This window comes from Streptomyces phaeolivaceus, from assembly GCF_009184865.1.
GTDB lineage: Bacteria > Actinomycetota > Actinomycetes > Streptomycetales > Streptomycetaceae > Streptomyces > Streptomyces phaeolivaceus.
This window is the reverse complement of sequence record NZ_CP045096.1, coordinates 4,128,327-4,242,283: the sequence shown is the minus strand read 5'-3', so window position 1 is coordinate 4,242,283 and position 113,957 is coordinate 4,128,327. Positions and strand designations below refer to the sequence as shown.

At 70.9% G+C, this 113,957-nt stretch carries 103 protein-coding genes, 1 tRNA gene and 4 pseudogenes (2 of these 108 cut by a window edge); 65 read left to right on the top strand and 43 right to left on the bottom strand.

Translation table 11 applies throughout. The features are described 5' to 3' along the window. Together F9278_RS19840 and F9278_RS19835 are read right to left on the bottom strand one after the other, a co-directional pair. Positions 1 to 1,158, bottom strand: partial view of an arginine deiminase gene (locus F9278_RS19840; protein WP_152169562.1) — the 5' portion only. It extends 72 nt beyond the left edge of the window; only the first 1,158 of its 1,230 coding nucleotides appear in the window; its start codon is at positions 1,156 to 1,158; the stop codon falls past the left edge of the window. Positions 1,159 to 1,203: 45 nt separating this feature from the next. After that, positions 1,204 to 2,689: pseudogene (locus F9278_RS19835) on the bottom strand (APC family permease). A gap of 266 nt (positions 2,690 to 2,955) precedes the next feature. Between F9278_RS19835 and F9278_RS19825 the strand changes: the two are divergent. Further along, a complete protein-coding gene (locus F9278_RS19825) occupies positions 2,956 to 3,261 on the top strand; it encodes a helix-turn-helix domain-containing protein (RefSeq protein WP_152169561.1) in 306 nt (101 codons plus the stop codon). Between the two features lie 127 nt (positions 3,262 to 3,388). On the opposite strand, the gene F9278_RS19820 is transcribed toward F9278_RS19825, so the two are convergent. After that, on the bottom strand, positions 3,389 to 3,598 hold the full coding sequence (locus F9278_RS19820) for a hypothetical protein (protein WP_152169560.1): 210 nt from the start codon (positions 3,596 to 3,598) through the stop codon (positions 3,389 to 3,391). Between the two features lie 199 nt (positions 3,599 to 3,797). Here F9278_RS19820 and F9278_RS19815 point away from each other — a divergent pair, with 199 nt between their 5' ends. The 3 genes from F9278_RS19815 (at position 3,798) to F9278_RS19805 (ending at position 6,015) form a co-directional block, all read left to right on the top strand. Continuing rightward, positions 3,798 to 4,262: a Crp/Fnr family transcriptional regulator gene (locus F9278_RS19815; RefSeq protein ID WP_152169559.1), complete on the top strand. Its 465-nt coding sequence runs from the start codon at positions 3,798 to 3,800 to the stop codon at positions 4,260 to 4,262. 81 nt (positions 4,263 to 4,343) lie between these two features. Continuing rightward, positions 4,344 to 5,063 carry a CBS domain-containing protein gene (locus tag F9278_RS19810; RefSeq protein WP_152169558.1) on the top strand — a complete coding sequence of 240 codons (720 nt, stop codon included), beginning with the start codon at positions 4,344 to 4,346 and terminating at the stop codon, positions 5,061 to 5,063. 250 nt (positions 5,064 to 5,313) lie between these two features. Beyond that, positions 5,314 to 6,015 carry a response regulator gene (locus tag F9278_RS19805; protein ID WP_152169557.1) on the top strand — a complete coding sequence of 234 codons (702 nt, stop codon included), beginning with the start codon at positions 5,314 to 5,316 and terminating at the stop codon, positions 6,013 to 6,015. A 179-nt stretch (positions 6,016 to 6,194) separates the two neighbouring features. Here F9278_RS19805 and F9278_RS19800 read toward each other — a convergent pair whose 3' ends face one another. The 4 genes from F9278_RS19800 to F9278_RS19785 form a co-directional block, all read right to left on the bottom strand. Further along, the gene (locus F9278_RS19800) at positions 6,195 to 6,950 is read right to left on the bottom strand and encodes a hypothetical protein (RefSeq protein WP_152169556.1); all 756 of its coding nucleotides are present in this window, start codon (positions 6,948 to 6,950) and stop codon (positions 6,195 to 6,197) included. 13 nt (positions 6,951 to 6,963) lie between these two features. Beyond that, on the bottom strand, positions 6,964 to 7,848 hold the full coding sequence (locus F9278_RS19795; protein ID WP_152169555.1) for a DNA-processing protein DprA: 885 nt from the start codon (positions 7,846 to 7,848) through the stop codon (positions 6,964 to 6,966). Positions 7,849 to 7,994: 146 nt separating this feature from the next. Then, positions 7,995 to 8,567: an ImmA/IrrE family metallo-endopeptidase gene (locus tag F9278_RS19790; RefSeq protein WP_152169554.1), complete on the bottom strand. Its 573-nt coding sequence runs from the start codon at positions 8,565 to 8,567 to the stop codon at positions 7,995 to 7,997. Between the two features lie 6 nt (positions 8,568 to 8,573). Continuing rightward, complete coding sequence (locus tag F9278_RS19785; RefSeq protein WP_152169553.1) at positions 8,574 to 8,933, bottom strand: helix-turn-helix domain-containing protein; 360 nt, start codon at positions 8,931 to 8,933, stop codon at positions 8,574 to 8,576. A gap of 106 nt (positions 8,934 to 9,039) precedes the next feature. On the opposite strand from F9278_RS19785, the gene F9278_RS19780 reads away from it, so the two are divergent. From F9278_RS19780 to F9278_RS19770, 3 genes are read left to right on the top strand one after another with little or no spacing between them, the layout of a single operon-like run. Beyond that, entirely contained in the window at positions 9,040 to 9,318 is a 279-nt protein-coding gene (locus F9278_RS19780; RefSeq protein ID WP_152169552.1) for a multiubiquitin domain-containing protein, read from the top strand. 12 nt (positions 9,319 to 9,330) lie between these two features. Then, positions 9,331 to 9,711: a hypothetical protein gene (locus F9278_RS19775; RefSeq protein WP_152169551.1), complete on the top strand. Its 381-nt coding sequence runs from the start codon at positions 9,331 to 9,333 to the stop codon at positions 9,709 to 9,711. Then, positions 9,693 to 11,144 carry a ThiF family adenylyltransferase gene (locus tag F9278_RS19770; protein ID WP_152169550.1) on the top strand — a complete coding sequence of 484 codons (1,452 nt, stop codon included), beginning with the start codon at positions 9,693 to 9,695 and terminating at the stop codon, positions 11,142 to 11,144. The genes F9278_RS19775 and F9278_RS19770 overlap by 19 nt, the downstream gene beginning before the upstream one ends. A 10-nt stretch (positions 11,145 to 11,154) precedes the next feature. Here F9278_RS19770 and F9278_RS19765 read toward each other — a convergent pair whose 3' ends face one another. The 3 genes from F9278_RS19765 to F9278_RS19755 all read right to left on the bottom strand — a co-directional run bounded on the left by F9278_RS19765 (position 11,155) and on the right by F9278_RS19755 (position 12,525). Beyond that, on the bottom strand, positions 11,155 to 11,541 hold the full coding sequence (locus tag F9278_RS19765; RefSeq protein WP_152169549.1) for a hypothetical protein: 387 nt from the start codon (positions 11,539 to 11,541) through the stop codon (positions 11,155 to 11,157). A gap of 17 nt (positions 11,542 to 11,558) precedes the next feature. Further along, entirely contained in the window at positions 11,559 to 11,978 is a 420-nt protein-coding gene (locus F9278_RS19760; protein ID WP_152169548.1) for a hypothetical protein, read from the bottom strand. Between the two features lie 82 nt (positions 11,979 to 12,060). Beyond that, positions 12,061 to 12,525: a hypothetical protein gene (locus tag F9278_RS19755; RefSeq protein WP_152169547.1), complete on the bottom strand. Its 465-nt coding sequence runs from the start codon at positions 12,523 to 12,525 to the stop codon at positions 12,061 to 12,063. A gap of 549 nt (positions 12,526 to 13,074) precedes the next feature. Between F9278_RS19755 and F9278_RS19745 the strand changes: the two are divergent. From F9278_RS19745 to F9278_RS19715, 6 genes and pseudogenes are all read left to right on the top strand, one after another. Then, positions 13,075 to 13,215: pseudogene (locus F9278_RS19745) on the top strand (ISAs1 family transposase); the annotation flags it as partial. A 68-nt stretch (positions 13,216 to 13,283) separates the two neighbouring features. Continuing rightward, a complete protein-coding gene (locus F9278_RS19740; protein WP_152166950.1) occupies positions 13,284 to 14,462 on the top strand; it encodes an IS701 family transposase in 1,179 nt (392 codons plus the stop codon). 42 nt (positions 14,463 to 14,504) lie between these two features. Continuing rightward, positions 14,505 to 15,761, top strand: a complete 1,257-nt coding sequence (locus tag F9278_RS19735; protein ID WP_404819016.1) for an ISAs1 family transposase — start codon at positions 14,505 to 14,507, stop codon at positions 15,759 to 15,761. 130 nt (positions 15,762 to 15,891) lie between these two features. Continuing rightward, a complete protein-coding gene (locus F9278_RS19730; protein WP_152169545.1) occupies positions 15,892 to 16,995 on the top strand; it encodes an ABC transporter ATP-binding protein in 1,104 nt (367 codons plus the stop codon). A 195-nt stretch (positions 16,996 to 17,190) separates the two neighbouring features. Then, on the top strand, positions 17,191 to 17,925 hold the full coding sequence (locus F9278_RS19720) for an ABC transporter permease (protein WP_226967307.1): 735 nt from the start codon (positions 17,191 to 17,193) through the stop codon (positions 17,923 to 17,925). Positions 17,926 to 17,927: 2 nt separating this feature from the next. Further along, positions 17,928 to 18,794 (top strand): ABC transporter permease, encoded by an 867-nt coding sequence (locus F9278_RS19715; protein ID WP_226966817.1) that lies wholly within the window; start codon positions 17,928 to 17,930, stop codon positions 18,792 to 18,794. 106 nt (positions 18,795 to 18,900) lie between these two features. Here the strand turns inward: F9278_RS19715 and F9278_RS19710 are convergent, their stop codons facing one another. From F9278_RS19710 to F9278_RS19700, 3 genes are all read right to left on the bottom strand, one after another. Continuing rightward, entirely contained in the window at positions 18,901 to 19,641 is a 741-nt protein-coding gene (locus F9278_RS19710) for a TetR/AcrR family transcriptional regulator (protein WP_152169543.1), read from the bottom strand. Positions 19,642 to 19,794: 153 nt separating this feature from the next. Further along, positions 19,795 to 21,546, bottom strand: a complete 1,752-nt coding sequence (locus tag F9278_RS19705) for an IclR family transcriptional regulator domain-containing protein (RefSeq protein ID WP_152169542.1) — start codon at positions 21,544 to 21,546, stop codon at positions 19,795 to 19,797. Between the two features lie 312 nt (positions 21,547 to 21,858). Continuing rightward, positions 21,859 to 23,157, bottom strand: a complete 1,299-nt coding sequence (locus F9278_RS19700) for a M6 family metalloprotease domain-containing protein (RefSeq protein ID WP_193241552.1) — start codon at positions 23,155 to 23,157, stop codon at positions 21,859 to 21,861. Positions 23,158 to 23,505: 348 nt separating this feature from the next. Here F9278_RS19700 and F9278_RS19695 point away from each other — a divergent pair, with 348 nt between their 5' ends. Both F9278_RS19695 and F9278_RS19690 read left to right on the top strand, forming a co-directional pair. After that, positions 23,506 to 24,168: a TetR/AcrR family transcriptional regulator gene (locus F9278_RS19695; RefSeq protein WP_152169540.1), complete on the top strand. Its 663-nt coding sequence runs from the start codon at positions 23,506 to 23,508 to the stop codon at positions 24,166 to 24,168. Positions 24,169 to 24,348: 180 nt separating this feature from the next. Beyond that, positions 24,349 to 25,890 (top strand): MFS transporter, encoded by a 1,542-nt coding sequence (locus F9278_RS19690; RefSeq protein ID WP_193241551.1) that lies wholly within the window; start codon positions 24,349 to 24,351, stop codon positions 25,888 to 25,890. Positions 25,891 to 26,074: 184 nt separating this feature from the next. Here F9278_RS19690 and F9278_RS19685 read toward each other — a convergent pair whose 3' ends face one another. After that, positions 26,075 to 26,581: a MarR family winged helix-turn-helix transcriptional regulator gene (locus F9278_RS19685; protein WP_152169538.1), complete on the bottom strand. Its 507-nt coding sequence runs from the start codon at positions 26,579 to 26,581 to the stop codon at positions 26,075 to 26,077. Positions 26,582 to 26,780: 199 nt separating this feature from the next. On the opposite strand from F9278_RS19685, the gene F9278_RS19680 reads away from it, so the two are divergent. Beyond that, positions 26,781 to 27,566: a dioxygenase family protein gene (locus tag F9278_RS19680; protein ID WP_152169537.1), complete on the top strand. Its 786-nt coding sequence runs from the start codon at positions 26,781 to 26,783 to the stop codon at positions 27,564 to 27,566. Positions 27,567 to 27,696: 130 nt separating this feature from the next. Beyond that, on the top strand, positions 27,697 to 28,044 hold the full coding sequence (locus tag F9278_RS19675) for a DUF1330 domain-containing protein (RefSeq protein ID WP_152169536.1): 348 nt from the start codon (positions 27,697 to 27,699) through the stop codon (positions 28,042 to 28,044). A 39-nt stretch (positions 28,045 to 28,083) separates the two neighbouring features. On the opposite strand, the gene F9278_RS19670 is transcribed toward F9278_RS19675, so the two are convergent. Beyond that, positions 28,084 to 28,602, bottom strand: coding sequence for a GNAT family N-acetyltransferase (locus F9278_RS19670; RefSeq protein WP_152169535.1), 519 nt, complete (start codon positions 28,600 to 28,602; stop codon positions 28,084 to 28,086). Between the two features lie 230 nt (positions 28,603 to 28,832). Between F9278_RS19670 and F9278_RS19665 the strand changes: the two genes are divergently transcribed. Next, positions 28,833 to 29,828, top strand: coding sequence for a sigma-70 family RNA polymerase sigma factor (locus tag F9278_RS19665; protein WP_152169534.1), 996 nt, complete (start codon positions 28,833 to 28,835; stop codon positions 29,826 to 29,828). 610 nt (positions 29,829 to 30,438) lie between these two features. Here F9278_RS19665 and F9278_RS19655 read toward each other — a convergent pair. Further along, positions 30,439 to 31,416: a helix-turn-helix transcriptional regulator gene (locus F9278_RS19655; RefSeq protein ID WP_152169533.1), complete on the bottom strand. Its 978-nt coding sequence runs from the start codon at positions 31,414 to 31,416 to the stop codon at positions 30,439 to 30,441. A 61-nt stretch (positions 31,417 to 31,477) separates the two neighbouring features. Between F9278_RS19655 and F9278_RS19645 the strand changes: the two genes are divergently transcribed. From F9278_RS19645 to F9278_RS19625, 5 genes are all read left to right on the top strand, one after another. Further along, positions 31,478 to 33,133 (top strand): MFS transporter, encoded by a 1,656-nt coding sequence (locus tag F9278_RS19645; protein WP_404818924.1) that lies wholly within the window; start codon positions 31,478 to 31,480, stop codon positions 33,131 to 33,133. 131 nt (positions 33,134 to 33,264) lie between these two features. Beyond that, positions 33,265 to 34,113 carry a DeoR/GlpR family DNA-binding transcription regulator gene (locus F9278_RS19640; RefSeq protein ID WP_226966816.1) on the top strand — a complete coding sequence of 283 codons (849 nt, stop codon included), beginning with the start codon at positions 33,265 to 33,267 and terminating at the stop codon, positions 34,111 to 34,113. Beyond that, on the top strand, positions 34,110 to 35,057 hold the full coding sequence (gene pfkB / locus F9278_RS19635; RefSeq protein WP_152169530.1) for a 1-phosphofructokinase: 948 nt from the start codon (positions 34,110 to 34,112) through the stop codon (positions 35,055 to 35,057). Before F9278_RS19640 ends, pfkB begins: the two co-directional genes overlap by 4 nt. Positions 35,058 to 35,325: 268 nt before the next feature. After that, positions 35,326 to 37,494, top strand: coding sequence for a PTS fructose transporter subunit IIABC (locus F9278_RS19630; RefSeq protein ID WP_152169529.1), 2,169 nt, complete (start codon positions 35,326 to 35,328; stop codon positions 37,492 to 37,494). A gap of 178 nt (positions 37,495 to 37,672) precedes the next feature. Continuing rightward, positions 37,673 to 37,951: a hypothetical protein gene (locus tag F9278_RS19625; RefSeq protein ID WP_152169528.1), complete on the top strand. Its 279-nt coding sequence runs from the start codon at positions 37,673 to 37,675 to the stop codon at positions 37,949 to 37,951. 41 nt (positions 37,952 to 37,992) lie between these two features. Here the strand turns inward: F9278_RS19625 and F9278_RS19620 are convergent, their stop codons facing one another. From F9278_RS19620 to F9278_RS19600, 4 genes are all read right to left on the bottom strand, one after another. After that, positions 37,993 to 38,751, bottom strand: coding sequence for a DUF6227 family protein (locus F9278_RS19620; RefSeq protein ID WP_152169527.1), 759 nt, complete (start codon positions 38,749 to 38,751; stop codon positions 37,993 to 37,995). A 157-nt stretch (positions 38,752 to 38,908) separates the two neighbouring features. Next, the gene (locus F9278_RS19615) at positions 38,909 to 40,129 is read right to left on the bottom strand and encodes a L,D-transpeptidase (protein WP_152169526.1); all 1,221 of its coding nucleotides are present in this window, start codon (positions 40,127 to 40,129) and stop codon (positions 38,909 to 38,911) included. 261 nt (positions 40,130 to 40,390) lie between these two features. After that, positions 40,391 to 41,422 (bottom strand): P1 family peptidase, encoded by a 1,032-nt coding sequence (locus F9278_RS19605; protein WP_152169525.1) that lies wholly within the window; start codon positions 41,420 to 41,422, stop codon positions 40,391 to 40,393. After that, positions 41,412 to 42,701, bottom strand: a complete 1,290-nt coding sequence (locus F9278_RS19600; RefSeq protein ID WP_226966815.1) for a low temperature requirement protein A — start codon at positions 42,699 to 42,701, stop codon at positions 41,412 to 41,414. Before F9278_RS19600 ends, F9278_RS19605 begins: the two co-directional genes overlap by 11 nt. 178 nt (positions 42,702 to 42,879) lie before the next feature. Here F9278_RS19600 and F9278_RS19595 point away from each other — a divergent pair, with 178 nt between their 5' ends. Further along, a complete protein-coding gene (locus F9278_RS19595) occupies positions 42,880 to 43,071 on the top strand; it encodes a hypothetical protein (protein WP_152169524.1) in 192 nt (63 codons plus the stop codon). 28 nt (positions 43,072 to 43,099) lie between these two features. Here F9278_RS19595 and mscL read toward each other — a convergent pair whose 3' ends face one another. The 6 genes from mscL to F9278_RS19565 form a co-directional block, all read right to left on the bottom strand. Next, entirely contained in the window at positions 43,100 to 43,576 is a 477-nt protein-coding gene (gene mscL, locus F9278_RS19590; protein WP_152169523.1) for a large conductance mechanosensitive channel protein MscL, read from the bottom strand. Between the two features lie 129 nt (positions 43,577 to 43,705). Next, positions 43,706 to 44,302, bottom strand: coding sequence for a hypothetical protein (locus F9278_RS19585; protein WP_226966814.1), 597 nt, complete (start codon positions 44,300 to 44,302; stop codon positions 43,706 to 43,708). 175 nt (positions 44,303 to 44,477) lie between these two features. Next, positions 44,478 to 45,320 (bottom strand): S-methyl-5'-thioadenosine phosphorylase, encoded by an 843-nt coding sequence (locus F9278_RS19580; RefSeq protein WP_152169522.1) that lies wholly within the window; start codon positions 45,318 to 45,320, stop codon positions 44,478 to 44,480. A 130-nt stretch (positions 45,321 to 45,450) separates the two neighbouring features. After that, positions 45,451 to 45,786 carry an FmdB family zinc ribbon protein gene (locus tag F9278_RS19575; protein ID WP_152169521.1) on the bottom strand — a complete coding sequence of 112 codons (336 nt, stop codon included), beginning with the start codon at positions 45,784 to 45,786 and terminating at the stop codon, positions 45,451 to 45,453. 69 nt (positions 45,787 to 45,855) lie between these two features. After that, positions 45,856 to 47,139 (bottom strand): MFS transporter, encoded by a 1,284-nt coding sequence (locus F9278_RS19570; protein WP_152169520.1) that lies wholly within the window; start codon positions 47,137 to 47,139, stop codon positions 45,856 to 45,858. Positions 47,140 to 47,405: 266 nt separating this feature from the next. Beyond that, entirely contained in the window at positions 47,406 to 49,007 is a 1,602-nt protein-coding gene (locus F9278_RS19565) for a potassium/proton antiporter (protein ID WP_404818923.1), read from the bottom strand. Positions 49,008 to 49,254: 247 nt separating this feature from the next. Here F9278_RS19565 and F9278_RS19560 point away from each other — a divergent pair, with 247 nt between their 5' ends. Next, a complete protein-coding gene (locus tag F9278_RS19560) occupies positions 49,255 to 52,053 on the top strand; it encodes a penicillin acylase family protein (protein ID WP_152169519.1) in 2,799 nt (932 codons plus the stop codon). 647 nt (positions 52,054 to 52,700) lie between these two features. After that, positions 52,701 to 53,954, top strand: coding sequence for a group II intron reverse transcriptase/maturase (ltrA, locus tag F9278_RS19555; RefSeq protein WP_152169518.1), 1,254 nt, complete (start codon positions 52,701 to 52,703; stop codon positions 53,952 to 53,954). A gap of 77 nt (positions 53,955 to 54,031) precedes the next feature. On the opposite strand, the gene F9278_RS19550 is transcribed toward ltrA, so the two are convergent. Then, positions 54,032 to 54,607 (bottom strand): 5-formyltetrahydrofolate cyclo-ligase, encoded by a 576-nt coding sequence (locus tag F9278_RS19550; protein WP_193241549.1) that lies wholly within the window; start codon positions 54,605 to 54,607, stop codon positions 54,032 to 54,034. 133 nt (positions 54,608 to 54,740) lie between these two features. Between F9278_RS19550 and galU the strand changes: the two genes are divergently transcribed. From galU to F9278_RS19515, 7 genes are all read left to right on the top strand, one after another. Continuing rightward, the gene (gene galU, locus F9278_RS19545; RefSeq protein WP_152169517.1) at positions 54,741 to 55,643 is read left to right on the top strand and encodes a UTP--glucose-1-phosphate uridylyltransferase GalU; all 903 of its coding nucleotides are present in this window, start codon (positions 54,741 to 54,743) and stop codon (positions 55,641 to 55,643) included. A 5-nt stretch (positions 55,644 to 55,648) separates the two neighbouring features. Then, positions 55,649 to 56,971, top strand: a complete 1,323-nt coding sequence (gene glp / locus F9278_RS19540) for a molybdotransferase-like divisome protein Glp (protein WP_152169516.1) — start codon at positions 55,649 to 55,651, stop codon at positions 56,969 to 56,971. A gap of 84 nt (positions 56,972 to 57,055) precedes the next feature. Further along, positions 57,056 to 57,538 carry a cyclic pyranopterin monophosphate synthase MoaC gene (gene moaC / locus F9278_RS19535; protein ID WP_152169515.1) on the top strand — a complete coding sequence of 161 codons (483 nt, stop codon included), beginning with the start codon at positions 57,056 to 57,058 and terminating at the stop codon, positions 57,536 to 57,538. Further along, positions 57,535 to 58,131 (top strand): MogA/MoaB family molybdenum cofactor biosynthesis protein, encoded by a 597-nt coding sequence (locus F9278_RS19530; RefSeq protein ID WP_152169514.1) that lies wholly within the window; start codon positions 57,535 to 57,537, stop codon positions 58,129 to 58,131. The genes moaC and F9278_RS19530 overlap by 4 nt, the downstream gene beginning before the upstream one ends. Positions 58,132 to 58,157: 26 nt before the next feature. Then, positions 58,158 to 58,790 (top strand): GNAT family N-acetyltransferase, encoded by a 633-nt coding sequence (locus tag F9278_RS19525; protein ID WP_152173963.1) that lies wholly within the window; start codon positions 58,158 to 58,160, stop codon positions 58,788 to 58,790. Positions 58,791 to 59,023: 233 nt separating this feature from the next. Beyond that, positions 59,024 to 60,439: a divisome protein SepX/GlpR gene (gene sepX, locus F9278_RS19520; RefSeq protein WP_152169513.1), complete on the top strand. Its 1,416-nt coding sequence runs from the start codon at positions 59,024 to 59,026 to the stop codon at positions 60,437 to 60,439. Between the two features lie 125 nt (positions 60,440 to 60,564). After that, positions 60,565 to 60,638 (top strand) — tRNA-Ala (locus tag F9278_RS19515). A 53-nt stretch (positions 60,639 to 60,691) separates the two neighbouring features. On the opposite strand, the gene F9278_RS19510 is transcribed toward F9278_RS19515, so the two are convergent. Then, on the bottom strand, positions 60,692 to 61,066 hold the full coding sequence (locus F9278_RS19510; RefSeq protein ID WP_152169512.1) for a hypothetical protein: 375 nt from the start codon (positions 61,064 to 61,066) through the stop codon (positions 60,692 to 60,694). A gap of 90 nt (positions 61,067 to 61,156) precedes the next feature. After that, positions 61,157 to 61,639: a GNAT family N-acetyltransferase gene (locus F9278_RS19505; protein ID WP_152173962.1), complete on the bottom strand. Its 483-nt coding sequence runs from the start codon at positions 61,637 to 61,639 to the stop codon at positions 61,157 to 61,159. Between the two features lie 18 nt (positions 61,640 to 61,657). Between F9278_RS19505 and F9278_RS19500 the strand changes: the two genes are divergently transcribed. Then, complete coding sequence (locus F9278_RS19500) at positions 61,658 to 62,500, top strand: exodeoxyribonuclease III (RefSeq protein ID WP_152169511.1); 843 nt, start codon at positions 61,658 to 61,660, stop codon at positions 62,498 to 62,500. Positions 62,501 to 62,539: 39 nt separating this feature from the next. Here F9278_RS19500 and F9278_RS19495 read toward each other — a convergent pair whose 3' ends face one another. Further along, the gene (locus F9278_RS19495) at positions 62,540 to 63,172 is read right to left on the bottom strand and encodes a MerR family transcriptional regulator (protein ID WP_152173961.1); all 633 of its coding nucleotides are present in this window, start codon (positions 63,170 to 63,172) and stop codon (positions 62,540 to 62,542) included. Positions 63,173 to 63,433: 261 nt separating this feature from the next. Here F9278_RS19495 and F9278_RS19490 point away from each other — a divergent pair, with 261 nt between their 5' ends. The 4 genes from F9278_RS19490 (at position 63,434) to F9278_RS19475 (ending at position 67,163) form a co-directional block, all read left to right on the top strand. Further along, positions 63,434 to 65,005 (top strand): flavin-containing monooxygenase, encoded by a 1,572-nt coding sequence (locus tag F9278_RS19490; RefSeq protein ID WP_152169510.1) that lies wholly within the window; start codon positions 63,434 to 63,436, stop codon positions 65,003 to 65,005. Continuing rightward, positions 65,002 to 65,937, top strand: a complete 936-nt coding sequence (locus F9278_RS19485; RefSeq protein ID WP_152169509.1) for an alpha/beta fold hydrolase — start codon at positions 65,002 to 65,004, stop codon at positions 65,935 to 65,937. The genes F9278_RS19490 and F9278_RS19485 overlap by 4 nt, the downstream gene beginning before the upstream one ends. Then, the gene (locus tag F9278_RS19480) at positions 65,934 to 66,821 is read left to right on the top strand and encodes an SDR family oxidoreductase (protein ID WP_152169508.1); all 888 of its coding nucleotides are present in this window, start codon (positions 65,934 to 65,936) and stop codon (positions 66,819 to 66,821) included. Before F9278_RS19485 ends, F9278_RS19480 begins: the two co-directional genes overlap by 4 nt. Positions 66,822 to 66,926: 105 nt before the next feature. After that, the gene (locus F9278_RS19475; protein WP_152169507.1) at positions 66,927 to 67,163 is read left to right on the top strand and encodes a hypothetical protein; all 237 of its coding nucleotides are present in this window, start codon (positions 66,927 to 66,929) and stop codon (positions 67,161 to 67,163) included. A 290-nt stretch (positions 67,164 to 67,453) separates the two neighbouring features. On the opposite strand, the gene F9278_RS19470 is transcribed toward F9278_RS19475, so the two are convergent. After that, positions 67,454 to 70,864 carry a S41 family peptidase gene (locus F9278_RS19470; RefSeq protein WP_404818921.1) on the bottom strand — a complete coding sequence of 1,137 codons (3,411 nt, stop codon included), beginning with the start codon at positions 70,862 to 70,864 and terminating at the stop codon, positions 67,454 to 67,456. A 107-nt stretch (positions 70,865 to 70,971) separates the two neighbouring features. Here F9278_RS19470 and F9278_RS19465 point away from each other — a divergent pair, with 107 nt between their 5' ends. From F9278_RS19465 to F9278_RS19440, 6 genes and pseudogenes are all read left to right on the top strand, one after another. Further along, positions 70,972 to 71,577, top strand: coding sequence for a TetR/AcrR family transcriptional regulator (locus tag F9278_RS19465; RefSeq protein ID WP_152169505.1), 606 nt, complete (start codon positions 70,972 to 70,974; stop codon positions 71,575 to 71,577). Positions 71,578 to 71,843: 266 nt separating this feature from the next. Continuing rightward, positions 71,844 to 74,192, top strand: coding sequence for an MMPL family transporter (locus F9278_RS19460; RefSeq protein ID WP_152169504.1), 2,349 nt, complete (start codon positions 71,844 to 71,846; stop codon positions 74,190 to 74,192). Positions 74,193 to 74,316: 124 nt separating this feature from the next. Further along, positions 74,317 to 74,622: pseudogene (locus F9278_RS19455) on the top strand (LLM class flavin-dependent oxidoreductase); the annotation flags it as partial. Between the two features lie 95 nt (positions 74,623 to 74,717). Beyond that, entirely contained in the window at positions 74,718 to 75,251 is a 534-nt protein-coding gene (locus tag F9278_RS19450; RefSeq protein ID WP_152169503.1) for a hypothetical protein, read from the top strand. Between the two features lie 101 nt (positions 75,252 to 75,352). After that, complete coding sequence (locus F9278_RS19445; RefSeq protein ID WP_152169502.1) at positions 75,353 to 75,643, top strand: hypothetical protein; 291 nt, start codon at positions 75,353 to 75,355, stop codon at positions 75,641 to 75,643. Positions 75,644 to 75,761: 118 nt separating this feature from the next. Next, positions 75,762 to 76,652: an intradiol ring-cleavage dioxygenase gene (locus tag F9278_RS19440; RefSeq protein WP_152169501.1), complete on the top strand. Its 891-nt coding sequence runs from the start codon at positions 75,762 to 75,764 to the stop codon at positions 76,650 to 76,652. On the opposite strand, the gene F9278_RS19435 is transcribed toward F9278_RS19440, so the two are convergent. Both F9278_RS19435 and F9278_RS19430 read right to left on the bottom strand, forming a co-directional pair. Beyond that, positions 76,636 to 77,403 carry a histidine phosphatase family protein gene (locus F9278_RS19435; protein WP_152169500.1) on the bottom strand — a complete coding sequence of 256 codons (768 nt, stop codon included), beginning with the start codon at positions 77,401 to 77,403 and terminating at the stop codon, positions 76,636 to 76,638. The two genes, F9278_RS19440 and F9278_RS19435, sit on opposite strands and share 17 nt — an antisense overlap. A 62-nt stretch (positions 77,404 to 77,465) precedes the next feature. Beyond that, on the bottom strand, positions 77,466 to 77,810 hold the full coding sequence (locus F9278_RS19430) for an SsgA family sporulation/cell division regulator (protein ID WP_152169499.1): 345 nt from the start codon (positions 77,808 to 77,810) through the stop codon (positions 77,466 to 77,468). 311 nt (positions 77,811 to 78,121) lie between these two features. Between F9278_RS19430 and F9278_RS19425 the strand changes: the two genes are divergently transcribed. The 6 genes from F9278_RS19425 to F9278_RS19400 all read left to right on the top strand — a co-directional run bounded on the left by F9278_RS19425 (position 78,122) and on the right by F9278_RS19400 (position 83,346). After that, on the top strand, positions 78,122 to 79,183 hold the full coding sequence (locus tag F9278_RS19425) for an energy-coupling factor ABC transporter permease (RefSeq protein WP_152169498.1): 1,062 nt from the start codon (positions 78,122 to 78,124) through the stop codon (positions 79,181 to 79,183). A gap of 1 nt (position 79,184) precedes the next feature. Continuing rightward, positions 79,185 to 79,946: a cobalt ECF transporter T component CbiQ gene (cbiQ, locus tag F9278_RS19420; protein WP_152169497.1), complete on the top strand. Its 762-nt coding sequence runs from the start codon at positions 79,185 to 79,187 to the stop codon at positions 79,944 to 79,946. Then, entirely contained in the window at positions 79,934 to 80,743 is an 810-nt protein-coding gene (locus F9278_RS19415) for an energy-coupling factor ABC transporter ATP-binding protein (RefSeq protein WP_226966813.1), read from the top strand. The genes cbiQ and F9278_RS19415 overlap by 13 nt, the downstream gene beginning before the upstream one ends. Before the next feature lie 188 nt (positions 80,744 to 80,931). Next, on the top strand, positions 80,932 to 81,405 hold the full coding sequence (locus F9278_RS19410; protein ID WP_152169495.1) for a MarR family winged helix-turn-helix transcriptional regulator: 474 nt from the start codon (positions 80,932 to 80,934) through the stop codon (positions 81,403 to 81,405). A gap of 258 nt (positions 81,406 to 81,663) precedes the next feature. Next, complete coding sequence (locus F9278_RS19405; protein WP_193242009.1) at positions 81,664 to 82,068, top strand: organic hydroperoxide resistance protein; 405 nt, start codon at positions 81,664 to 81,666, stop codon at positions 82,066 to 82,068. A gap of 111 nt (positions 82,069 to 82,179) precedes the next feature. Continuing rightward, positions 82,180 to 83,346, top strand: a complete 1,167-nt coding sequence (locus tag F9278_RS19400) for a serine hydrolase domain-containing protein (RefSeq protein ID WP_152169493.1) — start codon at positions 82,180 to 82,182, stop codon at positions 83,344 to 83,346. A gap of 316 nt (positions 83,347 to 83,662) precedes the next feature. On the opposite strand, the gene F9278_RS19395 is transcribed toward F9278_RS19400, so the two are convergent. From F9278_RS19395 to F9278_RS19380, 4 genes are all read right to left on the bottom strand, one after another. After that, a complete protein-coding gene (locus F9278_RS19395; protein ID WP_152169492.1) occupies positions 83,663 to 84,682 on the bottom strand; it encodes a helix-turn-helix domain-containing protein in 1,020 nt (339 codons plus the stop codon). A 73-nt stretch (positions 84,683 to 84,755) separates the two neighbouring features. Then, positions 84,756 to 85,031 (bottom strand): DUF1876 domain-containing protein, encoded by a 276-nt coding sequence (locus tag F9278_RS19390; RefSeq protein ID WP_193241548.1) that lies wholly within the window; start codon positions 85,029 to 85,031, stop codon positions 84,756 to 84,758. A gap of 88 nt (positions 85,032 to 85,119) precedes the next feature. Further along, positions 85,120 to 85,965 (bottom strand): DMT family transporter, encoded by an 846-nt coding sequence (locus tag F9278_RS19385; RefSeq protein ID WP_152169490.1) that lies wholly within the window; start codon positions 85,963 to 85,965, stop codon positions 85,120 to 85,122. Next, positions 85,962 to 86,477: a YbaK/EbsC family protein gene (locus F9278_RS19380; RefSeq protein ID WP_152169489.1), complete on the bottom strand. Its 516-nt coding sequence runs from the start codon at positions 86,475 to 86,477 to the stop codon at positions 85,962 to 85,964. The genes F9278_RS19385 and F9278_RS19380 overlap by 4 nt, the downstream gene beginning before the upstream one ends. A 319-nt stretch (positions 86,478 to 86,796) precedes the next feature. On the opposite strand from F9278_RS19380, the gene F9278_RS19375 reads away from it, so the two are divergent. Next, a complete protein-coding gene (locus tag F9278_RS19375; protein WP_152169488.1) occupies positions 86,797 to 87,429 on the top strand; it encodes an RBBP9/YdeN family alpha/beta hydrolase in 633 nt (210 codons plus the stop codon). A gap of 31 nt (positions 87,430 to 87,460) precedes the next feature. On the opposite strand, the gene F9278_RS19370 is transcribed toward F9278_RS19375, so the two are convergent. The 3 genes from F9278_RS19370 to F9278_RS19360 all read right to left on the bottom strand — a co-directional run bounded on the left by F9278_RS19370 (position 87,461) and on the right by F9278_RS19360 (position 93,054). Continuing rightward, positions 87,461 to 89,239 (bottom strand): penicillin-binding transpeptidase domain-containing protein, encoded by a 1,779-nt coding sequence (locus tag F9278_RS19370; protein ID WP_152169487.1) that lies wholly within the window; start codon positions 89,237 to 89,239, stop codon positions 87,461 to 87,463. 299 nt (positions 89,240 to 89,538) lie between these two features. Then, entirely contained in the window at positions 89,539 to 91,173 is a 1,635-nt protein-coding gene (locus tag F9278_RS19365) for a penicillin-binding transpeptidase domain-containing protein (protein ID WP_152169486.1), read from the bottom strand. Positions 91,174 to 91,314: 141 nt separating this feature from the next. Then, positions 91,315 to 93,054 carry a dolichyl-phosphate-mannose--protein mannosyltransferase gene (locus F9278_RS19360; RefSeq protein ID WP_152169485.1) on the bottom strand — a complete coding sequence of 580 codons (1,740 nt, stop codon included), beginning with the start codon at positions 93,052 to 93,054 and terminating at the stop codon, positions 91,315 to 91,317. A gap of 142 nt (positions 93,055 to 93,196) precedes the next feature. On the opposite strand from F9278_RS19360, the gene rsmI reads away from it, so the two are divergent. Next, complete coding sequence (gene rsmI, locus F9278_RS19355; RefSeq protein ID WP_152169484.1) at positions 93,197 to 94,054, top strand: 16S rRNA (cytidine(1402)-2'-O)-methyltransferase; 858 nt, start codon at positions 93,197 to 93,199, stop codon at positions 94,052 to 94,054. A 91-nt stretch (positions 94,055 to 94,145) separates the two neighbouring features. Here the strand turns inward: rsmI and F9278_RS19350 are convergent, their stop codons facing one another. Next, positions 94,146 to 95,462 carry an IS4 family transposase gene (locus tag F9278_RS19350; RefSeq protein WP_193241414.1) on the bottom strand — a complete coding sequence of 439 codons (1,317 nt, stop codon included), beginning with the start codon at positions 95,460 to 95,462 and terminating at the stop codon, positions 94,146 to 94,148. A gap of 504 nt (positions 95,463 to 95,966) precedes the next feature. Between F9278_RS19350 and F9278_RS19345 the strand changes: the two genes are divergently transcribed. The 8 genes from F9278_RS19345 to F9278_RS19305 all read left to right on the top strand — a co-directional run bounded on the left by F9278_RS19345 (position 95,967) and on the right by F9278_RS19305 (position 105,628). Further along, positions 95,967 to 96,392 carry a hypothetical protein gene (locus F9278_RS19345; RefSeq protein WP_152169483.1) on the top strand — a complete coding sequence of 142 codons (426 nt, stop codon included), beginning with the start codon at positions 95,967 to 95,969 and terminating at the stop codon, positions 96,390 to 96,392. A 76-nt stretch (positions 96,393 to 96,468) separates the two neighbouring features. Further along, positions 96,469 to 97,404, top strand: coding sequence for a TatD family hydrolase (locus F9278_RS19340; protein ID WP_152169482.1), 936 nt, complete (start codon positions 96,469 to 96,471; stop codon positions 97,402 to 97,404). Positions 97,405 to 97,607: 203 nt separating this feature from the next. Then, the gene (locus F9278_RS19335; RefSeq protein WP_404819015.1) at positions 97,608 to 98,867 is read left to right on the top strand and encodes a ubiquitin-like domain-containing protein; all 1,260 of its coding nucleotides are present in this window, start codon (positions 97,608 to 97,610) and stop codon (positions 98,865 to 98,867) included. A 294-nt stretch (positions 98,868 to 99,161) separates the two neighbouring features. Beyond that, on the top strand, positions 99,162 to 100,097 hold the full coding sequence (gene rsmA / locus F9278_RS19325; protein WP_152169481.1) for a 16S rRNA (adenine(1518)-N(6)/adenine(1519)-N(6))-dimethyltransferase RsmA: 936 nt from the start codon (positions 99,162 to 99,164) through the stop codon (positions 100,095 to 100,097). Next, positions 100,094 to 101,008, top strand: coding sequence for a 4-(cytidine 5'-diphospho)-2-C-methyl-D-erythritol kinase (locus tag F9278_RS19320; protein ID WP_152169480.1), 915 nt, complete (start codon positions 100,094 to 100,096; stop codon positions 101,006 to 101,008). The genes rsmA and F9278_RS19320 overlap by 4 nt, the downstream gene beginning before the upstream one ends. Before the next feature lie 67 nt (positions 101,009 to 101,075). Continuing rightward, on the top strand, positions 101,076 to 102,497 hold the full coding sequence (locus F9278_RS19315; protein ID WP_152169479.1) for an acyltransferase family protein: 1,422 nt from the start codon (positions 101,076 to 101,078) through the stop codon (positions 102,495 to 102,497). 231 nt (positions 102,498 to 102,728) lie between these two features. Beyond that, positions 102,729 to 103,508, top strand: coding sequence for an MHYT domain-containing protein (locus F9278_RS19310; RefSeq protein WP_152169478.1), 780 nt, complete (start codon positions 102,729 to 102,731; stop codon positions 103,506 to 103,508). A gap of 155 nt (positions 103,509 to 103,663) precedes the next feature. Further along, positions 103,664 to 105,628, top strand: coding sequence for a sensor histidine kinase (locus tag F9278_RS19305; protein WP_226966812.1), 1,965 nt, complete (start codon positions 103,664 to 103,666; stop codon positions 105,626 to 105,628). 84 nt (positions 105,629 to 105,712) lie between these two features. Here F9278_RS19305 and F9278_RS19300 read toward each other — a convergent pair. Then, positions 105,713 to 106,063 (bottom strand): annotated as a pseudogene (locus F9278_RS19300) (proprotein convertase P-domain-containing protein); the annotation flags it as partial. A gap of 258 nt (positions 106,064 to 106,321) precedes the next feature. On the opposite strand from F9278_RS19300, the gene F9278_RS19295 reads away from it, so the two are divergent. From F9278_RS19295 to F9278_RS19275, 5 genes are all read left to right on the top strand, one after another. Continuing rightward, entirely contained in the window at positions 106,322 to 106,831 is a 510-nt protein-coding gene (locus F9278_RS19295) for a DUF2269 domain-containing protein (RefSeq protein ID WP_152169476.1), read from the top strand. A 67-nt stretch (positions 106,832 to 106,898) separates the two neighbouring features. Next, positions 106,899 to 108,716 carry an ABC-F family ATP-binding cassette domain-containing protein gene (locus F9278_RS19290; RefSeq protein ID WP_152169475.1) on the top strand — a complete coding sequence of 606 codons (1,818 nt, stop codon included), beginning with the start codon at positions 106,899 to 106,901 and terminating at the stop codon, positions 108,714 to 108,716. Positions 108,717 to 108,975: 259 nt separating this feature from the next. After that, a complete protein-coding gene (locus F9278_RS19285) occupies positions 108,976 to 110,823 on the top strand; it encodes an outer membrane protein assembly factor BamB family protein (RefSeq protein ID WP_152169474.1) in 1,848 nt (615 codons plus the stop codon). Positions 110,824 to 110,911: 88 nt separating this feature from the next. Beyond that, positions 110,912 to 112,849, top strand: a complete 1,938-nt coding sequence (locus tag F9278_RS19280; RefSeq protein ID WP_152169473.1) for an outer membrane protein assembly factor BamB family protein — start codon at positions 110,912 to 110,914, stop codon at positions 112,847 to 112,849. 314 nt (positions 112,850 to 113,163) lie between these two features. Then, entirely contained in the window at positions 113,164 to 113,859 is a 696-nt protein-coding gene (locus F9278_RS19275) for a helix-turn-helix transcriptional regulator (protein WP_152169472.1), read from the top strand. Here F9278_RS19275 and F9278_RS19270 read toward each other — a convergent pair. Then, positions 113,838 to 113,957, bottom strand: the end of a protein-coding gene (locus F9278_RS19270) for a serine hydrolase domain-containing protein (RefSeq protein WP_152169471.1). The gene runs 1,080 nt beyond the window's last position; the window shows 120 of its 1,200 coding nt (coding positions 1,081-1,200); its start codon lies off the right edge, out of view; the stop codon is at positions 113,838 to 113,840. The genes F9278_RS19275 and F9278_RS19270 overlap by 22 nt on opposite strands.

Here is a 113,957-nt window from a genome sequence, read left to right as displayed (position 1 = left end):
GCCGGCGACGGTGACGATCTCGATGCCCTGCTTGCGCAGGTAGGTGTTGGTGGTGACGTTGCGTTCGTAGCCGACGACCACGCCCGGGGCGACGGCGAGGAAGTTGCTGCCGTCGTCCCACTGCTCGCGCTCGGCGCCCCGGATGTCCTGCGGCGCGGACAGCATCCGTACCTTGTCGAGGTCGAGGGCCTCGGCGAGCGCGGTCTGGAGGTCGGAGTCGGGGGTGACGTCGAAGCCGGTGTCGCGGGTGTCGCTGGGCCGCAGAGTCCATGAGCGCAGGGAGTCGGCGAGGCCCGGGTAGATGGTGAAGGCGTCGCGGTCGACCATGGTCAGCACGGTGTCGAGGTGCATGTAGGCGCGGGCGGCCGGGAGTTGGACGGCGATCAGACGGTTCGCCGTGCCGTCGGCGAAGAGCCGGGCGGCCAGGTTCTCCACGGCCTGTGCGGTGGTTCGCTCACCCATGCCGACCATGACGGCCCCGTTGCCGAGGACGTGCACGTCGCCGCCCTCCAGGGTGCCCGGAACCGGGTCCATGAGAGGGGTGTCGGTGTACGTGCCCTCACCGGTGCCGGCGAACATCGGGTGGAACCGGTAGATGGCCTCGGCGTGCAGGCTCTCGCGGCGGCGGGCGGGTTTGGCCATCGGGTTGACCGACAGACTGCCGTAGATCCAGCAGGAGTTGTCGCGCGGGAAGAGGTGGTTGGGCAACGGGGTGAGCGCGAAGTCGTCCGCGCCGAGCGCGTTCCAGACCAGGCTGTGCGGGGTGGCGAGCGGCAGGTCGCTCTTCAGGATCCCGCCGATCAGATACCCGGCGAGGGTCTCCCCGTCGAGTTCGGCGCACAGTTCGCGGACCGGCTCGATCAGCGCCGGACCGACGGTGGCGGGGGTGACGACCCGCTCCAGCAGCCAGGCACGGGCTCCGGGGGCGTCGAGGGTCTGGGCGAGCAGGTCGGCGAAGTAGTGGACGCGGGCGCCGTGGTCGCGCAGGACCTGGGCGAACGCGTCGTGCTCCTCGCGGGCGCGCTTGGCCCACAGGATGTCGTCGAACAGGAGCGCGTCGACGTTGCGCGGAGTGAGACGGGCGAGTTCGAGGCCGGGGCGGTGCAGGATCACCTGGCGCAGGGGGCCGACCTCGGAGTCGACGTGGAAGGTGTGCATGGCGATGCCTTCTGACGGAGGGGCGGGCGGGGCGGGTGGAGGACGTCAGTCGTGCTGCGGGAGGCCGTCACGCTTGCGGCGGCCACCGGCGCGGCGGGCGCGCAGTCCGCGCGAGAGCCGGGGCGCGGGCGGAGGCGTCTCCGGGGCCCGAGGCTCCCCAGGCGGACTTGTGACCGGCGTGCCCGACTCGCCGTAGGTGCCCTGGCCCCGTTTCAGCCAGACATAGACCGGCACGCCCAGCAACAGCACGAACAGCCCGTAGTAGACGGTCTGGTAACCGCTGCCCTGGATCGACCAGTAGGAGAAGACGAGCGCGAGCGCGGCGACGGTGACATCCCGGGCCAGGCGGCGCGGGCCGATGCTCTCCCGCCCGCGCACCAACAGCCAGTACAGCTGAGCGGCGGCCGAGAACAGGTACGGGATCACGGCGGTCAGCACACTCAACAGCACGATCTTCGTGAACACGTCCTCGAAGCGGGTGTAGCTGAACACGGTGATCAGCGAGGCCAGCACGGTCGAGGCGACGATGCCGAAGGCCGGCACACCGTTCTCGCCGCGCAGCCGGGCGAAGGCCGCGGGGGAAGAGGCGGTCGCGGGCGGCGGCGTACGGCATCTCGGCGCACAGCATGGTCCAGCCGTTGAGCGCGCCGATTCCGGAGACGATCGCGGCGACAGCGACGGCGTTACCGGCCCAGGTGCCGCCGAAGATGTTGTTGGCGGCGTCGGTGAAGGGCGCGGTGGACTCGCCGAGGGTGCCGTGCGAGACGGTGCCGAAGACGGCGAGGGTGCCCAGGATGTAGATGACGGCGCAGACCAGGGTGCCGTAGACGGTGGCGCGGGGGACGTTGCGTCCGGGCTCACGCACCCGTCCGGCGACCACGGAGGCGGCTTCGAGGCCGAGGTAGCTGAAGAGGGCGATGGCCGCCGCGGCCGAGATCGCGCCGAGCGCCGACTGCCCGCTGGCGTTGAACTCGCCGAAGTTGTCCGGGTCGATGAACAGCAGCCCGACGGTGGCCATGAACACCAGCGGCACGAACTTCAGCACCGTGGTGACCACTTGGAAGGCGCCGGTGTTGCGTGCCCCGGTGAGGTTGATCGCCGCCGGTATCCACAGCCCGATCAGCGCGATGAGCACCGAGATCGCCGTCTTGTGGCCGGTGTTGACGAAGACCTCGACATAGCCCACCCAGGCGACGACGATCGCCGCGTTCCCGGCCCATGCGGTGATCCAGTACGACCAGGCGTTGAGGAACCCGGCGAACTCCCCGAAGGCCTCACGGGCGTAGACGTACGGACCGCCGCTCGCCGGCACCCGCTTCGACAGCGCGCCGAAGGTCACCGCCAGCGCGAGCGCGCCGAGGGTCACGACGACGAACGCCACGAGGGAGATGGGTCCGTACGGGGCGAGCGCGGAGGGCAGGGCGAAGACCCCGGTGCCGACGATGCTGCCGATGACGAGCGCGGACGCGGCGGGAAGCCCGAGAGCCACCGCGGGCTTCGCGGGCTCCCCGCTCCTGGGTGTGCTGGGCATGGCTGTGCTCCTTGCGCGGGTCGCGTGGGTGGGTCGCCTGATGCCGGCCGCCCGGGGTGGGCCGCCTGGGGCGTCGATCTGCGGACGATCCTGCTGCGCGACACCGGTCGGGGGCAGTGGCCACAGGGCCCACGGGGGTCCCGTTAGTCCTGGGATCGGCGGGCCGACCGGCCCAGTGGCGGCGCGCTCGTGTGTCAGGAGGCGGACGACAAGTACACCGCCTGTCTTGAAGCGCTGGAACAGGAACGGAAGGAAGGGCAGGGCAAGTGAGACTCGGCACCATGGCCGACCTGACGGCCGACATCACTCCCGAGAAGCGTGAGCGCATCGACGCCATCAAGGCGGAGATGGCCGATGCCGAACGCGGACACGAACTGGCCGCCCTCCGCAAGGCCCAGGGCTTCACGCAGGTTCAGGTCGCCAAGGCTATGGGGGTCACCCAGGGGCGGGTCAGCCAGATCGAGAGGGGTCTCGCCCGCCTGGACACCTCGACCATGGCCGCCTATCTGCACGCGATCGGCGGCGAACTGACCATAACGGCCACGGTGGGGAACATCTCGGTACGGCTGTAGGACACCACGTGCAGTGGGGTGACTGACGTGAGTCTGTTTCACCCCCTCCTGCGGTGAGGCGGCCCCGTGCCGACGGGTCCGGGGTCGCCTCGCAGGACTCGTCGGCAGGTGGTGTGGCGTCCGTGGCTCAGCGGCGGACAAGACTGCTCCGACGGTTGCCGGACCGCTCGGACGTCCCGTCCCGACCACCGATCGACTCACGGCGCTCCAGACGGCGCTGCCGCAGCCGTACGACGAGCGTGTCCAGCACGGCGCTCACCACGAAGGTGGCCACCGCGGAGATCACCAGAAGGACCGCGAACAGCCTCCAGAAGTCGGGCGTCAGTGAGGTACCCACAAGGCTCACCCCCTCCGGCGGGCGGGTCGTCTCACACCTCCAGGGAACAGCCGGTCAGGAGTGGGCGCAGGGTGCCGGGAGGTCTCCTCGTAGGAGCCGAGCGGCCCGGCCGGAGGACCAGGTGGCCCATGGCCTGCCGCCGGGTATCGGGCACACGCTGGACATGGCAGTAGCCCCACGCCCCGCAGGGAGGCCCGCCGTGATCACCACTCCCACCCCCAGCATGCTCCGTGCTCTGCCGGCAGAGCACCGGCAGCGGCTCATGCGCGTCGCCCGCGAGGTGTCCGTCCTCCAGGGGACGCGGCTGTTCGAGGAGGGCGGCAAGGCCGACCGGTTCTGGATCATCCGGACCGGCACCGTCGAACTCGACATGCATGTGCCGGGCCGCCGCGCGGCCGTCATCGAGACCCTCCACCACAACGAACTCGTCGGCTGGTCCTGGCTGTTCGGGCCGCATGTCTGGCACATGGGTGCCGAGGCGACGACCCCGGTGCGGGCGTACGAGTTCGACGCCACGGCCGTCCGGCTGATGTGCCAGGAGGACCAGGCGATGGGCAGCGCCGTCGCCCAGTGGGTCGGCGACGTGCTCGCCCACCGCCTGCGCTCCGCCCGGACCCGGCTCCTGGACCTGTATGCCCCCTACGGCGCCGGCACCCACGCCTGAGCCCGGCAAGGCACCGAGAGCCAGGGACCGAGAACCGGGGAAAGAGCGGGACCGAGAACCGAGGAAGAGGAGGGAGCCACGATGCACGGCACCCCGCACATCGTCAGCGACGTCATGACCCACACGGTCACCGCGGTCGGCCGCAATGCGACCTTCAAGGAGATCGTGCGGATGATGCAGGACTGGAAGGTCAGTGCCCTGCCCGTCCTGGAGGGCGAGGGACGCGTCGTGGGCCTGGTCTCCGAGGCCGACCTGCTGCCCAAGGAGGAGTTCCGCGACAGCGACCCCGACCGGTACACCCAGCTGCGCCGTCTGTCCGACCTCGCGAAGGCCGGCGGCGTGAGCGCGCAGGAGCTGATGACCGCCCCGGCGCTCACCACCCGCCCCGGCGCGACGCTCGCCGAAGCCGCGCGGACCATGGCACGGGCCAGGGTCAAGCGGCTGCCGGTGGTCAACGAACTGGGCATGCTGGAGGGCATCGTCAGCCGGTCCGACCTCCTCAAGGTCTTCCTGCGCGACGACGAGGACCTCGCCGAGGAGGTCCGCCGCGAGGTCGTCGCCTACCTCTTCCCGCCACCGGGATCAGCGGTCCGCGTCCAGGTGCACGACGGTGTGGTGAAGCTGGCCGGCCGGGTCCGGGACACCTCCCTGGTCCCCGTGGCCGCCCGCCTGGTGCGCGCCGTCGAGGGGGTGGTGGACGTGGACTTCGAGCTGGCGGGCCGGGAAGGGGCGGAGGGCTCGTCGGCTCCGACGGGAAACACGGCCACGGAGGTCAGGGATTCGGAGCCGGATGCTCGGTGAGCCACCGGCGCGCCACGGTCAGACGGGGAGCCGGTACGTCGTACCCGCGGGCGTATGTCGCCGCCGACTGCCTCACCTGTGAGCATGTTCCCGCCACCGGTCATCCCGACATCCATGCCCACACGGGCAACAGGGGGCACATCCCGAACCCACTAGGGCCGGTCGGCCCTAGTACATCCGGCCCCGGCGAGCGATGATCGTCGTCACGGGTGACCCGCAGCCCGTACGCCACCGGGGACGAGGGGCCGTCATGTCCGAGACACGCACCTTCACGGAGCAGAACCCGATCCGGGTCTTCCTGCTCGACGACCACGAGGTCGTACGACGCGGCATCACCGACCTCCTCGACGCCGAACCGGACATCTCCGTGATCGGCGACGCGGACACCGTCGAGCACGCCCTCGTCCGCGCTCCGGCGCTGCGTCCGGACGTCGCCGTGCTCGACGTACGGCTCCCGGACGGCGACGGCATCACCGTCTGCCGCGAGCTGCGCAGCCGGATGCCGGAGCTGGCCTGCCTGATGCTGACCTCGTTCGACGACGAGGACGCCCTGCTGGACGCCATCATGGCCGGAGCCTCCGGCTACGTCCTCAAACAGATCAGGGGCACCGACCTGGTCTCGGCTGTCCGCACCGTCGCCTCCGGCCAGTCCATGCTGGACCCCGCGACCACGGCCCGCCTGATGCGCTCGCTGCGCGCCGACCCCGCCGAGACACCGGCCCTGTCACCCGAGCTGGCGAGCCTGTCGCCCCGCGAGCGGGACATCCTCGCCCTGATCGGCGACGGCCTCACCAACCGGGAGATCGGCAAGAAGCTCTACCTCTCCGAGAAGACCGTCAAGAACCACATCTCCCGCCTGCTGGCCAAGCTCGGCGTCCAGCGCCGCGTCCAGGCCGCGGTCCTCGCCTCCCAGCTGGAGCAGCCGGACACTGGCGATCACCCCGGAAGGTGAGCGGCGGCGAGGGCCGTCCGGGGCCACGGTTGGGCCGTACGGCCCGTGCCCGCGCGCCGGACGCCACCCTGGTCCGGTCACCGGGTGGTGCTCCGCCTCGGCTACGGCCCCGAAGGCCCGGCCACACCACGAAGGGCCGGAGCTCGCGAGGGCCTGACATCCGGTTGATGAGGCAGGGGTCACGCCTGCGCGTGCTCCCAGGGCTTCAGGGCGCAGGCACCCCAGGAGAAGCGGCGCAGCCGCGCCTGCTGCACGTGCGTCGCGGTCTCGCCGTAGGAGGTGTTGAGATGGCGCCCCAGGACGACGACCGCCACGCTGCCCGCCCCGGCGGCCTTCAACGCTGTGGCGGCGGACTGCGCGTGGTGGCCGGTGGTCCACGTGTCGTCGATGAGCAGGACGTTCTCTCCCCATAGAGCTGAGGCCGAGTAGCGCGTGGGAGAAGCGGTACGGCCGAGCGCGCTCGCGTCCGGTGCCGGGGCGAGGATGTCGCGGTGGCGCTCGCGGGTGGGGCCGATCATGTCGGCGACCATCGTGCGCAGGGGGTGGTTCGTGCGCCCGCTGGTGCTGGGGACGGTGGTGACGATGTCGAAGCCGGGGACGGCGCAGCGGCCCGCGACACAGCCCTCGTGCAGGGTGAGGAACCGCCACAGGACGGCGGCCAGGCCCATGCGGAAATACTGTTGCTGCGGACCGGCGGTGTTCTTGTAGCGCCAGAGTTCGTTGGCGTACTGCTCACCCTTGAGGGCCAGACTGACCGGGACCACGGCGTCGGCCACGCCCGGATCGAGGATCCTGCCGGCCTCGTAGCACTGCCAGCAGGTGGGGTAGCCGGCCTTCGCCGGGCCGCGGCAGACCTGGCAGACGCCCGGGCCGGGCAGCAACGGGTGGACGAGGAAGTTGGCGTAGCGGGCGGACAGCCCGACGACGGTTGTCACCCGGGCCCGCCGGTTACGCCCAGGTCAGCTCGCCCGTGGTGGGGACCAGGGAGCCGAGTTCGCGGAAGACGTCGTCCGGACCGTCGATGACAGTGGTGTTGGGCCGGCCCGCGTACTCCCGAGCCCATTCGTGGGTCATGAGGGAACGCATCAGGAACACCCGGCGGCCGTGCTCCAGGGCGAGACGCGCCTGCATACGAGCCCCGCTGCGATAGGCGGCCTCGACCACGACGGTGGCCAGGCTGTAGCCGCTCATGACGGCGTTGCGCATCGGGAACGACGCCTTCGAGGGCGGCGAGTCCGGCCAGAACTGCGAGACGAGCAACCCCCGCTCGGCGATCTCCTCCTGGAGACGAGCATTCTGGACGGGATAGGAGCGGCGCAGACCGGTGCCGATGACGGCGACCGTACGACCACCGACGGCCAGGGCAGTACCGTGCGCGGCCGTGTCGATGCCGGCCGCCAGACCGCTGACCACTGTGACACCCCGCTCGGCGAGCCCGCCCGCGATCGCGCGCGCGTGCGCGACACCCTCCGGGGTGGGGTTGCGGGTACCGACGACCGCGACCCGCAGATCGTCCTCGACCGCGGCTCCACGCAGGAAAAGGAACGGCGGACGCTGGTGGACGAGCCGCAGGTACAGCGGGTAGTCCTCGTCCAGGATGGTCACCAGTCGCATGCCCTCGCGTTCCCAGGCGGCGATCTCGGCGGCGACGGACTCCAGGTCCACGGCGGGCTCGGTGTCGAAGAGTGCGCCTTGCCCCGAGGCGTCGAGCGCGTTGTCCAGGACCTCGCGTGCGCTTCCCACCGTCTCGACCTGATCAGTGAGCTCAGGCCACGGGCGATCACCGCGCCGCAGGAGTGCGACGAGGGCGGCTCGCTCCAGCTCCTGGTCCATGCGGCAAGTATAGGAACGGCAGACCCGGCGGGACGAGGAGCCAACGGGCTGGGCTTCTCGTGGTGATGAGATCGCAGAGTGTGACAGATTTACGGACTTGTTGCGCTACAGCTGACCCACGGTGACGGCGATTGGTCAGCTCGTTCTCATCGGGACCGATAGCCGGCTCTGCGGGCCCGGTCCACCCGGCTGACAGCGCCGGTGACGTTCAGCCGGTACTGGATCATCTGCTCGCTGACGCCGAACCGTGCCGCGGCCTCGGGCTTTGCGAACCGTCCCCTTGCGATGGCGAGGGCCGCGTCTTCCGGGACCAAGAGGACCCCGGCGAGGAACTGCGCCTCGTCCTCGATGTCCTGATCCCAGAGACGGCAACCGCGGTCGTCCAAAGCCGGAGTGGGGCGGTGGTGCAGGAGCCCGTGTGAGGCCTCGTGAGTGATGTTGCTGCTGATTCTGCCGTTGGAGTGGCCATCGTTGTGCACGATGGTCCGCTTCGACCCCGCGAAGACGGTGACCGCAGAGAAGGCGTCGGGATCTCTGTCGAGCAAGTGCTCTGCACCCTGGGATGTTGGGGCCATGCCGGAGAGAGGGACTACCGGTATCTCCAAGAAATCGGCAAGGACGAAGGGGTCGAGCCGGTCAAGAGCTCCAAGACGGAGCTCTGACCGAACCTCGAGGGCGAGAGAGTTGGCTTCGGTTTTGAAGCCCCGTCGAAACGCCATGTTGCCTTAGTCCTTCTGACGCAGCCGTTCGTAAGTGATCTTGATGACCTCTTCCAGCGCGGCGGCCGACTCCGGGGAGAGGTTGCGGTCGCTGCGAAGATAGGTGGAGATCATTGCCAGCGGCTCGGCCGCCGGCCGGTCCTCGCTCTCGGAACGGACGTAGTCATCCGCGTCGAGACCGGACCACGCGCACAGTGCTGCAAGCCCGTCCACGTCTGGCCGCTTGCCCTGGGCCATCCGGGTCAGAGTGGAGGCACTCACCCCTGAACCTGCAGCCACCTGCTTCCAGTTGAGGCTTCGCGCGAGCCGTGCGGCGTCCAGGGCCGCGTAGAAGCCTTCAGCATCAAACCATCCCTTTTTACCCATGGAGTCTCCTGCTGATTGCAATCTCGCAATCGAGCGTCTATGTTGATACTGTTCGACTCTAGCAATCGAGAGTCGTTCCTGCAATTATGATCAAGGAGGGTGGAGCATGAGCAGCACAGTAGAGCAGGCCGATGCGCAGACTCCGGGCAAGGGACACTCGGTCACCATCACGGTCAACAACAAGGCTGTGGAGATCACCGGCCCGAGAGTCACCGGCCTCCAGATCAAGGAGGCCGCCATCGCCCAGGGCGTGCAGATCGATCTGGACTTCCAGCTCTCCCAGGAGCTGTCGTCGGGTGAGACCCGCATCGTCGGCGACGCCGACGTGGTGACAGTGAACAAGAACTCCGTGTTCACCGCCGTCGCCGGCGACGACAACTCCTGAGGACGGCACAGCGTGACCCCCGCGGTGAGCAAGGCCGTCGACGAGGTACGCGCAGCCTTCCCGGACGCGGCCATCCGCGTCCGGGAAGAGCCGGACGGCGGCGCGGTCGTCCTCGTCGAAGACGTCGATCCCGGCGCGCAGTACAAGCAACGGTCCACCTGGATCGGCTTCCGGATCACGTTCCAGTACCCGTACTCGGACGTCTACCCCCACTTCGTACGCGGGGACCTCACTCGCGTTGACGGAGCCCCCCTAGGAGAGGCCATGACCTCGACTACCTTCGAGGACCGTCCCGCTGTACAGATCTCCAGGCGTTCCAACCGCCTCAACCCCGCCACGGACACCGCCGTCATCAAACTCCACAAGGTGCTGACATGGCTCCGCAGCCGATGACCGATCCCTGGACGCTGCGGATGCCGGCCGCCATGGCGACCACGCTCCGCCAGCACCTGTTCCCCGGCGACGGCGACGAGCACGGCGCCGTCATCGGAGCAAGCGTCGTCGCTACCGCCCGCGGCACCCGCCTGCTCGCACGCAGGCTGTACCTTGCCGAGGACGGCGTCGACTACGTGCCCGGGCAACGCGGCTACCGGATGCTGACCGCCACGTTCGTACGTGACCGCGTCCGAGACTGTCGATCCCAAGGCCTGGCCTACCTGGCGGTTCACTGCCACGGCGGAACCACACACGTCGGCTTCTCCGGCACCGATCTCGCCTCCCACGAACGCGGATACCCCGCCTTGCGTGACATCCTCGGCTCGACGCCCGCCGGCGGCCTGGTCTTCGCCACCGACGCGGTCGCAGGCGACCTATGGCTGCCCGACGGCGGACGGGCAGAACTCGAACGAGCTGTGATCACCGGATGGCCGATCAAGACCCTGTATCCCGAACCTCCGCCACCTCCGACGTCAGATCCGACCTACGACCGTCAGAGCCGCGTCTTCGGAGACCGAGGGCAGGCCATCCTCGCAGCGCAAAAGGTCGCCGTCGTCGGCGCCGGAGGAGCTGGCTCCCTCATCGTCGAATACCTCGCCCGGCTCGGGGTCGGCGAGCTTGTGATCATCGACCCCGATCGCGTCGAGGAGACCAACCTGCCCCGCCTTGCCGGAGCACGGGCCTGCGACGCCCGCACATGGCTGACGGACCCCGCCAGGCCGGGATGGCTCCAGTCCTTGGGGCACCGGTACGCGACCCCCAAGGTGAGGGTGGCCCGTCGGGTGGCGCGACAGGCCAATGGGCGCATTCACGTCCACGCGCTGCGAGCGGACGTCACTCAGAGCACGATCGCCGCGAACCTCGTCGACTGCGACTACCTCTTCCTTGCCGCCGACTCGATGCAGGCGCGACTGGTCGTCAACGCGCTCATCCACCAGTACCTCATCCCCGGCGTACAGGTCGGCGCCAAGGTCCAGGTCGGACCCGGAGGCGTCGTCACCGACGTCTTCAGCGTCGTACGGCCGCTGGCCCCCGGCTTCGGCTGCCTCTGGTGCAACGGATTGATCAGCCCGGCCAGGCTTCAGGACGAGGCGCTGACAGCCGAACAACTGCGCCAGCAACGGTATGTCCAGGACGAAGCCGTCCACGCCCCCAGCGTCATCAGCCTCAACGCCGTCGCTTCAGCCCATGCCGTAGACGACTACCTGCACACCGTCACCGGTCTTCTCCCAACCGGGTACGAGCCACGCTGGCGCCGATTCCATCCACTGGTGCCGACCGGACCGCAACGCGTCCGATGCGACATTCCCCGAGCTGCGGCGGACTGCACTGAGTGCTCAGAGACAGGCCGTCTCGGCCAAGGGCACAACGCTCCGCTGCCGACCAAGTAGAAAGCACTGCTTACGGGCCTGACGCGCACATACGAGGTGCGTGTGCGACCTCCAAGCCAGAGACGATCTCCGGGAAGGCGTCTTCCCAGACTTCGCGGATGTGCCTGCTGATCAGTATGCGCAGGTCGGGCCACTGGGCGAGCAGTAGGTCGCGATCGAGGAAGGCGACGAGGTCAGCGCGCTGCCCCTCCGTCAGAACAATGCGGTAGAGGCTCATCCGCTGCCGAAGCCGGTCGAGGTCGTAGGAGCGCAGACCCGACCACACGGCATGCGGTGGCAACTCGACTCGGCCATGTACCTGACCGGCAAGTTCCTCGAGTGAACTCGGCAGACGTCCCGCGTACCGGGCGCGAAGGACATCAGCTGCGGGAGGTGAGAAACTGTGCTGCGGGCCCACGGAGGGGATTGTTCCACTCACGACGACGGGCCGGGATCCTCCGAGCTCTCTGCGGCTCCGCCGAGGTCTGCCAGGATCCGCCTGATGTCCGCGGCCAACGTCGTCGGCGTCGAGACCCTGCCAGCTCGAACGGACAGAGCGCCCGGAGTGTCAGCCGGATCAGCATCCACCAGGTATCCCACCTCCGTCAGGATGCCGAACAAAGCAGCGTGGAGATGACGTCGAGCGGCTTCCTGCGCGCGGTCCGCCATGCCCATGGGCCAGCCCCGCAGCTGTTCGTCGGCGGCGGCGCGGCGGAGGCTGCGGGAGACGAACCACTCCACGCCGACCGACTCACCGCGATCCGTCACCAGGACACCGTGGGCGCGGTAGCGGTCGTCGTTGTCCGCTTCGGGGAGGCCGGCGGCTGCCAGGAGCGTCCGGATCTCCAGCCTCAATGGACCACGACTCGACGGCTGGCGCCGGTGCTGAGCACTGGTCACAGGGCATCCTCCTTGTACGGCGTGCGGGCCTGAGCGTTCATTCGACGAGAGTGATGACGCCGTCGGGAATCCAGCCCTCAAGATATCCACGCAGAAATGGACCGAGCTCGCGCGGAACCACATCGAAATCCGCATCCTCGACATCCGGCAACGGATGCCAGACATAAGAGGAATCCGTGACCGGGTGGGAACGTCCGCGAAGGCTGATCGTCCGCATTCTGCTGCGACGGACGACGAAGATACGCATCGATTCATCAAGACCGCCGCCCTCCGGCAGCGGGTTGAACCTGCCGACCACCGGAGTGCGGGCAAGGAACCAATGCGAGAAGAGCGGATCCAGGACGTGAATGACAGAGAACCGTGACGGCCGGATACGAATTACCCGAGACGCAACCGGGCGCCAACAAGACTCGCCTCGAAATCTGCACAGCAGCACACGCTCATGATGGTCGACCACAGCCAACACCGTGCGCGACGATTTCCTTCGGAATGCGCTCCTCATGCCGTGAGCGTCCGTCAGAACGGACAGCTACGCCTCCGCTGAGGCGGAATGGGATGAAGCCGAAAAACAAGGGGAGAATCGCTGAAGTGGGACCCGAATCGTCAGGTGCCCGGCGGCTGACGCTGCCACGGTCACTGACATGGCCCGGGGGCATGCCCTGACCTGCAACGATCGACCGAGCGTTCCCGAATCGGAGGGTGTGCGTTCCGCAGCGATCTCCCAGCCGCCCGCTGACCTGCGGCGATGGAGTTTTCCACAAGCCCCTCGAAGGCAAGGCGCCTGGTCAGTGTAGCGGGTGGTGGGTGGGTGGGGCGTAGGCGTTCGGGGTGGGTGGGGTGGGTAGGTCGGGGCGGGGAGTTCAGGGGGTGGTGGTGGGGTGGTCAACAAATCGTTTCTCAGGTTCGGTCCATGGGCCTAGCACAGAGCCCCGGCGAGTGCCTGGATCGTCCCGGCCTGGGGTGTTGATCTCGGTAGTGGGCCCCGGAAGCAGGTGAACACGGCACCTGTGGATCATGGAGTTCTCTACGCTGCAAGATCCACGAAGGTGCCGTGTTCGTTCCTCCATCATCTCCTGTCGCTGTCCCCGTGCCTCATGCGCCCTGCCTGGAAGCTCTCGGCGAGGGTGCTGCCAAGGAGCAAGTCCGCTGCCTGGTCGCCGAGTTCGAGTCGGTCACCGATCCGCGAGGGGCTAGTACTGCAACCGCATCTGGCGTGACGGATGGTCGGCGGTCTCGTTGGTATGACTGTGTGCTGATGCGCTGACGGTTGAGCAGGTCGAGTCGTGGTCCGAGGGGGTGGCCGGGCTCCATGCCCGGTTCGCCCACCGTTTCGGCAGGTCGGAGCCCCGCGAGCGGGCGCTGGACTACCTGAACGGACTCGTCGCGCCGCTGGAGAAGAAGAACGGGTGGACGCTGTCCGAGCAGGTCGGGCAGCTCCGCCCGGACGGCGTCCAGCGCCTGCTCAACCACTCCGACTGGGACGAGAACGCGGTCCGCGACGATGTGCGCGACTTCGTCGTGGAGACCATCGGAGCCAAGAACGCGGTCCTGATCTGCGACGACACCGGTTTCCTGAAGAAGGGCACCAAGTCCGCCGGAGTCCAGCGGCAGTACACAGGTACCGCCGGCCGCACGGAGAACTGCCAGATCGGGACCTTCCTGGCCTACGCCTCCGCCAGGGGGCGGGCATTGATCGACCGTGAGCTCTACATCCCCGTTTCCTGGACGGATGACCGTGAGCGCTGCCGCGCAGCCGGGATCGACGACGAGATCCCCTTCGCGACCAAGAATGAGCACTGCAAGTGGATGCTGCAACGTGCCGTCGACGCAGGCATCCCGTTCGCGTGGGTCACCGCTGACGAGGCATACGGGCAGGTCAAGCACCTGCGGGTATGGCTGGAGGAACGCAGGATCGCGCACGTACTGGCCACCAAGGTCAACGACACCGTGACCACGGCGGACGGCGGCGACGCCAGGGTGGACCAGTTGGTCGCCGCCCTGCCCAGGCAAGCGTGGAAGCGGGTTTCCGGGGGCCAGGGCGCGCACGGCGAACGGATCTACGACTGGGCCCGCGTCGCCATCCGCCCGTACTGGGAGAACGGCTTCGGGCACTGGGTTCTGGCCCGCCGCAGCATCAGCGACCCCACCGAGATCGCCTACTACGTCTGCTACGGATCGGTGGCCTCCCGGCTGAAAGACCTGGTCAAGGTAGCCGCCGCGAGGTGGGCGGTGGAGGAGTGCTTCCAGACCGCCAAGGGCGAGTGCGGCCTGGACCACTACCAGGTGAGGCTCTACCGGGCCTGGTACCGCCACATCACCCTGGCCATGGCCGCCCTCGCCTACCTGACCGCCGTCCGCGCCGCAGAAGCCGCAAAAGGGGCGGAGCGGACGACGAGCAAGACCTCATACCCCTCAGCGTCCCGGAGATCCGCCGACTGATCGGCCACATCATCGTCACGCCCCGCCACCACAGCAACGACCATCATCTGCACTGGTCACGCTTCCGACGACGCAGCCAGGCCCGTGCCCGCCGCTCCCACTACAAACGCCGAGGCCACAACCCGCAGATGCGGTTGCAGTACTAGCGGAGTGCGGTACCGGCTCTCCTCGCTGCTGGCCCTGGTGGTCTGCGCGATGACCCCGTCCGGCCACGACTCGATCACCGCGGCGGCGGAGTGGTGCCGGCGTGCGACGCCGGAGGAACTGGCCGCCTTCGGCCTTCCCTACCACCCACTCCTCGGCCGCTACCGGGTGCCGAGCGAGAAGACTCTGCGCAGCGTCCTGGGCCGGCTCGATCCCGGTGAGATCGGCGCGGCCGGTTACGACTACCTTCGGCCCCTGCTGTCCGCACAGCCCCGCCGGCCGGAGCCGGTGATGCCCGACGGTGGCACCGAGCGTGAACAGCGCCGGGCCCACCGGGCGGCCGCCCGTGCCGAACCGGTACGGCTGCGGCGGCGGGCGATCGCGGTGGACGGCAAGTGTCTGCGCGGCGCGAAGCGACCGGACGGCAGCCGGGTCTTCGTCCTGTCCGCCGTCCGGCACGGCGACGGTGTCACGCTCGCCTCCCGCGAGATCGGCGCGAAGACCAACGAAATCCCCGAGTTCGCACCACTCCTCGACCAGATCGACGACACGGATCTCGCGGGAGCGGTCGTTACCGCCGACGCCCTCCACGCCCAACGCGACCACGCCACCTACCTGCGTGAACGCGGCGCTCACTACCTGCTGACCATCAAGAACAACCAGCGCGGCCAGGCCCGTCAACTCCACGCCCTGCCCTGGAAGGACATCCCCGTGATCCACCGCGACGACGGCCGTGGCCACGGCCGTCACGAGCAACGGATCGTCCAGGTCGTCACCGTCGCGGGCCTGCTGTTCCCGCACGCGGCCCAGGTCCTGCGGATCCAGCGCCGTCGCCGTCTCTACGGCGCGAAAAAATGGTCCAGCGAGACCGTCTACGCCATCACCGACCTGCCCGCCGAGGAAGCGAACGCAGCCGAGATCGCGTCCTGGGCTCGCGGGCACTGGACCGTGGAAAATACCGTCCACTGGTGTCGAGATGTCACCTTCAACGAGGACAAATCCCAGGTCAGGACCCACAACGCGCCCGCCGTACTCGCTGCTCTCCGTGACCTGATCCGCAGCGCGCTCAAGCTCGCCGGCTATGTCAACACCGCCGCCGGACGACGAGCTCACACCGAGCGACCCCGCGTCCTCGCCCTCTACGGCATCACATGATCAAACCGGACTATCCAGGCACTCGCCGGGGCCCTGGGGCCTAGCATGCCGCCGTTGTCCCGGATGGCGTTCGGTATTTCGAATGGGCGTGGATTCCGGTGGGTCGAACGAGTCGGTGTGAAGGGAAGTGATGCCGTTGTCTGCGGTGATCGAGGCGCGCGGGCTGTCCAAGGTGTTCCAGACGACCGTACGGCGGCCCGGCTTCGCGGGGGCGCTCAAATCGCTCGTCAGTCCGCGGCGCGTGGCCAAGGTCGCGGTGCAGGACGTCGAATTCAGTGTGGGCCGGGGGGAGTTGCTCGCACTGCTCGGTCCCAACGGGGCCGGGAAGTCCACCACGATCAAGATGCTCACCGGGATCCTGACGCCCACCTCGGGCGAGGCGCTCGTCGCCGGGGTCGTCCCGCACCGGGACCGGGAGCGCAACGCCCACAACATCGGGGCCGTGTTCGGGCAGCGGACACAGCTGTGGTGGGATCTGCCCGCGCGGGAGTCGTTCGAGATTCTGCGCGATATCTATGGGGTGCCCGAAGGGCAGTTCCGGGAACGGATACAGGAGTTCGACGGGCTGCTCGAACTCTCCGAGTTCTGGGACACCCGGGTCCGGCATCTGTCGCTCGGGCAGCGCGTGCGATGCGATCTCGCCGCCTCGCTGCTGCACGACCCGCCCGTCGTCTTCCTCGACGAACCCACCATCGGCATGGACGTCGTGGTGAAGGAGCAGGTACGGCGGTTCCTGCGGCACCAGGTGGAGGAGCGCGACCGTACCGTCCTGCTCACCACGCACGACATGACCGAGGTGGAACGGCTCGCCGAACGCGTCGTGCTGATCAACCACGGCCGGATCGTGCTCGACGGCTCGCTCCAGGAGATCCGGCGGCGTTTCGGCGGCACCTGGCAGGTCCGGGCCACCCTCGCCGACCCCGTCGACGTGGAGGAGATCGGGGGGACCGGGGAGACCGGCGCCGTTCCGCTGCCCGGGTTCGGTGGGATCGGGGTGCTGCGGCGTGAAGGGCCGAGGGTCGTGTTCGGGCCGGTCGGGGAGGACGCGCCCACCGTTCACGAGGCGCTCAAGGTGATCATCGGGCGGTTCCGGGTCGCGGACCTCGCGCTGGAGGAGAACGACCTGGAGGACGTCATGCGCGCCGCCTACCTCAGCGACGTACCCGCCCAGGAGCCGCCCACCGCCGAGGCCGCCACCGCCACCGCTCCCGCCTCCGCCGCCCAGGGCGGCTGAGCCATGACCGCCACAGCCACCCCGCCACCCACCCCTTCCACCCCACCCACCCCATCCACTTCCTTCACCCCGCCCACTTCCTCCACTTCCTCCACTCCATCCACTCCATCCACTCCGTCCGCCCTGTCCGCCCTCTCCCGCGCCCGCCGCGTCTCCTGGATCACCCCCCGGGGCGAACTGCTCGCCCCACCCCGGATGACCGCCACCGCCGTACGGCTCTTCGTCCAGGTCTGTCTGGTGGTCTACCTCTGGCGGGGGCTGTACGCGAACACCGAGTCCAGCGCCGGGCTGAACGAGACCCAGGCCGTCGGCTACGCCGTACTCGCCGTGCTCGCGAACCGCATCCGCGGCCTCGACCGGAGCGCGGGCCGCGACATGGTGATCCAGCACCTCCGCTTCGGGACGATCGTCTACTGGTACCTGCGACCGATGAGACCTCAGCGCTACTACGCGCTGCGCGCCCTCGGCGACCAGCTGTACGGCTTCGGCTGGGTGCTCACCGGGTATGTGCTGTGCCTCGCCGTCGGAGTCGTCCCCCCGCCCGCCTCCCCCTCGGTGGCCGGGGTCTTCGCCGTCAGCATGCTGCTCGGCCAACTCGTCCTCTACTACGTGATGATGCTGGTCGACCTGATGTGCTTCTGGACCCTGCGCAACGAGGCGGCCCTGCTGATCCTCGTCTTCGCGCAGAACCTGCTCTCCGGTGTGTACGCCCCGCTCTGGTACTTCCCGGACTGGTTCATCACGCTCAGCTCGTTCCTGCCGTTCCAGGCGACGCTCGGCGTACCGCTCTCCATCTACGTCGGCCGGATCGGCCTCGGCGACGCCTTCGGGCAGATGGTGATCCAGGGCGTCTGGATCGTGCTGCTCGCGCTGCTCACCCGCCGGCTCTGGGACCTGGCCGGCCGTCGCGTCGTGTCCCAGGGAGGCTGACCATGACGACCACGACCACGACCACCCCGCACAGCCCTGCTCCCCGAAGGACGGCTCCGCACGGGCCCGCGCACGCCTGGCGCGTCGTCTGGCGGATCACCAAGCTCAACTTCAAGGCCCGGCTGGAGTACCGGGGCGAGTTCCTGATGAACGTCTCCGTCGGGGCGATCTGGCAGGTCTCGATCGTCGTGTTCGCCTCCGTCCTGCTCACCCGGTTCCCCGGGCTCGGCGGCTGGTCCAGCTCCGACGTCCTGCTCATCGCCGGCATGCGGATGCTCGCCCACGGGCTGTACGTGCTGTTCCTCGGCCGGGTCCAGTACATGAACGTCCTCGTCCAGGAAGGCGTCGTCGACCCCTGTCTGATCCGTCCGATGCCGGTCTACCGCCAGGTCCAGCTGGCCTTCTTCCCGGTCAACGCCCTCGGCGACCTGGTCGTCGCGGCCGGTCTGTTCGTCGCCGCCCTGCACCGCAGCTCGCTCGACTGGACGGCGGGCCGGATCGCGTATGTGGTGGCGGGCGTGCTCGGCGGCATGCTGGTCGAGGCCGCCATGTTCACGGCCCTGGCCGCCGCCGCGTTCCACTTCCCGGCCACCTCGTACTGGAGCCAGTGGCTGGAGGAGCTGATGGGCACCTTCGGCAGCTACCCCCTCAGCATCCTCCCGAAGGTCGCGTCCGCCGCGTTCACCTTCGTCGTACCGCTCGCCTTCATCGCGTACTTCCCGGCCGGGGTACTGACCGGCCACGGCGGCGCGATGGGCGTACCGGAGACGCTGGCGGTGGCCTCACCCTTCATCGGCCTCACCGCCTTCGTCCTGTCGAGGCTGCTGTGGAACTGGAGCCTCAGCAAGTACACCGGCGTCAACGGCTAGCAACCGTCAACGGCTGGCAACCGTCAACGGCTGGCAACCGTCAACGGCTGACAACCGTCGGCGGGTTGGAGACGCGGAGCCGAAGAGGTCGCCGTGGCTGCCTACGTCACTTCAGCCGGGTCTCCAACCCGTCCAGCACCCGGTCGAGGCCGTACCGGAACCCTTCCTCCCGGGCCGCCCGCGGATCCGTCCCGCGCTGTTCGGCGTAGCCCTCGCGCAGCAGCGGGTGGTCCTGGGCGGCCTCCTCGGCGGCCGGCCACAGCTGATCGACCATGGTCCGCTCGTCCTGGCCGCTGCGGGCGAGGACGTTGAGCCAGGCGGCCTCGCTGGTGGCCATGCCCGTGACGTACGCGACGAGCGTCGTGACCGCCCGGTCGGCCTCACCGGCCGGGAACCCGGCGGTCGTCAGCAGCTTCAGCATGGCCTCGGAGATCCGCATCCAGTTCGGGCCGAGGTACGACATGCCCATCTCGCCGAGTACGGAGGCCAGCCATGGGTGGCGCAGGATCGTGGCCCGCAGACTGTGGGCGCAGGCGGCCGTGTCCGCACGCCAATCGGCCGCGTCTGGGGCGGTGTTGACCTCGATCTCGCCGTAGACCTCGTCCACGGCCAGCTCCAACAGCTCGTCCTTGTTGGCCACATGGCGGTAGAGCGAGGTCGCCCCGGCGCTCAGCCGGCCGCCGAGCTTGCGCATGCTCAGCGCGTCGATGCCCTCCTCGTCGAGCAGCCGCAGCGCCTCCGCCACGATGTGCTCCCGGCTCAGCGCGGGCTGCTCCCGCCCCGTCCGGGGCCGGGTCCACACGGACGCGAACCCCTCCTGCTTCCGGACCGACTTCTCGGGTGACATGGCGGCGCCTCTCTCCTCTGCTTCTCCACTGCGTACGGCTGCTTACGGCCGCGTACGGCCGACGCCACCAGCGTACGGTGTGCGCACGCGCCGTGAGGCGACCGACGGCCGACGGCCGGTGGCCGGCAGTTGGTCGCTGTCGTTGGTCGTTGGTCAGACCTCCGGGACGCGGCGGAACATGCCCGCCACCGCCACCTCGCCCTCGATCCGCCCCACCGCGTCCCGCAGTTCGGGCAGCACCTCCGCCACGCACTCCTCGACCGAGCGCCTGCTGCTGTGCATCGCGACGTTCACCGCCGCGACGACCCGCCCGCCCCGCCCCCGCACCGGTACGGCGATGGAGCGCAGCCCCTCCTCCAACTCCCCGTCGACGAGGGCGAATCCGGCGTCCCGTACGCGCTCCAGGACGGTCAGCAGCTCCCGCCGGTCGGTGATCGTGTGCGGGGTCAGCGGGGCGGGGCGCTCCGGGAGCGGGGCCTCGGGCAGCAGGTCGGCGAGCATCACCCGTCCCAGGGATGTCGCGTACGCGGGCAGCCGGGTGCCGAGCGTGATGTTGACGCTCATGATGCGGCTGGTGGCGACCCGGGCCGTGTACTGCACCTCGTCCCCGCCCCCGGTGAGGATCGCGAGGGACGCCGAGTCGTGGACGCGCGCGGAGAGTTCGGCCAGATGCGGCGCGGCGATCCGGGACAGCGGCAGCATCGACAGGGGCGGGAAGCCGAGGTCCAGCACCCGGGGGGTGAGGCGGAAGACCCGGTCGTACGACTCGACGTACCCGAGGTGTTCGAGGGTGATCAGCGCACGGCGGACCGTCGCCCGTGCGAGCCCGGTGGCCTGGGCGACCTCGGTGAGCGTCAGTTCGGCCCGCCCCTCGCCGAAGGAGGTGACGACCGTGAGCCCCCGGGCGAGCGACTCGACGAACTCGCGGCCCAGTTCCTGCTTGGAGGCCCCGGTCCAGTCGGCGAGCCCGGCCGGACGGGCGGGGCCGGAGGGGTCTGGGGGGCCGGAGAGGCCGGAGAGGCCGGAGAGGCCGGAGAGGCCGGGAATGATGCTCCCCGCCGTGGTGGCCGGCGTCGGCGTCGGCGTCGGCTTCCGCAGCTCCCGCTCCATCTCCGCCACGGTCGCCCGCAGCCGGGGCAGCAGGGTCTTGCGCAGCGACTCCGCCGTGTGCCGGCTCGTATGGCTGACGACGCTCGCCACACAGGCGACGCGTCCCGTACGGGGATCCCGTAGGGGTACGGACACCGCCACCAGCCCCGGTTCGATCAACTGGTCGTCCAGCGCCCACCCCTGGGCGCCCGCGCGGGCCGTACGGTCCTCGAAGTCGTCGTAGGCGCCGCCGAGCGGGGGCACCGCCGGGAAGCCGTGGCCCTCCGGGTCGGCCGCGCGGCGAGCCCGCCACCGGGCCCAGTCCGCCGGTTCCCACTCGGTGGCGAACAGCGGGCCCGGCGCGGTGCGTTCGGCGGGCAGGAGGTCGCCGATGCGGAAGCTGAGGGACATCGCGCGGCGGCGGGTGGCCTGGTGGATGAAGCGGACGCCGTCCCGGTCGCCGACCGCGAGGGACACGGACTCGTCCAGTTCGTCGGCGAGGGCGTCCGCGTGGGCGTCGAGGAGGCGGGGGAGGCGGAGGGCGGCGAGATAGGCGTTGCCCAGCTCCATCAGGCGGGGGGCGAGGACGGCGTCGCGGCCGTCCAGGCGTACGTAGCCCATGCGGGCCAGGGTCGCGGTGATCCGGTCGACCGTGGAGCGGGCGAGGCCGGTGGCCCGCTCCAGTGCGCTCGGGCTCAGCGTCCCGTCCGCCTCGGTGAGCCGACGCAGCACGGTGATGCCCCGCATCAGGGGTGCGACGGCTTCGGGGGGCGTGGTGGCGGTGGTCGCGGCCGCGCCGGGGGCGTTCGGGAGCATGGCCACACGGTAATGCGACCCGGCTGCGCCGCCGCGCCGGGCGCCTCATGGCCAGGGGGCGCCTCATAGCTCGGGAGTGCGGGTTCGTGGGCGGGTGCGGGTGAGTGGGGCTTCTCGCGCAGTTCCCCGCGCCCCTGAAAAGCCGGGCCCGCGCGGTCGTGGTCTTTTCAGGCCCGCGCGGTCGTGGTCTTTTAGGGGCGCGGGGAACTGCGCGAGAACCCCCACCGGACCCGCACCCGCAAACGCACCCCAACCACCCCCTCTCACCCCCTATCACCCCCCCACCTCCCTCACCCTCATCTCACCGCCGACTCACCGCCGACTCACCACCAACCGATGGTTCCCCCCGACATCCACCCCGGCCACAGCGATCTCCACCCCGGCCCGCGTATCCCTGAACCTCTCCCCAGGCACCAGCGGCGCGTCCGACAGTTCCGCGTGGACGTTGGGGCTGCGCGTGCACCCCCCACTGTCCCGCCGCGCGTCATGGACCTTCACGGGCCCGTTCCCGGTGTCGACGGTCGCGTCCACCCGGTACACGAGCACCCCCGGCCGGCACACCGCCGCGTCGTTCCCCGCCCGCGTCCGCAGCTCCGCGACATACGCCGCCCGCGAGCTGAGCGGCACGACGACCAGCTTCGCGCCCCCGGCGACGGGCAGCGGCGTCAGCGTGTACTCCGCGGCACCGGCCGTCGCCACACACGCGACCTGCGTCTCGTCGAGCCACCCGAGCTTCCACTTGTGCCAGCCCAGCAGATCGTTGTCGACGCCCCAGTCCTCGCTCATGATGTCCCAGTGCCCGACCGCGCCCCCGCCCTCGTGCGTATAGAGGTCGGGCAGCCCGAAGACATGGCCGTTCTCGTGGGGGAGGACCCGGTACCCGGTCTCGTGGTACGAACCGGAGCCGTCGTCCTGGCGGCTGTACACGAACGACGCGTTGGCGACCGGCACCCCGTCCGCGATCGGCGCCTCCCGGTTCCCGGCGAAGGTCACCGACAGGACGGTGTCGAGGGCGGAGGGTCCCGCGTTCGGGGTGACGAGGACGTTCACGAGGTCGTACGCCCGGAAGTCCACCAGCGGATCGGCGGCCCGCACCATGTCCTGCACCAGCCGGCGGTAGCCGGGGTCGAAGGGGGCGCCGCGCTCTATGCCGTAGGAGCGGAAGGACTTCGGCATCCGCAGCCACTCGGTGAGCGGGGCCTCGGGGCGGTAGTCGATACGGCCGTAACTGCTGGTCCTGAACCACTTCTGGGTCTGTGGGGCGAACTCCGCGAAGCGGTCCATCGCGCGGCCCTCGCCGGGCGCGTCGGAGAAGTCGATCATCAGGTTGAGGGCGCGGACCGTGCCGGTGGAGCGGGAGTAGCCGGGCGGGGTCGGGATGCCCTCGGACATCTGGGTGCCGAGCGGGCCGCGGATCATGCAGGGGCCGAGCGCCGAACCGCGGGCCAGGGCCGTGGCGCCCGCCGCCCGTGTCGTCTCCTTCGCCATCAGGTGCCCGGTGCCGGCGGAGCTGCTGACCGCGAGGGTGAGGGCGGTGACGGAGGCGAGCGCGACGACCCGGCGCGGACGTATCCGGCGCGGCGGCGTTCCGTCACTCCGACTCGGAGACATCCCGTCACCCCGGCGCGGAGATATCCCGTTTCTGCGGAACGGCTGCTGCATCCACGCGCCCTTCGCTCCACGGCAGCCGCCCGACGACAAGGCTGCACCCTTCTCGGCACCCCCTCCGATCACCCTCGGACGAGGGGTGCGCGGGCGCGCGCTGGAAGGTCCGAACGTGGGCATCGGGCACCCCGCCCCGCGATGTGACCCAGGTCACAGGAAAAGACTTCGAGGGTGGGAAATAACCGGGGATCATTTCCCCGTTTAGCCATGTGTCCGAGCGAAGCGGGGACTCCATCCCCGGATCGTCACCGGGCGCCCCCCCCACACCACTGGACCGGGAAGAAGGAGTGCGCCGTGGAAACCGCCGCCGCCGCCCCCGCCGTACGTCGCAAGGTGCCCCGCCCTCGGGCCGACGCCCTGCGCAACCGGGAGCGGATCGTCACCGCCGCGCGGGAGATGTTCGTGGAGTTCGGCCCCGAGGTGCCGCTCGACGAGGTCGCCCGCCGCGCCGGCGTCGGCAACGCCACGCTGTACCGCAACTTCCCCGACCGGGACGCACTGGTCCGCGAGGTCGTCTGCTCGGTCATGGACCGTACGGCGCGCGCGGCCGAGGCGGCGCTCACCGAGACCGGTGACGCGTTCGAGGCGCTCTCTCGCTTCGTGCACACCTCGGCCGACGAACGGATCAGTGCCCTCTGCCCGATGGTCCAGAGCACGTTCGACAAGCACCACCCCGACCTGGAGGCGTCGCGCGAGCGTCTGGAGGAGCAGATCGCGGGGATCATGAAGCGCGCCCGGGACGCCGGGCAGCTCCGTGCCGACGTGGGCGTCGGAGACCTGATGATCGCCGTCAGTCAGCTCAGCAGGCCCCCGGCCGGTACCCAGTGCGCGGGCGCCGACCGCTTCCTCCACCGCCATCTGCAACTGTTCCTGGACGGGCTGCGCGCCCCGGCCCCCTCCGAACTGCCCGGCGCACCCGTGACCGTGGAGGACCTACGGAGGCCCTGCTCGCCCTGACCCACCGGCCCTGACCCACCGGCCCTGACCCACCGGCCCTGGCCCGCTGACCCGAAGGCTGTCGACGACGACAAGCCGCTACCTCTCGACGCCCTTTTTCACCACCCGACACCGAACCTCACCGATCCTCACCGATCCTCACCGATCTTTCCGTCACGAAGTCCCGAAGTGGGTACCCCCATGTCCGAAACAGCCGGCACCCCCAAAAAGTCAGAAACCGACAACGCGCACGCCAACCGCTGGAAAGCGCTCGTCTTCATCGCCCTCGCCCAGCTGATGGTCGTGCTCGACGCGACCATCGTGAACATCGCCCTCCCGTCCGCCCAGCAGGACCTGGGGATATCGGACGGCAACCGCCAGTGGGTCATCACCGCGTACGCGCTGGCCTTCGGCGGTCTGCTCCTCTTCGGCGGCCGTATCTCCGACATCTGGGGCCGCAAGCGCACCTTCGTCACCGGTCTGATCGGCTTCGCCGGCGCCTCCGCGCTGGGCGGCGCGGCCACCGGTGAGGCGATGATGCTGGGCGCCCGCGCGCTCCAGGGCGCCTTCGGCGCGCTGCTCGCGCCCGCCGCGCTCTCCCTCCTCGCCGTGATGTTCACCGACGCCAAGGAGCGCGCCAAGGCGTTCGGCATCTACGGCGCGATCGCCGGTGGCGGCGGCGCCGTGGGCCTGATCCTCGGCGGCTTCCTCACCGAGTACCTGGACTGGCGCTGGACGTTCTTCGTCAACATCCCGTTCGCGGTGATCGCGGCGGTCGGCGCGTACTTCGTCATCCGTGAGCCGGCCGGCGGCCGCAACCGCTCCCCGCTCGACATCCCCGGCGTGGTCCTGTCCACCCTGGGCCTGGTCTCCCTGGTCTACGGCTTCACCCGGGCCGAGTCCGACGGCTGGGGCGACTCGATGACGATCACCCTGTTCATCGCCTCGGCGGTGCTCCTCGCGGCCTTCGTGGTCGTCGAGTCCAAGGTCAAGGCCCCGCTGCTGCCGCTGCGCGTGCTCATCGAGCGCAACCGCGGCGGCGTCTACCTCTCCCTCGGTCTCGCGGTCATCTCGATGTTCGGTCTGTTCCTCTTCCTGACCTACTACCTGCAGATCGTGAAGGGGTACTCCCCGGTCAAGACCGGTTTCGCCTTCCTGCCCATGATCGCGGGCATGATCATCGGCTCGACCCAGATCGGCACCCGTCTCATGACCCGGGTCCCGCCGCGCCTGCTGATGGGCCCCGGCTTCCTGGTCGCCGGCCTCGGCATGCTGCTGCTGACCCAGATGGAGGTCGACTCCTCGTACGCCGCCCTGCTCCTGCCGGCCCAGCTGCTGCTCGGCCTCGGTATGGGTACGGCGTTCATGCCGGCGATGTCCCTGGCGACCCACGGTGTCGAACCGCGTGACGCGGGCGTGGCCTCCGCCATGGTCAACACCTCCCAGCAGGTCGGCGGTGCCATCGGTACGGCCCTGCTGAACACGATCGCGGCCTCCGCGACCACGTCCTACATCAAGGAGCACATCGGCTCGGCCACCTCGAAGCCGGCCGCCCAGCTGGTCGAACTCCAGGGCATGGTCAACGGCTACACCAACGCCATCTGGTTCGCCGTGGCCATCCTGGTGGCCTCCGCCGCCATCGCCTTCACCCTCGTCACCACGGGCAAGCCCGACATGACGTCGACCACGGCCGAGGGCGAGGACGCCGCGAACGAGGTCAAGGTCCCGGTGATCGCCCACTGAGGGACGACCTCGACGGATGACGGCGGGGCGGGGGCGGAACAGCGGCGAAGCCGCCTGTTCCGCCCCCGCCCCGCCGTCAGGGGCGCGGGACTGTGTCGATATGCGGCTCCGCCGCGTGGGCGCGACCAGCCCCCACCGGACCCGCGCATCCCCGCAACGGAACGCACCGGGCCCTGCCGCACCCCTACCGCAGCCAAGGCAGATCGGCCCCCGCCTCACTCGGCTGCAAGCCCTCCGCGACGATCCCCATGATCTCGCCGAGGGCCTTCTGCTGTTCCGCCGACAGCCGGTCGAACAACGCCTGCCGCACCGCCGCCACATGCCCCGGCGCGCTCTTCGAGAGCATCTCGTGGCCCCCGTCCGTGAGCACAGTGAACTGCCCCCGCTTGTCCGACGGACAGTCCTCGCGCCGCACCCACCCGTTCTTCTCCAGCCGGGCCACGGCGTGCGACAGCCGCGACCGCGTGATCTTCGTCCGCATGGCCAGCTCGGTCATCCGCAGCCTCCGCTGCGGCGCCGCGGACAGCACCACCAGCAGGTGGTAGTAGAGGTGAGGCATGCCCGCGTCGCGCTGCAACTGGCGGTCGAGATGGTCCTCGAGCAGGGATGTGGCGTGCACATAGGCGAGCCAGGTGCGCTGTTCCTCATCGGTGAGCCAGCGGGGTTCTTCGTCAGCGGATACGGTCGTCATGCCACCACTGTACGAGGCTCCTTCTTGAAATTTGAACTATAGAGATGTAAGGTGAAACAACAAATATTGAGACTTCAACTACTGGGGAGTTAGCAGGAGTCTCAGGAGACAGAAGCGACCACCGGGCCCGCCGACGCGTGTGAGGCGCGTGAGAGGCGTGTGTGTCGTGGGTCGCGCGTGTGTTGAGGGAGTCACCCCTATGTCCGCCGCCACTGCCGAGCGCATGCCCGCCCTGTACCTGAGTCACGGGGCCCCGCCGCTCGCCGACGACCCGATCTGGCCCGGCGAGCTCGCCGCCTGGTCCGCGACCCTGCCCCGCCCCAAGGCGATCCTCATGGTCTCCGCCCACTGGGAGGAGGCCCCCCTCGCCCTCGGCGCGGTAGACCCCGTCCCCCTGGTCTACGACTTCTGGGGCTTCCCCGAGCACTACTACCGCGTCCAGTACGGCGCCCCGGGCGCCCCCGAGCTGGCGGCCTCGGTCCGCAAGCTCCTCCAGGCCCCCGGCACCCCCGTCCAGGACATCCCGGACCGGGGCCTCGACCACGGCGCGTACGTCCCCCTGGTCGAGATGTACCCGGACGCCGACATCCCGGTCCTCCAGATCTCCATGCCGACCCTGGACCCCCGGAAGCTGATGGACGTCGGCCGCAAGCTCGCCCCCCTCCGGGACGAGGGCGTGCTGATCATCGGCTCCGGCTTCTTCACCCACAACCTCGCCGCGCTCCGCCAGGCCGGCACGCCCACCTGGTCCACCGAGTTCGACGACTGGGGCCACCGCGCCCTCGAATCCCGCGACTGGGACGGCCTCCTCGACTTCCTCCACAAGTCCCCGGCCGGGCAGCTGGCCCACCCCCGCACCGAGCACTTCGCCCCGCTCTTCGTCACGATGGGCGCGGCGGAGGCAGCCGGTGAACTGGACGCCCAGAGGTCCGTGATCGACGGCTTCTGGCTGGGCCTGGCGAAGCGGTCGGTGCAGTTCGGCTGACCCTGCCCTGCCGTGTCCTGCCGGGGTCGCTTACCCGAGAGGTCATCGACCCCGGCCCGTGCCGCTGACAGGCTCGTCGGCGTAGCCATCCCCGACTCCCGTCGGCCGGAGCACCCGGAAGGACACCGCCATGCCCGCCTACGCCATAGCCCACCTCAAGGACGCCGCCCCGCACCCGGACATCGCCGAGTACGTCGAGCGCGTCCCCGCCACCTTCGAGCCGTACGGCGGTCGCTTCCTCGTCCGTGTCACCCCGCACGAGGTGAAGGAGGGGAGCTGGCCCGGGGCCGTCGTGGTGATCGGCTTCCCCGGCATCGCCGAGGCGCGGAGCTGGTGGGACTCGCCCGCGTACCAGGAGATCGCCCCGCTGCGGACACGGCACATCGAGGGGGACATCATCCTGGTCGAAGGGGTACCCGAGGGCTACGACCCCCGAGCCACCGCCAAGGCCACGCGGGAGTCCCTGACGGCGGAGTGACCGCCGGGCCGGGGGCGTGCGGGGAGGGCGGGCGGACCCTCACAGCCCCTTCTCGTACCAGGCCACGTCCCAGTACCGCCCGAACTTCCGCCCGACCTCCCGATACGTACCGACGTACCGGAACCCGAACCGCTCGTGCAGCCGCGTCGACGCCTCGTTCGGCTGGGCGATCCCGGCGTAGGCGCGATGCACGTCCTCGTCGGCGAGCGCCTCGAACAGCGCCTTGTAGAGCATCGTGCCCACGCCCCGGCCGCCCGCGTCCGGGGCGAGGTACACCGACACCTCCACCGAGGTGTCGTACGCCGGTTTTCCGCGAAACGCGCTGCTCGTGGCGTACCCAAGAATCCGCTGTGAGTCGTGCGACGTGGCAACCATCAGACGATGCGGGCCGTCTTCAGGGTGGGAGAGCAGCCAAGGACGGCGCTCCTCCGTAGTGAAGACAGCGGTATCGAATGTGATCGGCGTCTCACGGACGTAGTGGTTGTAGATGTCGGTGAGGGCGGCGAGGTCGGTCTCGACTCCTGGTCTGACCTGCACCTCTATGGACTCCGCAGACATCTCGCCTCCCCTTGTGGTGGCACAGGGTACTGCAAGATCAGAAAAATAGTGGGACGGGTTGGGAATTCTGTCCTGATTCCAGTCGTTGTTTCCTTCGGAAGCAGGGCACTCGGAAGAGTGTCCGGGCGACCACGTCAAGACCCACGTAGGAATACGTACGAAACGTAGGAATACGTACGACCAGACAGCCAGACACCACCCTGCCAGCCCACCATCGCAAGGGAGCACGCATGGCAACCCGTGCCGTCGCCGCTCGTCGTTCGTCCGCCGGACGGACCGACGCGGCTCGCAGCGTTCGCGCCTCTGGCGGCGAGATCGCCGACCGCGACCTGGTCGGCATGTACCTCGACGAGATCGCGCGTACGCCGCTGCTCGACGCCGCCAAGGAAGTCGAGCTGTCCCAGATCATCGAGGCGGGTGTGTTCGCGCAGCAGATCCTCGACGGCGAGGAGGCGGCCAAGGCGGACGCCACCCGCGAAGAGCTCGAAGCCCTCGTCGCCGACAGCGAGCGGGCCAAGGACATCTTCATACGGTCGAACCTGCGGCTCGTCGTGGCCGTGGCCCGGCGCTACCCCCGCAGCGGTCTGCCGCTGCTGGACCTCATCCAGGAGGGCAACGCCGGCCTGGTCCGAGCGGTCGAGAAGTTCGACTACCGCAAGGGCTTCAAGTTCTCGACGTACGCCACCTGGTGGATCCGTCAGGCCATCACCCGTTCGATCGCGGACCAGTCGCGCACCATCCGGCTGCCCGTCCACCTGGTCGAGGAGCTGGGCCGGATCCGCCGTGTGCAGCGCGAGTTCAACCGCGAGCACGGGCGCGACCCCGAGCCCCAGGAGATCGCCACCGAGCTGGGCTCCAACCCGGACCGCGTGGTCGACGTCCTCGACTGGGCCCGCGACCCGGTCTCGCTGAACATGTCGGTGGACGACGACGGCGACACCCAGTTCGGAGACCTGCTGGAGGACACCTCCGCGGTCTCGCCCGAGCAGTCCGTGCTCACCCTGCTGCGCAGCGAGGAGCTGGACGGCCTGATCGGGCGCCTCGACCAGCGCACCGCGTCCATCATCAAGATGCGGTACGGCATCGAGGACGGCCGCGAGCGCACCCTCACCGAGGTCGGCAAGGAGCACGGGCTCACCCGCGAGCGGATCCGTCAGATCGAGAAGCACGCCTTGCTCGAACTGAAGAAGCTCGCCCGCGACACGGGCTTCGACGCGGTCGCCTGACCCCGGTCACCGCCCGGTACGGACCAGAGCCCCGTACGGCCCAACCCCTGGGGCCGCCGCGGGGCTTGGCCGTACTACGCCCCTACTTGGCCGTACTACGCCGCTTCAACTCCCCGTTCCCGGGGCACAAGACATCCGGGCCCACGACTCACGGGCCCGGAGCCGCCAGGCCCGGGACCCGAGTTCGACCGCCATGACCACGACCATGACCGCGAGTACGAGCACGGCCGTGACCGCGGTCGTCCGAAGCCGAGTCCCGACGCTCTCCCCCCAGCGCCGGGACTCTCCCAGAGCCGGGCTTCGGCGCCTCCCCCCCCGGCGCCGGAGCCCGGCTCCATACGTACGACGGGTCGCCCCGGACCTGAACCCCGGGGCGACCCGAACGGCAGATTGTGCCACAGAGGCAAACCCCACCGAACACCCGACGACCAGCAAACCCGCACGTCAAAGGCCCTTCACCACTCCTCCGCCCACTCCTCCGCCCACTCCTCCGCCCGGTCCTTCGCCCGGTCCTTCGCCCGGTCCTTCGCCCGGTCCTTCGCCCGGTCCTTCGCCCGGTCCTTCGCCCGGTCCTTCGCCCGGTCCTTCGGCGGCTTCTCGGCCGTCCTTCTCAGCCGTCCTTCTCGGCCCCTGCCGCCCGAGCCAGGCGCGCTCCCAACTCCCGTACGAAACCGACCAGTTCCGGCGGCTCATGCACCGTGAACTCGCAGTCGACCACGGCCAGCCGTACGGCCAGCCACTCCACGGAGTCGCCGACGGAGGCCCGCAGCCGGCAGCTGTGCTCGTCGACCGGCTCGGGCGTACCGAACCAGCCGGGGAGCCTGGCCGCGATGAACTCGGCGGGCGCGGCGAAGGTGACATCGAACGTGTACGTCTCCTGCCGCCGGTACATCGACTGCCGCAGATACTCCTCCGCACTGCCCGTCGGCAGCTCGCGCGCTGTGAACCGGGCACCCGTGGCGAAGGGTTCCGTGACCCGGTCGACCCGGAAGGTGCGCCAGTCGTCGCGTTCGAGGTCGTAGGCGACGAGATACCAGCGGCGGCCGGTCGAGACGAGTCGGTACGGCTCGCAGTGGCGCCGTGACTCCGTGCCGTCGCCGGAACGGTAGGCGAAGCGCAGCCGCTCCCGACCCGCCACCGCCGAGGCCATCACGGTCAGCGTCTCGGGCGTGACGGTCGCCCCGTCGCCGCTGGTCAGGGGAGTGGTGGCGGCCTGCAGCGTGGAGACCCGGTGGCGCAACCGCGACGGCAGCACCTGCTCCAGCTTGGCGAGCGCCCGTACGGACGCCTCGTCCACGCCGTCCACCGCGTGCCCGGCGCCGGCCCGCAGCCCCACCGCGATCGCCACGGCCTCCTCGTCGTCCAGCACCAGCGGCGGCATCGCCTTCCCCGCCACCAGCCGATATCCGCCCTCGGCCCCCAATGTCGCCCGCACCGGATACCCCAACTCCCGCAGCCGGTCGATGTCCCGCCGCACGGTCCGCCGCGAGACCCCGAGCCGCCCGGCGAGTTCACCACCGGGCCACTCACGGGGCGTCTGAAGGAGGGAGAGGAGCTGGAGGAGCCGCGCCGGGGTGTCAGTAGTCATGCCCCGAGCATCGCGCGGAAATAGGACACGATCTGACCTACCGGCCCCTTAGTTTCACCGCATGACCTCGACAACGAGCGCCCGTCAGGGGCGCGGGGAACTGCGCGACCAGCCACAAACAGCCCGCACGGACCCCCCGGCAGAAGCCCCGACGGCGCTCGACGCACCACGCCCCGACGCACTGCCCGACGCACTGCCCGGCGCACTCGCCGACACGACCCCCGACACGACCCCCGACACGACCCCCGACACGACCCCCGACACGACCCCCGACACGGACCGACGCCGCTGGATCGCCCTGGCCATCGTCATGACGGCCGCCTTCATGGACCTCGTCGACGTCACCATCGTCAACATCGCCATCCCCTCCATCCAGCGAAGCGAGCACGCCACGTTCAGTCAGATCCAGTGGATCACCGCCGGCTACGCCCTCGCCTTCGCCGCCGGCCTCGTCACCGGCGGCCGGCTCGGCGACATCCACGGCCGCAGGCGGATCTTCCTGATCGGCATCGGCGGCTTCACCCTCGCCTCCGCGCTCTGCGGCCTCGCCGCGAACCCGGAGACGCTGGTGGCGGCACGGATCGCACAGGGCGCGACCGCCGCGCTGATGGTGCCTCAGGTGCTGTCGATCGTGCACGCGACCTTCCCCGCGCACGAACGCGGCAAGGTGTTCGGGCTGTTCGGCGCGATCGTCGGCCTCGGCGCGGTCTCCGGCCCGCTGCTCGGCGCCCTGCTCATCGAGTGGAACCCGCTGGACCTGGAATGGCGGGCGATCTTCCTGATCAACCTCCCGGTCGGTGTCGCGGGCCTGATCCTGGGCCGCCGTTTCATCGCCGAGTCGAAGGCCCCGCACGCCCTGAAGCTGGACCTCGTCGGCGTCGCCCTGGTCACCGCCGGACTGCTGATGCTGCTCTACCCGCTGACCCGGGGCCACGAGACGGGCTGGCCGCTGTGGGGGTACGTCTCGATGCCGGGTTCGCTCGCCGTGTTCGCGGCGCTGGTGGCGTACGAGCGGCACAAGACCGCGCGCGACGGGTCACCGCTGATCGAACTGCCGCTGTTCCGGGTGAAGAGCTTCGCGGCGGGCATCGCCGTGCAGACCGTCTTCGGGATCGCCCTCGGTGTCTTCTTCCTCGTCTGGACCCTCTACCTCCAGACCGGCCTCGGCTGGAGCGTCCTCAAGGCCGGTCTCACCGGCATCCCGTTCTCGCTCGCCGTCTCGGTCGCGGCCGGGCTCTCGGTCCAGAAGCTCGTCCCGCGCTTCGGCCGCAAGGTCCTCCAGGCGGGCGCGCTGCTGATGGCGGCCGGGGTGCTGCTGTACCTGGCGGAGTCGGAGCGGTACGGCCTCGCCATCACCCCCTGGCAGATGGCGTTGCCGCTGCTGGTGATGGGCGCGGGCATGGGGCTCATCGTCGCCCCGCTGACCGACGCGATCCTCTCCGGGGTGCCGCGTGAGCACGCCGGTTCCGCGTCCGGGCTGATCAGCACGGTCCAGCAGATGGGCAACGCGCTCGGCCTCGGCCTGGTCGCCGTCGTCTTCTTCGGCGTCATGGACGACCACCTCGCCCCGGCCGCCGTCGGCCCCGCCTTCGTCGACGCCTTCGAGTACGCGCTCGGCTGGGTGGCCGCGGTCCTGACCGCGATCTTCCTGCTGATGTTCGCCCTGCCGGCACGGCCCACGACGGAGACCGACGAGTCGGCGACCTCCGCCCCCTGACCGCCGTTGCCGTAAGCCCGATCATGTCCGAGTCGGCCCGAGTGTTGCCCGAAACTGTTTACATTCCGGAAATCCGGGCGTAGCCTCCGATCGAAACCACAGAATCGGGCATCAGTCGGAGGCGAACGGACATGTACGCACCGGAGCGGCAGCAGGAGATCCTCCGGCTCGCCCGTGACGGCGGCCGGGTGGACGTGGTGTCACTGGCGGAGGAGTTCCAGGTCACGGCGGAGACCATCCGCCGCGACCTGAAGGCCCTCGACCGCGCCGGCCTCGTCCAGCGGGTGCACGGCGGCGCGATCCCCGCCGGCCGTCTGGACTTCGAGCCCGACCTCGCCGAACGCGAGGGCACCGCGGCCGACGAGAAGGACCGCATCGCCCAGGCCGCTCTCGCCGAACTCCCGAACGACGGCACGGCCGTCCTCGACGCCGGTACGACGATCGCCCGCCTCGCCGCCGCCATCCCGCTGGAGGCCGCCCTCACCGCGGTCACCCACAGCCTCCCTATCGCGGCCCGCCTCGCCGACCACCCGGGCATCCAGCTCCACCTGGTCGGCGGCCGGGTCCGCCACCGCACCCGCGCCGCCGTCGACGCCTGGGCGCTGAGGGCCTACGGCGAGATCCGCGCCGACGTCCTCTTCGTCGCGGCCAACGGCTTCTCCGTCGACCACGGACTGACCACCCCCGACCTCGCCGAGGCCGCCGTCAAGCGGGCTGCGGTGGCCGCCGCCCGACGCGTGGTGCTGCTCGCCGACTCCTCCAAGCACGGCCAGGAACACTTCGCCCGCTTCGGCGACCTGAGCGATGTGGACCTGCTGATCACCGACAGCGGGCTGAGCCCCGAAGACGCCCTCGCCATCGAACGCAAGGGCACCGAAGTACTGCGCGTCCCCGGCAACGAGCCCGGCAACGAGCCCGGCAACGGCTCCGCCGCGGCCCGGACCAACGGCCGTGCCGACGGCCGGAAGGACCGCTCATGATCCTCACCGTCACCCCCAACCCGTCCCTCGACCGCACCTACGAGGTCCCCTCCCTCGACCGCGGCGAGGTCATCCGGGCCACCGGCGAACGCATGGACCCGGGCGGCAAGGGCGTCAATGTCTCCCGCGCGGTCGCCGCCGCCGGCCGCCGCACCGTGGCCGTCCTGCCGCTCGGCGGAGCACCGGGCGCACTGGTCGCGGACCTGCTCGACGCCCAGGGCATCGAGGTCGCACGGGTGGCCGTGGCCGGGGCGACCCGCTCCAACATCGCCCTCGCCGAGGCCGACGGCGTCCTCACCAAGATCAACGCACCGGGCCCCGAACTCTCGCCCGCCGAGCAGGAACTCCTCCTGGAGACCGTCCGCGCCCAGTCCGCAGACGCCTCCTGGATCGCCTGCTGCGGCAGCCTCCCGCGCGGCCTCGCCCCGTCCTGGTACGCCGAACTCGTCGCCCGCGCCCACGCCGCCGGCACCCGTATCGCCCTCGACACCTCCGGCCCGGCCCTGCTCGCCGCACTCCGCGAACGCCCCGACGTCGTCAAGCCCAACGCCGAGGAACTCGCCGAAGCCGTGGGACGCCCCCTCGCCACGGTCGGCGACGCCGTCAAGGCCGCGGAGGAACTGCGCGAGATGGGCGCCGACGCCGTACTGGCCAGCCTCGGCGCCGACGGACAGCTCCTCGTCGACGCCTCGGGCGCCTGGTTCGGCACGGCCCGTGTCGACGCAGTCCGCAGCAACGTCGGCGCCGGCGACTCCTCCCTCGCCGGCTTCCTCATCGCCGGCGGCCACGGCCCCGAGGCCCTCGCCTCCGCCGTCGCCCACGGCGCCGCCGCCGTCCAGCTCCCGGGCAGCGTCATGCCGACCCCCCGAGACCTGGACCCGGCGGCGGTGACGGTGACACCGGAGGTGCCGGTGGACCGGGTGCTGAGGGAGCCGGTGTCATGAGCGGGCGACCGGGAGCGAACGTTCGTTTTGGCGGCCGGGGGGTGGGGGCTCGGCGCCTGGGGAGCCTTGGCCTCGGCGGCCGTGGCGGTCCGCGAACGAACCTTCGTTTTCCCTTACCCGCCGCCCCACGCCTCTCCCTCTCCTCCCCCCTCTCCCTCCCCTTCTCTTCCCTCCCTTGGCCGGCCCCCGTGGCCCGTGCCCCCCACACTTCCGTCCCCACCCCCGCCCAGCACACCCTCCGGGCGATACGCGTGCGAAGGAGCCCGCGATGAGCGAGATGATCACCGCGGACCTGGTCGACCTCGACCTGTCCGCCGATACGAAGGAAGCGGCGGCACGTGCCCTCGCCGAGCGCATGGTGGCGAAGGGCCGGGTCACCGACCTGGACGGCTTCCTCGCCGACGTCGCCGCCCGTGAGGCCCAGATGCCGACCGGCCTCGACGGCGGCATCGGCATCCCGCACTGCCGCAGCGAGCACGTCACCGAGCCGACTCTCGCCTTCGGCCGCAGCGCGGCCGGTGTCGACTTCGGCGCGCCCGACGGCCCCGCCGACCTGATCTTCCTGATCGCCGCCCCGGCCGGCGCGGACGACGCCCACCTCACGATCCTGTCGTCCCTCGCCCGCCAGCTGATGAACGCCGAGTTCACGGACGCCCTGCGCGCCGTGGACGACGCGGCACGCGCCGCCGCCCTCATCCGGGGCGACGCCCCGGCCGAGGGCACCGAAGACTCCGCGGCGGCGTCGGGCGGAACGGCCTCCCCCGACGCCGCCGCGGGCAACACCACCCCGGCGACCCCGGCCCCGGCTTCGGCCCCGGCCCCGGCCCCGGCCCCGGCTTCGGCCCCGGCTTCGGCCCCGGCTTCGGCCCCGGCTTCGGCCCCGGCTTCGGCCCCGGCTTCGGCTCAGGCAGCCCCGGAAGCCGCCGCCCCCGCCGAGGCCGGCCGCCCCTTCCGTATCGTCGCCGTCACCTCCTGCCCCACCGGCATCGCGCACACCTATATGGCCGCCGAGTCGCTGGAGAACGCGGGCCGGGACGCCGGTGACGTCGAGATCGTCGTCGAGACCCAGGGCTCGGCCGGCTTCAGCCGCCTCGACCCGGCCGTCATCGCCGCCGCCGACGGCGTGATCTTCGCCCACGACGTCCCCGTACGGGAGAAGGACCGGTTCGCCGGAAAACCCACCGTCGACGTCGGTGTGAAGGCGGGCATCAACCGCCCCGCCGCACTGATCGCCGAGGTCCGGGGCAAGGCCGAGCGCGGCGAGATCACGGCGGCCCGCCCCGGCGGCTCCCCCGTCGACCGCGCGGGCGACTCCGGCGACGGCTACGGCACCAAGCTGCGCAAGTGGCTGATGTCCGGCGTGAGCTACATGGTCCCCTTCGTCGCGGCGGGCGGTCTCCTCATCGCCCTCGGCTTCGCGATCGGCGGCTGGGAGATCAACCAGGCCAAGCCGGTCACCGAGCACTTCGACTGGCTCCAGGTCGACAGCTGGGCCGCCCTGATGTTCCAGATCGGCGCCGTCGCCTTCGGCTTCCTGATCCCCGTCCTCGCCGGTTACATCGCCTACGGCATGGCCGACCGGCCCGGACTCGTCCCCGGCTTCGTCGGCGGCATGATCGCCGCCAACATCAACGCCGGCTTCCTCGGCGGTCTGGCCGCCGGTCTGATCGCCGGTGGCGTCGTCATCGCCATCCAGCGGATCAAGATCCCACCGGTGCTGCGCGGCATCATGCCGGTGGTCGTCATCCCGCTGATCTCGTCGATGATCGTCGGCTTCCTGATGCTGATCGTCATCGGCAAGCCCATCGCCGAGGCCCAGAAGGGCATGACGGACTGGCTGAGCGGCCTGTCCGGCTCCAACGCGATCCTGCTCGGCGTCCTCCTCGGCCTGATGATGTGCTTCGACCTCGGCGGCCCCGTCAACAAGGTCGCGTACGCCTTCGCCACCGCCGGAATCGCCGTGCAGGACCCCAGCGACTCCGCGATGAAGATCATGGCGGCGGTCATGGCGGCCGGCATGGTCCCGCCGCTGGGCATGGCCCTCGCCACCACGATCCGCAAGAAGCTGTTCACCACCGCCGAACGCGAGAACGGCAAGGCGGCCTGGGTGCTCGGTGCCTCGTTCATCTCCGAGGGCGCCATCCCGTTCGCCGCCGCCGACCCGCTGCGGGTCATCCCGGCCTCCATGGCGGGCGGCGCGGTCACCGGAGCGCTGGCCATGGCCTTCGGCTCGACCCTGCGCGCCCCGCACGGCGGCATCTGGGTCACCCCGCTGATCGGCCAGCCCTTCCTCTACCTGCTGGCCATCGCGATCGGCACGGCCGTCACGGCGGGCCTGGTCATCGTCCTGAAGGGCATGCGCAAGACCCAGCCCGAGACGGCACCGGAGTCCGCTCCCGCCGCCGAGACGAAGACGAAGGAGCCGGTCGCGGCCTGAACCCGGGACCGTACGACGGCCGCGGCCCCCTCCCGCCTGAGGGGGCCGCGGCCGTATGCGTTTCCGCCCCGTGCGCCCCTTTGGGCGCCTTTACAACCCGTGTGACGTGTAAGCCGTACCTGCGAGATACATCACGGTCCGGGCTCAAAGTCCCATCCGGTGGTGTCTACTGGACGGCATGCCTGAGCACGTGTCGATCCTCCAGCCGTTGGGCGTGGTCGCCCTCGTCCTCGCGGCGGTCATCTGGGTCGCCGTACTCGTCCGCGTACTGCGCCGGGACCGCGAGGTCCACCGGGGCCGCTTCGCCGAACTGGCCCGCAGACGCGGACAGCGGCTGCGGGGCCTGCCCCACCAGCGCCGCAAGGGCCCCCATGTGGAGCATGTGGAGCTGACCCCGGCGGAACAGGACGCCTTCGCGTTCCTGGCCCGCCAGTTCAGCGACGACCGCCTCGCCTGAGCACCCCGCCGAGGACCGGGTCGGCCAACCGGCCGGGTCGGCTAACCGAGCGTCCCCGCCCGCCGCTCCATCGCGTCCCGGGCCGCGTCCTCCGACACATACACCTCGCACATATGGCGGCCGTCCGGCGTCGCCGTGTGCTCGACCTCCCACAGCGAGATCTCCTGCCCGTCCGTGAGCAGGAACGCGTGCTCGTAGAGCGAGAAACTCAAGCCCGGCCGGCCCTGCCGCGCGGGGCGGTGCGGCCGGCCGAAGGCCTGGGTGATCTCATGCGCGAACGCGGTGCGCAGTAGCAGCGTCGCCAGCTCGTCATCGGGCGGGTCCGGGTTCTCCGCCCGCCGCAGCAGCCTGCGGGCGTGATCCGCCGAGTCGTCCGGCACGTACTCGTGGCGCGGCTCGGGGAACGCCGCAAGCTCCACGATCGCGGGCAGCTCGAACTCGGGAGTGTCCGGCGGCATCGGCAGACGCGCGGTGGCGGCCCGCAGCTCCTCGTCGTCCGTGTACACCTCGTGCTGGGTGTCACTGCCGGGCACCGTGTTGTGCACCAGCTCCCACAGCGTGACCGCGGAACCGTCGGCGAGCAGCCAGGTGTGCCGGTACGTCGCCCGGTGCAGCCCCGAACTGTAGTGCGCGGAGTGCAGCGAGCTGTCGTGCGCGAGGGCGCAGTCGAGCTGCCGTATCGTCTCGTCGGGCAGCTCGAAGGAGTTCAGGGCGCGACCGAGGAGTCGCGCGAGGTGCTCCTCAGGAGACTCGGGCGACTCGGGTGGCTCGTACGCTGCCGTCTCGTACGGAACGCTCAAGGTTTCTCCCGGCGTTGCTGCATGTCACCTTGTGGGTGCATACCGTAGCCCCTCGGTCGGACATCATGTCCGGGAACCGAGAAAACGTACGTCCCTAAAACGCCGCAGCCGCGCGGTTGGTTCCCGCGCGGCTCGACGAACTCCCTGAACTACGTGGTCAGATGGCGTCCCCCGCCGTCCACTCGCTCCACGACATGTTCCAGCCGTTGAGGCCGTTGTCCGGCGCGACCGTCTTGTCGGGGGAGTTCTTGACGATCACCACGTCACCGATCAGCGAGTTGTCGAAGAACCACTTGCCGTTCGTGTCGCTGTTCGCCCCCTGGGCGTCCGCCAGGCCGACACAGCCGTGGCTGGTGCCCTCGCGCCCGAACGGCGGATTGCCCTTGCTGTACCAGTAGTTGCCGTGCACGAACGTCCCCGACGTCGTCAACCGCATCGCGTTCGGCACGTCCGCGATGTCGTACTCACCGCCGAAGCCCACCGTCGACCCGTTCATCCGCGTCTGCCGGAACTTCTCCGAGATCACCATCTGCCCGTTGTACGTCGGGGTCGCGGCGCTGCCCGCCGAGATCGGCACGGTCTTCAGCGTCTTCCCGTCCCGCTCGACCGTCATCGTCTGCGTGTTCACGTCGACCGTGGAGACCTGCGCCCGCCCGACCGTGAAGGTGACCGTCTTGTCCTGCACACCGTAGAGGCCGTTCGCACCCTCCACACCGTCCAGGTCGATCCTCATCGAGACCTTGGAACCGGCCTTCCAGTACTCCTCGGGCCGGAAGTCGAGCCGCTGCTCCCCGAACCAGTGCCCCACCACCTCCTGCCCGCTGCTCGACGTCACCGTGATGTGCGACTGCACGGCCTTCCGGTCCGTGATCGCCTTGTCGAAGGTGAACGACACCGGCATCCCGACGCCGACCGTGGTGCCGTTGTCCGGCGTGTACGTCCCGATGAAGCTGTTGGCCGTCGACACGGTCGTGAAGATGGAGTTGGCGGCCGACGTCTTGCCCTCGGCGTTCTTCGCGGTCGCGGAGATCCGGTACTTCGTGCCCCGCTCCAGCTGCTCCTTCGGCTTCCACGACCGCCCGTCCGCGGCTATCTCGCCCGCCACGACCGCGCCCCCCTCGGCGGCGGTCATCTCCACCTCGGTCAGCTTGCCGCCGCTGACCTTCACCCCGGTGGCGTTGATGGACGCGCCCGTCGAACCGTCCTTCGCGGAGATCGTGATCCGCGCCGCGGTGTCCTCGGCCGAAGTCCCCTTGCCGCCACTCTTGTTGTCCGCCTGGGCGTCCCCGCCGCAACCGGTGAGGGTCAGCGCACCGACCACCAGCACGGCACAGGTCCCCAGCGCACGCCGCCGCACAGCAATCTTCGGCCTCGTCACGATCTGCTCCAGATTCTTCGCGTCTACGTCATTGACGTGATCTACGTGATCCGCTCCATTACGTGGACGAAGAGCGCACGACGCCCGACCGGGTTCCCGAGACCCCCGCCCCACGGCATCACGTGACAGAACCGGGACAATCGCCCCCGGACGGCAACACTTGAACTACCGCCCTCTCGGGCCCCGTTCACCTCCCTCGGGGGGGCCTCCCCCTCCCCCTCCCCCCTCGGGCCCTCGCCCCCCGCCCCACCCCGCCCCGCCTCAAGCCTCCCCGTACAACTCCCCGTACGACGGCCACACTCCGCCCGGTCCGTCCACCGGGTCGGCCGCGCGTACTGCCCGGACGATCGCTCGGGTCACCAAGTCCGCGCCCGCTGACAGGAGTTCGTTGAGGGCGAGGAGGCCGGCCCCGGGTGGGAGCGGCCGGGCGCCCGTCGCCAGGGTGAACACCGTGTCGCCGTCGTTGAGCAGATGCACGGGGCGTACGGCGCGGGCGATGCCGTCGTGTGCCGTGCCGGCCAGTTTCTGGGCCTGGGCGCGGGTCAGGTCGGCGTCGGTGGCGACCACGGCCAGGGTGGTGTTCAGCGGCGGAGGCGGACTCTTCGCCGCCGCCTCGGCGATCCGGCGACGCGCTCTCTCGTGCACCTCCGGCTCCGGATACACCGTCCGCCCCTGGAACAACTCCCCGTACAACACCCCCGTCTCCGCGTCCATCACCGATCCCGCCGCGTTGGCCACCACCAGCGCGGCCACCGTGATCCCCGAGTCCAGCACGGTGCTCGCGGTGCCGACGCCGCCCTTGAGCAGCCCGACCGTCGCCCCGGTCCCGGCCCCCACGCACCCTTCCGCCACCGGGGCGCCGGGCCCGCCCGCGTCGGCCGCCTCGACCGCCGCCCGGCCGGTGGCCGCGTCCGGTCTGGCCCCGAAGTCCCCGCCCCGGCCCAGGTCGAAGACACAGGCGGCCGGCACGACCGGCACCACATGTGCCGGGTCGGGTCCGACCCGGACGCCGCGTCCGCGCTCCTCCAGCCAGGCCATCACTCCCGACGCGGAGTCCAGCCCGTACGCGCTGCCTCCGGTCAGGACCACCGCCTCGACCTTCTGCACCAGGTTCCGCGGGTCGAGCGCGTCCGTCTCCTTGGTCCCGGGCCCGCCCCCGCGCACGTCCACCGCCGCCACCGCGCCGCCCTCCGGGGCCAGCACGACCGTGGTCCCGGTGAGCCAGCCCCCGCCGACCCGGGTGGCGTGCCCGACCCGCAGGCCGGGGACATCGGTCAGCGCGTCAACTGCCATGGGAGTCACGGGAGCCGTGGGAGTCGTTTGCGGTGTGGGTGGCGTGGGCCTTGTGGTCATGGTGGGTGAGGTGCCCTCGGGTCGTGAGTATCACTCCGGCCGCGACCGTCACGGTCGTCACGAGGCCCGCCGCCAGGACCGCCCAGTGGCCCAGGAAGGTGCACATGACCACGGCCAGCGCGGCGAGCGGCAGGACCGTCTGCTGGGCCGTGCCCACCTTGTAGTGGCGGGCGTGCAGCGCCCACACGGAGAGGAGATACAGCGCCGTCGGCAGGGTCACCGCGGCGGACGCGGCCAGTGTGGAGATGTGCGCCTTGTGCACCGTCTCCTCCACCGCGACCTCCAGCCCGGCGCCGATCGCCGCCGCCGAGGCGAAGATCAGGTAGTGGCCGTACCCCCACAGGAAGCTCTCCTTGTTGGAGCGCAGATGGCCGTGGATGGGGACGGTGAAGTACACCCACCACGCCGAGAACACGATCAGCAGCCCGCCCACCGCGATCGGCAGCAACTCGCCCAGCGCGTCGTTCTCGTCCACCGCCGACTTCACGGCGACCGTCGCCGCCAGGATCGTCTCGCCGAGCACGATGATGGTGAACAGGCCGTACCGCTCGGCGATGTGATGCGGATGCCAGGACGTCTGGAAGCCTCTCTCCGCGTACACCGGCACGGACAGTTCGGCGATCGCCATCACCAGGAACAGCCACGGTCTGGCCAACTCCGGCAGGACCAGCAGCCCCAGCCAGCCGATCTGGCAGAGCGCCACCCCGCCCGCGTACCGCAGGGCCGTGACCCGCTCGGCACCCGTCGCGGTGCGCGCGGCCCGCAGCCACTGCGCGGTCATCGCCAGCCGCATGATGATGTACCCGAGCACGACCAGCAGCCAGTCGTGGTCCTCGAAGGCCCGGGTGACCCCGGCGGCGAGCACCAGCACACCCGCTATCTGGACGAGGGTCACCAGCCGGTAGGGCACGTCGTCGTTGTCGTACGCCGAGGCGAACCAGGTGAAGTTCATCCAGGCCCACCAGATCGCGAAGAAGACCATCGCGTAGTTCACGATGCCCTCGGCCGCGTGCGCCTCCGCGACGGAGTGCACCAGCTGGACGCCCGCCTGGGCGACGGCGACCACGAAGCACAGGTCGAAGAAGAGCTCCAGCGGCGAGGCGACCCGATGTATCTCCTCGCGTCCCCGCGCCACCAGCCTGCGTACCGGTGCCCGGCCGGCGCCGGAAGCCGAGGAGGAGGGCGAGGACGAGGCCGGGGGTGTGGAACTGGACGTCATGGGGCCAAGCACACCAGAAAATCCGGTGGAATTCTCGCTCAGGTGTTCACCGGTGCCGGGGCGGACCCAGGGAGTGCGCGGACGGGCCCGCCCCGGGTGCGAGGTGGCCGGGGGAGGGGCCGCTGCGGGATGTGCCGCGGTCGGCGGCCGTCCGTGCCCGGGGCCGTACTCTGGAGGCATGACCACCGCGCCCACTCCCGCCCCGGCACCGCGTGACCCCAAGGCCGCGCTGGTCTTCGACGACCCGCTCAGCCGGCCGTCGTCCGACGACACGGACCGGGGATGGGGCGAGCGGCCCGGGGACGGCGGCGGCGACAGCGCGGCCGACCTGCGGCGCTTCCTCGACGAGAAGCCGCCCCACCACATCTGACACCGCCCGCCCAGCGCCTTGAGCGCCGCTACTCGCGGTCGTGACCCGAGCCGCGCTGCGCCACCAGGGCGTCGCGGATCTCCTTCAGGACCTCCAGCTCGCTCACCTCGATGACCTCCTGGGTGCCCTCCTTCGCCTTGCGGCGGGCCTCCTGCCGGGCCAGGTACTTGGCCATCGGGAGCACCATCAGGAAGTAGACGACGGCCGCGGTGATCACGAAGCTGAGCGTGGCGCTCAGGACCGTGCCCCACATGATCGGGATGCCGCTCGTGACCGTGCCGTCCGCGGCCGTCTCGCAGGGATCCTGCAGACACGAGCTGTACTTGTCGAGATCCTTGGTGCCGAAGGCCCCCACCAGTGGGTTGATGACCCCCTTCACCACCGAGTTGACGATGTTGGTGAAGGCCGCGCCGATGACCACGGCGACGGCCAGGTCGACGACGTTCCCCCGCATCAGGAAGGCCTTGAAGCCCTCCCAGACGCTCGGCTCCTTCTTCTCGCTCACCACGAGGCCTTTCTGCGCTGATTGTGGAACAAACGACTCCGCAACCTACGTCAGGGCCTGGCCCGGGTGTCCAATTGGGTCCCTCCAACGTGGGACTTGACGGGGGCGGGACGACGCCGGGGCGCGTGATCACCACAGGGTCACCGCCAGTCGGGACGCGACGCCCGCGCCGGCCAGCCGGGCCGCCGTGCGGCGCGGCACGGTGAGCACGACCAGGGCCCCGCTCTCGGCGGTGTCCACGGCGGTCGGGACCTTCGCCACTCGGGCCCCGCGTGCGACGACCCGTGCGGCGCCGGCGCCCGTCGCGGACTCCTCGGCCGCGATCACGTCGACGCGGTCGCCGGGGCGCAGCAGCCGTACGGTCGCGCCGTCGGCGATGCGGACCGGCGCGGTCACCGTCTCGACCGGGGCGGGGCGCTCGGGGACCGGGTCGGCCACGGGGTGGCCCCTGACCCGTTCCGCCTCCCTCGGGCCCGCTCCTGTTACCAGCAGGGCGGCGGCCGTCACCGCCAGGCCCGCCGCCGTGGCTCGCCTTCGGCAGCGGGCGAGGCGGCGGAGTCGTTGGGCGCCGCCCCTCACCCGTAGCGGCGCGAAGTGCGGGACCTCGCAGGTGGGAGGAGTGTCGGTGCCGGGCGGGCCGGCGGCCCAGGAGGGGAGGCGGGTGGAAGGGGCGGAGGACGAATGCGCGAACGTGGAGGAGGGAGAGGGAGGGGGCGTACGGGACATGGGGCACCACCTGCTGTGTGAGATCGGCTTGCGGTCCCACGATGAGGCTTCGCGGCCGAGCCCGCCGGGGCCTGTGGACCAGGCACCGACTGTGGAAAACCTCGCCACCCGAACGAGGCGTTCCACCCTCCGTCCCGCCCTGCACCCCTCCCGGCCGAGCCGCGAGCTCACCCCGTCACGGCAGTGCGAACCCCGGGTCCATCCCGCCCAGTGCCTTCGCGCACAGGCAGTCGCGGCTGTCGTTCGACGGCAGTGCGGCGACCGCCTCGAAGAGGACGCCCCGGAGGCGGTCGATGTTGGCGGCGAAGACCTGGAACACCTCCTCGTGGGAGACGCCCTCGCCGGTCTCGGCGCCCGCGTCGAGGTCGGTGACGAGGGTCAGGGAGGTGTAGCAGAGCTCCAGTTCGCGGGCGAGGATCGCCTCGGGGTGGCCGGTCATGCCGACCACGGACCAGCCCTGGGCCTGGTGCCACAGGGACTCCGCGCGGGTGGAGAACCGGGGGCCCTCGACCACGACGAGGGTGCCGCCGTCCACCGGCTCCCAGTCGCGTCGGCGCGCCGCTCCTAGGGCGGCCTCGCGGCCGACGGGGCAGTACGGGTCGGCGAGCGAGACATGGACGACGTGGGGGACGGCCCCGCCGGGCAGCGGAAGGCCGTCGAAGTAGGTCTGGACGCGGGACTTCGTACGGTCCACCAGCTGGTCCGGGACGAGCAGCGTGCCCGGACCGTACTCCGGCCGCAGACCGCCCACCGCGCACGGGCCGAGCACCTGGCGCGCCCCGACGGAGCGCAGGGCCCACAGGTTGGCGCGGTAGTTGATGCGGTGCGGCGGCAGATGGTGGCCACGGCCGTGGCGGGGCAGGAAGGCGACCCGGCGGCCCGCGATCTCACCCAGGAAGAGGGAGTCGCTGGGCGGCCCGTAGGGGGTGTCGACCTGTATCTCGGTCACATCGTCGAGGAAGGAGTAGAACCCCGAGCCTCCGATGACGCCGATCTCCACGTGCTCCGTGTTCGCCATGCCCGCACCCTAACCGGGCCCGGAAACGCCGAGGACCCCGCCGGTCGTCGTACGACGGCGGGGTCATGGACGGCTGCCGCGCTCACGCGGCGGAAGCGCCACCCGGCGGATGTGCCACCGGGCGAAAGCGCTACGCGGCCGACGTGCTGCTGGCGGAGGAGGAGCCCGAGGACGACGACTTCGACTCGGAGGACGACGAGGACGACGACTTCGTGTCCGACGACGTCGACGAGGACTTCGCGTCCGACGAGGAGGACTTCGACGTCGCCGGGCTGCTGCTCGACGACGAGCCGCGGCTGTCGTTCCGGTAGAAACCGGAGCCCTTGAAGACGATGCCGACCGCCGAGAACACCTTCTTGAGGCGGCCGTTGCAGCTGGGGCACTCGGTCAGGGCGTCGTCGGTGAACTTCTGCACCGCTTCGAGGCCCTCACCGCATTCGGTGCACTGGTACTGGTACGTCGGCACTGGTCTTCCTCCTGGCACTCTCACTCGATGAGTGCTAACGACGGTCCATACTGACCTATTCCCAGGGGATCAGTCCACTGTCACCGGCACTCGGTGACCGACGACACGCGCGACGGTACGGCTCCGGGGGCTGCCCACCAGGCGCGTACGCAGGGCCAACAGGGTCGCCAGGGCCAGTGCCGTACCGGCCGCCGGCACCAGGAAACCGGCGCCGGTCCACAGCCTGTCCTCCAGCTGTCCGGCGGTCGTGACGGCCGCCGCCTGGCCGAGCGCGACCGCGCCGGTCAGCCAGGTGAAGGCCTCCGTGCGGGCGCCGGACGGGACCAGGGAGTCGACCAGGGTGTAGCCGGTGATCAGGGCGGGCGCGATGCACATGCCGACCAGCAGGCCGAGCGCGGCGAGGACCACGACCGAGTCGGCGGTCCACAGCGCGGAGGCCACCAGCGCGAGGGCCGTGTAGCCGATGATCAGGCGCCGTCGCGGGGACACCTTCCAGGCGATCGCGCCGCAGACGATGCCGGAGAGCATGTTGCCGGCGGCGAAGACGCCGTACAGGACGCCGTTCAGGCCGGGCTCGCCGATCGACTCGGAGAAGGCGGCGAGCGAGACCTGCATACCGCCGAAGACGGAGCCGATGCCCAGGAAGGTGACGATCAGGACGCGCACCCCGGGGACGGACAGCGCGGAAACGCGCTCCCCGCGCGCGTGGAGCGCGACGGGAACGACCTTCGGCTGGCTGCCGCGCTGTGCGGCGAACAGCAGACCGCCGACGAGGGTGAGCCCGGCCTCGGTGAGCAGGCCGGCGGCCGGGTGCACGGCGGTGCAGAGCGCGGTCGCGACCAGCGGGCCGAGGACGAAGGTCAGCTCGTCGGTGACGGACTCGAAGGCGGCGGCGGTGCTCGTCAGGGGCGAGTCCTTGAGCCTGACGCCCCAGCGGGCCCGCACCATGGGGCCGATCTGCGGCACCGAGGCGCCCGTCGGCACGGCGGCGGCGAAGAGCGCCCACAAGGGGGCGCCCATGAGGGCCAGCGCTGTCAGGGTCAGGCCTGCCGCGCCGTGGACGAGGATGCCGGGGATCAGGACGGCCCGCTGGCCGTGCCGGTCGGCGAGACGGCCGCTCCAGGGGGCGAACAGCGCCATGGAGACACCCGTGACGGCGGCCACGGCGCCGGCCGCCCCGTACGAGCCGGTGGTGTGCTGGACCAGCAGCACGATGGAGATGGTCAGCATCGCGAACGGCTGGCGTGCCGCGAAGCCGGGGAGGAGGAACGTCCACGCGCGCGGGGTGCGCAGCAGTTGCCCGTAGCCCGGACGGGATGTCTTCGTGGTGTTCGAGGTGACCGTGGACGCCACGGCCGTGCCTTTCCGCCGCCTGGTAGCGCGCCCGTGCGGGGGGCGCCGAGAGCTGTCCTCTTGCGCTACTGCGGTAGATGCCGGGCCCACGGAGAGGGGGCGTGACGGCCGCCATACGGTCGCGCCAGCTCTGCGTCAGACAGAGTTGGTCCGATCAAGTGCGCCTTCATCGTACAGGGGGATCGGCCGGGTCGCCTGTGAAAGTGAGCACCATGGGCGGTCGTACCCGCGATTCCAGAGGGGTGTGAACGGTGTGAAACCTGCCCTTAACGACGGGATCCGCCGTTCCCGTGTCCGTTCCCCTCGCCCGTCCCCAGCCAGTCGGCCAGCTTGCCGCCCTGGCCGACGGCCCTGAGGCGGCGTTCGGCCTGGTCCCGCACGGGATCCGTGGCGACGACCAGCAGCTCGTCGCCGCGCCGCAGCACGGTGGTCGGCAGCGGTACGAAGGACTTGCCGTCGCGGACGACGAGGGTGACGGCGGCGCCCGCGGGGAGCCGCAGTTCGTTGACCTCGACGCCGTGCATCCGGGACTTCTCGGGGATGGCGACGGACAGCAGATGGCCGCGCAGCCGCTCCAGGGGCGCCGACTCGATGCCGAGGTCGGCGGCCTCGTCGCCGGAGCCGCCGAGGCGCAGTTTGCGGGCCAGCCAGGGCAGCGTCGGCCCCTGGACGAGGGTGTAGACCACGACCAGCACGAAGACGATGTTGAAGATCTTGCGGCTGGCCTCGACGCCGCTGACCATCGGGATCGTCGCCAGGATGATGGGCACCGCGCCGCGCAGCCCGGCCCAGGACAGCAGGGCCTGCTCGCGCCAGGGCACCCGGAACGGCACCAGTGCGACGACGACGCTCAGCGGTCGCGCCACCATGGTCAGCACCAGGCCGATGACGAGCGCGGGCCAGATGTCGTCGCCCATCTCGTGCGGGGTGACCAGCAGCCCGAGCAGGACGAACATGCCGATCTGGGCGATCCAGCCGACTCCCTCGGCGAAGCCGCGGGTGGCCGGCCAGTGCGGCAGTTTGGCGTTGCCGAGGACCATGGAGGCCAGGTAGACGGCGAGGAAGCCGCTGCCGTGGGCCAGGGCGCCGGCCGCGTAGGCGGTGACGGCGATGGCCATGACGGCGATCGGGTAGAGGCCGGAGGCGGGCAGGGCGATGTGCCTGAGGCCCCAGGAGCCGAGCCAGCCGACCGCGAGGCCGATGGCGGCGCCGATCGCCAGTTCCAGCGCTATCTCGCCGATCAGGACGTACCAGTGCTCGACCGGTCCGGCCACGGAGAGCGAGGCGACGAGGATGACCACCGGGGCGTCGTTGAAGCCGGACTCGGCCTCCAGGGTGCCCGTCACGCGCGCGGGGAGGGGGATTCTGCGCAGCACGGAGAAGACGGCCGCCGCGTCCGTGGAGGACACGACCGCGCCGATGATGAGTGACTGTCGCCACTCCAGTCCGATCAGATAGTGCGCGCCCGCGGCGGTGACGCCGACGCTCACCGCGACCCCGACCAGCGCCAGTGAGCTGGCCGCCGGCAGGGCCGGTCCGATCTCCTTCCACTTCGTGCCGAGGCCGCCCTCGGCCAGGATCACGACGAGGGCCGCGTAGCCGATGACCTGGGTCAGTTCGGCGTTGTTGAAGTGGATGTCGCCGATGCCGTCCTGGCCCATGGCGATGCCTATGCCCAGGTACACGAGCAGGCTGGGGAGCCCGCTGCGCGACGAGATCCGGACCGCGGCGACCGCGACGAGAAGGACGAGCGAGCAGACGAGCAGGAGTTGGTTGAGGTCGTGGACAGTCAGCGGGCCGTACCTTTCTTGCCGAACCGCACGTGGTTCTTCGAGTGTGGGATGCCGAGCACTGGATGCGGGGCACACGCGCGTGTGGGCATGCGAAGCCGATCACGGAAACCGTGCGGTTGCGGTTACGTCAGTGCAAGTACTTCGTTACCTTACCTAACTCTTGACGATTTCTTGACGCTTGCGGGGGCAAGATCGAACAGCCGTCCGCGCCAGTTCCCGACTCCGCGTCAAGTCGTGTCGGACCCTGCGCCTATGGTTGCTCCAGCGTTCAGTACAAAGCACAGCCCGACCTGCCGCTCGTGTTAGGACAGCAAGGACAGCGATGCCCACCGACAATCCCGCCTCCTCCGGCCAGCAGTCCGGCAAGTCCGGCAGGAAGAAGAGGGGACGCAAAGTCCGCCTTCTCCTGATCGTCCTGGTCCTGGCCATCATCGGTGGCGTCGGCTACGGGGCGTTCTGGTCCGTCTCCACCGTGCGCGCCTCCTTCCCGCAGACCAAGGGTTCGATAACCCTGGACGGCCTGTCGGGACCGGTCGACGTCAAGCGCGACGGCAACGGGATCCCGCAGATCTACGCCTCCTCCGACGAGGACCTGTTCATGGCCCAGGGCTATGTCCAGGCGCAGGACCGGTTCTACGAGATGGATGTGCGCCGCCACATGACGGCCGGCCGCCTCTCGGAGATGTTCGGCGAGGGCCAGGTCGACAACGACGAGTTCCTGCGCACCCTCGGCTGGCACCGGATCGCCGAGGAGGAGTACGAGAAGACGCTCTCCGCCGAGACGAAGAAGTACCTCGACGCGTACGCCAAGGGGGTCAACGCCTACCTGGCCGGCAAGGACGGCGACGAGATCTCCCTGGAGTACGCGGCCCTCGGTTTCGTAGGCGACTACAAGCCCGAGGAGTGGACCCCGGTCGACTCGGTGGCCTGGCTGAAGGCGATGGCCTGGGACCTGCGCGGCAACATGCAGGACGAGATCGACCGCGCCCTGATGACCAGCCGCCTCGGCCCCAAGCAGATCGCCGACCTGTACCCGCGGTACCCGTACGACCGCAACAAGACGATCGTGCAGGAGGGCCAGTACGACGAGCTGACGAAGACCTGGTCGGACGGGTCCGGGTCGACGCAGGGCACCGACGGCTCCACCCAGAGCGCCGACGGCTCCACGCAGGGCACCGGCGGCACGGGGACGGGCACGGGAACCGCCGGGACCTCCACGGACTCCTCGGCCCTCCAGACCCAGCTGGACGGTCTCTACGACGTCCTGGAGGACCTGCCCGAGGCCGTCGGAGTGAACGGCAACGGCATCGGCTCCAACTCCTGGGTCGTCTCCGGCGACCACACCATCACCGGCAAGCCGCTCCTCGCCAACGACCCGCACCTGTCGGCCACGCTGCCGTCGGTCTGGTACCAGATGGGCCTGCACTGCAAGTCCGTCTCCGAGAAGTGCCAGTACGACGTCTCCGGCTACACCTTCTCCGGCATGCCCGGCGTGATAATCGGACACAACGCCGACATCGCCTGGGGCATGACCAACTCCGGCGTCGACGTCACCGACCTCTACCTGGAGAAGCTCACCGGCGACGGCTACCAGTACGGCTCCAAGGTCCTGCCGTTCGACACCCGCGAGGAGACCATCGAGGTCGCCGGCGGGGAGGCCAAGAAGATCGTCGTCCGCACCACCAACAACGGCCCGCTGCTGTCCGACCGCAACGACGAACTCGTCCAGGTCGGCAAGAAGGCCTCCGTCGACCAGGACGCCCCCGACCGCGGCGACGGCTACGGCATCGCCCTGCGCTGGACCGCGCTCGACCCCGGCACCTCCATGGACGCCGTGTTCGCCATGAACAAGGCCAAGGACTGGGACGACTTCCGCGAGGCCGCCGCTCTGTTCGACGTCCCCTCGCAGAACCTGACCTACGCCGACAAGGAGGGGCACATCGGCTACCAGCTGCCCGGCAGGATCCCCACCCGAGGCAAGGGCGACGGCTCGCTGCCCGCGCCGGGCTGGGACGCCGCGTACCGCTGGACCGGCTACATCGACCAGGACGAACTGCCCTACGAGTACGACCCGGAGCGCGGCTACATCGTCACCGCCAACCAGGCCGTCGTCGACGACGACTACCCGTACACGCTCACCACGGACTGGGGCTACGGCACGCGCGCGCAGCGGATCACCAGCCTCATCGAGTCGAAGATCAAGGGTGGCGGCAAGATCTCCACCGACGACATGCGGCAGATGCAGATGGACAACAGCAGCGAGATCGCCAAGCTGCTGGTGCCGCTGCTGCTCAAGATCGACGTGAACGACAAGTACGTCCGCCAGGCGCAGAAGCTCCTGGAGGGCTGGGACTACACCCAGGACGCCGACTCGGCCGCCGCCGCGTACTTCAACTCGGTCTGGCGCAACATCCTCAAGCTCGCCTTCGGCAACAAGCTGCCCAAGGAACTGCGGGTCGAGGGCCAGTGCCTGTCGGTCGAGCCGGTCGACTCCACCGGGCCCGCCGACGAGGACCGCCGGGTGCGCGAGTGCGGCAGGCGCGACGCGGACCAGGCGCAGCCGGACGGCGGCGACCGCTGGTTCGAGGTGGTCCGCCGGATCATCGACGACCAGGACAACGACTGGTGGTCCACGCCGAAGACGCGCACCCAGCCCGCCGTCGACACCCGTGACGAACTGTTCAAGCGGGCCATGCGGGACGCCCGTTGGGAGCTGACCGCCAAGCTCGGCAAGGACATCGACACCTGGAGCTGGGGCCGGCTGCACCGCCTGTTCCTGAAGAACCAGACCCTCGGCACCGAGGGCCCCGGTTTCCTCCAGTACATGCTCAACCGCGGCCCCTGGAAGCTCGGCGGAGGCGAGGCCACGGTCAACGCCACCGGCTGGAACGCGGCCGGCGGCTACGAGGTGGTCTGGGTGCCCTCGATGCGCATGGTGGTGAACCTCGGGGACCTCGACAAGTCCAAGTGGATCAACCTCACCGGCGCCTCCGGGCACGCGTACAACGCGCACTACACGGATCAGACCGACAAGTGGGTCAAGGGCGAACTGCTGACGTGGTCGTTCACGGACAAGGCGGTCGAGGCGAACACGAGCGACACGCTGCTGTTGAAGCCGTAGCGCCCGCCTGAGCACGGAAAGCGGCCTCCACGCGTGCGTGGAGGCCGCTTTCGCGTGTGCGCCCAGCATGGGCGGTTGCTTGGGGGTGGAAGTCCCCTGGGGGAAGAGGTGGTGCTAACCCCGAGCCGGAGGCAAGGGCGTCATCGTGAGGTGGGGTCTGGAGGAAGCCCGAGGCGAGACCTGGGTACCGAGGAACACGAACCGTGTATGAGGCGTACTGGTCGGGTGAGCCTGCACGCGAAGGTGAAGCCCGTCACTGCCAAGAAGGCCAGTGCGTAGACGCGGCGGGGATCCAGGGACAGTGATCGTTCTTACCTGGGGAGATCTGTCCGGGTGTCGGTTGTGCTGAAGATGTCGCCGCGCCGACGGTCCGTGCTGGAAGGTGCGGGCTGACCGGGCAGAAGTCAGCAGAGGCCGTAGTACCAGCCGGGATGGGCACGGTGGCTGGGAAGGGCTGAACATCGAGTGGAACGGGTGATGTGGTGGTTGCTCGTGCTGGTCACAGGGACCGCAGCAACACTGCTTCGGCGGTGCCGCGGGGGGAGGAGCCGGTGCATCCGGCGGAGCCCACGGCGGAGCGTAGTGGCCGGTCGGCGCACTCCACGGAGGACGTTCACCGCGAACAGCGTTCCTCGCTTTGGGAGTTGATGCTCTCGAAGGAGAACCTGCTCGCGGCGCTCAACCGTGTCGAGGTGAACCGGGGTGCTCCCGGGGTGGACGGTATGACCACGGCCGAACTCAGGCCGTGGATCGCGGTGCACTGGCCCGGGGTCCGGGCCGAACTCGATGCGGGCATCTACCGGCCGGCGCCGGTCCGTCAGGTGATCATCCCGAAGCCTGGCGGCGGTGAGCGGATGCTGGGGGTGCCGCGGGTGCTGGACCGCTTGATCCAGCAGGCCGTCGCGCAGGTGCTCGTGCCCATTTTCGACCCTGGTTTTTCGGGGTCGTCCTTCGGGTTCCGTCCCGGCCGGTCCGCCCATCAGGCGGTCAGGGTCGCGCGGCGTGCCATCGAGGACGGCAACCGGTGGGTCGTGGACCTTGATCTGGACCGGTTCTTCGACCGGGTCCAGCACGATGTCCTGATGGCACGGGTCGCGCGCAAGGTCACTGACCGCAGGGTCCTGAAGCTGGTTCGCAGGTATCTGGAAGCCGGGGTCATGGTGGACGGCGTGAAGACGCCGGGCAGGGAGGGGACCCCGCAGGGCTCCCCGCTCTCGCCCGTCCTGTCGAACATCATGCTCGACGACCTGGACCGGGAACTGTTCAGGCGCGGTCACCGGTTCGCACGTTACGCCGACGATCTGCGGATCTTCGTGCGGAGCAGGCGGGCTGCTCAGAGGGTGCTCGACTCGGTCACGGCCGTGGTCGAGCAGCGGCTGAAACTGAAGGTCAACCGGGTGAAGTCGAAGGTGGTCCCAGCTTCCGTCATGACGATGCTGGGGTTCGGCTTCTACTTTGTCCGGGGTGGGAAGGTCAGGGTCCGGGTCGACCCGAAGGCGGTCGAACGCCTGAAGGTTCGGCTCAAGGAGCTGACCTCGCGCCGGTGGAGCGTTGCGATGGCTGACCGCATCGCGCAGATCAACCGCTTCACCACAGGCTGGATGGGCTACTTCCAGCTCGCGGACACTCCCAAGGTGTTCCAGGAGCTGGACAAGTGGTTCCGTCGCAGGATGCGGCAGATCCGCTGGAAGGAATGGAAACGGTACGCGACCAGACGTCGTAACCTGCGGGCGCTCGGGATCGGTGAGCGTGATGCTCGGGAATGGGCGGCCAGCAGCAAAGGCTACTGGCGGGTCGCGAAGTCACCTGTTCTGGACAGGGCACTGCCCATCTCCTACTGGGACGACCTGGGCCTGAAGATGCTCAAGCCGACCTGGCAACGGTTGAGACCAGCTTGGTGAACCGCCGGATGCGTGACCCGCATGTCCGGTGGTGTGGGAGGAGGGACGGGCGACCCGTCCCTCCTACCCGATCCGGATCACCGGAAGTGCCGTACCCCCGAAGGCGTCACCACCGCGTGCACCGGGCGGTCGTGCTCCTCCTCCGGCACCCGGTCGACCACCTCCGTGTCGTACAGCAGCACCACCAGGGCCGGGTCGGCGCCCGCGCGTTCCAGGCGTTCCAGGACGCGGTCGTAGGAGCCGCCGCCCCGGCCCAGGCGCATCCCGCGCGCGTCGACCGCCAGACCCGGCAGCAGGACGACGTCGGCGGTGGTCACGGCCTGCGGGCCGAGCCGCTCGCCGGCCGGTTCGAGGAGCTCCATACGGCCGCCGTGCCGCACGCGCGCGAGGGAGGAATCCCCCTCGTAGAGGCCCCAGTCGAGGTCGTTGTCGGGGAGCAGCAGCGGCAGCAGGACGCGCACGCCCCGCGCGCGGAGTGCGTCGAGGAGCGCGAGGGTGCCGGGCTCGCTCCCCACGGAGACGTACGCCGCCACCGTGCGCGCGTGCGCCAGTTCGGGCAGATCGAGGGCCCGGCCCGCGAGCGCGCCGGTCGTTCTCCGGACGTCATCCGGCGTCAACCCGTTCCTCACCAGGAGGAACTCTCGACGCAACATTCGCTTGGCAGAGTCCGGTCCGGATCCCATGTTGCTCACAGGTCGCTCCAGTACTATTCGTAATCGGCTCATATGAGAGCGAATTAATCGGAGCCACAGATTCCCCACAAAGGCACCCGATAGGGTTCGGGCCATGAGTGAGGCGAACCCCAGGATCAGCAAGGCTGTCATTCCCGCCGCGGGCCTCGGAACCCGGTTCCTGCCGGCCACCAAAGCGACTCCCAAGGAGATGCTGCCGGTCGTGGACAAGCCGGCGATCCAGTACGTGGTCGAAGAGGCCGCATCGGCGGGGCTCGACGACGTCCTGATGATCACCGGCCGCAACAAGCGCCCCCTTGAGGACCACTTCGACCGCAACTACGAGCTGGAGTCCGCCCTCCAGAAGAAGGGCGACGCCCACCGGCTCGCCAAGGTCCAGGAGTCCAGCGACCTCGCCACCATGCACTACGTCCGCCAGGGCGACCCCAAGGGCCTCGGGCACGCCGTCCTGTGCGCCGCCCCGCACGTCGGCGACGAGCCCTTCGCGGTCCTCCTCGGCGACGACCTGATCGACCCCCGCGACCCGCTCCTGCGACGCATGGTCGAGGTCCAGGAGTGCAGCGGCGGCAGCGTCATCGCGCTGATGGAGGTCGCGCCGGAGCAGATCCACCTCTACGGCTGCGCGGCCGTGGAGCCCACCGAGGACGGCGACGTCGTCAAGGTCACGGGCCTGGTCGAGAAGCCGGACCCGGCCGACGCCCCCTCCAACTACGCGATCATCGGCCGTTATGTCCTCGCCCCGCAGATCTTCGACGTCCTGCGCCGGACCGAGCCGGGCCGCGGCGGCGAGATCCAGCTCACCGACGCCCTCCAGCAGCTCGCCGCGGACGAGAAGGTCGGCGGCCCCGTGCACGGCGTCGTCTTCAAGGGCCGCCGCTATGACACCGGGGACCGCGGCGACTACTTGCGTGCCATTGTCAGACTCGCATGCGAACGTGAAGACCTGGGACCGGACTTCCGGACCTGGCTTCGCAGTTACGTAGCCGAGGAGATGTAGCCACATTGAGCACCGCCGCGACCCGCACCACCGGACCGGGCCACCTCTGGTCGGTGACCGAGCACCTGGAGGACATCCTCGCCACCGTCCAGCCCCTGGAACCCATCGAGCTGCAACTCCTCGACGCCCAGGGCTGTGTCCTGGTCGAGGACGTCACGGTGCCGATCTCCCTGCCACCGTTCGACAACAGCTCGATGGACGGGTACGCGGTGCGGGTCGCGGACGTCGCGGGCGCCAGCGAGGAGTTCCCGGCCGTGCTCACGGTGATCGGGGACGTCGCGGCGGGCCAGGCCGAACCGCCCCGTGTGGGGCCCGGTGAGGCCGCCCGCATCATGACCGGCGCCCCCCTGCCGCCCGGCGCCGAGGCGGTCGTCCCGGTGGAGTGGACCGACGGCGGCCTCGGCGAGGGACCCGTCTCCGGGATGCGCGCGCGCAGCGCGAGCCCCGAGGGCGCCACCGGCCAGGTCGCCGTGCACCGCGCCGCCGAGGCACGCGCGCACGTCCGCGCGAAGGGCAGCGACGTGAAGGCCGGGGAACGCGCCCTGGCCGCCGGGACGATCCTCGGCCCGCCCCAGCTCGGCCTGCTCGCCGCCGTCGGCCGCGCCTCGGTACGCGTACGCCCGCGCCCGCGCGTGGTCGTGCTCTCCACCGGCAGCGAACTGATCCCGCCCGGCGAGACCCCGGCCACCGGCCAGATCTACGACTCCAACAGCTTCGCCCTCACCGCCGCCGCCCGGGACGCGGGCGCCATCGCCTACCGCGTCGGCGCCGTCGCCGACGACGCCGAGACCCTCCGCTCCACCATCGAGGACCAGCTCGTCCGCGCCGACCTGGTCGTCACCACCGGCGGGGTCAGCGTCGGCGCGTACGACGTCGTCAAGGAGGCCCTGGAGTCCGTCGGCGACGAGGACGAGGAGGGCGCCGGCATCGACTTCCGCAAGCTCGCCATGCAGCCCGGCAAACCCCAGGGCTTCGGCACCATCGGCCCCGACCACACCCCGCTGCTCGCCCTCCCGGGCAACCCGGTCTCGTCGTACGTCTCCTTCGAGCTCTTCGTCCGGCCCGCCATCCGCACCCTGATGGGCCTGACCGACGTCCACCGGCCGACGGCCACCGCGACCCTCCAGGCACCCAAGGCCCTGGCCTCACCCGCCGGGCGCCGGCAGTACCTGCGAGGGACGTACGCGGACGGCGAGGTCACCCTCGTCGGGGGCGCCGGATCGCACCTCGTGGCGGCCCTCGCGCACGCCGACGCGCTCATCGTGATCCCCGAGGACATCGAGTCCGTCGAGCCCGGCACGGAGGTCGAGGTCGTCCTGCTCGGCTGAACCGTCGAGGGTGGCGTACCGTGTCGCGCACAACAGGCCGCGCGCCGCACCGCGACGGGCCCCGACCGGGAGCGCCACACCACCATGAGTACGCCGCAGGACCGACTGACCCACATCGACGACGCGGGTGCCGCCCGCATGGTCGACGTCTCCGGGAAGGACGTGACCGCGCGCACCGCCCGCGCCAGCGGCCGGGTCCTGGTCTCGCCGAAAGTGGTCGAACTGCTGCGCGGCGAGGGGGTGCCCAAGGGCGACGCCCTCGCCACCGCGCGCATCGCCGGGATCATGGGCGCCAAACGCACCCCCGACCTCATCCCGCTCTGCCACCCGCTGGCCGTCTCGGGCGTCGAGGTCGATCTGTCGGTCGCGGACGACGCCGTCGAGATCCTCGCCACGGTGAGGACCACGGACCGTACGGGCGTCGAGATGGAGGCCCTCACCGCGGTCTCCGTGGCCGCCCTCACCGTGATCGACATGGTGAAGGCGGTCGACAAGGGCGCGGTCATCACGGACGTCCGCGTAGAGGAGAAGACGGGCGGCAAGTCTGGCGACTGGAGCCGGACATGACGGCGCCCGCCGGGGACACCGGCCCCGCCGGGTACCGCGCGCTGGTCGTGACCGCCTCCAACCGGGCCGCCGCCGGGGTCTACGAGGACCGGGGCGGACCCTTGATCGCCGAGGCGCTCACCGGCTTCGGCTTCGCCGTCGACGGCCCTCAGGTCGTGCCGGACGGCGGCCCTGTGGAGGCCGCGCTGCGGGCGGGTGTCGACGCCGGGTACGACGTGATCGTGACGACCGGTGGCACCGGCATCTCGCCCACCGACCGCACCCCCGAGGCCACCCGCGCGGTCCTCGACCACGAGGTGCCCGGCATCCCCGAGGCGATCCGGGCGTACGGCCGGGACAAGGTGCCCACGGCGGCGCTCTCCCGGGGCCTCGCCGGGGTCGCGGGCCGGACGCTGATCGTCAACCTGCCGGGCTCGACCGGCGGCGTACGGGACGGCCTGGCCGTACTGGAACCGCTGTTGACCCACGCCGTGGACCAGATCCGCGGCGGGGACCACGACCGGCCGACCGTCGGCGGGGACCACAAGAGGCCGGCCACCGGCGGCTCCCCGGCCGAGGAGGACCCCTCCAGACCCCGTGGGGGTGCGAGCTGAACAGCCCATCCTGGCCCGTGGCGCTGGTGGACGGCGAGGTCGTCCTCCGGCCCATAAAGTTGCGTGACCAGCGGGCCTGGCGCGAGGTGAACCGGCGCAACCGGGACTGGCTGCGGCCCTGGGAGGCGACCATTCCGCCGCCCACGCCCAGCGGCCCCATCGCGCACCGGCCGACATACCGTCAGATGGTCCGCCATCTGCGGGCGGAGGCGAACGCGGGCCGGATGCTGCCGTTCGTGATCGAGTACCAGGGGCGGCTGGTCGGGCAGTTGACGGTCGCCGGGATCACCTGGGGCTCCATGTGCTCCGGCCATGTCGGCTACTGGGTCGACGAGTCGGTGGCCGGGCGGGGCGTGATGCCGACGGCGGTGGCGCTCGTCGTGGACCACTGCTTCCGGACCGTCGGCCTGCACCGCATCGAGGTCTGTATTCGCCCCGAGAATCGGCCCAGCCGACGGGTCGTGGAGAAACTCGGATTCCGCGAGGAAGGCCTTCGTCCACGATATCTTCACATTGACGGCGCCTGGCGCGACCATCTCGTCTTCGCGCTCACCGCCGAAGAGGTCCCCGAGGGGCTGCTCGGCCGCTGGCAGCGGGAACGGGCACGGAACACCCGGAACGCGGGCTCCGACGTGGGCAAGCCCGGACAACCCCAATAAATGAAATGCGTGTTCGAAAAAAATGCCCGAACGGCGATCCTTCGAGGATCGGACGGCGATCGGCTTGAACGAGTCGGGACGTTCTCGGCACGTTCTCAGCACGTTAATTTCGCGCTCTCTGCGACCCGCTGATCGGATCGGTCACAAAAAAAGCTCGAAATATCAGCCAGATCGTGCGACACACCGGCTCAATTGGCAGATGGCCTCACGCAAACCCCTCTACCGTGTGAGGCGTGAGCAGCAGCGGCCTCATCTACGCAGTCATCGTCGGGGCCTGGGCCGCCTACTTGGTGCCGATGTGGCTCCGTAGGCAGGACGAGCTGAACGAAGCCCGTCCGACGGAACGCTTCAGCACCGCCATCCGGCTGCTTTCCGGCCGGGCGGGGATGGAGCGCCGATACGCCAAGGACCTGCGGGCGCGCTCCACCGAGGAGGGGGAGCCCAGCGCCGAACCGGACGGCGTCACCGAATCGGTGGACGTCCGGGCCTTCGCCATGCCCCCGCACCGGGAGCACACGAAGGCTCGACTCCCGGTGGAGCGAGGTGAGTCACCGCAGCAGGGCCAGCAGCCGCAGCACCCGGGGAAACCGGCGGCACAGCCCTCCGGAGCCGCCCAGGCGCAGGCGCACGCCCAGGCGCAGGCGCACGTACAGGCCCAGGTGAAGCCGGTGCCCCAGCAGGGCGGAGCACCGTCGGCCAAGCAGCAGGGGGCGGCCCAAGTGCCCGCTCCCGCGCGGGCGAAGCGGCCGGGCGGTCGGACGACGGGCGCACGCCGGGCCGACTCGGCGGAGGCCAAGGCGCGGGCCCAGCGCTCGAAGGTGCTCGCGCGCCGACGGCGTACGACGGTGATGCTCTTCCTCGCCTTCACGCTCGGCGCGGTCGTCGCGGCGGTCGGCGGACTCGCCCTCCTGTGGGCGCCGGCCGTACCGGCGGTGCTGCTGAGCACATACATCGCGCATCTGCGCCGCCAGGAGCGGAAGCGGTTCGCGTACACGATGGACCGGCGGCAGGCCGAGGTGGCGGCGCAGCGGCTGCGGGAGCGACAGCCCCAGCGGCGGCGCCCCGCACCGGACCCGGTGGACACCGACGAGCCGGAGGACGGACCCGAGAACGAGGAGAACCGGGCGGAGCTGACCGCGCTCGCGGCCGACCGCCGGGCCCTCGTCGAGCAGACCGACCACGCCGAGTGGGTCGACCAGCAGCGGGAGCGCCAGCGCCGGCCCGGCCAGGGCGACAGCTGGGACCCGGTCCCGGTGCCGCTCCCGACGTACGTCACCGCGCCGGTCGCGCCCCGGGCCACCTCCGGGGTCGACCTCGGCGCCCCGGACGCGTGGAGCAGCGCGCGCTCCAGCGCGGCCGATCCGCACGGCTCGTCGGGCGCCGCCTCGGGCTCCGCGCACACCTCTGCGGACACCTCCGCGAGCACTGCCGCGAGTGCCGCGAGTGCGTCGGGGCGCGAGTCGGAGGGGGAGCGCGGTGGTGAGGCGAGCGCGGACGACGCGGGCGCCGGTGACGCTGCCGAGGCTCCCGACGGCGGCCGTTCCGACGCCCGCCGGGCCGCGTCCGCGCGCCGCTCGCGTGAGAGGGGGCGCACACCGCTCTTCGACCAGTACGAGGACGGCGACCGCCCGCGCGCGGCCAACGAGTGACCTTCGCCGCTGCGGATCGCCCACTCCGCTGACCAGCCACGAGCCGGTCGGAAGCCCGCCGGTGGCCGCCCGGGAACGGATTTCCAAGCACCGCGATCGGGATGCTAGAGTTTCACTCGTTGCAAGGGCCTGTGGCGCAGTCTGGTAGCGCACCTCGTTCGCATCGAGGGGGTCTGGGGTTCAAATCCCCACAGGTCCACGCACAGCTCAGAGCCCCCAGTGGTGATCACCATTGGGGGCTCTGACGTGTTGTCAGGGTGTCACCGGCTCTGTGATCGCGTCGAAGTGCGGCCAGCCGTCCAGCTCCACCGTCCGGGCGTCCGGGTGGAAGTCCAGGGTCGGGGCGGCGGCGTCCAGGAGGCGGCGGACCGTGCCGGGCTCGTGGAGGTTCAGGTACGTGTGGTCCGAGCGGCGGACCAGGGCGCCGGAGTCGAAGTAGCAGTTCGAGACGACGCGGTTGTCCGAGGGGCTGAAGAGCAGGACCAGACGGCGGCCTCGGGGGCCGTCGGGGTACAGCGACAGCTTCAGGTGGCAGTGGTCGTGGGCTGCTCGGGAGCGCCGGCGGACGGTCCAGCGCCAGGTGGTGTCGCCCACGACGAGACGGCGGAGGCGGGTGTTCTTCTTCACGGGTACACCGTAGGGGCCCGACACCCCGGCGGGCACCGGGATTTGCGGGCCCGGGAGGTTCGGGGCCCCGGAGGGTTCAGGGGCCCGGGGTCACCCGTGGAGCGGCTTCGCGAAGCACAGGCTCAGTTCGTGGAAGCGGTAGTAGCCGAACTTGGCGCAGGGTTCGTAGCCGCTGGAGGTGTAGAGGGCGACGGCCTCGGGCTGCTCGGCACCGGTTTCGAGGACCATGCGGGTACGGCCGCCGGCGCGGGCGTCGGACTCCAGTTCGCCGAGTATGCGGCGGGCCAGGCCCAGGCCGCGGGCCTCCGGGGTGACATACATCCGCTTGATCTCGGCGTCCCCGTCCTGATACCCCTCGTCATTGGTGTCCTGGGTGCGCCAGCCACCCGTGGCCAGGGGTCTGCCGTGTTCGTCGTAGGCGATCAGATACAGCCCCGTCGGCGGTACGAAGTGCGCCGGGTCCATGGGTGTGGCGTCTCCGTCGTCGCCGTAGCGGACGCTGTACTCGGCCTGGACCTCGTCGTTCAGCTTCACGGCGTCGGGGTGGTCGAAGGGGACCCGGCGGATAATCATGTTGAACATCGTACATCTATGCATGGCTGCTCTCCGGGGTGCGGGTATCGTGCCCGGGTGCTGACTGTGACCTCTGTGAATGTGAACGGACTGCGGGCCGCCGCGAAGAAGGGCTTCGTGGAGTGGCTCGCCGGGACCTCGGCGGACGTGGTGTGCCTGCAAGAGGTCCGGGCCGAACCGGAGCAACTCCCCGAGGGGGTGCGGCAGCCCGAGGGATGGCACGTCGTGCACGCCCCGGCCGCCGCCAAGGGACGCGCGGGGGTGTCGCTCTACAGCCGCCGTGAACCTGACCGGGTCCGGATCGGTTTCGGGTCGGCCGAGTTCGACGGGAGCGGGCGGTACGTCGAGGCCGATCTGCCGGGCGTCACCGTCGCCAGCCTCTACCTTCCCTCCGGCGAGGTCGGGACCGAACGGCAGGACGAGAAGGTCCGGTTCATGGACGAGTTCCTCACCCATCTGAAGGGGCTGCGCGAGCGGGCCGCCGCCGACGGGCGCGAGGTCGTGGTCTGCGGCGACTGGAACATCGCCCATCAGCAGGCCGACCTCAAGAACTGGCGGGCGAACCAGAAGAACTCCGGGTTCCTGCCGGAGGAGCGGGAGTGGCTGGGGCGGGTCCTCGACGAGAGCGAGGGGGCGTACGTCGATGTGCTGCGCGCCCTGCATCCCGATGTGGAGGGGCCCTACACCTGGTGGTCGTACCGGGGGCGGGCCTTCGACAACGACAGCGGCTGGCGCATCGACTACCAGATCGCCACGGCCGGGCTCGCCGCCAAGGCGGTCAAGGGGTTCGTGGAACGGGCCGCGACCCACGCCGAGCGGTGGTCGGACCACGCGCCGGTGACGGTGGTCTACGAGCTCTGAGACGGATCGGTCCCGGTCCGGGTCGGAGGCGGCCCGGTCTCAGTCCGTGCCGGTCTGCCTCAGTCGCCGGTCCAGTGCCAGGGAGAGTTCCGCTTCCGCCACGCTCTTCGCCAGGGGCCGTAGGCGGGCGAGGTCTTCGCGGGTGTGGCCGGGCTGGGTGAGGATGAGGTCGGTGAACAGGGTGGCCAGGGCTTCCGCGTGTTCGCGGACGCGGCGGCCGGCGGTGAGGACGTCGGTGAGCGGGACGCCCTCGCGGACCAGCGCGGCCGAGACCTCCAGGAGGCGGCGGCTGATGTGGACGATCTCGCCGCCGTCGGTGCCGAGGTAGCCGAGTTCGAGGGCGGTGGCGAGGTTCTCCGAGGTGGCCTGGTCGCCGAAGTGGTCGGCCAGTTCCTCGGGGGTGAGGCGGACCGGCGTCTCCTCGGTGGGGGCGCCCAGGCCGAGCAGATCGCCCACGTCACGGCCCTGGTCGAAGGCCTCGGCCAGCTCGGCTATCCCGCTGAGCGTGTGGCCCCGCTCCAGCAGCGCCGCGATCGTGCGCAGCCGGGCCAGATGGGTGTCGTCGTACCAGGCGATACGGCCCTCGCGGCGGGGTGGCGGGATCAGTTTGCGCTCCCGGTAGAAGCGCAGGGTGCGTACCGTGATGCCGGCCTCCTCGGCCAGCTCCTCCATGCGGTACTCGTGTCGCTCGCCGTGTCGCTCGCCGTGTCGCTCGCCGTGTCGCTCGCCGTGTCGGTCGCCGTCTCGCCCGTTGTCCCGCTCGCCGTCTTCTGCCACGCGCGCAGCCTATGTCGTACCGCTGGTAACTCCAGAGTGTCGGACCCCTACCCATCGGTACGGTCCTGCCCTACGCTCCCACTGCGCCAGTGATTACTGGCGCGGACATGAGGTGCGAACGCGGTGGGCGCACGCGATGAGGCGTGGAGGTACCGGATGGGCGAGCACAAGGGCGGGAACGAGGGCGCGGACCGGCCGCATGTGCGGGTGGCGGTGGTCGGGTCCGGGTTCGGCGGGCTCGGCGCGGCCGTGCGGCTGCGGCGCGAGGGGGTCACCGACTTCGTCGTCCTGGAACGGGCCGGGTCGGTCGGCGGCACCTGGCGCGACAACGACTATCCCGGGTGCGCCTGTGACGTGCCCTCCCATCTCTACTCGTTCTCGTTCGCGCCGAACTACGCCTGGCCGCGCGCCTTCTCCGGGCAGGAGCACATCCGGGCCTATCTGGAGCACGTGGTCGAGGTGTTCGGGCTGCGGTCGCACATCCGCTTCGACTCCGAGGTCGTCAGGATGGCCTGGGACGCGGAGCGGCTGTGCTGGGACATCGAGACGAGCGGTGGGCCGCTGTCCGCCGACTTCGTCGTCTCCGCGACCGGGCCGCTGTCCGATCCGAAGGTACCGACCGAGGCCGAACTGCCGGGCCTCGGTTCCTTCCCCGGGAAGGTGTTCCACTCCGCCCGCTGGGACCACGGGTACGACCTGCGCGGCAAGCGCGTCGCGATGATCGGGACGGGCGCCTCCGCGATCCAGATCGTGCCCGCGATCCAGCCCGAGGTCGCCCGGCTCACCCTCTTCCAGCGGACCCCGCCCTGGGTGCTGCCGCGCGTCGACCGGGGCATCAGCGGCGCCGAGCGGTGGCTGCACCGGCAGCTGCCGTTCACCGCGCAGGCCCGGCGCGGACTGCTGTGGGGCGTACGGGAGTTGCAGGTCCAGGCCTTCACCAAGCGGCCGAACCAGCTGGGCCTGGTGGAGCGGATGGCCGAGCGGCACATGACCCGGGCCGTCAAGGACCCCGAGCTGCGCGCCCGGCTCACCCCCGGCTACCGCATCGGCTGCAAGCGCATCCTGCTGTCCAACACCTACTATCCGGCGCTCACCCGGCCCAACGTCGACGTGGTCGCCTCCGGGCTCGCCAAGGTCGACGGCTCCACGCTCGTCGCCGCCGACGGGTCCGCCGCCGAGGTCGACGCGATCGTCTTCGGCACCGGGTTCCATGTCACCGACATGCCCATCGCCGACCGGGTCGTGGGCGCCGACGGCCGGACGCTCGCCGAGGCCTGGGCCGACAGCGGGATGCGGTCGCTGCGCGGGGCGTCCGCCGCCGGGTTCCCCAACTGGATGACGATCATCGGGCCCAACACGGGCCTCGGGAACTCCAGCATGATCCTGATGATCGAGTCCCAGCTGAACTACATGGCCGACTTCGTACGGCAGTTGGACGTGCTCGGCGGCCGGGTCGCCCTCGACGCCCGGCCGGTGGCCGTGGACGCCTGGAACGAGCGGGTGCAGAAGCGGATGGAGCGCACGGTCTGGAACACCGGGGGCTGCACGAGTTGGTATCTCGACGCGGACGGGCGCAACACGACCGTCTGGCCGGGGACCACGACCGAGTTCCGCGGCGCGACCCGGCGGGTCGATCTGAGTGAGTACACCGTCCTGCGGGTAGCCCGGCCGGATACGGAGAACAGCGGCGGGGCGATGAACACGGAGACGGTGGAGGCCGGGGCATGACCCGACTGACGCATGTGAAGCACGGGCCGTACGCGCCGCCCGTCGCCGTACGGGAGTTGGCGGCCGTGTCCGCCGACGGGGCGCGGCTGCACGTCGAGATCCACGGGCCCGAGGGCGCCCCCGCCGTGGTGCTCGTGCACGGCTGGACCTGCTCGACGGCGTACTGGGCGGCGCAGGTCCGCGATCTCGCCGTCGACCACCGGGTCGTCGTCTACGACCAGCGCGGCCACGGCCGCAGCCCCGCCTCCGCCCTGTGCAACGCGGACGCCCTCGCCGACGATCTGGAGGCGGTGCTCGCGGCGGCCCTCGCGCCGGGCGAGAAGGCGGTGCTGGCCGGGCACTCCATGGGCGGCATGACACTGATGGCCGCCGCCGCGCGGCCGGGGTTCCGGGAGCACACGGCGGCCGTCCTGCTGTGCAGCACGGGCAGTTCACGGCTGGTCGACGAGTCCCTGGTCGTGCCGATGCGGTCGGGCCGGGTGCGCTCCTGGCTCACCCGGAAGGTCCTCGGCTCCCGGGCGCCGCTCGGGCCGGTCACGCCGGTCGCCCGGCGGATCCTCAAGTACGCGACCATGGGCCCCGGTTCGTCGCCCGCGATGGTCGAGGCCTGCGCGCGGATCGTGCACGCCTGCCCGGCCCGGGTGCGGCACGCCTGGTCGCACGTCCTCGCCTCCCTCGATCTCGACCACGGCGTACGGGAGTTGACCGTGCCGGCGCATGTCGTCGTGGGCACGGCCGACCGGATGACCCCGCCCGTGCACGCGCGGGCGCTGGCCGCCGCGCTGCCCGACTGCGTGGGCCTCAGCGAGCTGACCGGGGTCGGACACATGGCGCCCGTGGAGGCGCCGGAAGCGGTCACCGCCCGGATACGCGGGCTCGTGACGGCACATGTACGGGTGGAGCGGGACGAGTTGGAGGAGGCGGGCGCATGAGCGGCAGCCTGGAGGGGCGGGTCGCGGTCGTCACCGGGGCCGCGCGGGGCGTCGGGGAACTCCTCGCGCGCAAGCTCTCGGTACGGGGCGTGAAGGTCGCGCTCGTCGGCCTCGAACCGGACGAGCTGAAGCGGGTGTCGGAGCGGCTGTATGGGGAGTGCGCGTACTGGCACGCCGATGTCACCGACCAGGAGGTGATGACGCGGGTCGCGGGTGAGGTCAAGGAGCGGTTCGGGCGGGTCGACATCGTCGTCGCCAACGCGGGCGTCGCCAACAGCGGGCCGTTCGTCGACTCCGACCCCGACTCCTGGCGGCGGGTCATCGAGGTCAACCTCGTCGGATCGGCCGTCACCGGGCGGGCGTTCCTGCCCGCGCTGATCGAGAGCCGGGGGTATCTGCTGCAGATCGCCTCCCTCGCCGCGATCACCCCGGCGCCGATGATGACGGCGTACTGCGCGTCCAAGTCGGGCGTCGAGGCGTACGCGCACTGTCTGCGGGCCGAGGTCGCGCATCAGGGCGTGGGCGTCGGCGTCGGGTATCTGTCCTGGACCGACACGGACATGGTGCGCGGGGCCGACAAGGACGAGGCGTTGCGGGAGTTGCGGGAACGGCTGCCGTGGCCGGCCGGGAAGACGTATCCGCTGGGGCCGGCCGTGGACCGGCTCGTCGCCGGGATCGAGCGGCGGTCGAGCCATGTGTACGGGCAGTGGTGGCTGCGGGGGATGCAGGGCGTGCGCGGGTATCTGCCGGGGCTCATAGGGACGTTCGCGCCGCGCGAGGTACGGCGTATGGAGCCGCGGCTGCGTGGGGTGGACAAGGGGCTGGTGGGGGCCGGTGGGGCGGCGGACGAGCGGACGCGGGGGGTTCGGGCGTCGGGAGGCTGATCACTTGGCGTTGACCGAGCGTTACTGATCGAAATGCGTGGGATGTCCGCCCGTGTTTGTCTGGTCGAGGCCCGATCCCCTCACCCACAACGGGAGTGAATCCACATGGGCATGAAGGACCAGTTCCAGGACAAGGCCGAGTCGCCGCGGCGGGCTCAGCAGGAGCGGCCTCAGCGTGGCGGTGAGCGTCCGCCGCAGCGGCCCGAGCATGGGCAGCGGCCCGAGCGCGGGCAGCGGCCCGAGCATGGGCAGCCGGAGCGTGGGGTGGGGCGGCGGGACGAGGAGTCCGAGCGGTTGATGCGGGACGAGGATGATCGGTTCCGGCAGGAGTACGAGGCGTAGTGGTGTAGTTGAGTGATGCGTGGGGCGCCCTCCTTGATTGGGGGGCGCCCTTCGGTGTTGTTCGGGGTGGGTTGTCGGGTGCGGGTTCGGTGGGGGCTGGTCGCGCAGTTCCCCGCGCCCCTGAAAAGATGCGCAGTTCCCCGCGCCCCTGAAAAGATGCGCAGTTCCCCGCGCCCCTTAAGGGATGCGTGGTTCCCCGCGTCCCTTAAGAGACGCGTAGTTCCCCGCGCCCCCAAGAAAGCAGGGGCTGTGCCCCATGCTTTTCAGCCTGCCCCGCGCTCGTCGAACCCTCACGAGCGTTCCGGGAGCTTCGGGCGGGCCCTGTTCGGGGTGTTCGTGTGGTCCGGGGGGTCTGCCGGGGGGTGGGTTTTGAGGAGGGTCAGGGCCAGGGTGACGGCCGCTTCCAGTTGGGTGTTGCGGCCCTCCGCCCAGTCCACCGGGGTGCGGAGGGTCTCGTGGTCCGGGGTGACGCCTCGGTTCTCGATGGTCCAGCCGTACGCGTCGAACCAGGCGGCGTTCATGGGGACGGTGATGACCGTGCCGTCGCCGAGTTGGTGGCGGCCGGTCATGCCGACGACGCCGCCCCAGGTGCGCAGGCCCACGACCGGGCCCAGCCGGAGGAGTTTGAAGGCTGCCGTGATCATGTCGCCGTCGGAGGAGGTCGCCTCGTCCGCGAGGGCGACGACCGGGCCGCGCGGGGCGCTGGAGGCGTACGACACCGGCTGGGCGTTCCGTGTCAGGTCCCAGCCGAGGATCGTGCGGGACAGCTTCTCCACCACCAGCTCACTGATGTGGCCGCCCGCGTTGCCGCGTACGTCGACGATCAGGGCGGGCCGGGAGACCTCCATGCGCAGATCGCGGTTGAACTGGGCCCAGCCGGAGCCGCCCATGTCCGGGATGTGCAGATAGCCGCAGTGGCCGCCGCTCAACTCCCGTACGACGTCACGGCGTTTGGCGACCCAGTCCTGGTAGCGCAGGGGGCGTTCGTCGATCAGGGGGACCACGGCTACGCGGCGGGAGCGGCCCTCGCCCTCGGCGGGTGTGAAGGTCAGTTCCACGGTGGTGCCGCCCGCGCCCGCCAGCAGGGGGTACGGGCCCGTCTTCGGGTCCACCGGGCGGCCGTCGACGTGGGTCAGTGCCGCGCCCTCCCGGATGCCCGTACCGGCCAGCGGGGAGCGGGCCTTGGAGTCGGAGGAGTCGCCGGGGAGGATGCGGCGGATCGTCCAGTCGTCGTCCCGGCGGACGAAGTTGGCGCCCAGCAGGCCCTGGCGGCGCTGGTAGTGGGGCGGGCCCTCGTTGCGGCGGGCGGGGGAGACGTACGCGTGGGACGTGCCCAGTTCGCCGAGGACCTCGCGGAGCAGGTCCGCGAACTCGTCGGGGGAGGCGACCCGTTCGACCAGCGGGCGGTACTGGTCGAGGATGGCGGCCCAGTCGATACCGCTCATCCTCGGGTCCCAGAAGTAGGCGCGGATCAGACGGCCGGCCTCCGCGTACGACTGGCGCCACTCGGCGGCCGGGTCGACCTCGTGCAGGACGCGCCGGAGGTCGATCCAGACGGTCGAGTCGCTGTCGCCGGACTCGGTGGACGGGGCGGCGCGCAGGTCGCCCTCGTCCACGACCACGAGTCGGGAGCCGTCGCCGCTCACCGCGAACCAGTCCAGGTGCTCGACGAGTTCGGACTTCTTCGCCTTGCTGATGTTGAAGTGTTCGAGGGTCGGGCGGCCCGTCATGTCGTCCGGGTTGGCGAAGGTCTCGCCCAGCGCGCCCGAGATGGGCCAGCGCAGCCAGACCAGGCCGCCGCCCGCGACCGGGTACAGCGCCGAGTACTTGGAGGCGGTCACCGGGAAGGGCGTGACGCGGTTCTCCAGGCCCTCGGTCTCGACGGTCACCGTGCCGTCGGTGTTCTCGTCCTCGGTCGGGTCCATGCCCCCGGCGACCGGGCGGCCGTCCGGGTTCAGGGCGAACGGGGAGGGCGTGGCGGAGGAGAGCGGGACCAGATAGGGGCGGCAGCCGAGCGGGAAGGAGAGGTCGCCCGTGTGGACGTCGTAGACCGGGTCGAAGCCGCGCCAGGAGAGGAAGGCGAGATAGCGGCCGTCGCGGGTGAAGACCGGGTTCTCGTCCTCGAAGCGGCCGTCGGTGACGTCGACGATGAGGCGGTCTTTCATACGGGCCATCTTGATCTGGCGCAGGGTGCGGCCGATGCCCGGGTGGGACCAGGCCAGCCAGGCGCCGTCGGGGGAGAAGGCGAGGTCGCGGACCGGGCCGTTGAGGGAGGTGATGAGTTCGGTGACCTCGCCGTTCGACTCCTCCGACGCGTCCAGGAGGAGGACGCGGCCGTCGTCGGCGGCGATGGCGAGGCGTTCGCCGCGCGGGTCGGACACCAGTTCAAGGACGCGGCCCAGGTCGCCGGAGGCGAGGCGGCGGGGCTCGCGGTCGCCGGTGGCCCGGGGGAGGTAGGCGATCTCGATCGCGTCCTCGCCCTCCGCGTCCGTCACATACGCCACCTGGCCGCCCGAGCCGAGCATCTCGGGGAGCCGGACGCGTACGCCGGGGGTGTCGGCGATGGTCCGGGCGGGGCCGTCGCGATGGGTCAGCCAGTACAGGCTGCCGCGTACGACGACCGCGCTCGCCCGGCCCGTCTCGTCGACCGAGATGCCGTCGACGTGCTGGGCGGCCGGCACCTGGTACGGCCGCCGCCCGGTCAGCGCGCCCCCGAGCGTCACGTCGAGGCGGCGGGGGAGGGAGCCCGGGGCGAGGTCGTCCACGATCCACAGGTCGCCCGCGCACTGGTACACCACCCGGGTGCCGTCGCCGGCCGCGTGCCGGGCGTAGAACGTGTCGTGGTCGGTGTGGCGGCGCAGGTCGGAGCCGTCGTACGCGCAGGAGTAGAGGTTGCCGACGCCCTCGTGGTCGGAGAGGAAGGCGATCCGGCCGCCGACGAACAGGGGGGAGTGGAGGTGTCCGTCGAGGTCGGCCAGCAGCCGTTCGCCGTGCAGCCAGAGGCGGCCCATGGCGCCGCCCCGGTAGCGCTTCCAGGACGCCGGTTCGTGCGGTGGGGTCCCGGTGAGCAGGAGCGTGCGGTGCTCGCCGTCGATCTCGGCGCACTGGATGTCGGAGACCGGGCCCCAGGGGAGTTTGCGGCCGGGGTCGCCGTCCGTGCGGACCTTGTAGGCCCAGGTGAAGTACGAGAACGGCTCGCCGTGCGAGGCGACGGCCAGGATGTCCGAGCGGCCCTCGCCGCCGGCGGTCGGGGGCGTCCAGCCGCGTACCTCGGTGTCGGGGCTGCCCCAGTGGGTGAGCCGGCGCGCGGGGGCGCCGCCGTCCACCGGGGTCAGCTCGACCTCCGGCAGGACGTTCCGCCAGCTCGTGTACGCGATGTGCCGACCGTCGGGCGAGAAGCGCGGCGTGGCGATCTTCGTACGGTCGACGGTGAGCCGCCAGGCGCGGTCCGAGCCGTCCAGGGGGGCCAGCCACAGATCGTCCTCGGCCACGAAGCAGAGACGGTCGCCGTGGAGGTGGGGGAAGCGGAGGTAGCCGGGGGCGCTGTCGCCACCGGCCGCGCTCTCGTACTTGGCGTTCACCTCCCCATGCTTTTCCGCTCGGGAGGCCCCGGCAACTCGTGCGTCGCCCGGTGGAGGGCGGCGTGACACGGGACACGAACGAAACCGTTTCGTTTTCTTTAGGTCTCGGGGTATCTTCATAAGCGTACGAAACCGTTTCGTTCGAGAAGCGGGTCGTCCGGCCCGCGCATGTCGCGAGGCCGGTAGCCTTGGCGCCTCGAACGTGCGACTGGAGTAAGGGGAGTGGGATGACTGAGACCGCGACGGTGCGCCGCAGTCGGATCACACCCGAGCGTGAGGCCGAGCTGTACGCGGCCGTCCTCGACCTGCTCCGGGAGGTCGGCTACGACGCCCTCACCATGGACGCCGTGGCCGCACGCACCCGGTCCAGCAAGGCCACCCTCTACCGCCAGTGGGGCGGCAAGGCCGAACTGGTCGCCAGGGCGATGCGGCACAACAAGCCGCATCCCGACATCGGCTCGGTCGACACCGGGTCCCTGCGCGGCGATCTGCACGCTCTGGTGATGAGTACCGATGACTGCGCCATGGAACAGAACAACGCGCTGATGCGGGGTCTGGCCATGGCGGTGCACGGAAATCCCGACCTGTTGAAGGCCTTCCGTGAGGTGATCATCGAGCCGGAGATGGTGGAGATCCGCCGTGTGGTGCAGCGCGCCGTCGACCGGGGCGAGGTCCGTCCGGACAACCTCGCCGTCGAGTACGTGGTGCACATGTTCGTCGGCGCCTTCGTCGCGCGGGGGCTGATCGAGGATCAACCGCCCACGCAGAGCTTCCTCCGTTCGTACCTCGACGCCGTCGTCCTCCCCGCACTCGGCGTGCCGACCACCTGGTAGACCACCTGGTAGACCACCCGGCAGTCCGCGCGGCCGACAGATCCCCGCGGTCGGCAGATCCCCGCGGTCGGCATGAACGCCTCGCCACCCCCACCCGGCTCCACCGCCCCACCCGCACCATCCTCCCTACCTGACGCCACCGCTCATGTCGTCGGGCTGATCACCCCTGCCTCGCCCCGCCCCGCCCTGCCTTCCTTCTCTCTGCGGCACGGGCTGATCCGTCCTGCCCTTCGCCCTTCCACGACCTGAACGGGAGTACCGCCCCCGTGGCCACATTCCTCTACAAGCTGGGCCGACTCGCCTTCCGGCGACGACACTTCGTAGCCCTGATCTGGGTGGCTCTGCTGACGCTCGCGGGCGTCGGCGCCGCCTCCGCGCCCGCCGCGGGCTCGTCCTCCTTCTCCATCCCCGGCACCGAGGCCCAGAAGGCCTTCGACCTGCTGGACCAGCGCTACCCCGGCATGAGCGCCGACGGCGGCACCGCCCGGGTCGTCTTCAAGGCGCCCGAGGGCGAGAAGATGGCCGACGCCGCCAACAAGGCGACGGTCGAGAAGACCGTCAAGGAACTCGGCGACGGCTCCGAGGTCGTCTCCGTCAGCGACCCGTTCACCACCCGCGCGGTCAGCGAGGACGGGACGATCGCCTACGCCTCGGTCACCTACAAGGTCCCGGGCATGGAGCTGAAGGACTCCTCCACACAGGCGCTGGAGACCGCCGCGCACAAGGCGCAGGAGGCCGGGCTGACGGTCGAGCTGGGCGGTGACGCCCTCCAGGCCGAGCCCGAGACGGCGGTCGTCGGAGAGATCATCGGCCTCGCCATCGCCGCGGTCGTCCTCGTCGTCACCCTGGGCTCGCTCGTCGCGGCCGGGCTGCCGCTGCTGACGGCGATCATCGGTGTCGGTATCGGTGTCTCCGTCATCACCGCCCTCGCGAGCACGCTCGACCTCGGCGACACGACCTCCACGCTCGCGCTGATGATCGGACTCGCGGTCGGGATCGACTACGCGCTGTTCATCGTCTCCCGCTACCGGGCCGAACTGGCCGAGGGCCGCGCACGCGAGGAAGCGGTCGGCCGGGCCGTCGGCACCGCCGGTTCGGCGGTGGTCTTCGCGGGTCTCACGGTCGTCATCGCACTGGCGGGTCTCACGGTCGTCAACGTCCCGATGCTGACCAAGATGGGTCTCGCGGCGGCCGGTACGGTCGTCATCGCGGTCCTCATCGCCCTCACCATGATCCCGGCGCTGCTCGGCTACGCGGGCCGCAAGGTCCGGCCGGCCGGTGAGAAGGGCAAGGGCGGCGGCCGGCTGTTCGGCCGGGGGAGGGCGAAGGAGACCACGGCCGATTCCACCACCGGTTCCACGGCCGATTCCACCACCGATTCCATCGCCACCTCCACGGCGGGCTCCACCACCGCCTCCACCACGGCCGTCGCGGAAGCCGCCGGGGCGAAGCCCGGTATGGGTACCCGCTGGGCGAGCTTCGTCGTCCGTCGTCCGATCGCCGTGCTGCTGCTCGGCGTGGTCGGTCTGGGCGCGATCGCGCTTCCGGCCACCCAGCTCGAACTGGGCCTGCCCGACGACGGTTCGCAGCCGACGTCCACCACGCAGCGCCGGGCGTACGACCTGCTGTCCGAGGGCTTCGGGCCCGGTTTCAACGGCCCCCTGATGGTCGTCGTCGACGCCGAGGACAGCAAGTCCCCGCAGGAGGCCGCCACTGCGGTGACGGACGAGATCAAGGGTCTCGACGACGTCGTGACGGTGACCCCGGCGACGTTCAACAAGGCCGGCGACACCGCGATGATCACGGTGATCCCGAACTCCAAGCCGTCCTCGACCGAGACCGAGGACCTGGTGCACTCCATCCGTGACGCGGGTGCCGGAGTGACGGCGGACACGGACGCGAAGGTGCTGGTCACCGGCGCCACGGCGATGAACATCGACTTCTCGCAGAAGCTCACCGACGCGCTGATCCCGTATCTGGCGCTGGTGGTCGGACTCGCCTTCCTGCTGCTGATCGTGATCTTCCGGTCGATCCTGGTTCCGCTGAAGGCGGCCCTCGGCTTCCTGCTCAGCGTGCTGGCCGCGCTCGGTGCCGTGGTCGCGGTCTTCCAGTGGGGCTGGCTGGGCGGGCTCATCGGGGTCGAGGAGACCGGCCCGATCATGTCGATGATGCCGATCTTCATGGTGGGCGTGGTCTTCGGCCTGGCGATGGACTACGAGGTGTTCCTCGTGACCCGGATGCGCGAGGCGTACGTCCACGGCGAGAACGCGCACCAGGCCGTGGTGACCGGCTTCAGGTACAGCTCCCGGGTGGTCGCCGCCGCCGCGGCGATCATGATGGCCGTCTTCGCCGGGTTCATCGGCTCCGGCGAGTCGATGATCAAGATGATCGGCTTCGGTCTGGCGATCGCCGTCTTCTTCGACGCGTTCGTGGTCCGTATGGCCATCGTTCCGGCCGTCCTCGCCCTGCTGGGCGACAAGGCCTGGTGGCTGCCGAAGTGGCTCGACCGCGTCCTGCCGAACGTCGATGTCGAGGGTGAGGGCCTGCGGACGACGGACGACACCGTGAGGAAGCCGGCCGAGGACGACGAGGGCAGGGAGTTGGTCCGCGTCTGACACGGCGGCCGTCGGCCGGCCGAGGCCGGTCGGCGGCCGAGCGGGACTGCCGGTGAGGGTCCGTGGGGACGGGCGCCCTCACCGGCTTCCGCGTTCCCGGGCGGGCGCGCCGGTGGCGGTGGTGCGGGAGTCGGCCGGCCGCACCGACGCCCACGGGCTCGCCGTCTACCTCCTCACCGCCACCGGCCCGGACGCCCCCGCGCGCCTGCGCGCCGAACTGGCCGCCGAGGGCCTGGACTCCGTCCCGGAGCTGGGAGTCGCCGGCGACGCGAGCACCGTGGCCTAGGCGGTCGCCCGCCTGACGGAAGCCGGCGCGGACACGGTGATCCTCCAGTCGACGGCCGACGGCCGACGGCCGACGGCCGACGAACCGGACCCGGAGGGCTTCGTCCGCTGCACGGCGGGGGAAGTGCGGCCCCTGGTGCCGTGAGCGTCCCCGCCCGGCCGTACCACTGGCCACGGCGGTCCCCAAGGGGCCAAGCTGGTCGCACGGCGACGGGCGCCGACGGGTGGGGTGGGCGGCGGATGCGGCTGTGGCGGGTGTGGGTGGAGAGACTTCGGCGGGCTCTTCTGGAGCACGACCGCCGCCACGGCGGCACGGAGCCACCACCGAAGGCCCAGATCTTCATGGCCCGGCACCCGGTGGTCCTGGGCCTGCTCGCCGGCGTACCCGTCGGCCTGTGGGTCGCCCACGGACTGTCCGCCTTCGACGACCCCGTACGTCTCCTTCAGGCATCCCTGTTCGGAGGGACGCTCGGGCTCGGCACCTGGCTCACCTGTCGCCTCGAACGCCGTCGCCAGGCCCACTACGCACGTAACGGAGGCTTCCGCAGGACCCTTTCCCAGCCGCCGCCCGTCATGGACGACACGGTGCCGGTCTGGTACGAGGCCCTGCACTGGCTCGGCTACTGGACGCTCTGCGTCGTACTCGTCCGGCTCGTGGGGCAAGCGCAGAACCCGCCCTTCACCTGGGTTCAGAGCGCCTTCTACGCCGGGTTCATCATCGTGGCAGGCTGGGCGGCACGCCTGGTCAAGGAGCGTCGTGGACGGGGCCGTTGAGCACCACTCGTGGGCCGTCGGTGAGCACACCTGGGGAAGACCCGGCCATGCCGCGGAGGACCGACCGACCGCCGTCCCGGGTGACGCGTCTGCGGAGACGGATGCGGCAGGTGGACGGGCGGGGGGCCGTCTTCGTCGGTGGCTGGGACGTGGTGGTGTGTGGTGTGCTGCTTCTCGTGGCCGTCGGGGCGTTGTTCTTCGAGCCCGGGACGCGGGAGGAGGAGACCGAGGCGTGGCATCTCGCGGGGCGGACATACGGCTGGTGGTTCGTGGGCGGGCTCGTGCTCTTCCCCGTGCTGGGCATGATCCGGACGACGGTCGTCCACCTGGTGACGATGATCGCGGCGCCCGTCGCGGCGGCCCTGGTCCTCGTGCTGCCGGCCGCGCGGTGACCGAAAGCCGTGGCGCCTGACAAGATGCCCATGGCAGACACCTGGGAATCCCACAGCAACCGCTCATAGCATCCGGCCATTCCATGACGGGAACATTCGGAAAGCGCGGTTCGGCATCATGAGCACAGCACCCAGGAACGGCAGCGGCGGTCACGGTCACGGCCACGGTCATGACCACCAGCACGACGACGAGTTCGACAGGGGGCTGTCGTACGACCTTCCCGTGTTCGCCCGCCGCCGCATGATCAGACTGCTGGCCGGCGCGAGCATGGTCCCGCTGGTGGCGGCCTGTTCCACGGACGACGGCGGCAGCGCCGACACCGCGTCGGACTCGTCCTCCTCCGGCTCGTCCTCCTCCTCGTCCGGCACCTCCGGCTCGGACTGCGAGGTCATTCCGAACGAGACCGCGGGCCCGTACCCGGGTGACGGCTCCAACGGCCCGAACGTCCTCAAGGAGAGCGGTGTCGTCCGCCAGGACATCACCAAGAGCTTCGGCTCGGCGAGCGGCGTCGCCGAAGGCATCCCGCTGACGATCACCCTGACCGTCGTCGACCAGTCCTCCGGCTGCGACACCCCGAAGGAGGGCGCCGCCGTCTACCTGTGGCACTGCGACCGCGAGGGCCGGTACTCCCTCTACTCCGACGGCGTCACCGAGGAGAACTACCTGCGCGGCGTCCAGGAGGCCGACGACAAGGGCCAGGTCACCTTCACCTCGATCTTCCCCGGCTGCTACACCGGCCGCTGGCCGCACATCCACTTCGAGGTCTACGACAGCCTGGACGACGCCACCGCCGCCCAGAACATCGCCGCCACCTCGCAGCTCGCCTTCCCCAAGGACGTCTGCGACACCGTGTACGCGACGGACGGGTACAGCCAGAGCGTCCAGAACCTCGGTGAGCTCTCCCTGGAGACCGACATGATCTTCAGCGACGGCTACGACCAGCAGCTCGCCACCCTGGAGGGCAGCACCGACAAGGGGTACACGGCCACGCTCACCGTCCCGGTGTGACGCCGAGGTGGGACGTGTCCCCCCACCGCGCCAGCCGCAGCCGTCCCCCGTCGTCGCTCACCCGGCGTGAGACCGAGGCGTTGGGGACGGGCGGCAGCCGGTCCGGGAACGCCGCGCCGAGCCCCGCGCACACCAGGCGCACGGCGACGGCGATCGCGTCATGGGCGATCAGCAGCACCCGGCGGCCGGGCGCGACCCGGTCCAACTCGGTGACGAGGTCCCGCACCCGCAGCACCACATCGGTCAGCGCCTCCCCACCCGGCGGCCGGTAGAACCACTCACCGACCAGGGCCCGCCGCCCCGCCTCCTCGGGCGAGCGGGCGCGAAGCGCGGCCGGCGGGTGCATCTCGAAGATCCCCATCTCCCGGTCCCGCAGCCGCTCGTCGACGAGGAGCGGAGGCGGGACCACGGCCGGGTGCGCCGCCATGGCCTCCCAGGTCTGCCGGGCCCGTACGTACGGCGAACAGACCACCAGGTCGGGCCCCGGACCGTCGTCGCCGTCACCTTGCCCGCCGCGCCCGCCGCCCACGTCGTCCCCGTCGGCGAGCCCGGCCAGCCATGCGCCCAGCGCCCCGGCCTGTGCCCGGCCGAGCTCCGACAGTGGAACGTCCGCGCCCCGGCCCGGCAGCGGTGCGGTCGACCCGGTGCGCCCGGCCTCGGCGTTCGCGGCGTTCGCGGTGCTCTCCCCGTGCCGTACCGCCCACAGCGCGGCGAGCGCGTAAGACGGCGCCAGGCCCCCATGCACTGTCATGCGTCCCCCATGCCTTCCCGGCGGTCGTGCCTTCGGGCATCCCTACCCCCGGACGCCCGTCGTCAGTGCGCCACCGGCACGGCCGTGTAGGTCCGCCGCAGGAAGCGGATCAGCGCCTTCGTGTCGAACTGCAGCACCGCCACCCCCTTCGCCGAGTGGAACTCCATGACCGCCTGGACCCGGCCGCAGGGCCAGATGCTCACGGGGCCGGAGGTGGTGGGCGTACGCAGGCCGCGTTCGAGGAGTTCGCGGGGGAACGTCCACTCGTCGGGGCCGGGCAGGCGTACGCGTACGGCGGCGGCGTCGGTGTCGGGGTCGTAGCGGAGGACGACCTGCACGGTGTCCCGGTCCTCGGGGGAGTCCGTGACGACATGGGCTCGGGCGTACTGCTCGACGGTGACGGACATCGGACGACTCCTCACGCAGAGTGACACAGCGGAAGCTGTGAATCCGCTGTCCACTGCCTCTCCAATGTCGCACATTCTGCGCCGCGCGCCCCCGGAAGCCCCGCGAGAGCGCTGCAAGGCCACTGGAAGCGCACGCGGGGTGTGGCGGTGTCGAGGTGTGGAGTCGCGGGTGGGTCACGGGTACCCGCACTTCGGCGAGCCGTTCGCTAATCGGCTCTGAATCGCTCTTGCGAGAGGCTCGCAACAACGCTCTATCATCGTAAGGTTCCAGCCAATCCAGCCATCCGCAGGCCAGGAGAGCGAGCCCTCGTATGCACGTCCCCGACGGATTCATCAACGCACCCGTCTCGGCGGTCGCCGGAGTCGTCGCCGCCGGCGCGGTCGCCGTCAGCCTGCGCGGCGCCCGGCGTGAGCTGGACGAGAGGACGGCGCCCCTCGCCGGGCTCGTCGCCGCCTTCATCTTCGCCGTGCAGATGCTGAACTTCCCGGTCGCGGCCGGGACCAGCGGACATCTGCTCGGCGGTGCCCTGGCCGCGATACTCGTGGGCCCCTGTACAGGGGTCCTGTGCGTGTCCGTGGTCCTGCTCATGCAGGGCATCCTCTTCGCCGACGGCGGTCTCACCGCCCTCGGCGTGAACATCACGATCATGGGCGTGATCACCTCGGTCGTCGGCTACGCCGTCTTCCGCGGGCTGGTCACCGTCCTGCCCCGCAAGCGCCGCTCGATCACCGTCTCCGCCTTCGTCGCCGCCCTGGTCTCCGTACCGGCCTCGGCCGCCGCCTTCACCCTCGTCTACGCGATCGGCGGCACCACACAGGTTCCGCTCGGTTCCGTCTTCACGGCCATGGTCGGCGTCCACACCCTCATCGGCATCGGCGAGGCCGCGATCACCGCCGCCACGGTCGGCGCCGTCATCGCCGTACGCCCGGACCTCGTGCACGGCGCCCGCGGTCTGACCGCCCCGCTGAAGCTGCGCGTCAACGGCGAACTCGTCGACGCGCCGGCCGCCGAGCCGACCCCCGCGCCCGTCGCCGCGCGCTCCACCCGCACACTCCTCCTCGCCGGGCTCGGCACCTCCCTCCTCCTCGCCGGAGTCGTCAGCTTCTACGCCTCCGCCGACCCCGACGGTCTGGAGAAGGTCGCCGCCGACAAGGGCTTCGACGCCAAGGTCGAGGACCACGCCGCCGCCGACTCCCCGCTCGCCGACTACGGCGTGGAGGGCCTCACCGACGCCCGGCTCGCGGGCGGACTCGCGGGCGTGATCGGCGTCGGCGTCACCGTCGTCGCCGGTACGGGCGTCTTCTGGGCCGTACGCAAGCGGCGGGCCGGCGAGGACGTGTCCCCCTCCGCCGTGCCCGGGAACGTCGGCTGACATGGGTTCCGGCCACGCCCACAAGCTCTACCGGCACGCGCGCTCGCCCGTCCACGCCCTGCCGCCGCACACCAAACTCGCGGCCGTCTTCGCCTTCGTGGTCGTCGTGGTGTCGACGCCACGGGAGGCGATGTGGGCGTTCGGGCTGTACACCGTGCTGCTGGGCGTGGTCGCCTACGCGGCCCGGGTGCCCGCCGGGTTCCTGCTGCGGCGGCTGCTGATCGAGATCCCGTTCGTCGCGTTCGCCGTACTCATGCCGTTCGTGGCGCAGGGCGAGCGGGTGGACGTGCTCGGGATGTCGCTCAGCGTCGAGGGGCTGTGGGGCGCCTGGAACGTCCTCGCCAAGGGGACCCTGGGCGTCGCCGCGTCCGTCCTCCTCGCCTCCACCACCGAACTCCGCGCCCTGCTCCTGGGCCTTCAGCGGCTCAGGCTCCCGCCCCTGCTCGTCCAGATCGCGTCCTTCATGATCCGCTACGGGGACGTCATCACCGACGAGATGCGGCGCATGCGGATCGCCCGCGAGTCACGCGGCTTCGAGGCGCGCGGAGTTCGGCACTGGAGCGTCCTCGCCAAGTCGGCCGGGGCGCTGTTCATCCGCTCCTACGAACGGGGCGAGCGGGTCCATCTGGCCATGATCAGCCGGGGGTACACGGGGACGATGCCCGTCATCGACGAGGTCACCGCGTCCCGGGCGCAGTGGTCGTACGCGTTCGCCCTCCCGGTCGCCGCGCTCGTCGTCTGTCTGCTGGGATGGACCTTGTGACCGCGTCCGAAAGCCCTCCGCCCCCGTCCCCCGAAGCCGGGGAGCCGCCGCCCCCGTCCCTGGAGGTCGCCGGGCTCGCCTTCGCCTATCCCGACGGCCATCAGGCCCTGTTCGGCGTCGACTTCACGATCGGGCGCGGTGAGCGGGTCGCGCTGCTCGGGCCCAACGGGGCCGGGAAGACCACCCTCGTCCTGCACCTCAACGGCATCCTCACCGGGGGCGCGGGCGCGGTGACCGTCGCCGGGATGCCCGTCGGCAAGCGGCACATGGCCGAGATCCGGCGGAGGGTCGGGATCGTCTTCCAGGACCCCGACGACCAGCTCTTCATGCCGACCGTGCGGGAGGACGTGGCCTTCGGGCCGGCCGCGGCGGGGATGGCGGGCGCCGAGCTGGAGGCGCGGGTGGACCGGGCCCTCGACCAGGTCGGCATGGGTGAGTTCAAGGAACGGCCGCCGCACCACCTGTCCTTCGGGCAGCGGCGCCGGGTGGCCGTCGCCACCGTCCTCGCCATGGAGCCGGAGATCCTCGTCCTGGACGAGCCCTCCTCCAACCTCGACCCCGCGTCCCGTCGTGAACTCGCGGACATCCTGCGGTCGTTGGACGTCACGGTGCTCATGGTCACGCACGATCTGCCGTACGCGCTGGAGCTGTGTCCCCGTGCGCTGATCCTCAGCGAGGGGGTCATCGCGGCGGACGGTCCGACGGGGAGGCTGCTGGCCGACGAGGACCTGATGCGGGCCCATCGCCTTGAACTGCCGTTCGGGTTCGATCCGAGGTCGGTCGGGACCGGTCGCTGATCGGGTGCGGGTGCGGGTGCGGGTCCGGTGGGGGCTTCTCGCGCAGTTCCCCGCGCCCCTGAAAGCAACGGCCCCTGCGGGCCGTTGAACAAGCACGGGGCGCGGCCCCTGCTTTTTCCGGGGCGCGGGGAACTGCGCGACCGGCCCCCACCGGACCCGCAGCCGAACACGGCGCCCCATCCGAGACAATGGACCCCGTGACGAATCAAGCGGATGCGCAACGGCCTGGTTCGCTGCTCCTCGACGAGCAGCTGTGCTTCGCGCTGTACGCGGCACAGCGCGCGGTCACCGCCGCGTACCGTCCGCTGCTCGACGAACTCGGGCTCACCTACCCGCAGTACCTCGTCATGCTCACCCTCTGGGAGCGCGACGAGACCACCGTCAAGGAACTCGCCGGCGCCCTGCGGCTCGACTACGGCACGGTCTCGCCGCTGCTGAAGCGGCTGGAGTCGGCCGGGCTGCTGCGCCGGGAGCGGTCGCTGCGGGACGAGCGGTCGGTGCGGGTCACGCTCACCGGACGCGGCGAACAGCTCCGCGACCGCGCGGCGGCCGTCCCCACCACCCTCGCCGCCGCCACCGGCCTGCACGGCCCCGAGGTGGCCCGGCTGCGCGAGGAACTGTGGCAGCTGACGGCACGGGCGACGAAGGCGGCGGGCCGCTGAGCCGCTGACGTAGGTGACCTTGTGTTACCCGTGGTTACTACCCCCTGGTAACCGCATTCCCCCTACCGGTCGGTATCTTGTGCGCGATGTATTCGTGCGCGCCTGTCCTGGGGAGGCCACGCGCTCGTCCTGGGGGAGGCCAAGGGCATGACTGACGACGCCGCGGTGGAGACCGGTCCCGATACCCGTACGGACGGTACGGACGGAACGGACGGTACGGACGGTACGGGCCGTACGGACACCCGCCCGACGAAGATCATGTATGTCGCCGAGGCCACCGCGCACGGGGGCCGGGACGGGTACATCAGCAGCCAGGACGGCCAGATCGACCTCAAGGTCGCGATGCCGCCGGCGATGGGCGGCGACGGCGACGGCACCAACCCCGAGCAGTTGTTCGCCGCCGGGTACAGCTCCTGCTTCCACAACGCGCTGGTCCTCGTCGGCCGCCGCGCGGGCTTCGACCTCACCGGCTCCACGGTCGCCGCGAAGGTCGGCATCGGCCCCAACAAGCAGCGCGGCTACGGCCTCGCCGTCGCCCTCAGCGTCTCCCTCCCGGTCATCGACCAGGCCGTCGCCGCCAAGCTCGTCGACGCGGCCCACGAGGTCTGCCCGTACTCGAACGCGACCCGCGACAACATCGACGTCACGATCGTGCTGGGCTGAGGCCGCCCCGGATTCCCCCCGGGTGGGGGAATCCGGGGCCGTACCTGTACGTTGCACCCGTCGACGCGGCGAGTGGCCGCGGCGGCCGGTGGACGGACAGGGAGCGGCGGCGTGGACGTGAACGGTACGGTCGCCGAGGGCTTCGAACCGGTCAGGGCCGCGTTCGAACGCAACTTCGCGTCGCTGGGCGAGCGGGGCGCGGCGGTCGTGGTCTACCGGCACGGACGCAAGGTCGTCGACCTGTGGGCCGGCACCCGGGACGTGGACGGCGACGAGCCCTGGCAGCACGGCACCGCCCAGATCATGCGCTCGGCGACCAAGGGCGTCGCCGCCGCCGTGGTGCTGATGCTGGCCGAGCGCGGGGAACTGGACCTGGACGCGCCGGTGGGCCGGTACTGGCCGGAGTTCAAGGCCGAGGGCAAGAGCGGCGTGCTGGTGCGGCACATCCTCGGCCACCGGGCCGGGCTCCCGGTCCTGGACCGCCCCCTCACCCCCGCCGAGGCGCTCGACCCGCGCCGGGGCCCGGCCGCCGTCGCGGCGCAGGCCCCCGCCTGGGAGCCCGGCACCGACCACGGCTACCACCCCCTCACCTACGGCTGGATGCTCGACGAACTCGTCCGGCGCGTCACCGGCCGGGGGACCGGCGAGTGGATCGCGTCGGACATCGCCGCCCCGCTGGGCCTCGACGCGGATCTGTGGCTGGGCCTGCCGGACGCGGTCGCGGCGGCGGGCCGGGTCGGCCGCGCGGGACGCCTGGAGGCGGCCCCCGAGCCCACGGGCGGACTGCGGGTACGCGCCAAGCGCTCGGTCACCGAGGCCTACGACGACCCGGGCTCCCTCACCCGCCGCGCCTTCGCCGCGATCACCCCGTTCCCCGACCAGAACGACCCCGCGTACCGGGCGTCCGCCCTCCCCGCGACCAACGGCATCGCCACGGCGGACGGCCTGGCCCGCTTCTACGCGGCGCTCATCGGAGAGGTCGACGGCGTACGGCTGATCGGCCCGGCGACCCTGGAGGCGGCCCGCGCCGAGGAGTCCGCCGGCCCCGACCGCGTCCTCGTCATCAACACCCGCTTCGGCCTCGGCTACATGCTCCACGGCACCGCGTCCCCGCTCCTGGCACCCACCTCTTTCGGCCACCCCGGCCGAGGCGGCCCCCTCGGCTTCGCCGACCCCGAATCGGGCCTCGCCTTCGGCTACATCACGAACGGCTACCGCAAGACGGTGACAGCGGACCCGAGGGCCCAGGCACTGGTGAGGGCGCTCCGCGCCCGATAGGGGCGCGGGGCTGTATCGGTGTGCGGCTCCGCCGCGTGGGCGCGACCAGCCACGAACGACCCGCAGTCGCCGAAGCACAGTCACCCCCGAGTTGTAAGGCGCCCGGCAGCACCGCGAAAGACGGTCGTCACGGGCGAGCGGCCGGACCGGCCCAGGGCTCCCCCGCTGGTGTCCTGGCCCGATCCCGGAGATCCGGACGACCGCCCTCCGCGGCGGCGATCACCAGGATGCGCGGAATTCCGGCCAATGTCGTTGGCTGACGGTCCACTGTCACTTGGCAACGCGTCCACTGTTGGGCACCCGCCCCGCCACCACCTCACGCCCGCGGCACCCGCCCCGCGCCCGCCGCCCGCCGCAGCTCGCTCGGCGGCACCCCGTACGCCGTCCGGAACGCCCGGCTGAACTCGGCGGCCCGCGGAAACCCCCAGCGCGCCCCGATCGCGTGGATCGGCGTGGCCCGCAGCACGGGGTCGGGGTCGGTGAGATCGCGGTACGCGTTCCGCAGCCGCTGGTCGCGGACGTACGCCGCGACGGTCAGGCCCTCCGTCCGGAAGAGCCGGTGCAGATAGCTGCGCGAGATGTGATGCGCGGCGGCGATGGCCGTCGGGGTGAGGTCGGGGTCGCCCAGGTGCCGCCGTACGAACGCCTTGACGCGCAGCAGCAGCGTCCGCGCGTGCGCCTCGGGTGTCAGCCGAGGCTCCGTGTCGACGGTGTGCGCGAAGAGCGTGGTGATCAGGTCGGCGACGACCGTGCCGAGGCGGGGTGCGTCGGCGGGCCGGTACGGGGCCGTGTCCGCCGCCAGCCGCATCAGGAACTGGGCGAGGAGCGCGCCGACGCCGTCCCGGCCCGACAGCCGGCTGCCCACCACCCGTTCCGCCTCGCGCGCGGGCAGGGCGACGAGCGAGCGGGGTATCTCGACGCCGACGGTGGTGACCGGTTCGGTGCCGGTGAGGATCTCGTACGCCATCGAGGTGCAGTTGACATGGAAGTCCTGTGCCTCGTAAGCGACTTGCTGCCGGCCCCAGGTGGCGGCGCCCTCGCCCTGGAGGAGGAGGGACAGATGGAACGTCTCCGGATCGGACTGGCGGACCATCCTCGGGGTGCGGCGGAAGACGATCGGATCGAAGGTGGCGGGCCAGATCGTCACGTCGCCGAGGGCGATGAGGCGTTGGTGGGCGTGGTAGTCGGCGCCGGGGCGGTGGCCGCGGTCGGCCGTCGACAGGGGGATGGGGACCAGGTCCATGGGCGCGTGTGTCTGCCGCAGCATCTCCGCCCAGGCCTCGAAGCGGGCGTCCACCGGAAGGTCCACGGACCGGAAGACCGACTCGTGCAACACGGGGCCAGTCAACCACAGGGCCCGCCCGCGGCTGAGGGGTGTGGAGCGCCGCCGGCGGGCCCTGCCGCCTGCCTCAGAGCGCGATCGGGTGGGACGTCCTGCCCGATGCCTCGTCTATCTCGTCGTGGGCCTTGGTGAGGAGCTTCATGGCCAGCTCGTTCAAGGCCCTCGCCCCGGCTATCTCCTCGCCGACCCGGGGCTGGTTGGAGTCGGTGCGGTGGCGGCTGGCGTAGCCGTTGGCGCGTATTTCCTTCCCGTCGGGCAGCCGTACGAGGGCCGCCGCCCGGGTGCGCTGTTCGTCCTCCTGGAACTCCAGCTCGATGTGCCATCCGACAGCGGTTTTCATCATGACGATCACCTCCGGAACCACTCCCTCCAGAGTGCTCCTCCCGGCCCGCACACGCACGGCCTGCGCGGTCACCGGCCCGCGCCCCGGCCTACCCCGCCCGCAGCATCAGACCGATCCCCAGCACCAGCAGGCCCGCCGCCACGAGTCTCGGGGCTCCGAAGCGTTCCTTGAAGAAGACCGCGCCTATCGCGGCTCCCACGATGATCGACGACTCCCGGAGGGCGGCGATGGGGGCCAACTCGGCCTTGGTCTGGGCCCACAGGACCAGTCCGTACGCGGCCACGGACAGCGCGGCGCCGAGGAGGCCCAGGCCGGCGTACGGGCGGAGGAGGGCGAGGGTTCCGCCGCGCCAGCGCCAGACCGCGTACGCGGGGATCGCCAGCCCCTCCAGGGCCATCAGCCAGGCGATGTAGCCCATGGTGGACCCGGAGGCCCGTACGCCGAGGCCGTCCACGACCGTGTACGCGGCGATCGACAGGCCCGTGGCCAGCGCCGCCCCGATCGCCGCCCAGTGCGGCCGGCCGCCACGCAGGCCCCACAGCGCGACCCCGGTCAGCCCGGCGCAGCTCAGCAGGATGCCGCCCGCCGCCCAGCCGTCCGGCACCTCGTGCGCGAAGACGGCGGCGAGGACGGTGACGACGAGGGGCGCGGAGCCGCGCGCGATCGGGTACGCCTGGCCGAAGTCGCCCAGCCGGAACGACGTCATCAGCAGCACGTAGTAGACAAGGTGGACGATCGTGGAGGCGATCAGATACGGCCACGCGTCGGCCTCCGGGACCGGCACGAACGGCACCATCGCGAACCCGATCAGCGCCCCGCCGCCGGCTATCAGCGTGAACCCGACCAGCTTGTCCGTGATCTTGTGGGCGATCGCGTTCCAGCTGGCGTGGGTGATCGCGGCGAGCAGCACCGCCGCGGTGACGACCGGCGTCACGTGTTCGGCTCGCGGACGTCCACGATCGTGGCGCCCGCGTGCGCGATCAGCGACTTGGGGTCCATGGGGAAGACGGTGTACGGGGTGCCGGCCGCCGCCCACACCGTGGCGTGGTCGAGGAGCGAGCGGTCGGCGAGGACACGGGTGCGGGTGCGGTGCCCGAAGGGCGGGACGCCGCCGATCGCGTATCCGGTCGTCTCCCGTACGACGTCGGCGCGGGCCCGGGTGACCTTCGTGGCGCCGAGTTCCCGCCGGACCAGCTCCACGTCCACGCGTGACGCGCCGTCCATGAGCACCAGCACGGGGACGCCGTCCGCGGCGAAGATCAGCGATTTGCAGATCTCGCTCAGTTCACAGCCGAGGGCGGCGGCGGCCTCCGCGGCGGTGCGGGTGGCTTCCGGGAAGCGGCGGATCTTGGTGCGTAGTTCGGTGAGGCCGAGGGTGGTGAGTGCCTCGGTGAAGCGGGGGTGGGCTTCTGCGGGGCCGGTGGTGGGCTGTGGGTCGTTGGTCATGTCCGGCACGGTAGTGGTGGGTGGAGCGGCCATGCGACTGGGTTGTGGGGGTTCGGTTGGCGGGTGCGGGTGCGGGTGCGGGTGCGGGTGGGTGGGGGCTGGTCGCGCAGTTCCCCGCGCCCCTGAAAAGCCGGGGCCGCGCCCCGTGCTTTTCAGGCCCGCAGGGCCGTGGGTTTTCAGGCCGGCAGGGGCCTGAATCTTTTAGGGGCGCGGGGAACTGCGGGAGAAGCCCCACCGGGCCCGCACCCGCCGAACGCACCCCCATCCAGCCACAGAGACGCCACTGGACCGGCTGATCCGTTTCGCTGACGATCGGGGGATGACAGAAACCCCGCCCGCCGACACCACCCGCGCCTTCCTCATCCTGCACGGCTGGCAGAACCACCGTCCGGCCGCCCACTGGCAGCACTGGCTGGCCGACCGTCTCACCGACCTGGGCCACGAGGTGGCGTACCCGCGGCTGCCGGAGGCCGACGACCCGGACCTGGAGCGCTGGCTGGCGGAACTGGACGCGCTGCTGGGCGAGTTGGCGGGCCGGCGGATCACCGTGGTCTGCCACAGCCTGGCCTGTCTGCTGTGGCTGCACGCGGTCGCCCGGGACGACATCCTGTCCGGCCCCGTCGACCGCGTCCTGCTCGTCGCCCCGCCCGCCCCCGAAGTCGCCCTGGAACACCCGGAGATCGCCGAGTTCGCCCCGCCGGAGCTGAGCCCCGCCCGGCTGGCCGCGACCGCCGCGTACACCCGCGTCGTCGGCAGCGACAACGACCCGTACTGCCCCGGCGGCGCGGCCACCACGTACGCCGAACCCCTCGGCCTGCCCGCCGACGTGCTGCCGGGCGAGGCCCACCTCGACCTCGACGCGGGCTACGGCTCCTGGCCGTCGCTGTTCGACTGGTGCCTGGACGCGTCGCCGGAGTCGTACGAGAAGGCCCCCGTCCTCGGTCGCGGCTGACCGACGTGCGCGGCACGGCCGTGCCCGTCGCTCAGCCGGCGCTGCCCGCCTTGAGCAGCGCCGCCACGATCGGGCCCGCCGACTCGCTGCCGTGGCCGCCCTGTTGGACGACCCCGGCGGAGGCGAGGTCGCCCTTCCAGGCGGTGAACCAGCCGTTGGCTTCCTTCTGGCCGTCGACCTCGGCGGAGCCGGTCTTGGCGCCGTAGTCGGGGCCGAGGCCGGACATCGCCTCGGCCGCCGTACCGGCCGCGGCGGTGTAGCGGAGGAGTTCGACGAGCTGGGTGCGGACCGTCTCCGACAGGGGCCGGGAGGCGGTCGCGAGGGTGCGGTCGTCGACCGACGGCGGGACCAGGTACGGCTGTTTGAAGACGCCCGTCTTGGCCGTGGCCACCACCGACGCCATGTTCAGCGGGTTCATCCGCACCCCGCCCTGGCCGATCAGCGAGGCCGCCATCGGGGCGTCGCTCTGCACCGGCACCGCGCCGTCGAAGCTGGAGACGCCGAGCGCCCAGTTGTTCAGGCCGAGCCCGAAGACCTCCTGGGCCTCCTTGGTCAGGGAGTCGTCGTCCAGCTCCTTCGCCTGGGAGACGAAGGCGGTGTTGCAGGAGCGGGCGAAACTCGCCTTGAACGTGCCGCCCTTGATCTCGAACTTGTCGTCGTTCTGGAACTTCCAGCCGCCGTACGACGAGAACTTGGGGCACGGGTGGACCTTGTCCGCCGAGGCCAGGCCCTTGTCGATGAGCAGCGCCGACGACACGATCTTCATCGTGGAGCCGGGGGCCAGGGAGCCCTGGAACGCCACGTTGAAGCTGCCGGAGTTCGCCGCGGCCAGGATCTCGCCGGTCGAGGGGCGCATCATCACCACCGACGCGCGCTTCGTGGCCGCGACCTTCTCCTCGGCGAGGGCCTGGAGCGACGGGCTGAGCGTCGTCCTCAGCTCGCCCGGCGTGCCCTCGCTCAACTCCAGCAGCGTCTTGTCGGCGGCCTTCTCCCCGGTCGACTTGGTGGAGTTGGCGGAGTCGGTGGGGTCGGTGGGTTCGGCGGAGGACTTGCCGTCCCCGTCCCCGTTCCCGTCTCCGTCCCTGTCCTCGTTCTCGGCCGGGTCCGCGCGGACGATCCGCAGTTCCACGCCCGCCTTGCCGCCCGCCTTCTTGCCGTACTTCTCCCGCAGGCCGTCCAGGATCGAGCCCAGCGACGGGTACTTCTCGGTCGTCAGCTCGCCGCCGTCCCGGTCGAGGGCCTTCACCGGGGGCGTGCCCGCCTCGCCGGTCACCAGCCGGTCGCCCTCGGCGAGATCGGGGTGGACGACGGACGGCCGCCACTCGACGATCGGTTCGCCGTCCTTCACGGCCCGTACGACGGTGAGGGCCGACTTGTAGGTCAGCGGCTTCTGCGTGCCCTTGTAGGAGACGGTGCCCTTCACGGTGAACGGCACGTCGTCGCCGGAGCGCTTGCCTCGGGAGAGGGTGACGTCCTCGATGTGGGCGTCCTTGGTGAAGCCGGTCAACGCGGTCTTCGCCGCCGCCGAGTCGTCCGTGGCGGCGGCGGCCTTCGCGACGGTGCCCTTCTGCCAGGCGGTGAGGAACGCGGTCGCGGCGGTGCGGACCTCGCCGGCGGACAGGGGGCCGCTCTTCACGGCCGTGGCGTCGCCCGAACCGTCGTTGGCCGCCGCGCCGGCGCCGAACACCGTGTACACGGCGACCGCGCCGCCGCCGAGCGCCGCGACGGCGACTCCGCCCAGCACGAGATGCCGCCGCGACCTCCCCGACTTCGCGGCCTTCCGCTCGTCGACACGCCTTCTCTTACCCACGCTCCCGACCTTCCGCTGCCCCCGGCTGCCTCTCGTCCCTCAACGAGAACACCACACTAGAGTCCCGGGGATCACTCCGTGGGGTGGGCCGTTGATCGGTGCGGGTTCGGTGCACGGCTGAGGGTGCGTCGGCGGGTGCGGGTGCGGGTGCGTCGGCGGGTGCGGGTGCGGGTGCGGGTGCGGGTTCGGAATCGGGATCGGGTGCGTGGGGCTTCTCGCGCAGTTCCCCGCGCCCCTAAAAGATCAGGCCCTGCGCGATCGGCCCCCACGCACCCGCACTCGGCAACGAGTCCGCACCCCTACGGCGTGGCCCCCAACACATCCACCACGATCGGCCCGGCCGCCTCACCCCCGCGGCCACCGCCCTCCGACATGGCCGCCGCCGCGACATCCCCGCGGAACCCGGTGAACCAACTGTCCGCCACCGCCTGCCCGTCGATCTCCGCGGAGCCGGTCTTCGCGCCGATGTCCCCGCTGAGCCCGGACATGACGGTCGCGGCCGTCCCCTGTGTCGCGGTCAGCCTCATCATCTGCTTCAACTGCGACGACGTACCGGCCGACAACCCCTTCGCGGTGGCGAGTTGCCGTTCGTCCAGCTTCGGCGACACGAGATACGGCTGCCGGAACGCGCCGGTGATGGCCGTGGAGGTGACCGACGCCATGTTCAGCGGGTTCATCAGCACATCGCCCTGCCCGATGGCGTTGGCGGCGCGGTTGGGGCCGCCGGACGCCGGCACCTTGCCGTCCATGGAGACGATGCCCGTCTTCCAGTCGTCCCGGCCGATCCCGAATCGTTCCTGCGCCTCCTCGGTCAACGAGGCGTCGGTCAGCGGCTTTTCGTCGATCAGCTTGATGAAGGCCGTGTTGCAGGACCGCAGGAAACTGTTGGCGAGCGTGGCGTTCGGTGTCTCGTCGGGCTTCATGCCCGGCAGGTTCTTGAAGGTCTGGCTCTGCCAGGTGGCCGTGTCGGGACAGGGGGCCGGGCCGTTCATGGAGGTCACGCCGTTGTCGATGAGCATGGCGGCGGTGACGATCTTCATGGTGGAGCCGGGCGGGAGTTCGCCCTGGAAGGCCGCGTTGAAGCCGTCGTCGCGGTTGTTGGCGACCGCGAGGACCTCACCGGTGCTGGGCTGGAGCGCGACGACGGACGACTCGGCGTACTTCTTGACCGCCTTCTCGGCCGCGGCCTGTCTGCTCGCGCTGATCGTCGTCTCCAGCTTGCCCGCCTTGCCCTCGGCGAGGGTCAGCAGGGTGGTGTCGGCGGACTCCGCGGCGGCGTGCTTGATGCCGAGTTCGACGCCGGGGGTGCCGCCGGCGTCGGCGCCGTAGCGTTCGCGCAGGGTGTCGAGGATGGGGCCGAGGGAGGGGTACTTCTCCTTGGTCAGCACCTTGCCGTCGCGGTCCACGGCCTCGATGGGCGGAGCCGCCGCCTCCCCGGTGAACAGGGTGTCGCCGTCCTTGAGTTCGGGGTGCACGACGGCCGGCCGCCAGTCGACCAGCGCGCGTCCGGTGGTCTTCCCCCGCACGACGGTCAGCCGGCTCTTGTACGCGAGCTTCTCGCTCTTCCCCTCGTACGACACCGTCGCCGCGACGGAGAACGGGACGGTCCGGCCCCCGGCGCCGGTCGGCTTCCCCGGCTCGATCCGCACGTCCTCGATCCGGGCGGCGTCGACGAAACCGCCGAACACCTTGCCCGCGGCCACCGCGTCGTTCGTGTACGACGACGCCGTGGCCGCGTCCCCCTTCTCCCAGGCCGCGAAGAACTTCTCCGACGTCTCCTCGACCTCGTCGGAACCCGGCGGCCCACTCCGTTTCTCCGTACCCCCACCACTCCCGTCGAGCGCCGTCACGAAGTTGTACCCCCCGTACCCGGCACCCCCCACCATCGCCGCGAACACCCCGCCGACCATGGCGACCTTGACCCCCTTGCGCATGACGCGAATCCCCCTTTGAACGCGTTCAGAAAGCGTTTGCCGAGGCTCACTGTAAACACGCGGGAGTAACGCGTGGGAAAAATGCTTCCTGTGTGTGCCCTGATTGTTAGCCAGGAAGTCCGACGAACCGGATTCAGGCCATCACACCCAGGTGTCCAGCCACATCCGCGACCGCCAGTCGTCGATCGGGATGGCCTGGCCGGTGTAGACGGGCCAGAAGTAGATGAAGTTCCAGGTGATGAGGAGGACGAGGACGCCGGCGGCTGCCGCGCCGGCTACTCGGCGGCGTTCGGGGGAGCCGGGGGGGCCGAGGATGGCGCCGATCATCATCGTGACGGCCAGGCAGAGGAAGGGGAGGAAGACGACGGCGTAGAAGTAGAAGATGGTGCGTTCCTGGTAGAGGAACCAGGGGAGGTAGCCGGCGGCGATGCCGCAGGCGATCGCTCCGGCGCGCCAGTCGCGGCGGAAGAACCAGCGCCACAGGACGTAGAGGAGCGCGAAGGCGGCGGCCCACCACAGGAGCGGGGTGCCGATGGCGAGGACCTCGCGGGCGCACTTGTCGGCGGTGTCCGTGGCGCAGCCGTCCTTGCCGGGGGACGGCGACTCGTAGAAGTACGAGACCGGGCGGCCGGCGACGATCCAGCTCCACGGGTTCGACTGGTAGGTGTGCGGGGACGACAGGCCCACGTGGAACTCGTAGACCGCGTGCTCGTAGTGCCACAGGCTGCGCAGCCAGTCCGGGAGCCAGGTGAACCAGCCGCCCTTGCCCGAGGTCGCGGCCCAGTCGCGGTAGTAGCCGCCCGAGCCGTCGTCCGGGGAGAGGATCCAGCCCGTCCAGGCCGCGAGGTAGGTGACGACCATGACCGGGACGGTGGAGAGGAACGCCAGGCCCAGGTCGCGTTGCAGCGTCGCGATCAGCGGCTGCCGGGCACCGGCGACCTTGCGGGCCGCGTAGTCCCACAGCACCGTCATGATCCCGAGGAACACCATGAAGTACAGGGCGTTCCACTTGGTGCCCAGGGCCAGGCCCAGGCAGAGGCCGGCCAGCCAGCGGTACGGGCGCCAGCCCAGCCGGGTCGTCTCGGCGATGAGGGAGTTGGGGCGTACGACCCCGTCGCCGTCCAGGGGGAGCGCGGCGGCCAGGCGGGCGCGTGCCCGGTCGCGGTCGACGACCAGACAGCCGAACGCGGCGAGGACGAAGAACATCAGCACCTGGTCCAGCAGTGCCGTGCGGCTCATCACGAAGTGCAGCCCGTCCACCGCCATCAGCGCGCCCGCGAGACAGCCGAGGAACGTCGAGCGGAAGATCCGGCGGCCGATCCGGCAGAGCATGAGGATGGAGAGGGTGCCGAGCACCGCCGTCATGAAACGCCAGCCGAACGGGTCGAACCCGAACATCAGCTCGCCCAGCCCGATGACGTACTTGCCGACCGGCGGGTGGACGACATAGGCCGCGTCCGTCGGGATCGGGACGTTGCCGTTGTTCTGGAGGATCAGCTCGTTGGCGTTCTTCGCCCAGTTGACCTCGTAGCCGCGGTGGACGATCGCCCACGCGTCCTTGGCGTAGTACGTCTCGTCGAATATCACCGCCTTGGGGCTGCCCAGGTCGTAGAACCGCATCAGCCCCCCGACCAGGGTGACCAGCAGCGGACCGCCCCACGCCGACCAGCGGACCAGGCGCGCCCCGACCTCCTCGCGCAGCCCCAGCACGGCCCACACGCGCGGGCTCGGCCGGGTGTACGGGGGCACCAACCGGGTGCGGACGTCGCCTCTCGGCGGCACCGCGTAGCCGAATCGGCGCAGGCGGTGCTGCCACGACGGCCGCGGGTCTTCGGTGGCCTGGTCCTGCCGGGTGTCCGTGGAGGACGCGGTACTGGTCACCGCGCCATCGTAGGGAACAGGACTGTGCGAGTCCCGTGGATGAGGATGTGGGGCGCCCGCCGGTCGCCCGCCGGTCGCCCGCCGGGTCGGGGGCGCGGGCGGTACGGCGACCGTGCGCGGACGTGGCTGGGAGGATGGGGGAGTGACTGGAATCCTTGTGTTGGCAGGTACGCCCATCGGTGATGTCTCGGACGCGCCGCCCCGGCTCGCCCAGGAGTTGGCCGGTGCCGATGTGGTCGCCGCCGAGGACACCCGGCGGCTGCGGCGGCTCACCCAGGCGCTGGGCGTCCAGCCGGGCGGGCGGATCGTCTCCTACTTCGAGGGCAACGAGGCCGCGCGTACGCCGGAGCTCGTCGAGGCGCTGGTGGGGGGCGCCCGGGTGTTGTTGGTCACGGACGCGGGGATGCCGTCGGTCTCCGACCCCGGGTACCGGCTCGTCGCCGCCGCCGTGGAGAAGGACATCCGCGTCACCGCCGTACCCGGGCCGTCGGCCGTCCTCACCGCTCTCGCGCTGTCCGGGCTGCCCGTCGACCGGTTCTGCTTCGAGGGGTTCCTGCCGCGCAAGGCCGGGGAACGGCTCGGGCGGCTGCGGGAGGTCGAGCGGGAGCGGCGCACCCTCGTGTACTTCGAGGCGCCCCACCGCCTGGACGCGACGCTCGCGGCGATGGCCGAGGTCTTCGGAACCGGGCGGCGGGCCGCCGTGTGCCGTGAGCTGACCAAGACGTACGAGGAGGTCAAGCGGGGGCCGCTCGGGGAGCTGGCCGAGTGGGCGGCGGCCGGGGTGCGCGGGGAGATCACGGTGGTGGTCGAGGGGGCGCCGGAGAAGGGGCCCGAGGAACTGGACGCGGCGGAGCTGGTGCGGCGGGTTCGGGTGCGGGAGGAGGCGGGGGAGCGGCGCAAGGAGGCGATCGCCGCGGTGGCGGTGGAGGCCGGGGTGCCGAAGCGGGAGGTTTTTGACGCGGTGGTGGCTGCGAAGCGGGATGTGGGGCGGGGCGCCTGACGGGGTGGGGGGTGCGGTTCGTTGGCGGGTGCGGGTCCGGTGGGGGCTTCTCGCGCAGTTCCCCGCGCCCCTAAAAGACAAGGCCGTGAAGTTATGGGCTGATCGTCGGCGTCAAGATGTTGATGCTGAGGGTGGCTGTGTAGGTGCGTCGGTCGATATTGAGGCTTTTGTAGGCGTATCGGGACAGGGGTCGTTTCACTGCGCGGGGGCTGATGCGGAGGCGGCGGGCGGGCATGAGGTGTTCCAGGACGGTTCGGCCGATCGTCCCGACGAGGTCGATCGTGGTGCCGGCGATGATGCCCGCGGCCTGGACGATCTGGTCGCGGGCGCATCGCAGGGCAACGCTGAAGCTGGCCCGGTCCGGGTCTGTTCCGGGTGTGGCCCCGGTGGCGTCGGCGATAGCGATCCGCAGGGCCTGGTAGGCGCTCAGCAGGGCGTAGACCTCCTGGGCGATGCCGGGCGGAGTGGTGGAGCGCAGGACCCGCCGGCCCAGCATCGTTTTCTTGATCGCGAAGTAGGCGGACTCCACTTCCCACCGCTCGTGATACAGACTGACCAGGTCGGATGCCGGGTAGCGGTGGTGGTCCAGGAGGTTGGTGGCCAGCCGGTAGAGCCCGGTGCGGCGGCCCTGGCTGGTGGTGACGGTGATCTCGCATTCGATGATGCGGACCTCGAGGGCGCCGAAGCGGGAGAGGTGGGAGCCGTCGCCGAAGCGGGCCAGGACGGGAGGTTTGCGGGTGGCAGTGATGCGTGCGAGGAAGGAGGCTTCGGTGGCGGCGACGGCTGTCAGGAACGCGTTGCCCGAAAAGCCCCGGTCCAGCAGGACGATCATTCCGGCGTGCAGGGAGCGCATGAGCCGCCTGCCGTGTCCGGTCTCTCCCTGGGAGCGCGGTCCGAAGGCGGCATCCAGGATCGCCCGGGTGCCACAGGCCACCAGCGCGGTCAGGCAGATCTGCGGGTAGCCGGCAGTTCCGAACCGGTTGGACCCCTTGCCCAGACGGGCCCGGTGCGGCGGGCTGTCGGGAACGTCGAGGTAGGTGCCGTCGATCGCAACGGCCAGCAGGCCCTTGAAGCGGGCGCCGCGGGTGCGGATCACCGTGGCCGGCCCGCGCAGCAGATCGAACAGGGCCCGCATGGGCCGCACGCCCAGACGCCTGCGGGCGTCCCAGAGCCCCGCGCCGGTGATCTTCACGACCGGTATCGTCTCCAGCGCGGCGGTGAGCCTGCGCCAGACGGCCAGGTAGCCGCAGTCCTCGAACAGGGCCGCGGCCAGCAGCAGGTAGACCACCACCCGGGCGGGAATCTTCCGCAGCCGTTGCTGGACAGCACCGGTCTCGGCAAGGACCGCATCGACCATCTCGAACGGGATGATCCGGGTGAGTTCCCCCAGATGCCCCGGGGCGAACACGCCCTTGGCTACCGTGATTTCCCGCGTGATGACACACTGATCGGACAGCGGAGCCTCCGGTCCTGTGAACGGCTGTCTTGGTCGACTGCCAGTTCTACCGGGGCTCCGCTTCCCACGTTCCAAGAAGCCATAGAACCAGAGCGCACTTGCCAACGCTCCCAAAGCCCTAACTTCACGGCCTTGCCCTAAAAGACCAGGCCCCTGCGGGCCTGAAAAGACCACGGCCCCTGCGGGCCTGAGAGGCAGGGGGCGCAGCCCGTGCTTTTCAGGGGCGCGGGGAACTGCGCGACCAGCCCCCACCCACCCGCAGCCGAAATCCGCTCAGACCCATGCCGCGGCAAAGCCGAGCAAAGCGCAGCCCTGCTACGGGCGGGCTTCCCACAAGGGGAGGCCAAATGCGCTTCAACAGTCGGCAGGTGGGGTGCGCGAGGGGTCCGCTCGGGCGTCCACTGGGTGGTGAGGACGTCCACGTCCTCACCGTCCAGCGGACCAGAGGAGCTGGCAATGACCGAGATCGCAGAGCGCGCGGTGCTGCGCGACACCGCCACCGCCGTCGTTCACGAGTCGTACGCGTTCGCGTGCATGCGCTGCGGGCACGGCTGGGAGCAGTCGTACGAGATCGAGCACCACAACGACGCCCAGGGCCGGGACTTCGTGATGTACGTGGCCGACGGCAAGGTCGTGCCGTCCCCGCTGTCGAGGCCGGCGTGCCAGAACTGCGACGGTCATGTCGTCCGGATCATGCGGGCGGGCCAGGTGGCGTCGATTCGGGACGCCGAGCGCCGCCGGCACCTGCCGAAGCCCCGCCCCGTGGCGGACGCCGACGCCGACGCCGACGCGACCGGGACGGGCGACACGGCGGAGGCCAAGGAGCACCACCACTGGCACCTGTCGGATCTCCTGCACCCGTTCCACCGCAAGGCGAGCTGATCCTCCCCCAGTGAGCCTGGAGGGCATGCCCCGCTCCCGCGATCCGCGCGATCGGCGCGATTCGTAGGATCGGGGCATGCCTTCGAACGACTCCGGCAAGGACTCCGGCAACGCGTCCGGCAACGCCTCCGGCAAGAGCGTCAAGAACGAGAAGAACGCCGCGCCCCCGCTGCCCGTGCCCCTCGGGGTGCCGGTCGCGGATTCGCACACCCATCTGGACATGCAGTCCGGCACGGTCGAGGAGGGCCTCGCGAAGGCCGCCGCCGTGGGGGTGACGACGGTCGTCCAGGTCGGCTGCGACCTCAAGGGCTCGCGCTGGGCCGCCGAGACGGCCGAGCGCCACGCGGCCGTGCACGCGACGGTCGCGCTGCACCCGAACGAGGCACCCCGCATCGTCCACGGCGACCCCGACGGCTGGTCCCGGCAGGGCGCCCGTACACCCGGCGGGGACACGGCGCTCGACGACGCGCTCGCCGAGATCGACCGGCTGGCCGCGTTGCCACAGGTCAAGGGGGTCGGAGAGACGGGCCTCGACTACTTCAGGACCGGGCCGGAGGGCAAGACCGCCCAGGAGCGCTCCTTCCGCGCGCACATCGAGATCGCCAAACGGCACGGCAAGGCGCTGGTCATCCACGACCGCGACGCCCACGACGACGTGTTGCGGATCCTGAAGGAGGAGGGCGCGCCCGAGCGGACCCTCTTCCACTGCTACTCCGGCGACGCCGACATGGCCGCCGTCTGCGCCGCGCACGGCTACTTCATGTCGTTCGCCGGGAACATGACCTTCAAGAACGCGCAGCCGCTGCGCGACGCCCTCGCCGTCGCGCCCCTCGAACTCGTCCTCGTCGAGACCGACGCGCCGTTCCTGACACCCGCGCCGTACCGCGGACGGCCCAACGCGCCGTATCTCATTCCGGTCACGGTTCGGGCGATGGCGGCGGTCCGGGGCATCGGCGAGGACGCGCTGGCGACGGCGATCGCGGCGAACACGGCGAGGGCGTTCGATTACTGAGGGGTCACGTCGTATCGGCCGTCCGGGGGACCCAAAAAGATGATCAGCGGCCCGTGTCGCGACACTGCGTGACCGCGTTGCTTTGGAGGGTGACCGGAGTCCGCTAGGTTCACGTCGCCCGACCCGGACCCGGATCCCCTCTGGAGCGTGTCGTCGTGAGCAATGCGCAGCCGTCGAATGTGCAGCCGAACGTGCGGTCGGACGTGCGGTCGGACGTGCGGTCGTCGTCGTACGAGGCCGAGACGCCGCCCTACGGGGTGTACGCGGACACCTACCGGCCGGCCTATGAGGATCTCCGGCCGGAAGGGCCTCCCGGCGGAGGCCGGGCCTCCTCCCGGCGGGCCGTACGGCGCAGACGGGCCGCAGACCGGTCCGGTTCGCTGCGGCGGCTGGTGCCGCAGGCGCTGGTGGTGGCGTTCCTCGCGGGTGGGACCTCCGCGTTCGTGGCGAAGGACAAGGCGATCGAGCTGACCGTCGACGGGCGCCCGCGCACGCTGCACACCTTCGCCGACGACGTCTCCGAACTGCTCGCCGACGAGGGGGTCGCCTTCGGCGCCCACGATGTGATCGCGCCCGCCCCCGGCACCGCGCTGAGCAGCGGTGACGAGGTCGCCGTGCACTACGGGCGGCCCGTCGCCCTCACCCTGGACGGCCAGCGGCGCAAGGTGTGGACGACCGCGCACACGGTGGACGGGGCGCTTCAGCAGCTCGGGGTGCGTGCGGAGGGCGCGTACGTCTCGACCTCGCGCTCCCAGCGGATCGGGCGGGAGGGGCTGGCGCTGGACGTCCGTACCGAGCGCACCGTCACGATCATGGCGGACGGGCGGACACGGACGATCCGGACGAACGCGGCGACCGTGGGGGAGGCCGTGGAGCAGGCCGGGGTCACCCTGCGCGGGGAGGACACCACCTCGGCCGAGTGGTCGAGCTTCCCCCGGGACGGGCAGACGGTGACCGTGCTGCGGGTGACCGGGTCGACGGAGGTGCGCGAGGTGCCGATTCCGTTCCGGGTGCGGCGCGTCGACGATCCCTCCCTCTTCCGGGGCACGGAGGTCGTCGAGCGGGCCGGGGCCGTGGGGACGCGGCGGGTCACCTACGCGCTGCGGACGGTCAACGGGGTCAAGCAGCGGCCCCGGTTGCTGCGGACCGAGATCGTGCGTGAGCCTCGGGACCAGGTGGTGAAGGTGGGGACGAAGGCGATTCCGACGTCGGTGGCCGGGGCGGAGGGGTTGAACTGGTCGGGGTTGGCGGCGTGCGAGTCGGGGGGCCGTCCCAACGCGGTCGATCCCTCCGGGACGTACGGCGGGCTGTACCAGTTCGATACGCGGACCTGGCAGAGCCTGGGGGGTAGTGGGCGGCCCCAGGACGCGTCCGCGGGTGAGCAGACGCTGCGGGCGAAGAAGCTGTATGTGCAGCGGGGGGCGAGTCCTTGGCCGCATTGCGGGGCCAGGTTGCGGGGGTGAGGGGCGCCTAGTGGGGTGCGGGTGCGTTGGCGGCTGCGTTGGCGGCTGCGGGTGCGTGGGGCTTCTCGCGCAGTTCCCCGCGCCCCTGAAAGACCATGGCCCCGCGCCCCTGAAAGACCACGGCCCTGCGGGCCTGAAAGACCACGGCCCCGCGGGCCTGAAAAGCAGGGGGCGCAGCCCCTGCTTTTCAGGGGCGCGGGGAACTGCGCGAGAAGCCCCACCGGGCCGCGCTCGCCCACGCACCCGCACCCCCGAGCTGTCAGGCGCCCCGGCCCCAACCCGTACCCTTGTGCCGTGACCAGCCCCTCCCCCGACGCCCTCCTGGGCCCCGCCGACGTCCGCGAACTCGCGGCAGCGCTCGGCGTGCGCCCCACCAAGCAGCGTGGCCAGAACTTCGTGATCGACGCGAACACGGTCCGCCGGATCGTGCGGACCGCCGACGTGCGCCCGGAGGACACGGTCGTCGAGGTGGGCCCGGGTCTCGGCTCGCTCACCCTGGCCCTGCTGGAGGTCGCGGACCGGGTCACCGCCGTCGAGATCGACGACGTCCTCGCCGCCGCGCTGCCCGCGACGATCACCGCCCGGATGCCCGCCCGCGCCGCCCGTTTCGCCCTCGTGCACTCGGACGCGATGCAGGTGACCGAGCTTCCCGGCCCTCCGCCCACGGCGCTCGTCGCGAACCTCCCGTACAACGTCGCCGTCCCCGTCCTGCTGCACATGCTGGAGACCTTCCCCTCCATCGAGCGCACCCTCGTGATGGTCCAGGCGGAGGTCGCCGACCGGCTCGCCGCCGGGCCGGGCTCGAAGGTGTACGGGGTGCCGTCGGTGAAGGCGAACTGGTACGCGCGGGTCAAGCGGGCCGGCGCGATCGGGCGGAACGTCTTCTGGCCGGCGCCGAACGTCGACAGCGGCCTTGTCTCGCTGGTCCGCCGGGCCGAGCCGCTCAAGACCACCGCCGACCGGCGGGAGGTGTTCGCGGTCGTCGACGCGGCCTTCGCCCAGCGCCGCAAGACGCTGCGCGCCGCGCTCGCCGGGTGGGCCGGTTCGGCCGCCGCCGCCGAGGCCGCGCTCGTCGCCGCCGGGGTCTCCCCGCAGGCCCGCGGCGAGTCCCTGACGGTCGAGGAGTTCGCCGCCATCGCCGAGAACCGCGTCACCGACCCCGCCGCCGACACCGGGACCGACAGCAGCACCGACAGCAGCACCGACCACGAGGAGTCCCGTCAGCCGTGAGCGTCACCGTTCGCGTCCCCGCCAAGGTCAACGTCCAGCTCGCGGTCGGCGGTGCCCGGCCCGACGGCTTCCACGACCTGGCCAACGTCTTCCTCGCCGTCGGGCTGTACGACGAGGTCACCGCCACCCCCGCCGACGAACTGACCGTCACCTGCGAGGGCCCCGGCGCCGACCAGGTCCCGCTGGACGCCACGAACCTCGCCGCCCGCGCCGCGCTCGCGCTGGCCGCACGCCATGGCGTCGAGGCGGCCGTCCACCTCCACATCGCCAAGGACATCCCCGTCGCGGGCGGTATGGCCGGCGGCAGCGCGGACGCGGCCGGTGCGCTCCTGGCCTGCGACACGCTGTGGGGGACGAACGCCTCGCGCGCCGAACTCCTCGACATCTGCGCCGAGTTGGGCAGCGATGTGCCGTTCGGCCTGGTGGGCGGGGCCGCTCTCGGGACCGGGCGCGGCGAGCGGCTCCAGCCCCTCGACGTCGGCGGGACCTTCCACTGGGTGTTCGCCGTCGCCGACGGCGGGCTCTCCACCCCTGCCGTCTACCGCGAGTTCGACCGGCTGCACGCGCACGACGTCGTCCCCGAACCCGTCGCCTCCCAGGTGTTGCTGGACGCGCTCGCCAAGGGTGACGTCGACGCGCTCGCGGCCTTCCTGCCTGGCTCCAACGGCCTTCAGCCCGCCGCCCTTTCCCTGTTCCCGAGGCTGGCCGACACGCTCGCCGTGGGCCGTGCCGCCGGCGCGCTCGCCGCGCTCGTCTCCGGCTCGGGCCCGACCACGGCCTTCCTCACCCGGGACGCCGACTCGGCCCGTACCGTCGCCGAGCGCCTCCTCGCGTCCGGCACCTGCGAGGCCGCGCGGGTGGCCGCCTCGCCCGCGCCGGGGGCGACCGTGCTTCCGGCGGTCCGACCGTAGGTACTCAGACATGAGCTGAGTACGGGAGCGCTGCCGCCCGCCCCGGCGCCCGCGCGACCGTACTCCCATGACCGCAACAGCCAGCGCGAGGACCGGTGTCGGCGCGCGCGAACTCGCCGCCGCCACCCCGTCCACCCGTGACCGGTATGTCGACCTCCTCCGCGTCGCCTCTCTCGGCACGGTCGTGCTCGGGCACTGGCTGATGGCGGCCGTGACCACCGGCGGCGACGGCGCCAGTGGTGGCGGGGTCGAGGTGGGGAACCTCCTCGCCGTCGAGCCGCGGCTCCAGATCCTCACCTGGGCCCTGCAGATCATGCCGGTGTTCTTCTTCGTCGGCGGCTTCTCGCACGCCCTCGCCTACCGCTCGCTCAGCCGCAAGTCCCCGGACGGGGGTTCGGTCTACCCCGCCTTCCTGCGCGTCCGCCTCCAGCGGCTGCTCCGGCCGACCATGGTGTTCATAGGGGTGTGGGGCGCCGCCGCCGTCCTCCTCCATCTCACGGGCCGGGGCGGCGGACTGCTCGACGTGGCGCTGCGACTCGTCGCCCAACCGCTCTGGTTCATCGGCGTCTACCTGGCGATGGTCGCCTTCACCCCGCCGCTGCTGAAGCTGCACGAGCGATACGGGTGGGGCGCGTTCGGGGGGCTCGTGGCCGCCGCCGCGCTCGTGGACGTGCTGCGCTTCGCGCTCGACGTGCCGTTCGTCGAGTTCCTCGACTTCGCCTTCGTATGGCTCGCGATCCATCAACTCGGGTTCCTGCGCGCCGACGGGCGGCTGACCCGGCCGTACCTCCTCGCCGGGGCCGGGCTCGCGGGGGCCGCGCTGCTGGTGGCGTACGGGCCGTATCCGCTGTCGATGGTCGGGATGCCGGGCGAGAAGGTGTCGAACATGGCGCCGCCGACCTTCGCGCTGCTGTGCCACGGGCTGTGGCTGGTCGGCGCGGTGGAGTGGCTGCGGGGGCCGGTCGCGCGATGGCTGGAGCGGCCGAAGGTGTGGCGGACGGTCGTGGCGGCCAACGGAGTCTCGATGACCGCGTTCCTGTGGCACCTTTCGGCCATGCTCGGCGTCTACGGTGTGCTGCTCGCCCTCGAAGTCGACCTGCCCGCGCCCGCGTCGGGCGACTGGTGGCTCCAACTGCCGCTGCGGATAGGGGCCGCGGCCGTGCTGACGGCCGGGCTCGTCGCCGTGTTCCGGAGCTTCGAACGGCCCGCGGCGCGGTCCGCCGCACGGCCCGGCGGGCGGTCGGCCCGTACGCGGGCGGGGAGTTCGCGCAGGTCGGGCGCGTTTTCCGGGCCCGCAGCCGCACTTGGGGCGACCCTGTGCCTCTTCGGTGTGCTCGGGCTGTCCATGGTCGGGTTCGGTGGACTCTTCGAAGGGCGTTCGGCCCTGCTGATCGCCGTCCAGGTGACCGCTCCGGTGGCGGTGGCGATGACCCTGGCCGGGTGGGCGCTGGTGGAACTCATTGGTCGTGGTGAACGGTCAAGTGCCTGACCGAGGCGGACCGGTGGAGGAAATGTGCAGGTCAGGCAATGGTCTGACGTACCCCTCAGTTTGTAATCCACGCCACAGTATTTTAATGTTCGGCAAAATCCCCTCTGGGCCCCTTTAGGGTGATCTGCCCGTCGTTTTCGGGTGGCATGATCTCGATCCCCGGTGCCTCGTTACCGGCGGTACTTCCCGTGCGCGTGGTGTCGTCCCCGCGGCGGGCGAGAGGGGTTCCTCATGGGACACATGGACCACTTCAGCGCCGGATGGGTCACCCCCGTCCTCTCCTACGTCATGGCCTGCGTCGGCTCCGCGCTCGGACTGCGCTGCACCGTCAGGGCACTTGAGGCGGACGGCGCCTCGAAGCGGAACTGGCTGACGCTGGCCTCGTTCGCGATCGGCTCGGGCATCTGGACCATGCACTTCGTCGCGATGATGGGCTTCGGGGTGGAGGGGACGCCGATCCGCTACGACGTCCCGATGACCGTCCTCAGCCTGGTCATGGCGATCGCCGTGGTCAGCGCCGGTGTCTTCACCGCCGGTTACGGCCGCTCCCGGGTCCGCGCGGTGGCCTTCGGCGGCCTCGGCACCGGGCTCGGCGTGGCCGCGATGCACTACACCGGCATGGCCGCGCTCAATCTCCACGGCCGGATCGACTACGACCCGTCCCTGGTCATCGCCTCCGTGGTGATCGCGGTCGTCGCCGCCACCGCCGCGTTGACGCTGACGCTGGTCGTGCGCGGGGGAGTGCTCGCCGCGCTCGCCGCACTCGTCATGGGGCTCGCGGTGAGCAGCATGCACTACACCGCGATGTACGCCGTGAGCATCGATCTCGCGCCCAGCACGGCGCGGTTGGCGGGGGCGACCGCGACGGAGTTCCTGTTCCCGCTCGCCGTGATGCTGGGCTCGTTCCTCTTCCTGACCTCGGCGTATGTGGCGTTGTCGCCGACGGGGAAGCGGGCGGAGTCCTCTTTCGCCGATGAGCTGCTGCGTGAGGTCGAGTTGTCGACGGCGTAAGCCTTCCGTTCGACGTTCAGTGATTGTCTGCGGGCCCGGTGGGGGCTGGTCGCGCAGTTCCCCGCGCCCCTTTGGGGCGCTCGATCCGCCCTTTCTCAGCGAGGTCCCCAATGAGAATCTTCCGTGCAAGCTCCCGGCTGTTGCGTCCTCGGTCCGTGCGGGCGAAGATCGTCGCGCTGCTGATGCTGCCCATCGTGTCGCTGATGGCGTTGTGGAGCTATGCCGCCGTGACGACCGTGGCCGCGATCGGCGACACCGAGCGGGCCAAGGATGTCAACAGTGAACTGCTGGCGCCGGTCGCCGAGTTCGTGACCGTGCTGCAGAACGAGCGGACGGCCGCGATGCGGTACGCCGCCAGGCGCAGCGACACGGGGTTCGACGAGCTGAGGGCCGATCAGCAGGCCACCGACAAGGCGGTGACCGCGCTCCGCACGGGCCTCAACTCGTCCAGTTCGGACGCGGGCCTCATCGACACGGGTCTGCCCGGCCGACTGGAGACCCTCGAAGGCGACTTCAGCGATCTCGCCGCCCTGCGCGCGGACACCACCGGGGCGGGCACGCGGAACGCGGTCTCGACGGCGTACACCAAGTACTCGGCGGTCATCGATCACGCCTTCGCCGTGACCGGTGCGCTGACCAGCGAGAAGGGCACCGACGCGACCTCCGAGGCGCGGGTCGTCCTCGAACTCTCCCGGGTCCGGGACGCCGTGGCCCGCGAGCAGGCGCTGCTGGCCGCCGCCACCGCGTCCGGGACGCTGACCAAGGAGCAGTACGCGCTGTTCGTCGGCGCCGTCGCCACCCAGCGCGAGCTGCTGAGGCCCGCGATCGCGGACCTCCGGGCCGAGCACCAGCCCGCGTACAACGTGCTGCTGGACAGCGACATTTACACCACCCTCGGCAAGGTCGAGGACGGGGTGACCGACGTGGGAGCGGGGCCGGTGTCGGCGGCCGTGCTGAAGGACTGGGACGCCTCGTCGCAGGCCGTGCTGAAGGGGCTGGCCGAGGCGGAGGAGGACGCGGGCACGGGCGCGGCGGCCAAGGCGGACGTCTTCGGCTGGGACACGCTCGGCGCGTCCGGTGTCGCCGTCGTCCTCGGCCTGGTCGGCGTACTCCTGTCGCTCCTCGTCTCCGTGGGCGTCGGGCGCGGCCTCATCGTCGAACTCCTCGATCTGCGCAACTCCGCCCTGGAGGTCGCCGGGCGCCGGCTGCCCCAGGCCATGCGCAAGCTGCACGCCGGGCAGGGCGTGGACATCGACGCCGAGGCCCCGATGCGGCGCCTCGCCGGTGACGAACTCGCCCAGGTGGGCACCGCGTTGACGGCCGTGCAGCGGGCCGCGCTGAAGGCGGCCTCCGAGCGCGCCGAACTCCTCAGCGGGATCTCCGGGGTGTACGTCAGCCTCGCCCGCCGCAGTCAGGTGCTGCTGCACCGGCAGCTCGATCTGCTCAGCGTGATGGAGCAGCGGCAGCGGGAACAGTACAACCACACCGAGCTGTACGACCTCTACCGCGTCGACTATCTGGCCACCCGGATGCGGCGCCACTCCGAGTCGCTGCTGATCCTCTCCGGGATCGCCCCCGGCCGTGGCTGGCGGGACCCGATCGCGCTGTCGGACGTGCTGCGGGCCGCCGTCGCCGAGATCGAGGACGCGACCCGGGTGCAGATCTGGGCCTCGCCGAAGGTGTCGCTGAACGGCGGTTCCGTCGCCGACGTCATCCATCTGCTGGCCGAACTCGTCGAGAACGCCGCCGCGTTCTCCCCGCCCTCCACCAAGGTGCAGTTGCGCGCCGCCCGGCTGCGCGACGGCGTCCTCATCGAGATCGATGACAGCGGCTTCGGCATGAACGACGAGGCGATGGCCGACGCCAACCGCAAGATCCAGTCGGAGCGGGTCGACCTGCTCGACGCCAAGCAGATCGGCCTGGTCGTGGTCAACCGCCTCGCCGACCGCCAGGGTCTGCGCGTCGAGCTGCGCCACTCGACCGACGGGGGCGTCGCCGCGGCCGTCTTCATCCCCGAGCACCTGATCCGTGACGACATGCCCGTCCACCAGGAACCGACCGACGACGCCCGCTCCCTGGCCCCGGCCTCGGCACTGATCCAGCAGCGGCGCCGGCCCTAGGCATCTCGCGGAACCGCCGTGCGCCTCGGGTGATGGTGTCCCCGGGGCGCACGGCGTTTTCGTTCCCGCGTCGCTACGGTCGGCCTAGAAGGTCGGCTTCCAGCTGTTGATGCAGCCGGTGTCGGCGCTGTAGACGTCCTGGACCTTCAGCTGCCAGGTGCCGTTGACCGTGGTCTCGCTGGACGCGTCGACCGTGTAGGTGGCGTCGACGTTGTCCGTGGAGTCGGAGGAGCCGCTGCTCTTCAGGCGGTGGGTCGAGCCGTCCGGGGCGACGAGGTCGATGACCAGGTCACCGCGGTAGGTGTGGACGATGTTGACGTACACGGACAGGTCGCTGGGGGCGCTGCCGGTGAGACCGCTGACGGTGACGGGCGAGTAGACGGCGGACCCGGCGTCGGGAATCGAGACATCGGTGGTCGACTCGAACGCCGAGCCGGTGTCGCCGCTGCCCGCGCCCCTGAGGAGCAGGGGCTGCGCCCCGTGCTCTTCGGCCGAAAAAGCAGGGGCGCGGCCCTGCTTTTTCAGGGGCGCGGGGAACTGCGCGAGAAGCCCCACGCACCCGCACCCGACCACCACCCCGTACTCCCACCCCGTACTCCCACCCCGTACTCCCACCCCGTACTCCCACCCCCGTACCCCCGGATACTCCCGCCGGCAGACGACCCCGGTGCCCCCGCCCGGCACGGTGGGCGTATGAAGACAAGCCGTCCCGTACGCCGGGCCCTCCTCGTCGTCCATGTCGCCGTCTCCGCCGCCTGGCTCGGGCTCACGCTCGGGCTGCTGGCGCTCGGGGTCACCGCGGGCACCACCGGGGCGGCGGTCACCGTGGAGGCGTCCGTCCGGGCCATGGAGCTGTTCGCGGACTGGCTGCTGATCCCGGTCGGTGTCATGACCTTCGCCAGCGGGCTGGCACTGTCGCTGGGCACGAAGTGGGGGCTGGCCCGCCACCGCTGGGTCTGGACGAAGTTCTGGCTGACCCTGGCCACCCTCACCGCCACCGTCCTCGCCCTGCGCCCCGGCGTGAACACGGCCGTCACCGCCGTCGCGGCGGGCGGCCCGCTGCCGGACGCGGGAGACGTCCTCTTCGGACCGCTCGTCTCACTGTCCGCGTACGTCTTCATGACGGTGATCTCGGTACTCAAGCCCTGGGGCCTCACCCGACGAGGCCGCCACCTGCGCGCGGCCACCGCCCACCGGGGTTAGGGCCCGTCACGCCCTCCCGCCCCGCCGACTACCCTGGAGGGTCGATCGTCCCCGTGGCAGGAGAGTAATGGCCGTCAACCTGGTCAATGTCGAGAACGTCAGCAAGGTGTACGGCACCCGCGCCCTGCTCGACGGGGTCTCGCTCGGCGTCTCCGAAGGGGACCGGATCGGCGTCGTGGGGCGGAACGGGGACGGCAAGACCACCCTGATCCGGATGCTCGCCAAGCTGGAGGAGGCCGACTCCGGCCGGGTCACCCACTCCGGCGGACTGCACGCCGGAGTGCTCACCCAGCACGACTCCCTCGACCCGACCGCCACCGTCCGGCACGAGGTCATCCGGGACATGGCGGACCACGAGTGGGCGGGCAACGCCAAGATCAGGGACGTACTGACGGGGCTGTTCGGCGGGCTCGACCTGCCCGGCTTCCCGCAGGGCCTCGACACCGTCATCGGCCCCCTCTCCGGCGGCGAGCGCCGGCGCATCGCGCTCGCCAAGCTGCTCATCGAGGAGCAGGACCTGATCGTCCTCGACGAGCCCACCAACCACCTGGACGTGGAAGGCATCTCCTGGCTCGCGAACCATCTGCGCGAGCGCCGCTCCGCGCTCGTCTGCGTCACCCACGACCGGTGGTTCCTGGACCAGGTCTGCACCCGGATGTGGGACGTGCAGAAGGGCTCGGTCTTCGAGTACGAGGGCGGCTACTCCGACTACGTCTTCGCCCGCGCCGAGCGGGAGCGGATCGCCGCCACCGAGGAGACCAAGCGGCAGAACCTGGTCCGCAAGGAGCTGGCCTGGCTGCGGCGCGGCGCCCCCGCCCGTACGTCGAAGCCGCGCTTCCGCGTCGAGGCGGCCAACGAGCTGATCGCGGACGTACCGCCGCCGCGTGACACGAGCGAGCTGATGAAGTTCGCCTCGTCCCGGCTCGGCAAGACCGTGTTCGACCTGGAGAACGTCACCGTGCAGGCCGGGCCGAAGGTGCTGCTGAAGCATCTGACCTGGCAGCTCGGGCCGGGCGACCGCGTCGGCCTCGTCGGTGTCAACGGCGCGGGCAAGACCTCCCTGCTGCGGGCCATGGCGGACGCCGCGCGCAGCGAGGGGGAGAAGCAGCCGGCCGCCGGGCGGGTCGTCACCGGCAAGACCGTCAAGCTCGCCTACCTCTCCCAGGAGGTCGCCGAACTCGACCCGAACCTGCGGGTCCTCCAGGCCGTGCAGCAGATCCGCGACCGCGTCGACCTCGGCAAGGGGCGCGAGCTGACGGCGGGGCAGCTCTGCGAGACCTTCGGCTTCAACAAGGAGAAGCAGTGGACGCCGGTGAGCGACCTCAGCGGTGGTGAGCGGCGGCGGCTCCAGCTGCTGCGGCTGCTGATGGACGAGCCCAACGTCCTCTTCCTCGACGAGCCGACCAACGACCTCGACATCGAGACCCTCACCCAGCTGGAGGACCTGCTCGACGGGTGGCCCGGGTCGATGGTCGTGATCTCCCACGACCGGTTCTTCGTCGAGCGCACGACCGACAAGGTGTTCGCGCTGCTCGGGGACGCGGCGCTGCGGATGCTGCCGCGCGGGATCGACGAGTACATCGAGCGGCGGCACAAGATGGAGGAAGTCGCCGCCGCCGCCTCGCCGGTGGCCGTGAAGGCCGCCTCGGAGAAGGCGGAGAAGGCCGTCTCCGCCGCGGACTCGCGTGCCGCGAAGAAGGAACTGCAGAAGATCGAGCGGCAGTTGGACAAGGTCTCCGAGAAGGAGGCGAAGTTGCACGCGCGGATCGCCGAGAACGCGACGGACTTCTCCAAGGTGGGTGAGTTGGACGCCGAGTTGAGGGCGTTGGCCGGGGAGAAGGAGGAGCTGGAGATGCGGTGGCTTGAACTCGCCGAGGACGCGTGAACACTCCGCTGCGGGCATAGGGCGCACGTCCCGTGAAGGGGGCGTGGAGGAGCGTAACGAGGGCATCACGGGCCGGTTCTCCCTTGGGAACAGGGGAGCGACCGGCCCCGTGCGTAGGAACGTCACAGTGATAGAAAGAGCCGTCTGAGAAGAGTTTCGGCAGTCCGAGACAGTCCGAGACAGTCCGAAAAGCGACACCACGCGTGATCACGGGTGGCTCGAAAAAAGCGAACACACAGCGAACAGGGGGAGAGCGCTGATGGTTCAGCCACCCGATCAGCCGTCGCAGGGCGGCTACGGGACACCACAGAACCCGCCACCGCCGTCACATCCGCAACCGGGGCAGTCGCCGCCGCAGCCGTACGGCTACCCGCAGACACCTTCGCCGCAGGGCCCGCCCGCTCCGGGTCCCGGCTACGGGTACCCCCAGCAGCCTCAGCCGCCCGCGCAGCCGGGTCCGTACACCCCGCCACCCGGCCCGTACGGCCAGCCGCAGCAGCCGGGCCCGTACGGTCAGCCGCAGCAGCCCGGTCCCTACGCGCAGCCCGGCCCGTACAACCCCGCGTCGCAGGCCGGTTACGGCTATCCGCAGGCGCAGTACGCGGGCGCGCCCACCCCGCCGGTCGGTGGCGGTGGCGGAACCGGCGGTGCGAAGAACCCCCTCAAGGGCCGGCCCGCGCTGGTGATCGGTGCCGCCGTGGTCGCGCTGCTCGTGGTCGGCGGCGCGGTGTTCGCGGCGACGGGCCTCGGCGGTGACGACGAGAAGAAGCCGGTCGCCAAGGAGAGCGCGAGCCCGAGCGCGGACGACAAGCCCACCCCCGACCCCTCCACGCCCGTGAACCAGGGCGACGGCAGCGGCGACGGCGGCGAGGACCTCGACGTCTCCGACCTCAACGCGGACCGCGAGGACGGCGAGGCGAAGGTGCTCTGGTACAAGAGCGCCCCGGACGCCCCCGGTTCCGGCGCGAGCGCCCCCGGCCTGTGGGTCACCGACAAGGTCGCGGTGAAGCCCGCGTACAAGCAGCTGTTCGCGTACGACGTGGCCGACGGCAACCCCGCCTGGGACCCGATCGAGTTCCCGGGCAAGATCTGCACGGTCACGCCGACGGCGACCGCCGACGACCGGGTCGTGATCTCGTACCAGAAGAGCACCTCGAAGAACGCCGAGTGCGACCAGCTCCAGCAGATCGACCTCAACACCGGTGACAAGGGCTGGCAGGTGGAGGTCGAGGAGGGCGAACTCTTCGACAGCAACATCAGTGTCGGGCTGTCCGTCACCGGCGACACGCTGATGGTGGGCCGCTCGCAGTCCGGCACGGCGTACGACATCAACACCGGCAAGAAGCTGTTCGACAAGAAGAGTTACGGCCAGTCCTGCTACCCGGCCGGGTTCGCGGGCGGCGCGCGGCTGATCCTGGTCTCCTCCTGCGCGGTGACCACCGACAAGGAGCACGACGAGGTCCAGGAGCTGGACCCGAGGACCGGCAAGGCCAAGTGGACGCGGAAGATCCCCAAGGGCTGGAAGGTCGAGCACGCGTACTCGGTCGACCCGGTCGTTCTCTACCTCACCAACGAGGAGGAGAACACCTGGAACATCTCCACGCTCAAGGCCGACGGCTCCACGCGCTCGCAGGTCGAATCCGACGCCACGTTCGCGCCCGAGTGCGACGGCGGGATCCTCACCCGCGACATGCAGGGCTGCACGGGTGTCGCGGCCGACGCGAACACCCTGTACCTGCCGACCGAGGAGAAGGACGGCACGAACGAGATCGTCGCGCTGAACCTCTCCACCGGCAAGGAGAAGTGGCGTGTCAAGTCGCCCTCCGCCGACGCCGAGATCACCCCGGTGAAGATCGAGGGCGGGAAGCTCCTCGCGTACGTGGAGCCCTCGCGCGACGCGGGCGGCCAGGTGGTGTCCTTCCCGACCACCGGCGGCAGCCCCAAGGCCACCGTGCTCATCCGGATGCCGGCGAGCGCCGCCGAGATCGAGAGCTCCTTCTACTCGAAGGCCATCGACTACGTGGGCGGGCGCTTCTACATCTCCACCACCCTGCTGAACGGTGTCGACGACGCGAAGGAGAAGTTGATGCTGGCGTACGGCAAATGACCTCTTCGCCGACCTCTTCGCCGACCTCTTCGCACGTCCCCCACCCGTCCTCCCAGGTCTCCTAGATCCGCTTCGAGGTATTCACGTCATGACGCAGCCGCCGCCCCCGCCGAACCAGCCGCCGGGCCCGCCCCCGAACCAGCCGCCCGCCCAGCCCCCGGCCCAGGGCCAGCCCCCGGCCCAGGCACAGCCGCCCGCGCAGCCGCCGCAGAACACCCCGCCGCCGCAGGGTGGTTTCGGCGCGCCCACGCCTCCGCCGCCCGGCGGCTTCGGCGCCCCGACGCCCCCGCCGCAGGGCCCGCCCGCGCCGGGCCCGGGGTACGGCTACCCGCAGACGCCCCCGCCGCAGCAGCCCGGCTACGGCTACCCGGGCCAGCCCGGTCAGCCGGGTCCGTACGGCCAGCCGCAGCCCGGTCCGTACGGCCAGCCGCAGCAGCCGGGCCCCTACGGGCAGCAGCCGTACGGCTATCAGCCGCAGACCATGCCGATGCAGCCTCAGGTCGGTCAGGTCCCGCCCGGCGGTCTGCCCGGCAAGAAGAAGCCGAACTCCACGGCGATCATCATCACCGCGGCGGTCGCGGCCATCGCGCTGATCGTCGGCGGCGGTGTCTGGTACGCCTCCTCCGGCGGGGACGACGACAACGGCAAGAAGGACACGGCCAGTTCGGAGGGCACCTCCGGCGGCAAGGACGACACCAAGGGCGACGAGGGCGGTTCGTCGTCGTCCGGCGGCTCGTCGAGCGGCGGCGTGGAGATCCCGACCCAGGCGCAGGAGAAGGCGCCCTCCAGCACCAGTGCGAAGCTCCTCTTCCAGGTGCCGGCGCACGAGGTCAAGGAGAAGCTGACGATCGACAGCGTCAAGGGCTCCTGGCTGACGAAGACCACGTACGCCAAGGCCGCGCTCAACAAGATCATCGGCTACGACCCGGACAGCGGGAAGTCCAAGTGGACGCTGGACCTGGCCGGTCAGACCTGCGCGGGCTCCCGTGAGATCACCACCGAGGGCATCGCCGTCGTGGTGACGGAGTCGGCCAAGCGCAAGAACAACGACGACCGCCAGCCCTGCTCCGAGGTCACCGCGTTCAACGTCGAGACGGGCAAGGAGGTGTGGACCAAGAGCGCCGACCTCAGCGGCAGCAAGGTGCCGTTCGGCGAGGTCACCATCTCCGGTACGACGGTCGCCGCGGCCGGCGGCTACTCCGGCGGCGCCGCGTTCGACGTCAACTCCGGCAAGGTGCTGTGGTCGCCGAAGGCCGGCGAGTGCACCGACGAGGGCTACGCGGGCGGCGCCCAGCTGATCGCGGTCCGCAAGTGCGGCGACTACGGCAGCGAGACCTTCGAGATCCAGCTGCTCGACCCGAGGTCGGGCAGCGTCAAGTGGACGTACAAGGTGCCCTCCGGCATCCAGCGCGCCAAGATCATCTCCACGAACCCTGTGGTCTTCGGCGTGGTGACGGGCAGCGATGTCCCGCTGACCGGCACGACCGACATCTTCTCGCTCGACGACAAGGGCAAGCTGCGCGCCAAGATCTCCATCCCGGACGACAAGTACGACTACGAGTGCCCCGTCCGCGGGGTCTGGGCCTGCAAGGGCATCTACGTCGGCAACGACAAGGTGTACATGCCGACCAAGAGCCACGACGGCACCGCCGCCTACAGCTCCACCAACGAGATCGTCTCCTTCTCGCTGGCCACGGGTAAGTCCACCGGCGACCGGGTCGACGCGGGCGACGACTACGAGCTGTTCCCGATCCGGATGGACGGGCCGAACATCATCGCGTTCAAGGACGGCCCGTACGACAAGGGCGCCCAGATCGTCTCCGTCGACGCCAAGACGCTGAAGCAGACCAAGCTGCTGGAGACCCCGGCCTCGGAGTCGGTGCTCCGCGCGATCAGCGCGATGACGCCGACGATGAGCGAGATGCTCTACACCGACGGACGCTGGTTCATCGGCTCCGAACTGGTCAGCAAGCCCTACTCGGACGACGAGAAGGAGTACACGGCGCTCGGCTTCGGGGCGAAGTAACCCCACACGCCCCCTCCGACCTCCTTCGCTCTCACTCGATCTGCTTCTCCGGCCCCGCCCCAGCTCAGGGGCGGGGCCGTGCACTTATCCCTCATCCCGCTCGAATGGGAGGGAATTTCGGTAATCCGGGGCACTTCTCTCCCATAGGGGGAGCGCAACGTCGAACAAGCGTGTAGCTTCCGGGGGCATGAAGAGCGGGCGTCGGCGGGCGAGTCGGCGGGAAGTCGGGGGGCTTCTGTCCGCGAGGTCCGGTGGGCGGCCATAGTGGGCAACCATCTGGGGGACCGTGGGGGACTGGGGGGTGGGGTGGCTCGATGGGAGTGCGGCTGATGGTGGTCGACGACCACCGACTGCTGGCCGAGGCGCTGGCCTCGGCGTTGAAGCTGCGGGGGCACCGGGTGCTGGCGGCGGCGGCGCCCGCCGCGGGCGCGGCGGAGCTGGTGATCACAAGGGCACCCGAGGTGTGCCTGATCGGCACGGCGACACCCGCCGAGCCGGGGATGTTCGACCCGGTGGTGAAGATCAAGCGCGAACGCCCGCAGGTGGCGGTCCTGGTCCTCGGACCGGTCCCCAGCCCGCGCGGCATCGCGGCGGCGTTCGCCGCGGGAGCCTCGGGCTATGTCCGGCACGACGAACGCATCGAGGGCGTGGAGCGGGCCATCATGAAGGCGCGGGCGGGTGAGGCGGCGGTAGCCCCCCAACTCCTCCAGAGCGCCTTCGGCGAACTCCTCAACCCCGCCGCCCAACCGGACGACGAGGGCCAGCGCCTGCTCCAGATGCTGACCCCGCGCGAGGTCGAGGTCCTGGTCCGGGTCGCGGACGGCGAGGACACCCGCCTGATCGCGGCGGGCATGGGCATCGCCCCGTCGACGGCCCGCACGCACGTCCAGCGCGTGCTGATGAAGCTCGGCGTGGGCTCCCGCCTGGAGGCGGCGGCACTGGCGGCCCGCACGGGCTTGCTGGACCGGGCGGGGCCGGTGCGACACGGTCACTCGGGGGCGGAGGCGTAGGGGACGCCGGGGCGGGTGCACAGGGCGTGGTCGATGAGGTCGGTGATGCCTCGGATCTGTCGTACGGCGGTCTTCTCGTCGCCGGGTCGGCTGTGGAC

Bases quoted from the DNA above. Each gene is read 5' to 3' on its own strand.
- F9278_RS19530 (WP_152169514.1), top strand. From the start codon at position 57,535: ATGACGGCGCCCGCCGGGGACACCGGCCCCGCCGGGTACCGCGCGCTG.
- F9278_RS19630 (WP_152169529.1), top strand. From the start codon at position 35,326: ATGAGCGAGATGATCACCGCGGACCTGGTCGACCTCGACCTGTCCGCC.
- F9278_RS19470 (WP_404818921.1), bottom strand. From the start codon at position 70,864: ATGAAGATACCCCGAGACCTAAAGAAAACGAAACGGTTTCGTTCGTGT.
- pfkB (WP_152169530.1), top strand. From the start codon at position 34,110: ATGATCCTCACCGTCACCCCCAACCCGTCCCTCGACCGCACCTACGAG.
- F9278_RS19430 (WP_152169499.1), bottom strand. From the start codon at position 77,810: ATGTCCGTCACCGTCGAGCAGTACGCCCGAGCCCATGTCGTCACGGAC.
- F9278_RS19625 (WP_152169528.1), top strand. From the start codon at position 37,673: ATGCCTGAGCACGTGTCGATCCTCCAGCCGTTGGGCGTGGTCGCCCTC.
- F9278_RS19805 (WP_152169557.1), top strand. From the start codon at position 5,314: ATGTCCGAGACACGCACCTTCACGGAGCAGAACCCGATCCGGGTCTTC.
- F9278_RS19790 (WP_152169554.1), bottom strand. From the start codon at position 8,567: ATGGCGTTTCGACGGGGCTTCAAAACCGAAGCCAACTCTCTCGCCCTC.
- F9278_RS19345 (WP_152169483.1), top strand. From the start codon at position 95,967: ATGACCGAGATCGCAGAGCGCGCGGTGCTGCGCGACACCGCCACCGCC.
- F9278_RS19560 (WP_152169519.1), top strand. From the start codon at position 49,255: ATGCCCACCGACAATCCCGCCTCCTCCGGCCAGCAGTCCGGCAAGTCC.
- F9278_RS19685 (WP_152169538.1), bottom strand. From the start codon at position 26,581: ATGACGACCGTATCCGCTGACGAAGAACCCCGCTGGCTCACCGATGAG.
- F9278_RS19785 (WP_152169553.1), bottom strand. From the start codon at position 8,933: ATGGGTAAAAAGGGATGGTTTGATGCTGAAGGCTTCTACGCGGCCCTG.
- F9278_RS19780 (WP_152169552.1), top strand. From the start codon at position 9,040: ATGAGCAGCACAGTAGAGCAGGCCGATGCGCAGACTCCGGGCAAGGGA.
- F9278_RS19585 (WP_226966814.1), bottom strand. From the start codon at position 44,302: ATGTCCCGTACGCCCCCTCCCTCTCCCTCCTCCACGTTCGCGCATTCG.
- F9278_RS19655 (WP_152169533.1), bottom strand. From the start codon at position 31,416: ATGACTACTGACACCCCGGCGCGGCTCCTCCAGCTCCTCTCCCTCCTT.
- F9278_RS19705 (WP_152169542.1), bottom strand. From the start codon at position 21,546: ATGCTCCCGAACGCCCCCGGCGCGGCCGCGACCACCGCCACCACGCCC.
- F9278_RS19315 (WP_152169479.1), top strand. From the start codon at position 101,076: ATGACCGCAACAGCCAGCGCGAGGACCGGTGTCGGCGCGCGCGAACTC.
- F9278_RS19465 (WP_152169505.1), top strand. From the start codon at position 70,972: ATGACTGAGACCGCGACGGTGCGCCGCAGTCGGATCACACCCGAGCGT.
- F9278_RS19415 (WP_226966813.1), top strand. From the start codon at position 79,934: ATGGACCTTGTGACCGCGTCCGAAAGCCCTCCGCCCCCGTCCCCCGAA.
- F9278_RS19495 (WP_152173961.1), bottom strand. From the start codon at position 63,172: ATGGAGGAGCTGGCCGAGGAGGCCGGCATCACGGTACGCACCCTGCGC.
- F9278_RS19280 (WP_152169473.1), top strand. From the start codon at position 110,912: ATGACGCAGCCGCCGCCCCCGCCGAACCAGCCGCCGGGCCCGCCCCCG.
- F9278_RS19715 (WP_226966817.1), top strand. From the start codon at position 17,928: ATGACGACCACGACCACGACCACCCCGCACAGCCCTGCTCCCCGAAGG.
- F9278_RS19605 (WP_152169525.1), bottom strand. From the start codon at position 41,422: ATGGCAGTTGACGCGCTGACCGATGTCCCCGGCCTGCGGGTCGGGCAC.
- F9278_RS19640 (WP_226966816.1), top strand. From the start codon at position 33,265: ATGTACGCACCGGAGCGGCAGCAGGAGATCCTCCGGCTCGCCCGTGAC.
- F9278_RS19670 (WP_152169535.1), bottom strand. From the start codon at position 28,602: ATGTCTGCGGAGTCCATAGAGGTGCAGGTCAGACCAGGAGTCGAGACC.
- F9278_RS19375 (WP_152169488.1), top strand. From the start codon at position 86,797: ATGACAGAAACCCCGCCCGCCGACACCACCCGCGCCTTCCTCATCCTG.
- F9278_RS19490 (WP_152169510.1), top strand. From the start codon at position 63,434: ATGGGCGAGCACAAGGGCGGGAACGAGGGCGCGGACCGGCCGCATGTG.
- F9278_RS19295 (WP_152169476.1), top strand. From the start codon at position 106,322: ATGAAGACAAGCCGTCCCGTACGCCGGGCCCTCCTCGTCGTCCATGTC.
- cbiQ (WP_152169497.1), top strand. From the start codon at position 79,185: ATGGGTTCCGGCCACGCCCACAAGCTCTACCGGCACGCGCGCTCGCCC.
- F9278_RS19600 (WP_226966815.1), bottom strand. From the start codon at position 42,701: ATGACGTCCAGTTCCACACCCCCGGCCTCGTCCTCGCCCTCCTCCTCG.
- F9278_RS19720 (WP_226967307.1), top strand. From the start codon at position 17,191: ATGACCGCCACCGCCGTACGGCTCTTCGTCCAGGTCTGTCTGGTGGTC.
- F9278_RS19290 (WP_152169475.1), top strand. From the start codon at position 106,899: ATGGCCGTCAACCTGGTCAATGTCGAGAACGTCAGCAAGGTGTACGGC.
- F9278_RS19795 (WP_152169555.1), bottom strand. From the start codon at position 7,848: ATGGACCAGGAGCTGGAGCGAGCCGCCCTCGTCGCACTCCTGCGGCGC.
- F9278_RS19380 (WP_152169489.1), bottom strand. From the start codon at position 86,477: ATGACCAACGACCCACAGCCCACCACCGGCCCCGCAGAAGCCCACCCC.
- F9278_RS19755 (WP_152169547.1), bottom strand. From the start codon at position 12,525: ATGAGGAGCGCATTCCGAAGGAAATCGTCGCGCACGGTGTTGGCTGTG.
- F9278_RS19435 (WP_152169500.1), bottom strand. From the start codon at position 77,403: ATGACAGTGCATGGGGGCCTGGCGCCGTCTTACGCGCTCGCCGCGCTG.
- F9278_RS19700 (WP_193241552.1), bottom strand. From the start codon at position 23,157: ATGTCTCCGAGTCGGAGTGACGGAACGCCGCCGCGCCGGATACGTCCG.
- F9278_RS19680 (WP_152169537.1), top strand. From the start codon at position 26,781: ATGTCCGCCGCCACTGCCGAGCGCATGCCCGCCCTGTACCTGAGTCAC.
- F9278_RS19425 (WP_152169498.1), top strand. From the start codon at position 78,122: ATGCACGTCCCCGACGGATTCATCAACGCACCCGTCTCGGCGGTCGCC.
- F9278_RS19365 (WP_152169486.1), bottom strand. From the start codon at position 91,173: ATGCGCAAGGGGGTCAAGGTCGCCATGGTCGGCGGGGTGTTCGCGGCG.
- F9278_RS19480 (WP_152169508.1), top strand. From the start codon at position 65,934: ATGAGCGGCAGCCTGGAGGGGCGGGTCGCGGTCGTCACCGGGGCCGCG.
- moaC (WP_152169515.1), top strand. From the start codon at position 57,056: ATGAGTACGCCGCAGGACCGACTGACCCACATCGACGACGCGGGTGCC.
- F9278_RS19675 (WP_152169536.1), top strand. From the start codon at position 27,697: ATGCCCGCCTACGCCATAGCCCACCTCAAGGACGCCGCCCCGCACCCG.
- F9278_RS19410 (WP_152169495.1), top strand. From the start codon at position 80,932: ATGGACCCCGTGACGAATCAAGCGGATGCGCAACGGCCTGGTTCGCTG.
- F9278_RS19310 (WP_152169478.1), top strand. From the start codon at position 102,729: ATGGGACACATGGACCACTTCAGCGCCGGATGGGTCACCCCCGTCCTC.
- F9278_RS19580 (WP_152169522.1), bottom strand. From the start codon at position 45,320: ATGGCGAACACGGAGCACGTGGAGATCGGCGTCATCGGAGGCTCGGGG.
- F9278_RS19810 (WP_152169558.1), top strand. From the start codon at position 4,344: ATGCACGGCACCCCGCACATCGTCAGCGACGTCATGACCCACACGGTC.
- F9278_RS19645 (WP_404818924.1), top strand. From the start codon at position 31,478: ATGACCTCGACAACGAGCGCCCGTCAGGGGCGCGGGGAACTGCGCGAC.
- ltrA (WP_152169518.1), top strand. From the start codon at position 52,701: ATGCTCTCGAAGGAGAACCTGCTCGCGGCGCTCAACCGTGTCGAGGTG.
- F9278_RS19340 (WP_152169482.1), top strand. From the start codon at position 96,469: ATGCCTTCGAACGACTCCGGCAAGGACTCCGGCAACGCGTCCGGCAAC.
- F9278_RS19275 (WP_152169472.1), top strand. From the start codon at position 113,164: ATGGGAGTGCGGCTGATGGTGGTCGACGACCACCGACTGCTGGCCGAG.
- F9278_RS19285 (WP_152169474.1), top strand. From the start codon at position 108,976: ATGGTTCAGCCACCCGATCAGCCGTCGCAGGGCGGCTACGGGACACCA.
- F9278_RS19550 (WP_193241549.1), bottom strand. From the start codon at position 54,607: ATGTTGCGTCGAGAGTTCCTCCTGGTGAGGAACGGGTTGACGCCGGAT.
- F9278_RS19485 (WP_152169509.1), top strand. From the start codon at position 65,002: ATGACCCGACTGACGCATGTGAAGCACGGGCCGTACGCGCCGCCCGTC.
- F9278_RS19500 (WP_152169511.1), top strand. From the start codon at position 61,658: ATGCATGGCTGCTCTCCGGGGTGCGGGTATCGTGCCCGGGTGCTGACT.
- F9278_RS19770 (WP_152169550.1), top strand. From the start codon at position 9,693: ATGGCTCCGCAGCCGATGACCGATCCCTGGACGCTGCGGATGCCGGCC.
- F9278_RS19475 (WP_152169507.1), top strand. From the start codon at position 66,927: ATGGGCATGAAGGACCAGTTCCAGGACAAGGCCGAGTCGCCGCGGCGG.
- F9278_RS19505 (WP_152173962.1), bottom strand. From the start codon at position 61,639: ATGATTATCCGCCGGGTCCCCTTCGACCACCCCGACGCCGTGAAGCTG.
- F9278_RS19730 (WP_152169545.1), top strand. From the start codon at position 15,892: ATGCCGTTGTCTGCGGTGATCGAGGCGCGCGGGCTGTCCAAGGTGTTC.
- F9278_RS19405 (WP_193242009.1), top strand. From the start codon at position 81,664: ATGTATGTCGCCGAGGCCACCGCGCACGGGGGCCGGGACGGGTACATC.
- F9278_RS19440 (WP_152169501.1), top strand. From the start codon at position 75,762: ATGAGCACAGCACCCAGGAACGGCAGCGGCGGTCACGGTCACGGCCAC.
- F9278_RS19450 (WP_152169503.1), top strand. From the start codon at position 74,718: ATGCGGCTGTGGCGGGTGTGGGTGGAGAGACTTCGGCGGGCTCTTCTG.
- F9278_RS19690 (WP_193241551.1), top strand. From the start codon at position 24,349: ATGTCCGAAACAGCCGGCACCCCCAAAAAGTCAGAAACCGACAACGCG.
- F9278_RS19710 (WP_152169543.1), bottom strand. From the start codon at position 19,641: ATGTCACCCGAGAAGTCGGTCCGGAAGCAGGAGGGGTTCGCGTCCGTG.
- F9278_RS19390 (WP_193241548.1), bottom strand. From the start codon at position 85,031: ATGATGAAAACCGCTGTCGGATGGCACATCGAGCTGGAGTTCCAGGAG.
- F9278_RS19595 (WP_152169524.1), top strand. From the start codon at position 42,880: ATGACCACCGCGCCCACTCCCGCCCCGGCACCGCGTGACCCCAAGGCC.
- F9278_RS19665 (WP_152169534.1), top strand. From the start codon at position 28,833: ATGGCAACCCGTGCCGTCGCCGCTCGTCGTTCGTCCGCCGGACGGACC.
- F9278_RS19445 (WP_152169502.1), top strand. From the start codon at position 75,353: ATGCGGCAGGTGGACGGGCGGGGGGCCGTCTTCGTCGGTGGCTGGGAC.
- galU (WP_152169517.1), top strand. From the start codon at position 54,741: ATGAGTGAGGCGAACCCCAGGATCAGCAAGGCTGTCATTCCCGCCGCG.